95 protein-coding genes and 1 tRNA gene (2 of these 96 only partly in view) are annotated in these 112,986 nt (G+C 71.5%); 42 read left to right on the forward strand and 54 right to left on the reverse strand.

Features of this window, described 5'->3' with window-relative positions; genetic code table 11:
• From ACZ60E_RS20320 to ACZ60E_RS20335, 4 genes are all read left to right on the forward strand, one after another.
• Positions 1–527, forward strand: the 3' portion of a protein-coding gene (locus ACZ60E_RS20320; protein WP_384809440.1) for a FadR/GntR family transcriptional regulator. The gene continues 145 nt to the left of window position 1, outside the view; the window shows 527 of its 672 coding nt (coding positions 146–672); its start codon lies beyond the left edge, outside the window; the stop codon is at positions 525–527.
• Positions 528–690: 163 nt separating this feature from the next.
• Complete coding sequence (locus tag ACZ60E_RS20325) at positions 691–1,782, forward strand: PAC2 family protein (RefSeq protein WP_469442106.1); 1,092 nt, start codon at positions 691–693, stop codon at positions 1,780–1,782.
• A gap of 457 nt (positions 1,783–2,239) precedes the next feature.
• Complete coding sequence (locus tag ACZ60E_RS20330) at positions 2,240–3,988, forward strand: S8 family peptidase (protein ID WP_384809444.1); 1,749 nt, start codon at positions 2,240–2,242, stop codon at positions 3,986–3,988.
• 114 nt (positions 3,989–4,102) lie between these two features.
• A complete protein-coding gene (locus ACZ60E_RS20335; RefSeq protein WP_469442108.1) occupies positions 4,103–4,711 on the forward strand; it encodes a hypothetical protein in 609 nt (202 codons plus the stop codon).
• Between the two features lie 98 nt (positions 4,712–4,809).
• On the opposite strand, the gene mshC is transcribed toward ACZ60E_RS20335, so the two are convergent.
• From mshC to ACZ60E_RS20355, 4 genes are all read right to left on the reverse strand, one after another.
• Positions 4,810–6,039: a cysteine--1-D-myo-inosityl 2-amino-2-deoxy-alpha-D-glucopyranoside ligase gene (gene mshC, locus ACZ60E_RS20340; RefSeq protein ID WP_384809448.1), complete on the reverse strand. Its 1,230-nt coding sequence runs from the start codon at positions 6,037–6,039 to the stop codon at positions 4,810–4,812.
• A 99-nt stretch (positions 6,040–6,138) separates the two neighbouring features.
• Entirely contained in the window at positions 6,139–7,014 is an 876-nt protein-coding gene (locus ACZ60E_RS20345; RefSeq protein WP_469442109.1) for an SCO1664 family protein, read from the reverse strand.
• Entirely contained in the window at positions 6,978–7,568 is a 591-nt protein-coding gene (locus ACZ60E_RS20350) for a DUF3090 domain-containing protein (RefSeq protein WP_107021056.1), read from the reverse strand. Before ACZ60E_RS20350 ends, ACZ60E_RS20345 begins: the two co-directional genes overlap by 37 nt.
• A gap of 103 nt (positions 7,569–7,671) precedes the next feature.
• Positions 7,672–8,358 carry a histidine phosphatase family protein gene (locus ACZ60E_RS20355; RefSeq protein ID WP_453794194.1) on the reverse strand — a complete coding sequence of 229 codons (687 nt, stop codon included), beginning with the start codon at positions 8,356–8,358 and terminating at the stop codon, positions 7,672–7,674.
• A 62-nt stretch (positions 8,359–8,420) separates the two neighbouring features.
• Here ACZ60E_RS20355 and corA point away from each other — a divergent pair, with 62 nt between their 5' ends.
• A complete protein-coding gene (gene corA, locus ACZ60E_RS20360; RefSeq protein WP_384809454.1) occupies positions 8,421–9,419 on the forward strand; it encodes a magnesium/cobalt transporter CorA in 999 nt (332 codons plus the stop codon).
• A gap of 141 nt (positions 9,420–9,560) precedes the next feature.
• Here the strand turns inward: corA and ACZ60E_RS20365 are convergent, their stop codons facing one another.
• Both ACZ60E_RS20365 and ACZ60E_RS20370 read right to left on the reverse strand, forming a co-directional pair.
• The gene (locus ACZ60E_RS20365) at positions 9,561–10,349 is read right to left on the reverse strand and encodes a ferritin-like domain-containing protein (protein WP_469442111.1); all 789 of its coding nucleotides are present in this window, start codon (positions 10,347–10,349) and stop codon (positions 9,561–9,563) included.
• A gap of 260 nt (positions 10,350–10,609) precedes the next feature.
• On the reverse strand, positions 10,610–11,665 hold the full coding sequence (locus ACZ60E_RS20370; protein ID WP_366783800.1) for an LLM class F420-dependent oxidoreductase: 1,056 nt from the start codon (positions 11,663–11,665) through the stop codon (positions 10,610–10,612).
• Positions 11,666–11,816: 151 nt separating this feature from the next.
• On the opposite strand from ACZ60E_RS20370, the gene ACZ60E_RS20375 reads away from it, so the two are divergent.
• Together ACZ60E_RS20375 and ACZ60E_RS20380 are read left to right on the forward strand one after the other, a co-directional pair.
• On the forward strand, positions 11,817–12,800 hold the full coding sequence (locus tag ACZ60E_RS20375; RefSeq protein ID WP_469442114.1) for an aldo/keto reductase: 984 nt from the start codon (positions 11,817–11,819) through the stop codon (positions 12,798–12,800).
• Entirely contained in the window at positions 12,797–15,082 is a 2,286-nt protein-coding gene (locus ACZ60E_RS20380) for a helix-hairpin-helix domain-containing protein (protein ID WP_469442116.1), read from the forward strand. The genes ACZ60E_RS20375 and ACZ60E_RS20380 overlap by 4 nt, the downstream gene beginning before the upstream one ends.
• Positions 15,083–15,193: 111 nt before the next feature.
• Here the strand turns inward: ACZ60E_RS20380 and ACZ60E_RS20385 are convergent, their stop codons facing one another.
• Complete coding sequence (locus ACZ60E_RS20385; RefSeq protein WP_385836133.1) at positions 15,194–15,949, reverse strand: hypothetical protein; 756 nt, start codon at positions 15,947–15,949, stop codon at positions 15,194–15,196.
• 47 nt (positions 15,950–15,996) lie between these two features.
• On the opposite strand from ACZ60E_RS20385, the gene ACZ60E_RS20390 reads away from it, so the two are divergent.
• Positions 15,997–16,185, forward strand: a complete 189-nt coding sequence (locus ACZ60E_RS20390) for a DUF5703 family protein (protein ID WP_107021061.1) — start codon at positions 15,997–15,999, stop codon at positions 16,183–16,185.
• Between the two features lie 73 nt (positions 16,186–16,258).
• On the opposite strand, the gene ACZ60E_RS20395 is transcribed toward ACZ60E_RS20390, so the two are convergent.
• From ACZ60E_RS20395 to ACZ60E_RS20405, 3 genes are all read right to left on the reverse strand, one after another.
• Positions 16,259–17,158: a chaplin gene (locus ACZ60E_RS20395; protein WP_469442117.1), complete on the reverse strand. Its 900-nt coding sequence runs from the start codon at positions 17,156–17,158 to the stop codon at positions 16,259–16,261.
• Positions 17,159–17,338: 180 nt separating this feature from the next.
• Entirely contained in the window at positions 17,339–17,572 is a 234-nt protein-coding gene (gene chpH, locus ACZ60E_RS20400) for a chaplin ChpH (RefSeq protein ID WP_107021063.1), read from the reverse strand.
• Between the two features lie 156 nt (positions 17,573–17,728).
• Positions 17,729–19,054, reverse strand: coding sequence for a M20/M25/M40 family metallo-hydrolase (locus ACZ60E_RS20405; RefSeq protein ID WP_469442119.1), 1,326 nt, complete (start codon positions 19,052–19,054; stop codon positions 17,729–17,731).
• A gap of 208 nt (positions 19,055–19,262) precedes the next feature.
• On the opposite strand from ACZ60E_RS20405, the gene ACZ60E_RS20410 reads away from it, so the two are divergent.
• Positions 19,263–19,350: transfer RNA gene (locus tag ACZ60E_RS20410), tRNA-Leu, on the forward strand.
• 98 nt (positions 19,351–19,448) lie between these two features.
• Here the strand turns inward: ACZ60E_RS20410 and ACZ60E_RS20415 are convergent.
• Entirely contained in the window at positions 19,449–19,688 is a 240-nt protein-coding gene (locus ACZ60E_RS20415; protein WP_469442120.1) for a hypothetical protein, read from the reverse strand.
• A gap of 382 nt (positions 19,689–20,070) precedes the next feature.
• On the opposite strand from ACZ60E_RS20415, the gene ACZ60E_RS20420 reads away from it, so the two are divergent.
• Positions 20,071–20,415, forward strand: a complete 345-nt coding sequence (locus ACZ60E_RS20420) for a hypothetical protein (protein WP_469442122.1) — start codon at positions 20,071–20,073, stop codon at positions 20,413–20,415.
• A gap of 110 nt (positions 20,416–20,525) precedes the next feature.
• On the opposite strand, the gene ACZ60E_RS20425 is transcribed toward ACZ60E_RS20420, so the two are convergent.
• A complete protein-coding gene (locus ACZ60E_RS20425) occupies positions 20,526–20,984 on the reverse strand; it encodes an ATP-binding protein (RefSeq protein ID WP_469442124.1) in 459 nt (152 codons plus the stop codon).
• Positions 20,985–21,136: 152 nt separating this feature from the next.
• Here ACZ60E_RS20425 and ACZ60E_RS20430 point away from each other — a divergent pair, with 152 nt between their 5' ends.
• The 4 genes from ACZ60E_RS20430 to ACZ60E_RS20445 all read left to right on the forward strand — a co-directional run bounded on the left by ACZ60E_RS20430 (position 21,137) and on the right by ACZ60E_RS20445 (position 27,819).
• Positions 21,137–21,991: a helix-turn-helix domain-containing protein gene (locus ACZ60E_RS20430; protein WP_469442126.1), complete on the forward strand. Its 855-nt coding sequence runs from the start codon at positions 21,137–21,139 to the stop codon at positions 21,989–21,991.
• Positions 21,988–22,194 (forward strand): DUF397 domain-containing protein, encoded by a 207-nt coding sequence (locus tag ACZ60E_RS20435; protein ID WP_469442128.1) that lies wholly within the window; start codon positions 21,988–21,990, stop codon positions 22,192–22,194. The genes ACZ60E_RS20430 and ACZ60E_RS20435 overlap by 4 nt, the downstream gene beginning before the upstream one ends.
• 197 nt (positions 22,195–22,391) lie before the next feature.
• Positions 22,392–26,345, forward strand: a complete 3,954-nt coding sequence (locus ACZ60E_RS20440; RefSeq protein WP_469442131.1) for a Pls/PosA family non-ribosomal peptide synthetase — start codon at positions 22,392–22,394, stop codon at positions 26,343–26,345.
• Positions 26,346–26,406: 61 nt separating this feature from the next.
• Positions 26,407–27,819 (forward strand): M1 family metallopeptidase, encoded by a 1,413-nt coding sequence (locus ACZ60E_RS20445; protein ID WP_469442132.1) that lies wholly within the window; start codon positions 26,407–26,409, stop codon positions 27,817–27,819.
• A 222-nt stretch (positions 27,820–28,041) separates the two neighbouring features.
• Here the strand turns inward: ACZ60E_RS20445 and ACZ60E_RS20450 are convergent, their stop codons facing one another.
• The 20 genes from ACZ60E_RS20450 to ACZ60E_RS20545 form a co-directional block, all read right to left on the reverse strand.
• Complete coding sequence (locus ACZ60E_RS20450; protein ID WP_469442134.1) at positions 28,042–28,920, reverse strand: peptidoglycan-binding protein; 879 nt, start codon at positions 28,918–28,920, stop codon at positions 28,042–28,044.
• Positions 28,921–28,923: 3 nt separating this feature from the next.
• Positions 28,924–30,528, reverse strand: a complete 1,605-nt coding sequence (locus ACZ60E_RS20455) for a DUF6519 domain-containing protein (protein WP_469442136.1) — start codon at positions 30,526–30,528, stop codon at positions 28,924–28,926.
• 97 nt (positions 30,529–30,625) lie between these two features.
• Positions 30,626–32,785, reverse strand: a complete 2,160-nt coding sequence (locus ACZ60E_RS20460; RefSeq protein ID WP_469442138.1) for a hypothetical protein — start codon at positions 32,783–32,785, stop codon at positions 30,626–30,628.
• The gene (locus ACZ60E_RS20465) at positions 32,785–36,732 is read right to left on the reverse strand and encodes a putative baseplate assembly protein (RefSeq protein WP_469442139.1); all 3,948 of its coding nucleotides are present in this window, start codon (positions 36,730–36,732) and stop codon (positions 32,785–32,787) included. The genes ACZ60E_RS20460 and ACZ60E_RS20465 overlap by 1 nt, the downstream gene beginning before the upstream one ends.
• Positions 36,729–40,037 carry a putative baseplate assembly protein gene (locus tag ACZ60E_RS20470; protein WP_469442140.1) on the reverse strand — a complete coding sequence of 1,103 codons (3,309 nt, stop codon included), beginning with the start codon at positions 40,035–40,037 and terminating at the stop codon, positions 36,729–36,731. Before ACZ60E_RS20470 ends, ACZ60E_RS20465 begins: the two co-directional genes overlap by 4 nt.
• Positions 40,034–40,420, reverse strand: a complete 387-nt coding sequence (locus ACZ60E_RS20475; RefSeq protein ID WP_384809491.1) for a GPW/gp25 family protein — start codon at positions 40,418–40,420, stop codon at positions 40,034–40,036. The genes ACZ60E_RS20470 and ACZ60E_RS20475 overlap by 4 nt, the downstream gene beginning before the upstream one ends.
• Positions 40,417–40,770 (reverse strand): hypothetical protein, encoded by a 354-nt coding sequence (locus tag ACZ60E_RS20480; RefSeq protein ID WP_384809493.1) that lies wholly within the window; start codon positions 40,768–40,770, stop codon positions 40,417–40,419. The genes ACZ60E_RS20475 and ACZ60E_RS20480 overlap by 4 nt, the downstream gene beginning before the upstream one ends.
• Positions 40,771–40,885: 115 nt before the next feature.
• The gene (locus ACZ60E_RS20485; protein WP_453794180.1) at positions 40,886–41,422 is read right to left on the reverse strand and encodes a phage baseplate assembly protein V; all 537 of its coding nucleotides are present in this window, start codon (positions 41,420–41,422) and stop codon (positions 40,886–40,888) included.
• 49 nt (positions 41,423–41,471) lie between these two features.
• Positions 41,472–42,611 (reverse strand): hypothetical protein, encoded by a 1,140-nt coding sequence (locus tag ACZ60E_RS20490; protein WP_469442143.1) that lies wholly within the window; start codon positions 42,609–42,611, stop codon positions 41,472–41,474.
• Positions 42,604–43,005, reverse strand: coding sequence for a LysM peptidoglycan-binding domain-containing protein (locus ACZ60E_RS20495; RefSeq protein WP_469442145.1), 402 nt, complete (start codon positions 43,003–43,005; stop codon positions 42,604–42,606). Before ACZ60E_RS20495 ends, ACZ60E_RS20490 begins: the two co-directional genes overlap by 8 nt.
• Positions 43,006–43,015: 10 nt before the next feature.
• Entirely contained in the window at positions 43,016–43,723 is a 708-nt protein-coding gene (locus tag ACZ60E_RS20500) for a hypothetical protein (protein WP_469442146.1), read from the reverse strand.
• Entirely contained in the window at positions 43,720–44,427 is a 708-nt protein-coding gene (locus ACZ60E_RS20505) for a hypothetical protein (protein WP_469442148.1), read from the reverse strand. Before ACZ60E_RS20505 ends, ACZ60E_RS20500 begins: the two co-directional genes overlap by 4 nt.
• Positions 44,428–44,459: 32 nt before the next feature.
• Positions 44,460–51,137, reverse strand: coding sequence for an eCIS core domain-containing protein (locus ACZ60E_RS20510; RefSeq protein WP_469442149.1), 6,678 nt, complete (start codon positions 51,135–51,137; stop codon positions 44,460–44,462).
• The gene (locus ACZ60E_RS20515; protein ID WP_469442151.1) at positions 51,134–51,466 is read right to left on the reverse strand and encodes a hypothetical protein; all 333 of its coding nucleotides are present in this window, start codon (positions 51,464–51,466) and stop codon (positions 51,134–51,136) included. Before ACZ60E_RS20515 ends, ACZ60E_RS20510 begins: the two co-directional genes overlap by 4 nt.
• The gene (locus ACZ60E_RS20520) at positions 51,457–53,550 is read right to left on the reverse strand and encodes an ATP-binding protein (RefSeq protein ID WP_469442283.1); all 2,094 of its coding nucleotides are present in this window, start codon (positions 53,548–53,550) and stop codon (positions 51,457–51,459) included. The genes ACZ60E_RS20515 and ACZ60E_RS20520 overlap by 10 nt, the downstream gene beginning before the upstream one ends.
• A 36-nt stretch (positions 53,551–53,586) precedes the next feature.
• Entirely contained in the window at positions 53,587–54,516 is a 930-nt protein-coding gene (locus tag ACZ60E_RS20525) for a Pvc16 family protein (RefSeq protein WP_469442153.1), read from the reverse strand.
• Positions 54,517–54,574: 58 nt separating this feature from the next.
• The gene (locus ACZ60E_RS20530; protein ID WP_469442156.1) at positions 54,575–55,354 is read right to left on the reverse strand and encodes a hypothetical protein; all 780 of its coding nucleotides are present in this window, start codon (positions 55,352–55,354) and stop codon (positions 54,575–54,577) included.
• Positions 55,347–56,075, reverse strand: coding sequence for a T4 family baseplate hub assembly chaperone (locus ACZ60E_RS20535; RefSeq protein ID WP_469442158.1), 729 nt, complete (start codon positions 56,073–56,075; stop codon positions 55,347–55,349). The genes ACZ60E_RS20530 and ACZ60E_RS20535 overlap by 8 nt, the downstream gene beginning before the upstream one ends.
• A 143-nt stretch (positions 56,076–56,218) precedes the next feature.
• Positions 56,219–56,743, reverse strand: a complete 525-nt coding sequence (locus ACZ60E_RS20540; RefSeq protein ID WP_055614510.1) for a phage tail protein — start codon at positions 56,741–56,743, stop codon at positions 56,219–56,221.
• A gap of 39 nt (positions 56,744–56,782) precedes the next feature.
• Entirely contained in the window at positions 56,783–58,648 is a 1,866-nt protein-coding gene (locus tag ACZ60E_RS20545) for a phage tail sheath family protein (RefSeq protein ID WP_469442161.1), read from the reverse strand.
• A 374-nt stretch (positions 58,649–59,022) separates the two neighbouring features.
• Between ACZ60E_RS20545 and ACZ60E_RS20550 the strand changes: the two genes are divergently transcribed.
• On the forward strand, positions 59,023–59,442 hold the full coding sequence (locus ACZ60E_RS20550; protein ID WP_384809515.1) for a YchJ family protein: 420 nt from the start codon (positions 59,023–59,025) through the stop codon (positions 59,440–59,442).
• Positions 59,443–59,536: 94 nt separating this feature from the next.
• On the opposite strand, the gene ACZ60E_RS20555 is transcribed toward ACZ60E_RS20550, so the two are convergent.
• On the reverse strand, positions 59,537–60,244 hold the full coding sequence (locus ACZ60E_RS20555; protein ID WP_384809517.1) for a FadR/GntR family transcriptional regulator: 708 nt from the start codon (positions 60,242–60,244) through the stop codon (positions 59,537–59,539).
• Between the two features lie 162 nt (positions 60,245–60,406).
• On the opposite strand from ACZ60E_RS20555, the gene ACZ60E_RS20560 reads away from it, so the two are divergent.
• From ACZ60E_RS20560 to bla, 5 genes are all read left to right on the forward strand, one after another.
• Positions 60,407–60,916 (forward strand): gluconokinase, encoded by a 510-nt coding sequence (locus ACZ60E_RS20560; protein WP_384809519.1) that lies wholly within the window; start codon positions 60,407–60,409, stop codon positions 60,914–60,916.
• Positions 60,917–61,007: 91 nt separating this feature from the next.
• A complete protein-coding gene (locus ACZ60E_RS20565; RefSeq protein WP_469442165.1) occupies positions 61,008–62,405 on the forward strand; it encodes a GntT/GntP/DsdX family permease in 1,398 nt (465 codons plus the stop codon).
• Between the two features lie 53 nt (positions 62,406–62,458).
• Positions 62,459–63,220: an SDR family oxidoreductase gene (locus ACZ60E_RS20570; protein WP_469442167.1), complete on the forward strand. Its 762-nt coding sequence runs from the start codon at positions 62,459–62,461 to the stop codon at positions 63,218–63,220.
• A 24-nt stretch (positions 63,221–63,244) separates the two neighbouring features.
• A complete protein-coding gene (locus tag ACZ60E_RS20575; RefSeq protein ID WP_469442168.1) occupies positions 63,245–64,288 on the forward strand; it encodes an L-idonate 5-dehydrogenase in 1,044 nt (347 codons plus the stop codon).
• A 197-nt stretch (positions 64,289–64,485) separates the two neighbouring features.
• A complete protein-coding gene (bla, locus tag ACZ60E_RS20580) occupies positions 64,486–65,430 on the forward strand; it encodes a class A beta-lactamase (RefSeq protein ID WP_469442170.1) in 945 nt (314 codons plus the stop codon).
• A 156-nt stretch (positions 65,431–65,586) separates the two neighbouring features.
• Here the strand turns inward: bla and ACZ60E_RS20585 are convergent, their stop codons facing one another.
• From ACZ60E_RS20585 to ACZ60E_RS20595, 3 genes are all read right to left on the reverse strand, one after another.
• A complete protein-coding gene (locus tag ACZ60E_RS20585; protein ID WP_469442173.1) occupies positions 65,587–66,288 on the reverse strand; it encodes a cytochrome b/b6 domain-containing protein in 702 nt (233 codons plus the stop codon).
• The gene (locus ACZ60E_RS20590) at positions 66,275–67,048 is read right to left on the reverse strand and encodes a molybdopterin-dependent oxidoreductase (protein ID WP_384809531.1); all 774 of its coding nucleotides are present in this window, start codon (positions 67,046–67,048) and stop codon (positions 66,275–66,277) included. Before ACZ60E_RS20590 ends, ACZ60E_RS20585 begins: the two co-directional genes overlap by 14 nt.
• Positions 67,049–67,235: 187 nt before the next feature.
• A complete protein-coding gene (locus ACZ60E_RS20595; RefSeq protein ID WP_469442175.1) occupies positions 67,236–68,891 on the reverse strand; it encodes an FAD-binding dehydrogenase in 1,656 nt (551 codons plus the stop codon).
• Between the two features lie 163 nt (positions 68,892–69,054).
• On the opposite strand from ACZ60E_RS20595, the gene ACZ60E_RS20600 reads away from it, so the two are divergent.
• From ACZ60E_RS20600 to ACZ60E_RS20630, 7 genes are all read left to right on the forward strand, one after another.
• Positions 69,055–69,945, forward strand: coding sequence for a DMT family transporter (locus tag ACZ60E_RS20600; protein WP_469442178.1), 891 nt, complete (start codon positions 69,055–69,057; stop codon positions 69,943–69,945).
• 59 nt (positions 69,946–70,004) lie between these two features.
• Positions 70,005–70,526 carry an NUDIX domain-containing protein gene (locus ACZ60E_RS20605; RefSeq protein WP_384809539.1) on the forward strand — a complete coding sequence of 174 codons (522 nt, stop codon included), beginning with the start codon at positions 70,005–70,007 and terminating at the stop codon, positions 70,524–70,526.
• A 235-nt stretch (positions 70,527–70,761) separates the two neighbouring features.
• A complete protein-coding gene (locus ACZ60E_RS20610; protein ID WP_384809541.1) occupies positions 70,762–71,154 on the forward strand; it encodes a YidH family protein in 393 nt (130 codons plus the stop codon).
• The gene (locus ACZ60E_RS20615) at positions 71,151–71,480 is read left to right on the forward strand and encodes a DUF202 domain-containing protein (protein ID WP_384809543.1); all 330 of its coding nucleotides are present in this window, start codon (positions 71,151–71,153) and stop codon (positions 71,478–71,480) included. The genes ACZ60E_RS20610 and ACZ60E_RS20615 overlap by 4 nt, the downstream gene beginning before the upstream one ends.
• Positions 71,481–71,681: 201 nt before the next feature.
• Positions 71,682–71,981: a hypothetical protein gene (locus ACZ60E_RS20620; RefSeq protein WP_469442180.1), complete on the forward strand. Its 300-nt coding sequence runs from the start codon at positions 71,682–71,684 to the stop codon at positions 71,979–71,981.
• Positions 71,982–72,184: 203 nt separating this feature from the next.
• Complete coding sequence (locus ACZ60E_RS20625; protein WP_384809547.1) at positions 72,185–73,207, forward strand: phosphotransferase family protein; 1,023 nt, start codon at positions 72,185–72,187, stop codon at positions 73,205–73,207.
• Between the two features lie 7 nt (positions 73,208–73,214).
• Complete coding sequence (locus ACZ60E_RS20630; protein ID WP_469442182.1) at positions 73,215–74,450, forward strand: acyl-CoA dehydrogenase family protein; 1,236 nt, start codon at positions 73,215–73,217, stop codon at positions 74,448–74,450.
• A 181-nt stretch (positions 74,451–74,631) separates the two neighbouring features.
• Here the strand turns inward: ACZ60E_RS20630 and ACZ60E_RS20635 are convergent, their stop codons facing one another.
• From ACZ60E_RS20635 to ACZ60E_RS20645, 3 genes are all read right to left on the reverse strand, one after another.
• Complete coding sequence (locus tag ACZ60E_RS20635; RefSeq protein WP_453795244.1) at positions 74,632–75,225, reverse strand: TetR/AcrR family transcriptional regulator; 594 nt, start codon at positions 75,223–75,225, stop codon at positions 74,632–74,634.
• 97 nt (positions 75,226–75,322) lie between these two features.
• Entirely contained in the window at positions 75,323–76,993 is a 1,671-nt protein-coding gene (locus tag ACZ60E_RS20640; protein ID WP_469442184.1) for a class I adenylate-forming enzyme family protein, read from the reverse strand.
• Positions 76,990–77,757 (reverse strand): SDR family NAD(P)-dependent oxidoreductase, encoded by a 768-nt coding sequence (locus ACZ60E_RS20645; protein ID WP_384812833.1) that lies wholly within the window; start codon positions 77,755–77,757, stop codon positions 76,990–76,992. The genes ACZ60E_RS20640 and ACZ60E_RS20645 overlap by 4 nt, the downstream gene beginning before the upstream one ends.
• A 247-nt stretch (positions 77,758–78,004) precedes the next feature.
• Here ACZ60E_RS20645 and ACZ60E_RS20650 point away from each other — a divergent pair, with 247 nt between their 5' ends.
• On the forward strand, positions 78,005–79,270 hold the full coding sequence (locus ACZ60E_RS20650) for an exo-beta-N-acetylmuramidase NamZ family protein (RefSeq protein WP_469442186.1): 1,266 nt from the start codon (positions 78,005–78,007) through the stop codon (positions 79,268–79,270).
• Positions 79,271–79,483: 213 nt separating this feature from the next.
• Positions 79,484–80,860, forward strand: a complete 1,377-nt coding sequence (locus tag ACZ60E_RS20655; RefSeq protein ID WP_384812829.1) for a serine-threonine protein kinase — start codon at positions 79,484–79,486, stop codon at positions 80,858–80,860.
• A gap of 57 nt (positions 80,861–80,917) precedes the next feature.
• On the opposite strand, the gene ACZ60E_RS20660 is transcribed toward ACZ60E_RS20655, so the two are convergent.
• Positions 80,918–83,707, reverse strand: a complete 2,790-nt coding sequence (locus tag ACZ60E_RS20660; protein ID WP_469442188.1) for a penicillin acylase family protein — start codon at positions 83,705–83,707, stop codon at positions 80,918–80,920.
• 327 nt (positions 83,708–84,034) lie between these two features.
• On the opposite strand from ACZ60E_RS20660, the gene ACZ60E_RS20665 reads away from it, so the two are divergent.
• Entirely contained in the window at positions 84,035–84,643 is a 609-nt protein-coding gene (locus tag ACZ60E_RS20665) for a hypothetical protein (protein WP_107021105.1), read from the forward strand.
• A gap of 46 nt (positions 84,644–84,689) precedes the next feature.
• Here the strand turns inward: ACZ60E_RS20665 and ACZ60E_RS20670 are convergent, their stop codons facing one another.
• A complete protein-coding gene (locus ACZ60E_RS20670) occupies positions 84,690–85,211 on the reverse strand; it encodes a hypothetical protein (protein ID WP_385835859.1) in 522 nt (173 codons plus the stop codon).
• A 55-nt stretch (positions 85,212–85,266) separates the two neighbouring features.
• Between ACZ60E_RS20670 and ACZ60E_RS20675 the strand changes: the two genes are divergently transcribed.
• Complete coding sequence (locus ACZ60E_RS20675) at positions 85,267–85,992, forward strand: 3-keto-5-aminohexanoate cleavage protein (protein ID WP_469442189.1); 726 nt, start codon at positions 85,267–85,269, stop codon at positions 85,990–85,992.
• 97 nt (positions 85,993–86,089) lie between these two features.
• Complete coding sequence (locus ACZ60E_RS20680; protein ID WP_469442191.1) at positions 86,090–87,157, forward strand: RNA ligase (ATP); 1,068 nt, start codon at positions 86,090–86,092, stop codon at positions 87,155–87,157.
• Positions 87,158–87,217: 60 nt separating this feature from the next.
• Here the strand turns inward: ACZ60E_RS20680 and soxR are convergent, their stop codons facing one another.
• Positions 87,218–87,742, reverse strand: coding sequence for a redox-sensitive transcriptional activator SoxR (gene soxR, locus ACZ60E_RS20685; protein WP_384812815.1), 525 nt, complete (start codon positions 87,740–87,742; stop codon positions 87,218–87,220).
• Positions 87,743–87,871: 129 nt separating this feature from the next.
• Between soxR and ACZ60E_RS20690 the strand changes: the two genes are divergently transcribed.
• Positions 87,872–88,333, forward strand: coding sequence for a MaoC family dehydratase (locus ACZ60E_RS20690; RefSeq protein WP_384812812.1), 462 nt, complete (start codon positions 87,872–87,874; stop codon positions 88,331–88,333).
• A 418-nt stretch (positions 88,334–88,751) separates the two neighbouring features.
• Here the strand turns inward: ACZ60E_RS20690 and ACZ60E_RS20695 are convergent, their stop codons facing one another.
• The 3 genes from ACZ60E_RS20695 to ACZ60E_RS20705 form a co-directional block, all read right to left on the reverse strand.
• Positions 88,752–89,381 (reverse strand): TetR/AcrR family transcriptional regulator, encoded by a 630-nt coding sequence (locus tag ACZ60E_RS20695; protein WP_469442194.1) that lies wholly within the window; start codon positions 89,379–89,381, stop codon positions 88,752–88,754.
• Between the two features lie 89 nt (positions 89,382–89,470).
• A complete protein-coding gene (locus ACZ60E_RS20700; RefSeq protein WP_107021111.1) occupies positions 89,471–89,758 on the reverse strand; it encodes a YiaA/YiaB family inner membrane protein in 288 nt (95 codons plus the stop codon).
• 73 nt (positions 89,759–89,831) lie between these two features.
• Entirely contained in the window at positions 89,832–90,983 is a 1,152-nt protein-coding gene (locus ACZ60E_RS20705; RefSeq protein ID WP_453795249.1) for an acyl-CoA dehydrogenase family protein, read from the reverse strand.
• A 65-nt stretch (positions 90,984–91,048) separates the two neighbouring features.
• Here ACZ60E_RS20705 and ACZ60E_RS20710 point away from each other — a divergent pair, with 65 nt between their 5' ends.
• The 3 genes from ACZ60E_RS20710 (at position 91,049) to ACZ60E_RS20720 (ending at position 93,722) form a co-directional block, all read left to right on the forward strand.
• Positions 91,049–91,684 carry a TetR/AcrR family transcriptional regulator gene (locus ACZ60E_RS20710; protein ID WP_384812805.1) on the forward strand — a complete coding sequence of 212 codons (636 nt, stop codon included), beginning with the start codon at positions 91,049–91,051 and terminating at the stop codon, positions 91,682–91,684.
• A 120-nt stretch (positions 91,685–91,804) separates the two neighbouring features.
• On the forward strand, positions 91,805–92,527 hold the full coding sequence (locus ACZ60E_RS20715) for an ArsR/SmtB family transcription factor (RefSeq protein ID WP_469442196.1): 723 nt from the start codon (positions 91,805–91,807) through the stop codon (positions 92,525–92,527).
• Positions 92,528–92,744: 217 nt separating this feature from the next.
• Entirely contained in the window at positions 92,745–93,722 is a 978-nt protein-coding gene (locus ACZ60E_RS20720; RefSeq protein ID WP_469442285.1) for a DMT family transporter, read from the forward strand.
• Between the two features lie 34 nt (positions 93,723–93,756).
• Here ACZ60E_RS20720 and ACZ60E_RS20725 read toward each other — a convergent pair whose 3' ends face one another.
• The 8 genes from ACZ60E_RS20725 to ACZ60E_RS20760 all read right to left on the reverse strand — a co-directional run bounded on the left by ACZ60E_RS20725 (position 93,757) and on the right by ACZ60E_RS20760 (position 105,502).
• Positions 93,757–94,839 carry a Zn-dependent alcohol dehydrogenase gene (locus ACZ60E_RS20725; protein ID WP_469442198.1) on the reverse strand — a complete coding sequence of 361 codons (1,083 nt, stop codon included), beginning with the start codon at positions 94,837–94,839 and terminating at the stop codon, positions 93,757–93,759.
• 54 nt (positions 94,840–94,893) lie between these two features.
• Positions 94,894–96,282, reverse strand: coding sequence for an aldehyde dehydrogenase family protein (locus ACZ60E_RS20730; RefSeq protein ID WP_469442200.1), 1,389 nt, complete (start codon positions 96,280–96,282; stop codon positions 94,894–94,896).
• Positions 96,283–97,057: 775 nt separating this feature from the next.
• Positions 97,058–98,401, reverse strand: a complete 1,344-nt coding sequence (locus ACZ60E_RS20735) for an ABC transporter ATP-binding protein (RefSeq protein WP_384812794.1) — start codon at positions 98,399–98,401, stop codon at positions 97,058–97,060.
• Between the two features lie 163 nt (positions 98,402–98,564).
• A complete protein-coding gene (locus ACZ60E_RS20740) occupies positions 98,565–99,860 on the reverse strand; it encodes an MFS transporter (protein ID WP_469442287.1) in 1,296 nt (431 codons plus the stop codon).
• Positions 99,861–99,936: 76 nt separating this feature from the next.
• Positions 99,937–101,445, reverse strand: coding sequence for a CitMHS family transporter (locus tag ACZ60E_RS20745; protein WP_469442203.1), 1,509 nt, complete (start codon positions 101,443–101,445; stop codon positions 99,937–99,939).
• 132 nt (positions 101,446–101,577) lie between these two features.
• Positions 101,578–103,893, reverse strand: coding sequence for a molybdopterin oxidoreductase family protein (locus ACZ60E_RS20750; RefSeq protein WP_469442204.1), 2,316 nt, complete (start codon positions 103,891–103,893; stop codon positions 101,578–101,580).
• 100 nt (positions 103,894–103,993) lie between these two features.
• The gene (locus tag ACZ60E_RS20755) at positions 103,994–104,614 is read right to left on the reverse strand and encodes a TetR/AcrR family transcriptional regulator (protein ID WP_384812785.1); all 621 of its coding nucleotides are present in this window, start codon (positions 104,612–104,614) and stop codon (positions 103,994–103,996) included.
• Positions 104,615–104,764: 150 nt separating this feature from the next.
• Complete coding sequence (locus ACZ60E_RS20760; RefSeq protein WP_469442206.1) at positions 104,765–105,502, reverse strand: hypothetical protein; 738 nt, start codon at positions 105,500–105,502, stop codon at positions 104,765–104,767.
• Positions 105,503–105,715: 213 nt separating this feature from the next.
• Between ACZ60E_RS20760 and hmgA the strand changes: the two genes are divergently transcribed.
• The 3 genes from hmgA (at position 105,716) to ACZ60E_RS20775 (ending at position 109,224) form a co-directional block, all read left to right on the forward strand.
• Complete coding sequence (gene hmgA, locus ACZ60E_RS20765) at positions 105,716–107,119, forward strand: homogentisate 1,2-dioxygenase (RefSeq protein ID WP_469442207.1); 1,404 nt, start codon at positions 105,716–105,718, stop codon at positions 107,117–107,119.
• Between the two features lie 99 nt (positions 107,120–107,218).
• Positions 107,219–107,968, forward strand: coding sequence for a GntR family transcriptional regulator (locus ACZ60E_RS20770; RefSeq protein ID WP_385835877.1), 750 nt, complete (start codon positions 107,219–107,221; stop codon positions 107,966–107,968).
• Between the two features lie 41 nt (positions 107,969–108,009).
• Complete coding sequence (locus ACZ60E_RS20775) at positions 108,010–109,224, forward strand: type ISP restriction/modification enzyme (protein WP_469442209.1); 1,215 nt, start codon at positions 108,010–108,012, stop codon at positions 109,222–109,224.
• 128 nt (positions 109,225–109,352) lie between these two features.
• Here ACZ60E_RS20775 and ACZ60E_RS20780 read toward each other — a convergent pair whose 3' ends face one another.
• Positions 109,353–110,078: a TetR/AcrR family transcriptional regulator gene (locus tag ACZ60E_RS20780; protein ID WP_469442289.1), complete on the reverse strand. Its 726-nt coding sequence runs from the start codon at positions 110,076–110,078 to the stop codon at positions 109,353–109,355.
• An 84-nt stretch (positions 110,079–110,162) separates the two neighbouring features.
• Between ACZ60E_RS20780 and ACZ60E_RS20785 the strand changes: the two genes are divergently transcribed.
• The 3 genes from ACZ60E_RS20785 to ACZ60E_RS20795 form a co-directional block, all read left to right on the forward strand.
• A complete protein-coding gene (locus ACZ60E_RS20785) occupies positions 110,163–111,119 on the forward strand; it encodes an ATP-binding cassette domain-containing protein (RefSeq protein WP_469442211.1) in 957 nt (318 codons plus the stop codon).
• Complete coding sequence (locus ACZ60E_RS20790; protein WP_469442213.1) at positions 111,116–111,928, forward strand: ABC transporter permease; 813 nt, start codon at positions 111,116–111,118, stop codon at positions 111,926–111,928. The genes ACZ60E_RS20785 and ACZ60E_RS20790 overlap by 4 nt, the downstream gene beginning before the upstream one ends.
• 321 nt (positions 111,929–112,249) lie before the next feature.
• Positions 112,250–112,986 carry the 5' portion of a CaiB/BaiF CoA transferase family protein gene (locus ACZ60E_RS20795; RefSeq protein WP_469442215.1) on the forward strand. It continues 460 nt past the right edge of the window, so the window shows 737 of its 1,197 coding nt (coding positions 1–737); the start codon lies at positions 112,250–112,252; its stop codon lies beyond the right edge, outside the window.

Below are 112,986 nucleotides of genomic sequence, written 5' to 3' on the forward strand. Positions count from 1 at the left end.
CCCTCTCCCTGATCCGCATCCTGGACGTCCGGCAGGGCGACGGCACGTACGTCACGAGCCTGGACCCGCAGCTCCTGCTGGAGGCGCTGAGTTTCGTCGTGGACTTCCACCGCGACGACACGGTCCTGGAGTTCCTCGCGGTACGCCGCATCCTGGAGCCGGCCGCGACGGCGATGGCGGCGCAGCGGATCAGCGAACAGCAGCTGGACGCGCTGACCGCGCAGTTGGACGCCCTGGGCGCGGGGCCCTCGGTGGAGGAACTGGTCGCCTGCGACCTGGAGTTCCACCGGGGCATCGTGCAGAGCTCGGGCAACTCCGTGCTCTGCTCCCTCCTCGACGGCCTCTCGGGGCCCACCACGCGGGCCAGGATCTGGCGGGGCCTGACCCAGGAGGACGCGGTCAGCCGCACCCTGCACGAACACCGCGCGATCCTCGGCGCCCTGCGCGACCGGGACGCGGAGGCGGCCCGTTCATGGGCGACCGTGCACATCGCGAGCGTGGAGCAGTGGCTGCGCTCGACGCTGTGAGGGATGCCGGCACGATCACGGCAGCTCGGACGACCGCGGGGTGTTCGGAGGCGCCGAACGGGGCAGTGATCCGGCACTCCCCCATGCGAGGGGGCTGCGGACGCCCTGTGCGCAAGCCGTAAGGTTGGGGCGTACGTGAGGGTACGTCGGAAGGAGGCGCTGAGTGATCGAGCTCGACGGGGTTCCCGAGCTGGTCGACCCGGTCATGGTGGCCGCGTTCGAGGGCTGGAACGACGCCGGCGACGCCGCCTCCACCGCGGTCGCGCATCTGGACAGCGAGTGGAAGGGCGAGGTGTTCGCGGCGCTCGACGCCGAGGACTACTACGACTTCCAGGTCAACCGGCCCACGGTGTGGCTGGACGGCGGAGTACGCAAGATCACGTGGCCGACGACAAGGTTGTCAGTGGTCCGGGTCGGCGGCGACAAACCGCGGGACCTGGTGCTGGTGCGGGGCATCGAACCGTCGATGCGCTGGCGCTCCTTCTGCAACGAGCTGCTGGGCTTCGCCCATGAGCTGGGCGTGGAGCTCGTGGTGATCCTCGGCGCACTGCTGGGTGACACCCCGCACACACGTCCGGTGCCGGTCAGCGGAGTCACCTCCGACCCGGACCTGGCCCGCACGATGGATCTGGAGGAGACCAAGTACGAGGGCCCCACGGGCATCGTCGGCATCCTCCAGGAGGCGTGCACGCACGCGGGCGTACCTGCGGTGTCGCTGTGGGCGGCCGTGCCGCACTACGTCTCGCAGCCCCCGAACCCGAAGGCGACGCTGGCCCTCCTGAACCGCCTGGAGGACCTCATCGACCTGCGGATCCCGCTGGGCGAGCTGCCCGAGGACGCCAGGGCCTGGCAGGTGGGCGTGGACCAGCTGGCCGCGGAGGACAGCGAGGTCGCGGAGTACGTGCAGACGCTGGAGGAGGCCCGGGACACCGCCGAGCTGCCGGAGGCGTCGGGCGAGGCGATCGCCCGCGAGTTCGAGCGCTATCTGCGCAGACGGGACGGGAGCGGGCCGGCCGCGGCGCCGGGCAGCCACGCCACGGAGAGCGGCGACCCCGCCACGTACCTGCGGGACTCTCCGGGCGGCCGTCCGAAGCCGGTACGCCCACAACGGCCGGAGACGACCGAGGGCGCCGCCGGGGACACCGGTGGGACCGCCGGTGCGACGGGTGACGCCGAGGACACCACCGGGAGCCCCACCGGGGACTCGAAGGAGCCGCCGGAGTCCCCGGAATCTCCGGAATCGTCGGAGGACTGACCGAGCGCGGAATCCTCGGAGGACTGACCGAGCGAACGAAAGGGCGGTGTGCCGCGGGCGCACCGCCCTTTCGCACGTCCGGCGTCCGGTGTGCTCGATGCCGTCGGCGGTGAGGTCCGGGCCCTGCTGCCGGCCGCCGCCCGGCGGCACGGTGCCGACCGCTGCCCTGTGGTCAACAGACGCTGTGGCCCCATCACATGACATCCGTCTCCGCAGCCTTTGGCCCGATTGTGACGTGACATCGGTTTCCGGACGAATTGCACACGCTACCCAATTCAACTTGTTGTCAAACGCAGTTGGCGAACTCGGGGGTGGACGACTCGGCCCGGGAGGAGCAGGGTGTGCCCGGAGGACACAACCGGAGGAAACAACACCGAAACAGTTCGCCGACGAACGACAACTGGACAGCGAAACCGACCACTTGAGCACCTGCACGGACCGAAGGGAGCGGCACGCGATGACCGACCAGGTACAGCCGGAGCAGGGCCCGGGAGCGTCCGGACCGGGGCCCGACGGAGCGGGATTCAACTACCGGGGAGCCGAGCAGGAGCTGATCGTCGTCGCTCGGCCCGAGCCCCGACTGCGCGCCGGGGCCCAGGGGGTCCGTTCGGCGGCCGGCGCCGATGTGTCGGCACTCACCATGTTCCTCAGTGACGAACAGCTCGCCCTGGAGCCGCTGTTCGGCAGCGAGGAACGGCTCAGGTCGGCGGTCCAGCCGCCGGCCGACGGCGCCGAGACACTGCCCGACCTCGGACTGTTCTACCGGGTGCGGGGCGGCGAGGAACGGGCCCAGGAACTGCGTTCACGGATCGCCGCACTGCCGGAGATCGCCACGGCGTACGTGAAACCGGCCGCCGTACCGGCGTCCGTGGGGTCCGTCGGCCAGAGCGCCGACGAGTCCAGGCGCCACAAGGAGGGCGCCCCCGTCACACCCGACTTCACCAGCCGCCAGGGCTATCTGCGCCCCGCGCCCGAGGGCGTGGACGCGTACTGGGCCTGGCAGCGGCCCGGCGGGTCCGGCCAGGGCGTCACCGTGATCGACGTGGAGGGGGCCTGGCAGCTGGGCCACGAGGACCTCGCCGCGAAACTGGCGGGGGTTGTCGTAGGCACCCCGATCCAGGATCTTGCCTGGCGCAACCACGGCACCGCCGTGATCGGAGTGATCGGCGGCGACCGCAACGAGTACGGGATCACCGGCATCGCGCCGGACAGCGTGACCGCGGCCGCCTCCTTCCACGGCATCGGCACGGCGGCGGCGATCCACGCGGCGGCCGACCGGCTCGGCCCCGGCGACATCATCCTGATCGAACTGCACCGCCCGGGACCGCGGTTCGACTACCAGCAGCGCGACGACCAGCGCGGCTACACGCCCGTCGAGTGGTGGCCCGACGACTTCGCGGCCATCCGGTACGCGACCGCCCGGGGCATCATCGTGGTGGAGGCCGCGGGCAACGGCGGCGAGTCCCTGGACGACGCGGTGTACGAACGCCGCCCCGACGAATTCCCCGAGTGGTGGCGCAACCCCTTCAACCCGTCCCACCAGTCCTCCGGCGCGATCCTGGTCGGCGCGGGCGCCCCGCCGCCCGGCACCCACGGCCGCGACCACGGCCCGGACCGCTCGCGGCTGGCGTTCTCCAACTACGGGGCGCGCGTGGACGCGCAGGGCTGGGGCCGCGAGGTCACCACCACCGGCGGCTTCTGGGACCGGCCCGGCGATCTGCAGGGCGGCGCCGAGGAGATCGCCTGGTTCACGGACACCTTCTCCGGGACGTCCTCCGCCTCCCCGGTGGTGGTCGGCGCCCTGGCCGCGCTGCAGGGCATGCTCAGGGCGGCCGGCCAGGAGTCGATGACCCCGGAGAAGGCGCGCAAGGTGCTGCGGGCCACCGGTTCCCCGCAGCAGGACGCGCCGGGCCGGCCCGCGTCGCAGCGGATCGGCAGCCGGCCGGACATCAAGGCGGCGGTGGCCCATCTGCTGCCGGGGGCGGTCGGCTCGGGCCAGGCCGAACGGTACTGGGACGAGCTGGTGCCCTACCCGCGTGAACTCCCGCCCAGGCTCCGGCTCTACGTGGCCGGCGGCTGGCGGAGCCTGCACAACCCGTCTCCCGAGATCCGCCAGTCGGTGCAGGCCGCCTTCGCCGGTGGCCGGCCCGACGTACGGGTCTGGTTCTCGGACGACGAGATCGTCGGCCTGGTCGTCACGGGCTGACCCGACCGGCCGGCCGCCGGTCCACATCCGACGACCGGTCGCCACGACCACCCATCACCCAACCACGCTCAACGCCCAACCATCGCCCAACCATTGAGGGAAGGTGGCACCCGCATGAGCACCACCCCGCAGATGAGCCAGCAGGGCCAGCAGGGCCAGCAGGGCCAACAGGGCTTCGGCCAGCAGGGCCAGCAGCAGGGCCCGAGTACGGCTCCCCCGCAGCAGGGTCAGCAGCAGGGCTACAACCAGCAGCAGGGCTTCGGGCAACAGCAGGGCTACGGCCAGCAGCAACAGCCGTTCGGGCAGCAGCAGCAATACGGTCAGCAGCAGCCGTTCGGCCAGCAGGGCATGGGCCAGCAGATTCCCCAGCATCTGCAGCAGCAGCTCCAGCAGATGGGCCAGCAGCAGCCGTTCCAGCAGCTGCTCCAGCAACTCGGCGGGCAGCAGCAGCAACAGCAGGGCCAGCCACTGGTCATGCGCAGCGCCGTCGAGGCCGCCGCGCTGACGAGCGGTGTCGCCGAGCACTTCTGGGACGTCGTCACCCCGCTGCCGGGCCAGCCGTCCATCCTCTACCTGTACATCAACCAGGGCTGGCGTCCGCTGGTCAACCCGAACCAGGTGACGCACGACGAGGTCCAGGAGGCCTTCGCCTTCGGCCAGCAGGTCATCGGGATCTACGACTCCTCGACGAACACCATCCAGGCCGTGATCGTGAACAAGTAGCGGCATGACGAACAGACCACCGCACGCGTGGCGCGCGGTGGAGCGCACAGAGGGCGCCGGACGGGCCACGACCCGTCCGGCGCCCGGCGTCGTGCGTTCTAGAGGGCCACACCCATCAGGGCGTCCACGGCACGGGAGACGACACCGGGGGCGCCCTCGTCCGTACCGCCCCGCTCCTCCTGGAGCGCGGCCCAGCGGTCGACGGCCACGAGGGCCGAGGGCGCGTCCAGGTCGTTCGCGAGGGCCTCGCGGATCTCGTCGACGAGCGCCTCGGCCGACGGTCCGTCGGGCCGCGACACGGCGGCCCGCCAGCGCTCCAGGCGCGCGACGGCGTCCTGGAGCACCTGGTCGGTCCACTCCCAGTCGGCCCGGTAGTGGTGCGAGAGCAGGGCGAGCCGGATGGCCGCCGGATCGACGCCCTCGCGGCGGAGCGTGGACACGAAGACGAGGTTGCCCTTGGACTTGGACATCTTCTGGCCGTCGAGCGCGACCATGCCGGCGTGCACGTACGCCTTGGCCATGGGGAACTCGCCGGTCAGCGCCTGTGCGTGGGAGGCGCCCATCTCGTGGTGCGGGAAGGCGAGGTCGGAGCCGCCGCCCTGGACGTCGAAGCCCATGCCCAGGTGGTCGAGCGCGATCGCGACGCACTCGATGTGCCAGCCGGGCCGTCCCTGGCCGAGCGAGCCGCCGTCCCAGCTGGGCTCGCCCTCGCGGGCCGCCATCCACAGCATCGGGTCGAGCGGGTTCTTCTTGCCCGGACGGTCCGGGTCGCCGCCGCGCTCGGCGGACAGCAGCCGCATGGCCGCCGTGTCGAGGTTGGCCACCCCGCCGAAGTGCGGATCGGCCTCCACGGAGAAGTAGACGTCACCTTCCAGTTCGTAGGCGGCACCGGAGTCCCGCAGCCGTTCGACCAGCGGGACGATCCCGGGTATGGCCTCGACCGCGCCGATGTAGTGCCTCGGGGGCAGCATCCGCAGGGCGGTCATGTCCTCGCGGAAGAGGGTCGTCTCCTGCTCGGCGAGGGAGACCCAGTCGACGTTGTCCCGTGCGGCGCGCTCCAGCAGAGGGTCGTCGACGTCCGTCACGTTCTGGACGTAGTGAACCTGCCGCTTGGTGTCGAGCCACACGCGCTGTACGAGGTCGAACGCGTTGTAGGTCGCCGCGTGACCGATGTGGGTCGCGTCGTACGGAGTGATGCCGCAGACATAGATACGGGCGACGGGACCGGGGTCGAGGGTCACAGGACCACCGGTCGCGGTGTCGTGGATCCTGAGGTCGCGGCCCTTGCCGGGCAGGGCGGGGACCTCGGAAGCGGGCCAGGCATGCATACCTTGAGCCTAACCGGACGGATGTTCCGTATACGAACCGGACCAGGGCAGATGGCCGGACAGGCCTCCTTGCGCGCGGCCCCGAAGTATGCGTCGGGGCTATACGGGTGGCCAAGGGATCGCGGGCCACTCCCCCGAGGGCTCGGGATGCCGCCCGGAGGCGAGCAGACCGGCCACACGGGCGCGTGTGGCGTCCAGTTCCGCCTCGGTGATCAGTTCCCCCAGCCGTACGCCCAGCGGCCCTCCCAGGGCGTCCCTGAGCCGTTCCAGGGCCTCGACGGCCTCGGCGGTGAGCTTCTCTCCCGCCCAGCCCCACAGCAGCGTGCGCAGCTTGTTCTCGGCGTTGAAGGTGACGCCGTGGTCGATTCCGTACAGCCGTCCCCCGGAGGTGGGCAGCAGATGCCCGCCCTTGCGGTCGGCGTTGTTGATCACGGCGTCGAGGACGGCGAGCCGGCGCAGCCGTTCGTCGTCGGCGTGCACGAGCAGGGCGGTGCGCCCCTCGCCGACCTCGGCGAGGCCGATGGCCTTCCAGCCCTCGCCGGGTTCCTCGGCGTCGACGAGCGTGAGCAGCCCGGCGCCTCCGTCGATGACCTGGCGGTCGCCGTCGCCGGTCCCGTCGTCGTGGCCGTCACCCGGTTCGTCGTCCGGCGGCTCGATCCACAGCTGGCACATGCCCCGGCCGTACGGTCCTTCGCGCAGCACGGTGGTCGGGACGAGCCCCCAGCCGGTGGCCTCGGACACCTCGTAGGCAGCGACCTCCCGCTGGGCGAGGGTGCCGTCGGGGAAGTCCCACAGCGGGCGCTCGCCGGCGACCGGCTTGTAGACGCAGGACGCCCGGCGTCCCTCGTACGACACGTCGCACAGCAGTACCGCGTTCGAGGCCTCCCGGATGCGGCCGCGCACGGTCAGCTCGCCCTCGGTGAGCAGCTCGGCCGTGGTCACGCCTCGCGGCGGTATCCGTTCTGGCGCGGACATACGTGTCCTTCCGGGTCGAGCGGGAGACTGCACAGCGGGCAGGGCGGCCGGCCGGCGTTGACGACTTCGAGGGCGCGCTTGGCGAAGGCGCGGGCCTGTGCGCCGGTGAGGCGGACGCGCAGCATCGGCGGCCCGTTCTCCTCGTCCTGGAGAAGCTCCTCCTCGGCGGCGGCCAGGTCCTCCTCGGAGTCGGCGTCCAGCTCCACGAGCGCCTGCGCCTCGACGATCATGCGCTGCTCGTCGCCGTCCCAGGCGAGGGCCATGGTGCCGACCCGGAACTCCTCCTCGACGGGCGATTCGAGCGGGGCGGTGTCGGAGACCGCCGTCGGGGGCAGCACGGGGACGGGGGCGATGCCGCCGGTGCGCCGTACCACCTCGTCGAGAAGCTCGTCCATTCGTTCGGCGAGCGCCGCGACCTGCGTCTTCTCCAGGGCGACGCTGGTCACCCGGGGGCCCGAGGAGGCCTGGAGGAAGAAGGTACGGCGCCCTGGCAGCCCGACCGTACCGGCTACGAAACGGTCAGGCGGGTCGTAGAGGAACACCTGACGGGACACGTCCTGTCTCCATTGGATCGATCGACTGCTTCTGCCGTCACTTGCGTCTGCTGCTGACAACTGCTGCGCTGCTTCGACCGCATCACCCTACTGCGGCCGACGATCACGGTGCGCCCGCACCGCCCCCGACCGCGGCGTCGCCGCCGGACGGCTCCTCGCGCGGCGCGAGGGAGGCGAGATCCCCGGTGTCCCCGAGCCGTACGAGAAATGGCCGCAGTCGTGTGTAACGGATCGCGGTGATGGAACACGGTTCTACGGAGATCCGCTGGAAGAGGTCCAGATGAAGACCGAGTGCGTCGGCCACGAGCGACTTGATGATGTCGCCGTGCGAGCACATGAGATAGACGGCGTCGCTGCCGTGGTCGCGCTCCACGCGCGCGTTCCACTCCCGTACCGCTTCGGCGGCGCGGGTCTGCATCGCGCGCATGGACTCACCGCCCGGGAACGCGGCGGCGGAGGGGTGTGCCTGGACGACCTCCATCAGCGGCTCGCCCGACAGCTCGGCGAGTTTGCGCCCGGACCAGTCTCCGTAGTGGCACTCCCCGATGCGGTCGTCGGAGTGGGCCGTCAGGGCGGGACGGGCGTCCAGGAGCGGCTGGATCGTTTCCTGGCAGCGCTGGAGCGGGCTGCTGACCATCTCGGCGAGCGGGATGTCCGCGAGGCGGCCGGGCAGGGCCGCCGCCTGCGCGTTGCCGCGCTCGTCGAGGGCGACGCCGGGTGTCCATCCGGCGAGGAGTCCCGCCGTGTTGGCGGTGGAGCGTCCGTGCCGGACAAGGATCAAGGTGGGCATGCGGCCCAGCGTAGGCGCCCTTCCGAGTGCGCCGGAGAATCAGTGACAGGAGAATTCGCTCTGTGATCGTGGACTGTGCCATCTACCGGGACGGGCACCGGACCGAGGGCCCGGAGGACATGTCCGACGCGCTGGCCGCGGCACGTGCCTACGGGAACGCCTTCGTGTGGATAGGCCTGCACGAGCCGACGGAACGGGAGTTCGGTCTCGTCACGGACGAGTTCGGGCTGCACGAGCTGGCCGTCGAGGACGCCCTCAAGGCGCATCAGCGTCCCAAGCTGGAGGTCTACGACGACTCGCTGTTCGCGGTCCTCAAGCCGGTGACGTACGAGCCGGACAGCGACACGGTGTCGTCCGGCGAGCTCATGATCTTCCTGGGCGACTGCTTCGTGGTGACCGTGCGGCACGGTGAGGGCGCGCCCCTGAAGTCGGTGCGCGGTCGGCTGGAGAAGGACCCGGAGATGATGCGTCTCGGGCCGACGGCGGTGCTGTACGCGATCGCCGACGCCACCGTCGACCACTACCTGGAGGTGGCGACCGAGTTGCAGACCGACCTGGAGGAGCTGGAGGCGGAGGTGTTCTCGCCGGACGACGGCGGTTCCCGGCACACCGCGTCCCGGATCTACACCTTCAAGCGGCAGATCCAGGAGTTCCGCAGGGCCACCGGGCCGCTGTCGGTGCCGTTGAACCGCTTGGCGGGCGCCGGTGTCGTCGGCCCCGCGGTGCCGTTCGTCGACGACAAGGCGCATCCGTTCTTCCGGGACGTGAACGACCACCTGACCCGCGTCAACGAGTCGGTGGAGTCCCTGGACCGGCTGGTCTCGGACGTCCTGTCGGCGCACCTGGCGCAGATGAGCGTGCGGCAGAACGACGACATGCGGAAGATCTCGTCCTGGGCGGCCATGGCCGCGGTCCCCACGATGATCGCGGGGATCTACGGCATGAACTTCGAGCACATGCCGGAGCTGCACTGGCTGTGGGCCTACCCGGCGGTCATCGTGATCATGGTGGTCCTGGAGGTGCTGCTGTTCCGGCTCTTCAAGCGGCGGGGGTGGCTGTAGCGGGTCACGGCCGGGGGTGCGGCCGGGCCTCGACGGGCTCCACGCGCGCGTGACGCGTACGAGGCGCCACGCGCGCGTGGTGGACGGGTGCGGCGGGCGGCGGCGGGCTTGGAGCGGTGGGCCTTGAGCGGTGGTGGGCGGTCAGGCGTATCCGGGTGCCGCCGTCGCGGGGCCGCCCAGGGCGTCGCGGCGCTCCGGCATCGTCAGGGAGACCATCCGCCGCCAGCCGGCCGCCCGTTCGTACCCGTACATGGCGCGGATGCCCGTGGCGAGCAACGCCGCCTTGGGGCGGGACCAGCCGAGGATGCGTCCCATGTGGGCCATCACGGCGAGGCTGACGTCGCGGTAGACGCCGGCCTCGGCCAGCGCGCACTCGCGCAGTGTCCGCTGAATGGTCCGGCCGTGCCCCGCGCGGGCGAAGCGCAGCAGTTCCTCGTGGCAGTAGGCGAGGTGGTTGTCCTCGTCGTCGGAGATCATCCGTACGGCCTTGCCGATCTCGGGATGGTCCCCGAAGTCCTTGCGGAGCATCACCATCTGGTCCGCGGCCCGCTGCTCCGTGACCCTGCTGTGGGACAGGTAGGTGACGATGTCCCGCACGGTGAGGGGTTCGTCGCGCTTGAGCTTGTCGTGCGTGAGGCCGATGCCGTTCTTCTCCAGGAGCATCGTGTAATCGGTCTCGGGCGGGATCTCGACGGGCGTGAGACCCCGTTTCTTCATGAGGGCGTTGAAGATCCGGCCGTGCTTGTCCTCGTCGGCGCCGTGCCGGGCGATCTTGGGTGCGAGCGCGCGCTCGGCCTCCGGTACGAGGGCCGCGATCCGCCCGTTCTCCCAGCCGCCCTGTGTCTCCCCGCTGGCGGCGATGGAGCAGAAGAGCCGGAAGGACTCGTCGTTGTCGATGATCTCCTGGAAAAGACTCTTGGCCGAAAGCATGACTGCCACCTCCACGCGCGACCCGCACCTCCTGCGGGAGTCCGCAAAGAACGAGTCAAATGGGCAGCCAGGGGTGCGGCAACATCTGTGTCGGACAAATCCGCTGAACGGTGGACGCGCAGGGAATGCCGGGCGCGTAACCGAGCGGGCCGTCGCGCGTTGTTCTCCGTGACGGCCGTGGCGGGGAAGACCCCCCGAGCCCCCACCACGGCCGCAGAACTCTCCCGTCCCGCGGAGCTCACCCGCCCCGCCGGGCGTGGCTATGCGACGCCGGCCCGCTCGGCGGCGTCGGTGCCGGCCCGCAGTGCGGCGATCCGCTCGTCCAGGGTGAAGCCCGCCGGGGCCAGCGTGAGCGTGGTGACACCCGCCGCCGCGTAGGCCTTCATCCGGTCCGCGATGCGGTCCACCGAACCGAGCAGCGTGGTCTGGTCGATGAGCTGGTGCGGGATGGCGGCCGCCGCGCCCTCCTTGTCGCCGGACAGGTACTTGTCCTGGATCTCGGCGGCCTCCTGCTCGTACCCCATGCGCTGGGCGAGCTGGTTGTAGAAGTTCTGCTTGCGGCTGCCCATGCCGCCCACGTAGAGCGCGGTGTACGGACGGAACATGTCGGCCAGTGCCGCCACGTCCTTGTCCTCGCCAAGCGCGAGCGGCACGGTCGGACAGACGTCGAAGCCGTCCATGGTCAGGCCGGCCTTCTCGCGGCCCGCGCGCAGGTGCTTGATCGCGGTGTCCTCCAGATGGTCCGCGGACGGGAAGATCAGCAGGGCGCCGTCGGCGATCTCGCCGGTCTGTTCCAGGTTCTTCGGGCCGATCGCGGCGATGTAGAGCGGGATGTGCTCGCGCTCGGGGTGCACGGTCAGCTTGAGCGGCTTGCCCGGGCCGCCCGGCAGCGGCAGGGTCCAGTGCGCGCCCTCGTACGACAGGCGTTCGCGGGTCATCGCCTTGCGCACGATCTCGACGTACTCGCGGGTGCGGGCCAGCGGCTTGTCGAACTTGACGCCGTACCAGCCCTCGGAGACCTGCGGTCCCGAGACGCCGAGGCCGAGGCGGAACCGGCCGCCGGAGAGCGAGTCCAGGGTGGCCGCGGTCATCGCGGTCATCGTGGGCTGGCGGGCCGGGATCTGGAAGATGGCCGACCCTACGTCCATGCGCTCGGTCTGGGCGGCGACCCAGCTCAGCACGGTGGCCGCGTCCGATCCGTACGCCTCGGCGGCCCAGCAGACCGCGTACCCGAGGCGGTCGGCCTCCTTGGCCACGGCGAGGTTGTCCGCGTCCATTCCGGCACCCCAGTAGCCGAGGTTGATCCCGAGCTGCATGGCCGATTCCCCTTACTGATCAGTAACGTCCCTTGTCCGGCACCCTAGCGCGCCACCGGGCCGAGCGGCAGGGACAGCGTTGCGGATCATGTGACGAAGGTTGTCCACAGGCTTCCCACACGTCGACTTGCGGCCAGTAATCTCAGCCACCATGGAGCAGAGGCATCTCGGCCGTACCGGCCTGCGCGTGTCCCGCATCGGTCTCGGCACCCTCACCTGGGGCAGGGACACCGGCGAGCACGACGCCGCGGACCTGTTGAAGGCGTTCTGGGAGGCGGGCGGGACCCTCGTCGACACGGCCGACGTGTACGGGGACGGGGAGGCCGAGTATCTGCTCGGGCAGCTCATGGACGGGCTGGTGCCGCGGCGGGACCTCGTCATATCCACCAAGGCGGGCAGTGTGCCCGACCCGGACCGGCGGTTCGACGGCTCGCGGGGACATCTGCTGTCCGCCCTCGACGCCTCGCTGGCCCGGCTCGGCACGGACCATGTGGATCTGTGGCAGGTCCACGCCTTCGACCCGGACGCGCCGCTGGAGGAGACACTCCAGGCCCTCGACATCGCTGTCAGCAGCGGCCGGGTCCGGTACGCGGGGGTCTCCAACTTCTGCGGCTGGCAGCTCGCGAAGGCGGCGACCTGGCAGCTCGCCGCCCCCGGGACCCGTACGCGGCTGGCATGCACGCAGATGGAGTACTCGCTGCTGCAGCGCGGTGTCGAGCGCGAGGTGCTGCCCGCCGCACTGGACCTGGGCATCGGGCTCCTGCCGTCGTCCCCGCTGGGCCGGGGCGTCCTGACGGGCAAGTACCGGCACGCGACGCCCGCGGACTCGCGGGGCGCCTCCGAGCAGCTCGCGCCGTTCGTCGCGCCGTATCTGGACGACGCGGCGAGCCGCATCGTGGACGCGGTGGCGACGGCGGCGAACGGCCTGGCGGTGACCCCGCTCCAGGTGGCTCTCGCCTGGGTCCGCGACCGGCCAGGGGTGGCCGCCCCGATCATCGGCGCGCGCAACGCGCTGCAGCTCACGGCCGCGTTGTCAGTGGAGACCCTTAGTCTTCCTGACGAGATCTGTCGAGCGCTCGACGACGTGTCGGCGCCCGTGCACCACTATCCCGATCACGACTGGAGCACGCTGTGACCACGGAGCCGTCCGCCGCCGCGGAGGAAGCCGAGCCGGGGACGCCGGACGCCGGTCCCGAGTCCGAGGGGCCCAGTACGGAGGTCCGGCCGGACACCGGCGCCGACGGGGACGGGGACGCCGAAGGCGACGCCGACGAGGACGGTGGGGCCACCGACAGCGCCGCCGAGAGCACCGCGGAGGGCGCCACCGAGGGTGCGGCCCAGTTGTCCGAGGCCGAGGCCGAGTTGGCCGCGCAGCGGGAGCTGCGGGAGCGGATCGAGCGGCGGAAGGCGGAGAAGGACGGGCCGGTCCTGGCCGGGACGGCACTGAGCGGGAAGGCCGCCGATCTGCTCGCGGCCGTCCGGGCGGTGGAGAGCGGCGAGAAGCCCTCGGCGAGCGTCTTCAGCGGGCCGGAGCCGACCCCGCGCAGGGTCGCGCAGGAGCCGGTGCGCCGCCCGCAGCCCGTGCCCTCCGGCGCTCCGGCGTCGATGGCCTCGGAGTCCGTCGACGCGGTCCGCGCCGTGCTCGTCCGGGGCGGCGCCCCGGAGGCGCTGGCACCGCAGACCGCCGCCACCCTCGGCGAGGGGGCGGACGGACAACTGCGCGAGGATCCCTGGCAGTTGCTCCGCGTGGCGGGCGTGCGTCCCGAGCAGGCCGACGGGTTCGCCCGGGCCCTGCTCGGCGCGGAGTGCGGTCCGGACGACGAACGGCGGGGCCGCGCCGTCACGGTGTGGCTCCTCGAACAGGCCGCGCTGGTGGGGCACACCGCCCTGGAGGCCGCGGCCCTGCACGCCGCGCTCGCGCAGCGTTCGGTGCCCGACCCCGACGCGGCCGTGCAGAGCGCGCTGGCCGAGGGTGACGCGCTGGTCTTCCAGGACGCGCTGGACGAGCCCGGCGGCACGCCCCCGGCTCCCCGGCGGTCCGTGGAGGACGCCACTCCGGACGACGAGGGCGGCGAGGACGGTGCGGAGGCCGAGGAGGCGCGTCCGGTGCGCGTCCTCATCGGTCTGGAGCGGTACGCGCTCGCCGAGGAGAGCCTCGCCGACGGGCTGGCCCGGGTCGTCAACTCCCTGCCCAAGGACGAAGGCGCCGCTGCCGCCTGGGAACCGGCCGCGACCGGCTCGGCCGCCGAGCTGATCCGGGCGGTCGCGGGCCGCGGCCTGGTCCTGCACACCGGCGGCGAGGCGTCCCGCGCGGAGCCCGCGTCCCTGGTGGCGGCTGCCCTCTCCCTCGGCCTCAGGGTGTGCGCAGCCGCCCACCACCCGGACGGCCGGCGCCGCTTCGCGGAACTGCTCGCCGGCGCGGACGCGCGCGAGACGGCCTCGGACGCGGATCCGTCGTCGGTCGTCGTGGCCACCGTCGCCGGTCTGCTCTCCGGCGAGGAGGGCCCGGGGCGGGACCGTGACGGCATGCTCCGCACCGACCTCCTGGTCGTGCTGGACGCGCCGCAGCTCGACGTCGAGAGCGCGGCGATGCTCGCCGAGTCACTGCCCGACGGCGCCCGGCTCGTACTGAGCGGGGACCCCGGCGTGCTGTGGTCGGCGGGCCCCGGACGGGTGTTCGCGGATCTGCTCGCCGCGCGGGTGTGCCCGCAGATCGCCTCGCGGACCCCTGATCCGGGTCCCGTCGGCGAACTGGTCTCGGGCATCGGCATCGGCGAGCTGAACCAGGTCGAGGCACCGGGCAAGGAAGTGGTGATCATCCCGGTGCGGGACGCCGGGGAGGCGGTCCACCGCACCGTGCAGCTGGTCGCCGACTCGGTGCCGCGCGCGATCGGCATCCCGGCCGAGCAGACCCAGGTGATCACGCCGGGCCACGGCGGTGCGGCGGGCACGCGGGTGCTCAACGCGGCGCTGAAGGAGCGGCTCAACCCGGGCCCCGGCCGCTTCGGCGGTTTCGACCCGGGCGACCGGGTGGCGTACTCCGCGACGCCCGGCCGTTCGGTCCTGGGCCAGGTGGTGAAGGCCGACGCCGAGGGGCTGCACCTGGAGTGCGCGGGCGTGCCCGTCGTCGTACCGAAGGAGCGGGTGGAGCAGACCGTGCGGCACGGCTGGGCGCTCACCGCCCACCAGGCCGTCGGGGTCCGCTGGCCCGCCGCGGTCGTGGTCCTGCCCGGCGACGCGGCGCAGGCGCTCTCCAGGCCCTGGGTCTACACCGCCTTCGGCCGCGCCGACCGGCATCTCTCCGTGGTCCACGGTGTGGAACAGGCGCTGCCGCACGCGGTGGCGGAGATCGCCGCGAAGCCCCGTACGACGAGGCTCCCGGCCCTGATCACGGCTCAGATCCCGCCGTCGGTCTGAGCCAGGCCCCGGATCCCGAACGAACGCGACGGTGGCGGTCACCGGGCCCTTGAAGGGCCGGTGACCGCCACCGTCGTAGTGCGGGCGGACCGTCGGAGTGCGGGCGGACCGTCAGCGGTCCGCGTTGCGCGACCTCAGGTCCTCGACGCCCGCTTCCGCTTCCGTCCCGTCGAGGGTGCCTGCCGGCTCCGGCTCGGCGGTGTCCGGCACCTCGTCCTCGATGTCGTCCAGGTCGTCGATGCCGTCATCGGCGTCGTCGTCGAAGACCGCGCTGACGTCGAAGCGGCACACCACCTGGTGGGTGTCGGCCTGGTCGAACGGGGCCTCCAGCCACTCACCCGGGTCCGCCGGTTCGTCCGAGGCGGTCACCCACAGCGTCGAGTCGCCCTCCTCCAGGCCGAACTCCTTGTGCCGGGAGGCGATCTCGTCGGGCTCGAACTCGCCGAAGAGGACGCCGAGCGCACCGTGCACGGTCCCGGACGCGGCGTCGAAGCCCGCCGTGACCGCCCCGGACTCCTCGACCGCCTCGACCCGCTGGGCCTGCGCCAGCAGCCGCTGCGGTTCCACCACCGCGTAGTCCCGGCGGATCAGCACGCTCAGCGCGTTCGGCTCCTCCGGCCCGGTGTACGGCGGCAGGGCGTCGTCCGAGCCGGGGATCTCGAAAGGGGTGACCTCGTCGTAGCGGTCGTAGAGAAGCTCGTCGTACTCCTCGGCGGCGGCCGCCAACTCGTTGAACGCCTCGTAGACGGCCGGGTCGTCCTCACCCGACCTGCGCTCGACCGCCGCCAGGTGGCGGTCGAGCGCGGTCTTGACCGCCTCGGCGGCGGCGCGTACCTCGGCAGCGGTGGGCTGCGCAGCATCAGACATAGTGCAGACGCTATCCGTACCGGGCCTCCGCACGCACAATAGATGCGATGCCGGAATACGAATTTGTCAACGTGTATGTGCCGCGCGGGGTCTCCCGCAAGGAAGCGGCACGCCTGCTGACTGACCACGCGGAGTACGGACACTGGGAACTGGACCGCCTCAGCCTGCATACCGACGGCAGCCGCAGGGTGCGGCTGCGCCGACGGATCATCCGCCAGGTGCGCGCCACCTGGTGACACGGGAAGGCTGAAACGGAGCGGGCCCGCTCGTGCGGGACCCGCTCCGTCCGACCTGCCCGGGATCAGTCGCTCACGCCGAGGCGCGCGCCTTGCGGTAGAGCACGGCGCCCGCCAGCAGCGCGCCCGCGCCCACGGGGAGCACGAGGCCGAGCGGCACATCGGCGCCGGTCTGCGCGAGGTGCGCGGAACCGTCGGGGCGGCCGGCGGCCCGGTCGCCGAGGGCGTTCGTGCCCGAGCCGTTCGCGCCCGAGCCGTTCGCATCCGAGGCATGCGCGTTCGGGGCGTCGGCGTTCGAGGTGCCCCCGCCTCCGTGTCCCGACGAGCCGGGCTGCCCCGAGCCGTCCGACTCCCCCGGCTTGCCCGGCCCGCCCGGCGTACCCGGGTGCCCTGCGTCACCGGGCTGTCCCGGCCCGCCCGGCGAGCCGTGCCCGCCATGACCGCCGTGCCCGCCGTTTCCGCCGTGCCCACCGTGCCCGCCGTGCCCGGGAGTCGTGGTTCCGTGCCCGCCGCTGCCGGTGTTCCCGCAGGCGTTGCCCGTGGCCGTGTTGCCGACTCCGGCGACGGAGACGCTGTTGCCGCAGACGTTCACCGGTACGTCGACCGGGATCTGCACATGGTTGCCGGAGCCCACGCCGGGCGAGCCTCCGGTGTGGCCCCCGGCGTGCGATCCGGTTCCACCGCCCGAGCCGCCGTGCCCGTGGTGGCCGGAGCCGGTCCCCTTGCCCGCCCCCTTGTTGCTGCATTTGTTGCCGACCGCCGGGTTGAGCACGCCGACCACGTTCACGGTGTTGCCGCAGACGTTGACGGGCGCGTGCACCGGCGCCTGTACCGAGTTGCCGGAGAGTACGCCCGGGGAGCCCGAAGCGGTGCCGTGCGCCCCCGAGTCGGCGTGGGCGTAACCACCGGTGGCCGCGAGGACCCCGGTTGCCGCCGCCACCGTCATCAGGCCTTTGCGGGTGACCTGTCGCATAGCTTTTCCCTGCCCCTTGTGAACCGTGTGGTGCGCGATATCGCGGTATACGAAATGTCGGCGGCCCCGGAGCGCATGGCACGCACTCCGGGGCCGCGGACTCAGACCCTCATGGATTCAGACCTTCATGGGATGCAGGCCCTCATGAGGTGAGCACATCGTCAGACGTCGAGCACAGGGTCAGACGTTGGTGCAGGTGTTGCCGAAGGCGGGGTTCAGCAGCCCGATCACGGAGACCGTGTTGCCGCAGACGTTCACCGGGATGTGGATGGGCGCCTGGACGACGTTGCCCGAGAGCACGCCCGGGGAGCCGACAGCAGCACCCTGCGCACCGGCGTCGGCAACCGCAAGACCCGCACCGGCGAGAACGAGGCCACCCGTGGCAGCCGCAGCGGCGACGATCTTCTTGATCATTGTTCCTCCTAGTTGGCAAATGTGATCCCAGCCGCGGATCACATCAGCAGTAACGAGGAGGGAGTAATAGGGCTACGAGCTTATGAGCGCATTCACTCTTCTCAGTCGGCCCCGTACGCGCTGGCGATTATTGGAGTGTCGTTTCAGCGGTTTATTTCAGGAGGCCTCGATGAAGCGGTCGAGCACCCGCACACCGAACTTCAGGGCGTCGACCGGGACCCGCTCGTCGACACCGTGGAACATCCCGGCGAAGTCCAGCTCCGGCGGCAGCTTCAGCGGGGCGAAGCCGAAGCAGCGGATGCCGAGGTCGTCGAAGGACTTGGCGTCGGTGCCGGCGGAGAGCATGTACGGGACGGCCCGCGCGATCGGGTCCTCGGCGATCAGCGCGGTCTGCATGGCGTCCACGAGGGCCCCGTCGAAGGTGGTCTCCAGCGCCTTGTCCGCGTGCACGTCCTCGCGCTTCACGTTCGGGCCGAGGATGCGGTCCAGGTCGGCGAGGAACTCCTCCTCGTACCCCGGCAGGTAGCGGGCGTCGATGTGCGCGGTCGCCCGGCCCGGGATGACGTTCACCTTGTAGCCCGCGCCCAGCTGGGTCGGGTTGGCGGTGTTCTGGAGCGAGGCTCCGATGAGCTTGGCGATCCCGCCGAGCTTGGCCAGCGTCGCGTCCATGTTCTCGGGGTCCAGCTCGGTGCCGAGGGCGTCGCCCAGCTCGTCCAGGAAGTGCCGCAGGGTCTTCGTCACGCGCACCGGGAACTTGTGCCGGCCGAGCCGTCCCACGGCCTCCGACAGCTCGGTGATCGCGTTGTCCTTGTGGATCATCGAACCGTGCCCGGCTGTGCCGTCCACGGTCAGCTTCATCCAGTGCATGCCCTTCTGGGCGGTCTCCACCAGGTACAGCCGCAGGTTCTCGTTGACCGTGAAGGAGAAACCGCCGACCTCGCCGATCGCCTCCGTCACGCCCTCGAAGAGGTCGGGGTGCTTGGTGACGAGGTGCTTGGCGCCGAACGTGCCGCCCGCCTCCTCGTCGGCCAGGAAGGCCAGCACGAGGTCGCGGGGAGGCTTGCGACCGCTGCGCATCCGCTCGCGTACGACCGCGAGGGTCATCGCGTCCATGTCCTTCATGTCGACCGCGCCGCGGCCCCACACGCAGCCGTCGGCGATCTCGCCGGAGAACGGGTGGTGCGTCCAGTCCTGGGCGTTCGCCGGTACGACGTCGGTGTGGCCGTGGATGAGCAGTCCGGGCCGCGAGCGGTCCTCGCCCTCGATCCTGACCACCGTGGAGGCGCGGCCCGTGTGCGACTCGAAGATCTGCGGTTCGAGACCCACCTCGGCGAGCTTCTCCGCGACGTACTCGGCGGCCTTGCGCTCGCCCGGGCCCGAGTGGTCGCCGTAGTTGCTGGTGTCGATCCGGATCAGCTCGCGGCAGAGGTCGACGACCTCGTCCTCACCCTTGATGCCCTTGGTCGTGTCCTGCTCGCTCACGTGCTTCCTCCCACTGTCACTGCTGGTGGTCACCCACGTCCTTCTCCCTCATCCTCTCTCTCCGTTCCTCCCCGCCCAAGGCCGGACCACGCCCGTCACACGCCGTTCACGCCCGCCGCCCGGCCGGCGCCCCGTGATCGGGGCCTCTCCAAAGCCTGGTAATGTTTCCTTCGTCGCCGCGAGGGGAACCCCGCGCGACAGACACCTTGTCCGGGTGGCGGAATGGCAGACGCGCTAGCTTGAGGTGCTAGTGCCCTTTATCGGGCGTGGGGGTTCAAGTCCCCCCTCGGACACCAGTGGCAGAATCAGAAAAAACCCCAGCTCGTCTGGGGTTTTTCTGTTTTCCGGAGTCAAAACGTCCGCGCGCGGACCGCACCCCCGTGCAGGGTCGCCGTCAGACGATGTGCACCCGCTCCAGGACACCTTGCGGATCCCGCAGCAGGATCTCTCGCCCTTGCGCCCGCTGCGCCTCCAGATAGGCGTAGATCTGCACCGCACGGTTGATCACGTCCGCCTTGCTGAGTCCGGTCGCCTCGGTGAGCTCGGCGACCGCCTGCACGGCCGGCGGAACGAGCGTCACGGAGTACCGCTCGCTCGCAGGATGAGGCAACGAACGAATCGGCTGTCCTCCCATGTGCAGCCCCTCCTTCTCTTCTCGTTGTGTCCGCCTTGGCGATCTGATCTGCAAGTCTGCCATGGAACGCATCAGAACACCACCAGATCGGTGCGTTTACGCACCACCCTTGCTATGGTGGGTCCTGCCTCACTGGCAAGCGCACACCGCAGACACGGGGTTGCGGCGCGCGCTCACCGGGAGGTGATCGGGGGGAAATCGCAGCGAGAGCTGCGGCCCCGGCGGACGCCGCCGCCTCACCCGGGGGCTCGGGCGGCGCGTCAGTCGCCGGGATGTCCGTGTCGGCCCTCAACCCGGGATGGAGGTGGCGCCGTGCAGCCGATCAGGCCGGTTCCCACCTGACAACCACACCCCTCTCCGAACCGGCCGGAAAGGTCCGGCCATGCCCGTCAACGACCCGCCGACCCTCAGCGACGAAGAAGAAGGCGACGAAGTCCTCGTACTCGACGTCGCGGAACCCACCGGTTCCGCCTACGTGTCGATCACGACGACCCCGGACGGCCCGGCTCTGACAGCCTCCGTGCCGGAAAAAGAGTCCGGACACGCACTTCGGACACTCAACGCCTTTTCCGGAGTTGCCGGATCGGTCATCGGTCCCTACCTGATGGCGAAGGCGCTGTCGCTTCTCACGACGACGTCACCCTGGCAGTTCGAGGTCGCGTGCCTGATGGTGGCCGCGGTTCTGCCGTGGATCCATCTCCATGTCCACCCGCGTCACGAGCACTGACGCGCTCCGCTCAGCCGGAGTATGCCCCCGCCTTCACGGCGGGGGCAGAGGGGCCCGGCCGCGCCGCACACGATCCTCGACACCTTGGCACACTCCGCGTTCCGAGCACCTCAGAGCCGGGACGCCCCAAGGGCCGGGCACACGGCGCACTCCGCCCACACCGTCTTGCCCGGGCCCACCCGGTCCCGTACGCCCCAGTGGGTGGCCAGTGCGTCGACGAGGAGCAGGCCTCGGCCCTGGTCCTCTTCCGGGGGCGGGGTTCTGCGCGTCGGCAGGGCGGGGTGCGTGTCCGTCACCTCGACGCGGATCACGCCTCGCGCCTCGCCCCAGGCCAGGTACAGGGCGAAGTCCCGGCCCGGCACCCGGCCGTGCAAGGCCGCGTTCGCAGCCAGTTCGGCGACCACCAGCACCACCGTGTCGTGCACCTCCGTGCCGTACGGGTGGCCCCACTCCGTGAGTTGGTGCGCCGCGAGCAGTCGGGCCAGGCGCGCGCCGCGCCTCGTGGCGGAGAAGCGCTGCGCGAACGTGCGGGTCGGCTGCGCGGGGGCGGGGATGTAGGGGGCTTGCATGTGCGTCAGCCTGCGGGGCGCGGCGGGGCCGCCGACAGGCTCGGCGCCGATACAGATCCCGTTGTACGGGTTCACTCTCTGGACCGGGACGGTCGCTGTACGTAACCATTGATCAGCTCGGCGGCACAACAGCACAGGGGAAGGCGGCTTCGATGGCGACGGCTGACAACGGCGGCGGGGTGGGCGGGGGTTGTGAACCGGAGGTGTCCGACAGCCTCAAGACCTTCGGTGCGGTGCTGAAAGTCCTGAGGGAGGAAGCCCGGCTCACGCAGGAGCAGTTCGCGCCACTCGTGCAGTACTCGACCGCGTACGTCGCCAAGATCGAGCAGGGCAAGCGGTTCCCTCCCCGGGAGTTGCTGGACCGGTCGGAGGAGGTGTTGGGCCCCGTCGCGGCACGGGTGTTGGGGGCCGCGGCCCGCAGCTTGACTCGTAAGGCGGGGCTGGCGTCCTGGTTCCGCCAGTGGGCGGGGGTCGAGGAGGAGGCCATCTCCTTGTACGCGTACGAGTGTCGGGTGATTCCGGGCCTGTTGCAGCCAGAGCCGTACATCCGCGCCCTTTTCGAGCGCTACCTCCCACCGCTCACGGATGAACAGTCCGAACTTCAGGTGGTGGCTCGGCTGGCCAGGCAGCAACTCCTCGTCGAGCGCCCGAACACGTCGTTCAGCTTCGTCGTGGAACAGGCGGTTCTGGAGCGTCGGATGGGCGGTGTCGCGGTGACGAAAGCCCTCGTGGAGCACCTGCTCACAGTCGGTCGCTACCGCAATGTGGAGCTGCAGGTCATGCCATCGCTGCAGGAGGAACACGCGGGCGCCGAGGGGGACATGTACCTCGCCGAGACGGCCGGTCACCGATGGATCGGTTACGTCGAGGGGCACAGCAGCAGCCTGCTGATCACCGACCCAAAAGCCGCAAGTCACATGCTTCAGCGCTATGGCAAAATGCGCTCGCAGGCCCTGGGCCATCAGGCCACAGCCAGCTTGCTGGAACAGATGCGAGGAGCGCTATGACTGCCAGTGAAACGACCTGGTTCAAGAGCAGCTACAGCGGCGGCGGTGGCGACAACTGCATCGAGGTCGCGGTGCAAACCGCGACCGTCCACGTGCGGGACTCGAAGGACAAGCAGAAGCCATCCCTGGCCCTCTCCCCCGACGCCTGGACGGCGTTCGTCGCCGTGTTTCCGGCAGGTGTGGGGCAGATCTCGTCAAGGTGACATAACTCCATGTCAGAGGGGTGCGGAGGCCGGTTCGAGGGGTCCGTACGGGCCCGTTCGCGTCGCTGTGGAGCGAGGCCGGGGCTAGCGTCGTACTAAAATTCCACGCTTGTTCGGAGCTGAGTGGAATATCCCCAGGCATACCTGCGGGCCCGCCGGCTCCCCCGGTGCATCCGGGTACGACATGTGAGGACCCGATGGCAGCCCTCCAGCATGGCCCCGCGTTCCAGTTGTCCGACGACGAAGTACGGGCCGAGTTCGGCGACCGGGCGCGGTTCTCCGCAGCCTCCGCACCCTCCCCGCGCACGCTCGTCGACATCCTCGACGCCTCCGTGCGCGCGTATCCCGACGAGCCCGCCCTCGACGACGGTCGGCAGGCCCTCACCTACCGCGCTCTCGCCATAGAGGTCGAGGCGCTGCGGCGACGGCTGAGCGACGCGGGCGTCGGCCTCGGGGACCGTGTCGGCGTACGCGTGCCGTCCGGCACCAATGAGCTGTACGTGGCCATTCTGGCCGTACTGGCCGCCGGGGCCGCCTACGTGCCGGTGGACGCAGAGGACCCGGACGAGCGCGCCGAGCTGGTCTTCGGCGAGGCGGACGTACGCGCCGTCGTCGGGGCCGGGCACGAGCTGACCGTCGAAGGGCGCAGCGAAGTGCCCGCCTCGCGGCCCGGGGTCGGGCACGACGCTTGGATCATCTTCACCTCCGGTTCGACCGGCAAGCCCAAGGGTGTGGCCGTCAGTCACCGCAGTGCCGCCGCCTTCGTGGACGCCGAGGCCGGTCTCTTCCTCACCGAGGACCCCATCGGACCCGGTGACCGGGTCATGGCGGGGCTCTCCGTGGCCTTCGACGCCTCCTGCGAGGAGATGTGGCTGGCCTGGCGCTACGGGGCCTGCCTGGTGCCCGTACCGCGCTCCCAGGTGCGCAGCGGCGCCGACCTCGGGCCCTGGCTGGTCGAGCAGGAGATCACCGTCGTCTCCACCGTGCCGACGCTGGCCGCCCTGTGGGAGCCGGAGGCGCTCAACGAGGTACGGCTGCTGATCTTCGGCGGTGAGGCCTGCCCGCCCGAGCTGGTGCAGCGCCTGGTCACCGAGGGGCGTGAGGTGTGGAACACGTACGGGCCCACCGAGGCGACCGTCGTGGCCTGTGCCTCGCTCATGACCGGCGAGGAGCCGATCCGGATCGGGCTGCCGCTCGACGGGTGGGAGCTGGCCGTCGTCGACGAGGCCGGGAACCCCGTGCCCATGGGTGGCAGTGGGCAGCTCGTGATCGGGGGCGTGGGGCTCGCCCGCTATCTCGATCCCGAGAAGGACGCCGAGAAGTACGCCCCGCTCGAATCGCTCGGGTGGGAGCGCGCGTACCGCAGCGGTGACCTGGTCAAGGCGGAGCCGGAGGGGCTGATCTTCCTCGGGCGGGCCGACGAGCAGATCAAGCTCGGCGGGCGCCGGATCGAGCTGGGCGAGGTGGACACCGCTCTCCAGGGGCTGCCCGGGGTGGCCGGAGCCGCTGCCGCCGTACGGACCGCGCGCGGCGGGAACCAGCTGCTCGTCGGCTATGTCGTGCTCCAGGACGAGGTCCAGGAGCAGGTCAAGGAGGACGTCCAGGAACAGGTCCGGGAACAGGTCCAGGAGGACGGGGCCGAAGGCGGCGGCTGGGATCACGCCGCCGCCGTCGAACGGCTGCGGGCCGAGCTGCCCGCCGCTCTCGTCCCGCTGATCGCGCTCGTGCCCGAGCTGCCGACCCGTACGTCCGGCAAGGTCGACCGGGACGCGCTGCCCTGGCCGCTGGAGAACCTGGAGACCGGCGGACCCACCGAGCAGCTGTACGGGACCGAGGCGTGGCTCGCCGAGCAGTGGAGCGAGGTGCTGGGCATCCCGGTGGGTTCCGCCCGGGACGACTTCTTCGCGATCGGCGGCGGAAGTCTCGCCGCCGCCCTGCTCACCACACGGCTGCGCACCCGCTACCCGAGCGCCGCCGTGCTCGACATCTACCAGCAGCCGGTGCTGCGGAAGCTGGCCCGGCATCTGGAGAAGTCCGCGCAGGGCGACGGCGCCGAGCGGCTGATCGCGCCGGTCCCGGCGCGCGCCGAGGTCGTGCAGCTGCTGGTGCTCCTCCCCCTGTTCGCGCTGCTCGGGCTGCGCTGGACCGTGGCGCTGGCCGCGCTCGGCAACGCGCTCCACTGGTTCGGGGCGTACCCGTGGGCGCCGACCGCCTCCTGGTGGCTGGTCGCCCCGCTGGCAGCCCTGCTCTTCAGCCCGCCCGGACGGCTCGCGATCGGGGCCGGCGGGGCGCGGCTGCTGCTGAGGAACGTGACGGCGGGAGAGTATCCGCGCGGCGGGAGCGTACATCTGCGGCTGTGGACGGCCGAACGGCTCGCCGAGTTCAGCGGGGCGACCTCGCTGACCGGGTCCTGGCTCGAACGGTACGCGCGGGCGCTGGGCGCCAAGGTCGGCCCGGACGTCGACCTGCACTCGCTGCCGCCCGTGACCGGCATGCTCAAGCTGGGCCGCGGCGCCGCCGTGGAGTCCGAGGTGGACCTTTCGGGGCACTGGCTGGACGGCGACCGGCTGGAGATCGGCCCGGTCAAGGTGGGCGCGCACGCCGTGGTCGGCACCCGGAGCATCCTCTTCCCCGGCGCGCGGGTCGGGAAGCGGTCCGAGGTGGCCCCCGGCTCGGCGGTCTCCGGGCAGGTGCCCACCGGTCAGCGGTGGGCGGGCTCGCCTGCGGCCAAGCTCGGCAAGGCCAAGCGGGACTGGCCCAAGGAGCGCCCCCAGAAGGGCACGTACTGGCGGGTGATGTACGGGGCGACCGGGTTCGCGCTGACGATGCTGCCCGTGGTGTCGGGGCTGGTCGCGCTGCTCGTCGTGGGCGCCTTCGTAGCGCCGGAAGCCGGGCTCACCGACGCGCTGCGGGGCGCCGCCGTGGCGCTGGTGCCGGCGACCCTCGCCTTCGGTCTCACGTTCGCGCTGCTCCTGCTGATCGCCGTGCGGCTGCTCAGTCTCGGGCTGCGGCCCGGTACACATCCGACGCACAGCAGGATCGGCTGGCAGGCCTGGACCGTCACCCAGCTGATGGACCGCTCCCGGGAGACCCTGTTCCCGCTGTACGCGGGACTCGTCACCCCGGTGTGGCTGCGGCTGCTCGGGATGCGGATCGGGCGCGGCGCCGAGGTGTCGACGGTCCTCGCGCTGCCGAGCCTGACGACGGTCGGCGAGGGCGCGTTCCTGGCCGACGACACGCTGACCGCGCCGTACGAGCTGGGCGGCGGCTGGATGCGGATCGGCCGGGCGGAGATCGGGCGCCGGGCGTTCCTCGGGAACTCCGGGATGACCGCACCCGGCCGCTCGGTGCCGGACGGCGGCCTGGTCGGGGTGCTGTCCGCGACACCGAAGAAGGCCAAGAAGGGCAGTTCCTACCTGGGGCTGCCGCCCGTCAAGCTGCCGCGCTCCACACAGGACGGCGACCAGAGCCTGACGTACGACCCGCCCGTGCGGCTGCTGTGGGCCCGCGGGCTCGTCGAGCTGTGCCGGATCGTGCCCGTCTTCTGCTCGGCGGCGCTCGCCGTGCTGACGGTGGCCGCGCTGAGCGCACTGGGGGCGTGGGCCTGGGCGCTCGCCGGGCTGGTACTGCTGGGCGCCGGTGCCGCGGCCGGGCTGCTGTCCGTCGTCGCGAAGTGGGCCCTCGTGGGGCGTCACCGCGCCGGTGAGCACCCGTTGTGGAGCGGTTTCGTGTGGCGCAACGAGCTGGCCGACACCTTCGTCGAGGTCGTCGCCGTGCCGTGGTTGGCCGGGTCCGTGCCGGGTACCCCCGTCATGAACCTGTGGCTCCGCGGCCTCGGCGCCCGGATCGGCAAGGGCGTCTGGGTGGAGAGCTACTGGCTGCCCGAGACGGATCTGGTGACACTGGAGGACGCGGCGACGGTCAACCGTGGCTGTGTGCTGCAGACCCACCTCTTCCACGACCGGATCTTGAGGACGGATACTGTGGTCCTCCGTGAGGGCGCCACCCTGGGCCCGGGCGGAATCGTTCTGCCCGGCAGCACCGTCGGGGCGCGCAGCACACTGGGACCCGCGTCCCTCGTCATGGCGGCGGAATCCGTTCCCGACGACACCCGTTGGCTGGGCAACCCGATCGAGGCGTGGCGTTCCTAGTGCCTGTCACGGCACCAGGCGTCGCGTTCCCGGACGCGGCTCGTACGGCGCCCGGGAGGCGATGCCGGCACACCGTACGAGCACAGCGCAGGGAGCAGATACTTCAGTGGTTCAGCAGACAGTGGGAGCGGATCCGTACTTCCCGGCGAACGGGGACCCCCGTTACCGGGTCCATCGGTACGAACTCGCCCTGGACTACCGTCCGGGACCCAACCGGCTGTCCGGCACCGCGCGCCTGAACGCCATAGCGGGCCGGTCGCCGCTCGCCGAGTTCCAGCTGAACCTCGCCGACTTCCGGATCGGGCGGGTCCGGGTCGACGGGCGGACGACGCACTACACGCACCGGGGCGGGCGGCTGCGGATCCGCCCGGCGAAGCCGCTGCGGGCCGGGGCCGCGTTCACCGTGGAGATCCACTGGGCGGGCAATCCCAAGCCCGTGCGGAGCCCGTTCGGCGGGATCGGCTGGGAGGAGCTGGAGGACGGGGCGCTGGTGGCGAGCCAGCCGGTGGGGGCGCCGTCCTGGTACCCGTGCAACGACCGGCCCGCCGACAAGGCCTCGTACCAGATCGCCGTGACCACGCCGTCGGCGTACTCGGTGGTGGCGGGCGGGCGGCTGCTGACGCGTACGCCCAAGGCGTCCACGACCACATGGGTGTACGAGCAGGCGGCGCCGACGTCCAGCTATCTGGTCGGGCTCTCCATCGGCAAGTACCAGACCGTGCTGCTCGGTGACCCGGGACTGGGCGGGGTGCCGCAGTCCGGGCACATTCCGGCGCGGCTGCTCACCGAGTTCTCGCGGGACTTCGCACGGCAGCCCGCGATGATGACGCTCTTCGAGGAACTGTTCGGGCCCTACCCGTTCGGCGAGTACGCGGTCGTCGTCACCGAGGAAGAACTCGATGTGCCCGTGGAGGCGCAGGGGCTCTCACTGTTCGGTGCGAACCATGTGGACGGCGGGCGGGGGTACGAACGGCTGGTCGCGCACGAGTTGGCGCACCAGTGGTTCGGGAACAGTGTGAGCATCGCCGACTGGCGGCACATCTGGCTGAACGAGGGGTTCGCGAAGTACGCGGAATGGCTGTGGTCCGAGCGGTCGGGTGGGCGCAGTGCGCAGGCCCTGGCCGGGATCGCGCATCGGGGGCTGGCCGGGAAGCCGCAGGATCTTCGGCTGGCCGATCCCGGGCGGAAGCTGATGTTCGACGACCGGCTGTACGAGCGGGGCGGGTTGGTGTTGCACGCCGTGCGGTGCGCTTTGGGGGACGAGGCGTTCTTCCGGATGTTGCGGGGGTGGGTGACCGTTCATCGGGGTGGGGCGGTGACCACGGCGGCGTTCGTGGCGCATGTGGCTCGGTATTCGGCGGAGCCGTTGGATGAGCTGTTCGCTGCGTGGGTTTTCGAGGGGGCGCTGCCTGCGTTGCCCTCGGCGGGGGTGGGGATTCCTGAACGGCCGTCTTATCCGCCTAGCGGGGGGTGACGGCGGGCCCCCGGGGGGGGTGGCGGTGGTTTTGACGTGCGGGAGCGTCGTGGTTGAGCGCGCCGTTCCCCGCGCCCCTTAGGGGGTGGGGGTGACCGGTATTTTTTGACCTGCGGGAGCGTCGTGGCTGAGCGCGCCGTTCCCCGCGCCCCTGGAGGGGCGGGGGGTGGGCGGCGTTTTTGACCTGCGGGAGCGTTGTGGTTGCTCGCGCCCCTTCGGGGGCTAGCGGGGGACCTTTAGGGTGTCCCAGGTTTTTTTGCCTGGGATTCCGTCTGCGTCTTTGCCTTTGAAGCCTTGTTTTTGTTGCCAGGCCGCGTACGACTTGCGGTCTGATTCCGTCCAGTCGGGGCTCGGGCCGGACTCGTAGCGGCCGCAGCCTTCCGCGACCAGGCGGCGGCCCATCGCGGTGATGACGGCCGACTTCTGGCCCACGTGGAAGAAGGCGCTGCCCGGGAAGGGGACGTACGACGGTTTCGGGGGCGTCGCCGGGGGCTTGGGTGAAGTGGGTTTGCTCTTCAGGCGGGTCGCTATGCGGGTGCGCATGCTGTCCATCGTGAAGCCGCGCGGGTCGACCTTCCCGGGCTGCCACTCCTTGTGTCCGATCACGGACCGCTCGCTCCAGCCGTGGGCGCGGCAGATCGCGGCCGAGACCTTCTCGATGGCCTCCTTCTGGACCTCGGGCCACGGGTCCTTGCCGTCGCCGAGGTTGATGCACTCGAAGCCGTAGAAGTGGCGATTGCCGTCCGTGTCCGCCTCGTTGTCCGACGGGAGTCTTGTCTCGTTGATGACGGCTGTCAGCACGTCTCCGTCGCCCAGGCCCGCGTGGTTGGCGCGGCCGTTGCCGACCAGGTGGACATGGCCCTTCTTGTCGATGACCCCGTGGCACAGGGGGCCGGGCAGGCTGGAATAGCCGTCGTAGCAGATGTCGACGGAGGCGGCGGTGCCCGAGGTGACGGTGTGGTGGATCATCACGCCGTTCATGGGGCCCCAGGCGCCCTTGCTGTTGCGGTTGTGGCTGCGCCAGCTGCGGATCTCGTGGACCGTCAGGCCCTCCGCGCGCAGGATCGCCACCAGTTTGGAGGCGGTCAGTGGTGTGGCCATGGCTTACTTCTCTCCTTGCGGGTCTGCGGCGGCGTCTGCGGCGTTCTCCGCCTCCGCGGTGGTCTGCGACCTGCCTCCCGACGGGTCGGCGGTCTCTGCCCGCTGTTCCTCCTCGCGGGCCCTCGCCTCCGCCGCGAGCGTCGCCTCGTCCGCCGCCGGGACGTCGGTGGCGAGCGGCGCGAAGGCCAGGCGCAGGTCCACGGCGCCCGCCTCGCCCTTGACCAGGGCCAGCGGCGCGAAGTGGCGGGTGATTCCGGCCGGTTGCCGGAGCAGGGGCCTGCGGGAGCCGTCGACCGGCCATTCGACTCCGCCGGTCGCGGTGCGGGCGGGCACGGTCCAGTGGTCGCCGGTGCGGTAGGCGCCGCCCTTGGCGAAGTACACCTCGATGCCGTCCTCCAGGGGCAGCCACTCCCCCTCCGTGACGGGAACCGCCCCGCCCCGCAGGGTTGTCGTGCGGCCCTTGCGGCGCGGGCCCTCGTGGTGGTCCCAGCGGCGCAGGAACGGGTTCAGGTGCGGCAGCCGGCCGACGCCCGGCTCGGGCTCCGCCGACAGGCGTACGCGGCGGCCGGGGAGGTCCAGTTCCTCGACCCTCAGCAGGGGCAGGGGTTCGAGGCGGGAGGCGTACGCGGTGTCCGTGAACTCCACGCGGTCGCCCACGTCCAGGTCCAGTTTGTCGTCGTGGCCGAGGGACGCCAACTGGACCCAGGTGCCGTCCAGTTCGTCCACCGGGAAGACCACGGAACCGTTCTCCCGCGACCACTTGAACGAGGCGTCCTTCGCCGCGCCGCCCGCATGGATCTCGACCCGGTACAGCTGGTTCTCCGGGCCGCGGTAGCGGGCGTCCGGCTTGACCAGGCAGGGGTCCTCGTCGGCGTGTCCGGGGCGTTCGGCGCGGGCGGCCAGGCGGGACGAGGAGACGGTCCGCCTGCGGGCCCAGCGGGCGAAGGCCTCGCGGACCGTGTCCTTCGACGGGTCGGGGGCCTCGATGTCCAGGTCGGCGAGCGCCAGTGGCAGGACCTGCCAGACCACCTTGGCCCGGGCGGCGGTGTCCGGCATCGCCGCGCCGAGCGCCACCTCGCGCAGGGCCGGGTCCTCGGCCGCGGTGACCGCGCGCTCCCAGACCTGGAGGTAGGCGACGAAGGGCGCCCGGGCGGGCGAGGGCAGCCGGTCGCCGGGCTTCTCCGGGTCGCGGAAGCCGTCCGGCTGGTCCCAGTAGGTCCAGTGAGGACTTGGGGTCGGCTGTGCCGTGTCCTGCCCTTCGGCGTCCTTGCCGTCCTTGCCGTCTTCGTCCTCCTCGTCCGGTACGGGGACTCCCGCGGCCGGGCGGTCCGCGTCGCACAGGATGCCGTCGACGTAGTACCGGCCGCCGTGGATGAGGAGGGTGTCGATGTCGTGCTTGCCGCCGACGTACTCGATCCGGAAGCCGGCCGCGTCGCGCGGTCCGCCGTGCGGGCCGATCAGGTCGGTGGTGAGCGCGCGGGCCTGATGGAGCTGGATCGCGGTCTGTTCGTTGGCGTCGGCGTCGAGCTGGACGCGGCCCTGCTGGAGCAGCACCGCCGAGTAGTGCCGCTCCGGGCGGAAGGTGGAGCGGGAGAGGTCTGCGTGCATGAAGGGTGTCCCCCTGGTCGGAAAGTGCGGTTCGTCGAAGTCGTGGGGCGGAGCGGGGCGGGGCGCAGCGAGGTGGGGCGGGCCTGCTCGGGCGGGTCTACGTCACGAAGAAGATCCCGGCGTCCGTTCCCGCGGGCGTGTACTCCGCCAGCCGGGCCCGCAGGTTGTCCTCGCGCTGGGGCCGGTACAGGTCGTGGAAGGCGCCCAGTTCGGCCCCGTCCTCCGCGCCGCGCCGGATCTCCTCCGCGACCCGGTCGGCGAGCAGCCCGTACCAGGGCGTCCCGTAGCGCGTCGACGTGAACCGCGGACGTACGCGGGAGGCCTGGCCGGGGCCCGCCTCACCTGCCAGGTCCGGCTGGCAGCGGTACCTGCGGGGCGTACGGGAGCCGGTGGGCACGTACGAGAAGCGCAGGCAGCCGATGCCCCGGCGGGCCACGTGGAGGCGGCCGGTGAAGAGCGAGTTCTCGGCGATGCGGACCGCGTGCGTGTGGATCTCGCCGATCACGGTCGTGCGGTGCAGGTGCAGGACGGCGTGGGCGTGCCGGCAGTCGGGGGCGGACAGTGCCTCGCGGTCGTCGGCGGTGGCGTCCAGGACGCTGTCGCGCAGGTGGATGTCGAGGGGTTCCTCGGAGACCTCGTCGCCGATGACCTCGATGGTGCCGAGGATGCTGTGCTCGATCCGGAGGCACGCGGTGGTGCGTTCCAGGACGATGCTCGGCTCCTCCGGGGAGTGCGGGTCGCACTCCGGCTCCAGGGACCAGCCGGGCACCAGGGTGCAGTGGCGTACGACGACGGCGCCCATCGGGCCGGTGACGTTGATGCCGCGGCCGGTGACGAGCAGCCCGTCGAGCACGATCCGGGGCCGTTCGCCGGGGGCGCAGTCGTCGGAGACGGCACGGATGTTGAGGGCGTCGGGGCGGTTGCTGTACCAGTCGAGCAGCCGGATGACGGGCCTGGTGCCCTCCGCCGCGCGCAGTTCCAGCCGGTCGCCCGGGTCGAGGTCGAAGTCCAGTTGTTCCTGGTAGGCGCCGCTGTGGGTGATCTCGATGATGCCCTCGGGGCCGCAGCGGCCCGCCCGGCGGTCGTGCTGCCAGGCCCGGTAGGCGTCCATGATCTGCCGGTGGGTCTGGCCGGGGCCTACCCGGAACACCGTGGCGTCGGGGCGCGGTTCGCGGTCGCGTGCGTACTCGCCGCCGCCCAGGTCTGCGCCGGACGCGTGGTGGTAGTCGACCCAGACGCCCTTGCGGGGCGCGGTCCGTGCGCCGAAGGCGATCCGGCCCAGCTCCGGGTCGACCGCGACCTGGCCGCGCTTGGGCCGGTAGCGCCACTCCGACAGGTCGGCGACCACGATGTCGGAGGGCGGTACGGGCCGGTCCTCGCCGTCGCGCCGGATGACGAAGCTCTTGCCGGGGCCGTAGAGGTCGGCGAGCCGGTCGTGGAGACGGCGGCGGCGGATGAAGGCGGGAACGTTGTCGATCTCCGCGATGTGGTGCGGTGAGGGCTCGGGGACCGGCCGGGTGACGAGCGGGGTGTCGTTGCCGAGGATGGAGAAGGTGTAGAGGTTGCGGGCCCGGTCGACGCAGTACGCGGGTGACGACGTCAGCGAGTGCGCCTTGAGCCGCCAGACGTACAGTCCGACGCCCGCCGGGGTCCAACCCCCTTGCCGGTGGCGGGAGTCGGCCCTGCGTACGTCGGCCGAGCGGGCCATCTCGCCGAAGGCGCCGCCCGCCAGGTCGAGCGCGGAGCCGTTCCGCAGGTCGGCGAGCCTGCCGCGCGTGCCGCGCTCCGCCGCACTGGTTCCTCCGGTCCCGTACAGCTTCACGGGCTGCTGGTGGGAGAGGTGGCGGGAGAGTTCGACGGCGCGTGCGGGCCAGCCCGCCACGTTCTCGGAGAGTTCTTCGAGGAGGTGGAGGGTGCCCTTGCGGCGGCGGTTCGCGACCGTGGCGGCGACGTCGGCGCGCGGCGCGACGGCCTCGGTGAGCGCGGCCTGACTCCCGCCGCGCAGACCGGTGGTGAGGACGCGCTCGTAGCCGGGAAGCGTGCGGTAGCCCACCAGGTCGCCGAGGTACGGCAGCACCCAGGGGGCCGCCGTCTCGACGAACAGGTCCTCGTAACCCTGCTCGACCCCTTCCCGTACGAGGTCGAGCTGTTCGGCCATGACGGCGAGCAGCGCGCGCAGGGGTTCGCCCTCCTGGGCGTCGCGCAGCCGGTGCCACTGGGGAAGCAGCTCGGCGAGTCCGTCCGGTTCCCTGGACATCAGTTGACCTCCGTCAGAATCAGGGTGTCCGCGGCCCTCGGTGACAGCAGGGCGAGCTGGGCGGGGCGGATGCCGCGGAAGACGTACACCGAGCGGCCCTTCGCCAGGCGGCGGGTGTCGGTGATGTCGGGGTTGAGGCGCAGGAGTTCGGCGAGCGGGACTCCGTACCGGCCGCAGATCTCCGACAGCGTCTCGCCGTCCTTCTCGCGGACGGTGTGGGTCTTCTCGTCGTACGTGGCTCCGCGCGCCGGGACCGTCGCCTTCGGCAGGCCGGTGTCGGCGAGGAGCCGCGTGAGTTCTCCGGCGGTCGTGGAGGCCGCGACCCCTGTGAAGACGTCGACGTCCACGTAGTCGACGCCGGGGACCCGGTGGGCCGTGGCCAGGATGTCGGAGAGGCGGGCGGGCTGCCCCAACTCGCGTCCCTCGTAGCCGAGTCGGCGCAGGAGTGCCTGGCGCAGGCGGGGTTCGACGAGTTGCCAGGAGTGGTCGGGCGACACCTTCACCTTCGCGGAGACGAGGAGCGCGACGAGTTCACGGGCGTCCACGCGGACCGGCAGGTTCGGGTCGCCGTACTCGGTGAGGGCGGCGCGCAGGGACCGCAGGAGGGGCGAGTCGCCGCCGTCGCCGGTCCCGGCTCCGGCGATCGGCACGTCGTCGGTGCCCGCGACCGTCACGTGCAGCACGCGCCGCCGTCCGTCGAAGAGTTCGCGCGCGGCGGCCCGGCCGACGCCGGCCCGGGAGCGGGCGAAGTCCTCGTAGTCGGCCTCCGACACCAAGCGGTCGAGGGCCGAGACGGCGAGCGGGATCGTGCGGCGCGTCAGGGCGGGCCCGTCCGCGTCCGCCCCGCCGGTGGCCGGACGCGGGTTGGTGACCGCGGAGACGCCCAGGGGCCGGGTGAGGGCCTGGGTGACGCGGCCCGCGGCGACATTGGCGGCCCGCCCGGTGCCGAAGCGGTAGCGGGCGTGGATGTTCTCGTGGCCGCCGGGCAGCCGGGCGCCGTGGACGCCGTCGCCGAAGGTCACGGTGGTGCGGCCGTCGGCGGTGCTGCCGGTGATGTAGACGCGTTCGCGCGGGCCGCGCCCGGCGAGGCTGTCGACCTCGTGCCAGAGGACGCCGTCGGCCCTCACCTCCAGAACGGGGGTGGCGCCGAGCGGGTTGTCGTCGGCGAGCCAGGTGAGGGGCGACTGCCAGAGCGCGAACGTCTGGTTGGCCCGGTCCGGGTCGCCGCTGCCGATCGCCTCGTCGCGGGACTCGCCGTGCGTCGCCTCGACCACGTTGCCGAGGACGCGCACACTGTCGCGGCGGTAGCGGTACGCGAGGTCCGTCGTGAGCGTCAGCTCGGTGTGGACGTGGTCGCCGGGCAGGGCCGGGTCGATCGCCGGTTCGGCGGCGGCGACGGTGACGACCTCGGTGGCCCGTACGGCGGTGGCGCCCGGCAGGTCGCTGCGCTCTCCCTCGACGATCAGGGTGCGACCGGGCCTCAACCCGTCGTACAGCTCGGCGAGTTCGATCTCGTTGCCGTGCACGTCCTCGCCGAGCGGTTCGTCGGCGAGGCGCAGTGGTTCGCCCGCCGCGTGCACGGTGGTGTCGCGGATGTGCGACAGCAGGACGTCGAACTCGTCCAGCCACGGGTCGGCCAGGACGAGTTCGGTGCCCCGGCCGGTGATGCCGTAGTTGGTGTACGCGGCCGTCCGCGCCGACACGACCTTCGTGGTGACGTACGCGAGGGCCGGGTCGCCCGGGATGCCTCCCTCGGCCCCCTTGGTGGGGCGCTGGATCGCCACCCAGCTGCCGACCGTGATGTTGTCGCGCACCGAGTCCAGCTGGAGCAGGCGGCGGTTGGCGGGTGCGGGCTTCGAGGCGACGACCACCTCGACGTTCGGGGCGGCGCTGCCCACGGTGTACGTGAGGCTCACCTCGTACTCGCCGTGCGTGAACCGCTCCGGGACGCCGGGCCGCAGGATGACCTCTTCGGTGGTGCCGTTGTGGATGCCGACGCGGAGCACGCCGTCCGCGTCGGGGCGTGACACGAAGAGGGTGCGCTCGGGCAGGCCCGCCCGCAGGACCGCGGTGACGCCGGGCTCCTGCGCGTCGGCGGGCCGCCCGGTGAGCCGGCCCGGTTCGCGGTCCTGGCCCGCGTGGGTGGACAGGTCCACCTCGCCCGTGCCGAGGCGGAAGGTGACCGGCACGGTGACGGGCAGGTTCTCCGCGCGCTGGTCGGAGCTGCTGCCCTCGACGTACTGGAACTCCGCCCGCACCGGCGCCCTGCCCGCCGTGTCGAACACGACGCGCATGCTGACCAGCAAGGCACCGGTGAGGGGCCAGTCCGCGGTGCGGATGACCCGGCCCCGGTCGTCCTGGACGGGTTTGAGCGGGGCCGTCGCGCCGAAGGGGGCGGTGGTCACGCGCAGGGCCAGCAGCTCGCGCAGGAGCGGTGGGGTGCCGGGGGCGGCGGCCGTGCGCCAGGCCGGGTAAAGGCCGCTCAGTCCGGGGTCGAGGACCGAGAGCAGACGGGCCGTGTCCGCGCCGGGGCGGCGGGGGCGGGTCGCTCGCGCGGTGGGCGCCGGTGCCTTGCCGCGGAGGGCGGGCAGGACGGCGCCGAGGGCCTGGAGGGCGGCCTCGTGACGGCCGGTCGCGGACGCGGACACCTGCGTGCTCAGGGCCGCCGCCGTGTTCCGGGCCGTCGGCGCGCTCCGGGCCACTGCCGTCGTGGAGCCCTCGCCCTCGCTCTCCCCGTCCCCGTCCCCCGGAGGGATCGGCTGGGAGGGGGCCAACTCCATTGCCCGCTCTGCCAGTTCGGCGAGCACCGCTTCCAGCTGCTCGAACCAGGCCGCCACGTCCTCGTACGGGGTCGCGAGGACCTGGGCCTCGCCGAGGCGCGCGACGGGTTCGGCGAGACGGGCCGCGAGGCTCTCCGGCGTGCCGATGCCGTCCAGGTCGGCGCGCAGCGGGGCGAGGACCTGGTCGTCGAGGTCGTCGATCAGGCGGCTGACCGGGCGCGGGTTGGGCACCTCCGGTGTGGGCGGTTCGTCGCCGGGCTCGCCGGGGGGCGCGGGCTCGGTGGTCCAGCGCCGTACCTCGTCGACGAGTTCGCGGAAGGTGGGCGGGGCCGACCGGGGCAGCCCGATCGCGGTGATCTCGTCGTCCCGGTCGACACGGACGCTCGCCACGGGCAGCAGCAGCCGTTGCGCGCCCGCCTGTTCCCCGAAGACGAAGAGCAACTGGTCCCCGACGGCCAGGGAGTTGGCCGTGCCCTCGACGAACAGCGCGGAGCGGCGTTCCAGGTCCTCGGGAGTGACGAGGGAGGGGCGGCGGCGCCGGACCTTCAGCTCGTTCCAGTCCCAGCGGGCCGTCAGGTCACGGCTCGTCTCGAAGGTCTGCGACTGTTCGTCGGCGGACGCGGGCACGCTGTGGCTGCGCGCGCCCCGCGGGACGACCACGGACAGGGTCTCGGCGCGCGGGTCCCGTTCGAGGCTGTACGCGAGATGGGTGGCGGCGGCGACTCCCGGACGGGGCCGGTGGCCGACGAGGCGGCCGAGCAGCACCAGGGAGCGGTGTTCGTCGGCGGTGCGCAGATAGGCCTCGTCGGCGATCCGCTCGGAGTGGAAGGTGAGCAGGTCGCCCAGGACGGCGGTGGCGTCGAGCAGGCCGATCGCCGGGTCGTCCGGGGTGCGGACCGTCAGGCCCCGCAGCGCCGGGTACGCGGGTGAGGCGAGCCGGTCGAGCAGGGCGGCCAGGAAGGAGCCGTGGTCGCCGACGCGGTAGTCGAGGGCGGTACGGCCGAGCGGAGCGAGATGGGGGTACCCCCGGCCGGAGGCTGGGGGAGGATTGTGGAGCGGGGCGGGGGCTAGGCGTTCGTCGTGACCGCCGCACGCGCCGCACCCGGTGCCGGCACCGGGCCCGTTCTCGTCGCCGCATGCTCCGCCGCAGGTGCAGTCGTCGCTCATCGGGCACCTCCGAGGGATATCGTCAGCCGGCCGTTCTCCGGCCGGTCGGGGTCGTTGTCGCAGGTGGCGATCTCCAGCGGGCCGAGCCGCAGCACGCCGTCCTCCCTCTCTCCTCGGTCCTCGTGGAACTGCCTGCGCAGCCGGGTGACCTGGACGCTCTCCACGCCCGGCACCGCCGCGGCGACGGCGACCAGGCGGCTGAGCCGGACCGGTTCGCCGAAGGTGAGCGCGTCCGGGTGGAAGAAGCCGAGCTGTCCGCCGGGGAGGCGGCCCCGGCCGAGTACGCGGTACAGCTCGGCCAGGATCTGCCCGTGCTGATGGCCCGGGACCGCGCAGACCCGCAGGGCGATGTCGAGCGGCACGGACCGGGCGGCGCCGACGACGAGGTCGTGGCCGATACGGCGGTACGCCTCCAGGGCCTGGGTCACCTCGGCGAGCAGCCCCGGAGAGGGGTCCCCGGTGCCGTACGCGTCCACGGCGATGTGGGCCTCCTGGCCGCTGCCGGTCCACCGGAGTGTGGCGGCGGCCCGCTGGACGCCGGGCAGGGCGGCGGCGAGGGCCGCGTAGTCGTCCGCGGTGACGGCGCGCAGCCTGGTGCGGCGCAGGTCGAGCGGGGCCGACTGGCGTACCTGCTCGACCGGTTCGGGTTCCGTGCCGCCTGCGGCGGGCAGCGGGTTGCGTACGCCCGCCACGGGCGGCGGCTCGCAGTCGGCGGTGAGCACGAGGTGGTTGATGGCCTCGGCGCCCACGTTGCCCGCGGTGCCGCCGCCGAGCCGGTAGCGGAGTTCGAGCCGGGTGCCGGGGGTGGGCCGCGCGGCGTGCCGGCCGTCGCCGAAGCGGAGGGCGAGGCGTCCGTCGTCCTGCAGTTCACCGACGAAGTGGCGGTCGCGGGGGGTGCTGTCGAGGAGGTCGCGGCGTGGTTCCCAGATCACGTCGTCGTGGTGGCCGTGGTGGTGGCCGTGCTTGTCGTCGGCGTTGTGACCGTGCTGACCGTGCTGACCGTCATGGCTGTGCCGGGCCTCGTGCAGCCGGACGGCGGGGAGGGCGTGGCGTGGGTCGTGCCGGAGTGCCGCCGAGGCCGGGCCCCGCAGGACCTGTTCGCCCGGGTGCAGGCCGTCCGCGTACGCGGGTCCCCAACTGTGTCCGATCTCCCAGGCGATGTGTCCGTCGAGGACCGTGCCCGCGCGGGCCCGTGCGGTGAGCACCTCGACGCGCCGGAGCTTGGCGTGGAGCAACCGGTCGCTGCGGAAGAGGAGTTCACGCAGGGCGCGGACCGGGTGGCGGCGCAGTTCGAGGCGCTCCAGGACCTTCAGGCCGTACAGCACGGCGAGTTCGGCGATCTCCTGCTCGCCGAGCCCGTCGCGGTCGCGGGCGCTGCGCCACAGTTCGGTGAGCCGCTGCTCGACCCGTCCCGGAATGGCGGCGATCCGGTCGGCCTGGCCGGTGGCGACGACCCCAGGTTCCGGGTACGGCACGGCCTGGGTGACGGGCGAGCGGCCGAGCACGGGCCGGAAGCGGGGTGCGATGCCCGGGTACACGGACTGGGCGAGCAGTGTCCGCAGCGCCGCGGCCTGGGCGTACGCCGTGCCCGGCACGACCCGCCCCTCGCTCGCCGTCCCGCCGCGGCCGGGGCGCCGCCCGGTGAGTTCCAGGCCGAGTCCGGCGCGTACCGTCGCGTCCTCGCCCACCACGGCGAACAGCTCGTGGACGTCGTCGGGGGTCAGCGGTTCACCGCGGTCCGCCTTGTCCGTGAGGGAGTTGACGAGCCGGGCGGGGGCGTTGCCCTCGTCGGGGTCGGCGCAGCCGAAGGCCGGTGTGCCGCAGGAGCCGCCGACGGCGGGACCCGGCGGTACGGTCACCGTCTCCGGGAGGCCTTCGCCGCGCGGGTTGAGGGAGCGGCCGTGGTCGACGAGGACGACGTTGCCACGGGCGACCGTCACGTCCTCGACGGGCTCGCAGCCGCGTCCGCCGCGCGTGGTCAGGCACAGCGGGAAGCGCAGCGCGTCCGTGGCGGCCCAGGTGACCTCCAGGACCGGCTGGTCCTCGATCCGGTCGACGGCGGGGGTGACGGAGGTCAGCCGGACCACCTGCCGGTGGGCGGGGTCGGCGTCGCCGGGGGTGCCGGTGCGCGGCCCCTTCACCTCCTCCAGAACCAGCAAGTCACCTGCGCGCAGGGCGAGTCGGCGTTCCTCGCAGGTCTCCGTGTCGCGCCACTCGTCGCGCAGGGTCGCGGCCGTCGCGCCCCTGGGCAGGGAGCGCACCTCGCCGCCCCAGGTCCACAGCCGGATCGTGTTGTGGGCGGACCGCAGTTCCAGCGGGTCGGCGGCCACGACCGGTTCGAAGACCTCCACGGACCCGCGCTCGTCGAGGTCGGCGAGGTCTCCGTCACCGATGACCGTGCCGGGCGCCGGACGGTCGTGCGGGTCGAGGGAGCGGACGTCGACGGACGCGAAGCGGTACGTGCCCGGGGGCAGCGTGTGGTCGCCGGCGCTCTCCACGGTGACGTAGGCGCGCGCGTTGCAGCCGTCGTGCATCGCGTAGTCGATGAGCCGCACATGCCGGCGGACCGAGACCCGGCGGCGCGCGGTGTCGAGATACGCCTCCGTGGCGACGGCGTCCTGCTGGTAACTGATCTGGTCGCCGGTGTACGCGAGCATCTCGACCAGCGTCGTACCGAGGTCGGCGGGGCTGCGCTCGATCCAGTCGGGGGTGGTGAGGGCGAGCCGGTCGAGGAGCAGCTTGCGGATGGTGTCGTAGTCGCGGGCGGTGTAGTCGACGACGGGCGCTTCGGGGAACGCCTGTGCCGGGGACAACTCGTGACCGTATTCGTGCTCATGCCCCTGCCCGTGGCCGTGCCCGTGCCCGTGCCCGTGCTTGCAGTCGAAGGAGCTCGGGCAGTCGGGCCGGAAGGTGAAGGAGGCGCCGTGATAGCGCTGGTCGAAGCCGCGGTACGGCTCGGTCCCGGGCCGCCCGTACGGGTCGGTCTCCACCAGGGAGAGCCGGTAGCGGGACGAGTCGCCGGTCCGGTCGAGGGTGACGTACAGCCGGTCGTCGAGTTCGGGGTCCTCCTCGCGCTCGACGCCGATGTCGACGACGGTGATGCCGGTGAGCCCGTCGACGCGCCGGCCGCCCTCGATCCGTACGTTCTCGGCGCACAGGCCGTGCGGGGCCTTGCCGAGGAAGGTGACGGTGAGGGTGAGTCCGTCGTCGCTCACCTCGACCGCGTCGACTCCGTTGAGCTGGGCGGCTCTTGCCCTCGCCCGCCGGGAGGCGGTCGTGCCGTGGGTCGTGCCGGAGGCCGTCATGCCGCGGCCCTCCCTTCGAAGACGTCGTCGCGGCGCGTCCCGGTGGAGCGCACGGCATAGGAGAGGTGGACCCGGATCGTGTCGTCCTCGCTCACCACGTCCAGGTCCTCGATCTCGACGAGGTCGCCGAGCCAGCGCTGCAGCGAGGCCTGCACGGACAGTTCGAGGGTGCTGGTGAGTTCGGGGCTGTTGGGCGCGAACACCAGGTCGAGCAGTCCACAGCCGAAGTCGGGGCGCATCACCCGTTCGCCGGGGCTGGTGAACAGCACCTGCTCGATCAGGTCGCGGACGTGCTCGTCGTGGCGCGCGTGCGCGGTACGGCCCCGGCGGTCTGCCCTGAAGGGGAACGCGATGTCGGTACGGGGGCGGGTGCGTGGGCTCATCGGACGGTCACCTTTCGCCGGTCGGCCTGGACGACGGGCGGCCCCTGCGGCACGAACGCGGCCGTGAAGCACTCGGCCGCGGAGATGTCGAGCAGGACGGGCGAACCGCCGGCCGTCACCCCGGTGCTCCCCGCTGTCCAGCGGACGGAGACACACGGCTCGGGCACTCCGTCGACGGTGTGCGGGCAGCCGGTGACGACGTACGCGTGGGCGGCCGTGGCGACGGGATGCCCGTCCATCAGCACGGTGGAGCCGGATGTGGTGGCGGTGGTGGCGCGCCCGCCGTGCGGGCAGCTGATCACGGCGCCTGCGCCGAGCAGGCCTCCGGACGCCCCTGTCGCTCTGGACACTTGATGGTTCCCCCGTCTTCCGTTCACTGTCGTTTCTGCACCGCTGCGGCAATCGCCCTGGCCATGGCGGTCGCCGTCCCTGTCTCTGTCGCTGTCTCTGTCGCTGTCTCTGTCGCTATCGCTTCGAGAGCACGGTCAACTGGCCCTCGTTGATGGTCACTTCCCTGCCGCGCAGGACGACCTCGGCGCCCGCGCCGGTCGCGATGACCACGGCGTCCTTGGTGATACGGATGTACGCGCCGCCCTGGGCCTGGAGCAGAATCCCCTGCTCGGCACCGGCGGTGTCGCTCATCACGAGCTTGTGCGCGAGGGGCGTCTGCACGACCACGGGCTTGTTCGGCGAGTCGGCCTGCAGCTCGCGGCGCGCGTCGGGCGGCAGTTCCTCTGCGGCCCCGTACCAACACCCCGTCCAGATGGGGAAGCTGGGGTCACCCTGCTCGAACTCCACCCAGACACCCGCGTCGGGCGGCGGCACCACGAACTGTCCCGACTCCGGCCCGGTGAAGGGCAGACAGGGCAGCGCCCAGGTCGACGGCTCGTCGCCCAGGACGTCCGGGACCTCGGCCCTGACCCGCCCGATCCGCAGCGGGTCGTCGTTGTCCACCACCCGGCCGCGGAACTTGCCGAGGTAGCGATTGCCGGTTGCCGCCATGCTGAACTGCTCCTGCTCTGTGGGGTGGTGCCGGTCGCCTCGCCGTGGTTCAGGGCCTGACGTAGGCGCTGCGCGCCTCAAGCCCCTCGCGCGAGACGGTGAAGTTCTGTTGGTACGAGCCCGGGCGCAGGTTGTGCGTGACGGACTTGACGTAGTAGTCGCCGTCGTACGCCCGTCCGGCGCCGCGGACGCCGACCAGTTGGCGGGGCTGGAGGATGTAGCCGTGCCGGTTGACGTCGAGCGAGCCCGAGCCAGAGATGACGTCGGCGGACACGGCGGCCCGGGCGAGCAGTTCGGCCTCGGCCTGTTCGCGCTGCTGCTTGGCCGTGCCGGTGAGCGTTCTGCGTTTGAGGGCGGGGGTGGGGCGTTTGCCGAGCGGTGGGCGCAGGGGGCTGATCGGCGGCTGCGGCAGCAGGGTGGACACCCTGGTCCCCGGGTCCTGCCAGCGGGCCTGCGGCTCCTCCCGCGCGGTTCCGTCGTACGAGAACGTCAGCTGGTCGACGGTGGAGTTGTCGTCCATGTTGACGTTGAGGGCGTGCTGGCGGATGCCGAGACGGATCTCGGGGCCCCAGCGGGCGGACGACAGTCCGGGGGTCGGGCCGGGTTCCAGGTAGAAGGTGTAGCCGTTGGCGCGGGCCAGCTCGGTGACGTACTGGAGGTCGGTACCGGTCTGGTAGTGCACGCGGAGGTCCTGGTGCGGGGGCTGGCTCACCTTCTCCTTGTAGACATCGGGCCGGATGCCGTAGTCGGAGTAGCGGCGCAGGATCGCGAGGACGCGGTCGGAGGGCGGGAGGTTGGGGTAGCGGTCGGTCCGCTCCTCCAGGTCCATCAGCAGGGAGAGGTCCTCGCCGGTGACGGTGAGCGTGGAGTGGCCGGGCTGGTTGCTGGCGCCGACCTCCTGGCGCACGATCAGGCCGTCGAGGAGCACGTCGGGGGTGCCCTTGACGGTGACCGTGACGATGATCCGGGTCTTCGGGTCGAAGAAGCCCTCCGGGAGCAGGGCGCGGTTGATGATCCCGTTCTTGGTGAGGTCGAAGGCGAGCTGGAAGCCGCTGCGTTCGCCCGCGGTGGCGGTGATCTGCGCGGACAGCAGTGCTTCGGTGACCTCGGCGGGGACGGGGCGGGTGAGTTTCGGTCCCATGCGGAGGGTGATGTGTACGGGGCCCTGGCCCACGGGGACGTCAAACACGCCGCTCTCCCCCGCTGCCGGGGAGCGGCACCTCGATCACCTTGCCGGCCTCGTCGGTCAGTTCGCGCGGGTCGAGGACCGGGTTGGCGTCGGCGATCTGCCACCACTGGGCGGGGTCGCCGTAGTAGCGCTGCCCGAGGAGGTCGGGGCGGTCGCCGCTGCCGACGGTGTGGCGCCGGCCCTCGTCGCCGGGCCGGTCGAACTGATCGAGCTGACCGGGCTGACCGGGCTGGTCGAGCGGGGGCAGCAACCGGCGCTTGGCGTAACGGACTTCGGTGCCGTCGGGTTGGCGGTGGATGCCGATCTCAGCGTCGTGGTAGCGGCTGGAGCGGGGGTAGGGGTGGGCGCCGGGGATGGCGTCCAGGGCGTTCTCGTAGGGCTCGATGTCTGCCATGGCCGCTGCCTCAGCCCCTTCCGGTCAAGGTGACGCCGATGCCTGTGCCCGTGCCGGCGCTTGTGAGGCCAAGTCCGCCGAGGCTGCCGCGGCGGGCCGCCGCGGCGAGGCGTTCCTTCTGGGCGAGGTGGGCCATGTAGAGGTCGGCGCCGCGGTGTCCGGCGGGCAGGTCGCTGACGGTGAGAACCTTCAGCCCGATGCCGAGCGAGGCGCGGATCGGGTTGAGGTTCACGTCGAACGCCGACTCGTTGATGGACAGTTCGGTGATCCGCACGGGCATGACGCGCTTGCTGCCCCAGGTGAAAAGGGTCAACGGCATCTCGATCGGGCTGATTTCGATGGCCCCCTTCTGCGAGAGGCGGGTGGCGTCGCGGATCTGCTGGGTCGTGGGCTGCACGAGCATTTCCAGCGTGGCGAGCTGGGGGTGGATGCCGTCGGGGGCGGCGACCTCGAACTGATCGGTCGCGTCGATCTCGGCGGTGAACTTCCAGGTCTCCTGGGCGGGCCCCTTGAGCCGCAAAGCCTCATTCCGATCCCCGGACCCACTCCCCCCACCACCGGAATCCCCACTCCCCCCGGCGGACTGCGGACTGAGACTGCGCTCCAGGGTGTCGGGATTGAACTGCAGCACGATGATGCGCTGGGGGGTTCCACGGTCGGGATCGACGACGACTATTCCGGAACGGATGGGTTTGGGGATGTCGGCGTAGCGGGTCATCGGCGGGCCTCCAGGCGTGCGGCCAGGGGACCATAGTCATGGTCCGGGAAAAGGGTGGGGAACAGTTCGAGCATCTTCTCCAGCCGTGCGACAGTTTCGCGGAACACGATTCCCTGCAGAGAGATGTCGGTGAACAGGTACTGCCAGCCGAATACGCCCTTGGTGAGCACCAGCGCGTCAAGGTACTCGCAGTACGAGGACTCCATCCTGATCAGGTCCGATTCACGCCCCGGAGCAGTACTCAGACGCATTTCGTAGTACCACATCTCAAGCGGGTCGACGTCATCCTGAATTCGAATGGCGGCGAAGTGACCCGTTCCCGCATGCTGCGGAAAGTCGATCACTCTGAGCTGTGAAAAGATCTCCAGGTCTCGTTCGCTCGCGGTATCCGCCGTGAACTGCGGAGGCGGCAGCAGAATGGAATCGTAAAGATCCCGGAGTCTGAATTCTCCACCGAGCTCGGGAGAGACTTCCCTGGTGCGCCAGCGGCACGAAAGCTCCGTGAACCAGATATTGCATTCACGCAGCGAGCTCCCCAGGGCTACATCCTTGAACTCCTGGAAGAAGGTGATGATGTCCGGGTTTTCGGCGGGCCTCTCCAAAATGGGACCCTTGTCGGAGAAATCGACATCAAGGGCGTCGCACTCGAGGATCGCATCGAGCGAGTCCACATGACTCTGTTCACTGGCAGACAGGGGGCGCATTGCAACTCCGTTCAAAGCGAAAGGTCTGAAATCTAGAAGGGAAGCGAGCCTCCGCTCCGGCGGATGTCCGCAAGCCTTTTCTCGAAGTCCGGGAAGTAGGATTTCGACCTGCCCCCCTTGGCCATTCTCGCCTGCTCGTAACGGAGGATCGCCGTGACAAGCTCACCCACACTCCTGACCTCTCGCACATTCTCCAGCTGGAATTTCTCGATCGCCTTGTACACGAGATCCGCGAACTCCGGAGTGATGTGGAGCAGGTGCTTCAACTGTCCCCGGGTGGCACTGTTGACGGTGATTTTTGACGTGCTACCCGGCTGAGGAGGCTTCTCAGGGGTCGCGTGCTGCTCATGGACGCCCCCCTTGGAGGCGTCCATCGTGACCCACTTGCTGGTGTTCCTGTGCCTCTGGAGCTCGTGCCTGCCCCATCGAGCCTGCAGATAGCTGGGGAATCCGGTGTACGGACCGGGGTGGTAGTTCACGCGAATGCGATACCAGATGGCCTTCTTGTTCGTCGCCTGCTCGCTCACCCCCAGGTACCCGTACGCGTGCTTCTCGATTTCATCCTTGAACTTGGTGTTCACCGAGGGCCCTCTGGCAGGTACGAGGTTCGAGCCCAACGCCGGCCCGCCCAACTGGTCGGAGAGCAGATGCATACGGACCCACCAGTTCGAAGGGTCGGTGTTGAGCCCGTGCAGGTTGAGGTGCCGGAAACCTTCCGGCTCATTGCGAGGTGCGGTGTCAGCACTTGATCCATGACTGTTGGCGTATGCCTTCGTGATGTACCGCGCCTCGAAGTCGTGGGCGAGTTCGTTGTTGGAGAACGCGGGCACCGTCGTGGCGGGCAGATCCGGGTCGCTCATGACGTCCAGGTAGTCCTTGACGTCACCCTGCAGATTGTTCTTTCCCCGGATCACCGGCCTGCTGGGATTGAGCGTCGCAATCACAACGAAGTTCGGATCGCCACCGGCCCTCACCAGGCGGGTCAGCCTGAAGTGCTCCCGCAGCACGTTCAGTAGTTCCTGATGCTGCTGGGTCGAGAGGCCGTCATCAAGTCGGTCGGCGAGGATCCTGCGGATGCGCGCGACGATCGCATCGAGACGTCTCTTCTTGGCGTCGTCGGAAGTCTCTTCTTCCTTCCTCTTGTCCCTCTTGTCGTCCTTGCTCTGCCTGTTCTTGGGGCCACCGTCCTTGTCGAGCTTCGGCTTCCTGTCGGCACCCTTGTCCGACCTGGGTTTGCCCGAGCCTTCCTTGTCCCCGTCCTTCGGCCTCTTCGCGTCCTGGTCCTTGCGCGCGCCCGGCGTCTTGCCGTCCTTCTTCGGTTCGCCGGGGGATCCCTTGTCGGACTTGGGCCTGCCCGGACCTTCCCTGTCCGTCATGGGGTCCGTCTTGGGCTTCTCGGGGGTCCTGGACCCGGCGGGAGTCCTGTCGTCGGCGGACTTCGACGGCGTCGAGCCCTGGCCCTCCTTGGGCCTGCCCGGGGTGTCGGGGTTCGGGTGGGCTGTCGGGGCCGGTTCCGGCTTCGGGCGCGGGGTCGGTTGGGGCTTGGACTTCGGGGACGGGGTCGGGCGGGTGTCCGGCCTTTCGTCCTCCTTCGTCTTCGGGCGGCCGTTCTTGTCGTTGGTCGTGGGCTTCCTGGTGTCGACCGTCGGGGCCGCGGGGCCGGGCTTGGACGTGTCCTTGGCCGGGGCCTGTGTCTTGGGCCTTGTCGGACCCGTGGTCGTCGGCTTCTTCGGAGCTGTGGTCGTCGGGGGCTTTCTCGGGGTGGGTGTCGTGCCGGGGCTCCTGCTCGGCCTGGGTGCCGGGGACGCCGCGGTTGCCGGCCGGGGCCTTGCCGTGTTGCCCCGGTCGTCCGCGGACCCGTCCGCCGGGGCCCTGCCGTCACCGCCGGTCGGTTTCTCCTTGCCCAGTTTGGCCGCCACGCCCTTCAGGCGGCGGCCGACCTTCGCCACGTACTTGCCGATGCCGCTGAGCAGCGCCTCGTACGCGAGTTCCAGGAGGGCGACGATGCCCGCCGCCACCGCCTTCGCGAAGAGGATGCCCGCGCCGCCCTGGCGGACCGCGCGCAGCCAGGTGATGACCGCGCCGATCGCGCGCAGGATCTCGCTGAGGGCGCCGATCGCCGTACGGACGGCGTCGATGACCGCCATCGCCCAGCCCGCCCCGGGGATGAGTTTGGCGATGACCTTCGTGATGACGATCTCGCCGATGATGAAGGGAAGTTGCGGGACGATCGCGTCCCACGTCTCCTTGACGATCCGCTCCAGGGTGAAGCCGCCCTTGAGGAGCTTGTCGATGATCGCCTTCGGAATGCCGATGATCTCCTCGATCTTCGACTGGAACCACTGTTTCACCGCCGCCTGGACCTCACGGAAGAGGTGGTTCTTCGCCCCGTCGACGGCGGAGTTCTTCGCCCCGCTCAGCCAGCCGCCCGGGTCGGAGAGGAAGTCGACGGCGATCATCATGAACTCGCCGAGCGCGCCGAGGAGTTTCGACGCGTAGTCCAGGACCGTCTTCACCGCCGCGACCACGGCCTTGACCACATCGAGCAGCATCTTCCGCAGAATGCTCAGGATGCTGCCCAGGAGTTTCCCGATGGCGTTCAGCAGATCCGTGACGATCTGCTTCAGCAGTTTCGCCAGCCGGTTCACCAGGGCGATCGCCGCCGAGATGAGATTGCTGATGAATTTCCTTATCCGCGCGGCCAGTTCGATTATTCCGCTGACCAGGGCCTTCGCGAATTCGATCAGGTCGTCGATCAGGTTCTTGATCGCGTCGACGATGAACTTGCGTGCCTCGTTGATCCAGCGTTCGACCGTGGTCCTGAAGTTCTTGATGAAACCGATGACCGCGTCCCGTGCCGCTCTGATGACACGGACGATCGCGTTCTTGATCTCGATGACCTTCTCTTTGAGCCAGTCGAAGGCCTTGCTGATCCAGTTGCCCGACTCGTTGACGCTGTCGTCGCGCTTCTTCTCGGCGTCCTGTTCCGCCTTGGTGTTCGCGTCCTGGATCTTCTTGTCGCCGTCCGTCTTCTCCTTGGCGACGTCGTCGTCTGTCTTCTTCTCCTTGTCCTGGACGTCCTTGCGGACCTTGTCGTGCCGCTCGGTCTTCTTCGTACCGAGGTTCTTGAGTTCCTCGTCCTGCTCCTTGCGCCAGTCGGCACGCTGAGCGGTCACGTCCCCGAGTGCCTTCTCGCGCTCGCCCGCCTGGCTCTCGGTGTTCGCCGCTATCTCGGCGTCGACCTTCTGCTTGTGCTTCGCCTGCGAGTCGCGGAAGTCCCGGTCCTTGGTCTGCCGCCCCTCGGAGATCCCCTTCTGGCCGTCACTGAACGCCGCCCTGAACTGCGGCCCCCTGTCGTGCTCCGCCACCTCGGAGGCCGCCTCGGGGGGTACGGCCCCGGTGGACGCCCCGCCCTCCGGCCCGCCGCCCTTGCCGCCCTCGGCGCCGGGCACCTTCGCCGTCAGCTGCTCCTTGGGGGCGTCGGGGTAGACCTGGTTCTCGCCCATGGGGCGGGCCGCGTCGTCGCGGCCCGTCGTGACGGTGTCCTGGCCCTTGGTGTCGACCGCGGCGCCCTGTTCGCCGGCCGCGCCCTCCGCCTCGCCCTGCAGTTCCACGCCCGGCGCGTTGCCCGCCTGGGCCTGCTTGAGCGCCTCGTCCTTCGTCGGCAGCCCGGCGAACTTCGCGGCCAGTTCCTGTGCGTCCACCTCGAAGCCGAGTTTGTCCGCGAGCCAGCCGATCCCGAAGCCCAGGGCCATCTTGAAGGTGTCCCAGCCGTCCGGCTCCTCCGCCTTCTCGGCCTCGATCTGGCCCTCGGGCTCCTTGGCGCCCTTGACCTCGGCCTTCTCCTCCTCGGGCGCCTCGGACTTGCGCGCCGGGTCCTGGGAGTACTGCGCGGGTGCGTCGGCCTTCGGTTTGCCCTGGAGGGTCTGGGGCGCACCGGCGGGTCGCTGCATCGAGGGCGGGGCGGCGGCGAGTGCCTTGTGCTCGTCGCCGACGGTACGGTCGACCGAGCCGCTCACCCCGCCCATGGCCTCAAGTGCCCTGTGGGGCTTCAGATTCGAGGCCGTGGACAGGCCCGCTTCCGGGGACACCTGCGAGAGGTTCGGAGCCGGGGCGGAGTCCTTCTTGCCGCCTTTGCCGCCCCGGGCGGCCGGCACAGCGGCACTGCCGCCGCCTCCACCCCTGCCTCCGCCGCCTCCGCGCGACCCCTTCGCGGCCGGCGCCGACCTGCCCGCCGTGGCCCGGGAGCCGGGAGCGGCTGCGGGAGTGGTCGCGGTAGCGGTCTGGACGGGCTCGGGCGCGGATTCGGGCTCGGGCTCGGGCTGAGAGGTGAGTGTCTGTGCTGCCGGGGATTCCGTCGTACCGGTCGCTGTTCCGGCCCCGCTCCCGGACGTGTTGCCGGAGACATGGCTGTCTCGTGCGGGTGACGCGGTCCCGGACTCCGTCGCCGACGTACTCGTCCCCGCCGAGGACCCCGCAGACCCCGCTGACGCCGTTGCCGACGACGCCTGCGGACTCGTAACAGCAGCCGAGCCCGAGCCCGAGCTCGCGCCCGCTCCCGCGCCCGAAGCCGGACTCGCCTGCGGGGAAGCCTTCTCCTGCGCTCCGCCCGCCTTCTCGCCCCCGGCAGGAGTGCCCTTCTCCTCCTTGGCCGCCGTCTCCCGTACTTCTCCGCCGCTCTCGGCGCCGCCCTCGGACCTGCCGGGGGCCTGCTGCACCGCCGTCTGCGCGGCCACCGGTCCGGCCTTGGGGTCGGCGCCGCTCTTCGGGTCCCTCGCCGGTACGCCCGACACGGACAGCGGCGCGGCGGCCTGCTCCACCGCGAGACCACCGAACCGGCTGTCGCCCGGACCGGATTCCGGGCCGGCCTCCGCGTCCGCCGGGTTCGTGCCGGCGGACTCGATGACGTCCCCGGAATCGGACTCGGACTCGGACCCTGCTTCGGCCTCCGCCGCCGCGTCCTCCGCGTCCTCCGCGTCCCGTTCCGCCTGCACCTTGTCGGCCCTGGTCACCGGGGGCGCGGAGAACGACGGGGCAGCCGTGGCGGCGGCCGAGGACGGGTCCGACGCGTCCGCGGTCGGTATGCCGGAGATATCGGGGTCGTGCTCCGGGATGAAGTCCTCGGGCTGGAGCTTGGTGTCCCAGGCGCTCTTCTCCCCGCCGCCGACCTCGACCTCGGACTCGCTGCCGGAGCCGAAGGGGTCCTCGTCGGCGGTCTCTTCGGGGCCTTCGAGATCCTGGTTGCGTACGCCGTCGAGCCGGCTGAGCCGGGCGGGCAGCTGGGTGTCCTTGCCGGCCACCGTGGGCGAACCCGTCGGCTTCGGCTGCCCGGCCTTGTCCGCCGGCTTGGGGTGCTGCCCCGCCACGAGCGCGTCGACGGCGCCCGGACGGTTCTTGGCGGCGGACTCCTCCTTGCTCGCCGCGGGTGCGTTCCGCTCCTCCGCGGCCCCCTTGTCCGCCCCGCCCTCCTTCTGCGCCCCACCGCTCTTGCCGCCACTCTGGTCCCCGGCTGCGGCCCGGTCCTCTTTCGCCTCCTTCTTCTCCGCCCCGCCCTTCTCTGCCCCGCCCGTCGCCGCTCCACCCTGCGCGTCGGAGCCCGCGGTCGTCCTCTCACCGGACTGCCGCGCGCCCGGGGACTGTGCCGCCCCGGGCGAAGCCTGCTGCTGCTCCGCATCCCGGCCGCCGCCCGGCCCGGCGCTCACGTTCTCCGGTGTGGAACCCGCCGCCCCCTCCGCGCCCGACGGCTCCTTCTCCGGCCCCGGCGCCTCCCCGGTCCCCTGCTCCTCGGCCTGCGCCTCCTCGGCCGCACGCCGCTCGCTCTCCCGCCGGACCCGCAGCTCCCCGGCCGCGTCGGCCTCGACCGCCGGGGTCTCGTACGCGTCGGGCTCCTCCGGCAGGTCTCCGTCGGCCTCGATCTCCTCGACCAGGTCGAGCACCCGGTCGTGCTCCGAGCCGAGCAGCCGGTCCTCCAGCCGGTCGAGAACGCCGTCCAGCAACTCCTCGGGCAGTCGCGCGAGTTGGTGGCGGGTGCGCTTGGAGCGGTCCTCCGGGTCACCGCGCAGGGACCGCACGACCGAGTTCGTCAAGCGGTCCACGAGGGTCGCCGGGTCGATCTGCTCCAGCCGGTTGCGGTCGGCGTCCACCGTGGCGTAGCGCAGCCAGCCCGGCGTGGCCTGGCCCGGTGCCACCTCCGAAGCGGGCTCCTTCGCGGACCGCTCGGACTGCTCGGACTGCTCGGTGGTCGGGCGTACAAGGGTCTGGGCGGCCGATTCCGCCTCCTGTTCGATCGGCTGGTGCGGGAGGCTCACCGCGCCGAGGTCGCGGCCGGCCCGCAGGGTGCCGAGGCCGTCGGGGTTCTGCACGGTGTGCAACAGCTCGTGGGCGAGCAGGCGTTGGCCGTCGGCCGTGCCGGGGCGGTAGGCGCCCTCGCGGAAGAAGACGTCCTGGCCGACGGCGACGGCGTCCGCGCCGAGCAGTTCGGTCAGCTGTCCGGCGTCCCGCCCGGTGTGCAGCCGTACGCGGCCGAGGTCGTGCCCGAGCTGTTCCTCCAGCTCCCTCCGCACGCCGACGTCGAGCGGCTGTCCCGCGCCGCTGACGATGTCCTTCGGCTCGGGCGCCCGGGACTTGGCCGCGCGCTCCTTGCGTTTGCGGCGCCGCTGTTCGACGGCCTGTTCCGAACTGGCCTCCTGTGTAGGTGAGTTGACGCTCATGAAGGCTGCACCTCGCCCTCGCCGGAGAGGCCCGCGTGCACGGCCCGGGCCAGCTCCTGGCCGAGCCTGCGTGCCGACAGCCCGGCGGGCAGCGGCGGCAGGCCGGACAGCGCGTCCAGCGTCACCGCGCCCCGCCCGGTGGCCAGCGGCACGCCGTGTTCCCGTACCAGCCGGGTCAGTTCGTGTGTGAACGCGGTGGACACCCGGTCGGGGTCCACGCGGAAGCCGTCGAGGACGAGTTCGCCGATGTCCACCCGGATCGCGTCCGGCCGCCTGCCCGCGCCCCCGTTCCCGCTCCCGCTCACGTCGTTCACGCCGTTCACACCCATCCGCGGACCTCCCCGGGGGTGAGGGAGCGCTCCAGCTTGAGGTACTCGGTGCGCGCCGCCGCGAGCATGTGCCGCATCTGCAGGCGGTCGCCCTCCTCGGCGGCGAGGAACGCTCCGGAGAGCGCGATGTTGCGGATCGAGCCGCCCGCGACGGTCAGTTGGGCCAGCAGCTCCGGTTCGATGCCCTTCACCGGGGTTTGCGGCGGCAGCACGCGGCGCCAGATCTCGGCGCGCTCGTGCTCGGCCGGGAACGGGAAGTCGACGACGAACCGGATCCGCCGCAGGAACGCCGTGTCCAGGGCCTTCTTCATGTTGGTGGTGAGGATCGCGAGACCCCGGTACGCCTCCATGCGCATGAGCAGATAGCTGACTTCGAGGTTGGCGTACCGGTCGTGGCTGTCCTTGACCTCGCTGCGCTTGCCGAAGAGGGCGTCGGCCTCGTCGAACAGGAGGAGCGCGCCGCCGCGTTCGGCGGCGTCGAAGACGCGGCGCAGGTTCTTCTCGGTCTCGCCGATGTACTTGCTGACCACCTGGGACAGGTCGATGACGAAGAGGTCCAGGCTCAGTTCCTTGGCCATGACCTCGGCCGCGAGGGTCTTGCCGGTACCCGAGCCGCCCGCGAAGAGCGCGGTGACGCCGAGGCCCCGGCGCAGGGTGGCGGCGAAGCCCCACTCCTGGTGGACCGTCGCTCGCTGCCGCACATGCGCGACGATCTCCCGCAGCACGCTCGTCTGCCGTTCGTGCAGCACCAGGTCGCCCCAGCCCGCGTCCGGCTCGATGCGGCGGCCCAGTTCGTCCATGCCGATCCGGGCCTCGTTCAGCCCGGCCCGCCAGGCGAGGAGCGCGGGGTCGGGTGCGGGGTCAGGCGCGTCCTCGGCCGGCAGCTCACGGCGTACGGCGTCCGCAGCGGACCGTACGACATGGGGCGGCAGCTGGAACTGGGCCACCAGCGCCCGCAGTTCGCCCTCTCCGATGTCGACGACGTCCTCGAACGCGCCGGTCCACAGGGCTAGTTGTTCCTCGTCGTCCAGGCTCGGCACCGTCACCCGTTCGCCGCGCGTCCGGTCGGACCGACGCGGGTCGGGGCTCGACACGACGACGGGAACGGCCGCCCCGGCGAGGAACGCGTCGGTCGCCGCGTGCTGGTCGCGGTCGAGTTCGCCCGCCTCCACGAGCAGGGCGGCGGGCAGCAGGATCGCCTCGCGCTGCCACAGCCGGGCCAGCAGGTCGCGGTCGGCGGGGGCGGTCGGGATGTCCTCGGCGTTCATCGCGTACAGGGCGAGCCCGGAGCGGCCGGCCGCGGCGGCGGCGATGTCGGCCCGGCTGCGCAGATCACCGCCGACCACCTCGACGAGCAGCGGCGCGTCGGGCCGGGCACGCGTGGTCCAGCCGTCGGCGATCCGGGTCGCGGCCAGGGCGTACGACGGCGGCAGTTCCTCGGGGACCGGTGCGCGGCGCAACTGGCCGTGCAGGCGCGCGTCCAGATAGGGCGAACCGAGGAGGAAGTGCAGGACGCGTTCGTCGAGCCGCAGCCGGGACAGGGTCAGGGACTGCCGTGACTCGTCGGCCGGCTCGACGATCCGCCAGCGGCGCAGGGGCGCGACCGGGGTCAGCGCGCTCCAGTGCGGTTCGGCGAGCGCGGCCAGGGCGAGCGAGAACGTGGGGTACGCGCGCTCCGGGTCACCGCTCGCCGCGGCACAGCGGGCGGCGGTCGTGGCGTCCAACTCGCAGGCGGCGGTGAGGAGTACGAGGTCCCGCTCGAACGGGGTGAGCCCGAAGCAGTCGACCAGCGCGTCGAGGGGGCCCGTCCCCGGGCCCGCCGCACCGGCCGGATTCCGTACGGAACCGTCGGCGCCGTCCGCACCGGCGCCCGTGCCGACATCTGTACCGGCCTCTGTACCGGCCTCTGTACCGGCCTCTGTGGCGACCCCGGTGGTGGCCGACTCGTTCGCCTGGGACGCGCGGGACACCCTGGAAACCCGGGACGCGTGCGCGTCGACGTGGGCGAGGACGCGCCGCATCTCCGAGGTCAGCGTCGCGCCGCCGCCCCCTGCGCTCGCCCCGCCCGGCTCGTGCCCGCCCATGCCCTTACCGCCTGCCCCCGTCGTCCGCATGCCGCCTCACCGCTCCGTGCGGTCGGGACCGCCGTCGGGGGCGGTCGCGGAGTCCGTGGGGGTCGCGGGCGTCGTGCCCTTGGCCGCGCCGCGCGGGACCTTGCCAGACTGGGCCGCCTTGCCGGGCTGCGCCCCCTTACGGGTACGGGCCGGTGCCTTGGCCGCAGCCCTCACCGGCGCTTTCGTCGGCGCCTTCACCGCCTTCGCGGAGGTCGTTCCGGTGGCTGTCCCGCCCGTTGCCCCGCCTGATGTCCCGGTCGATGCCTCGGCCGACACCCCGGCCGACACCCCGGCCGGTTCCTGCGCGGCGGCGGTTTCGGCGGGCGCGCCGCCGTTCGGCGTCACCCGTACCGTCGACCGCTCCACCGGCTTCGCCGGCACCGGTGTCTCGCGGCCCTCGATGAGGACGAGCGCCGCCTGGTAGACCACCGAGAGGGTGTACGGGGTCTGGTGGAGCATCCCCCAGAGCTTCGAGGTCTCGTCGATGTCCATCACCGTGGGCGTGAACCTCACCCGCTGTGCCGCTCCGGCGAGGTCGCTGTCCGCCAAGTACGGCTTCTCCCCCGCGAGTTCGATGATGTCGAGGGGCAGGACGGGGATCTCGTGCAGCGTGCGTACGACGGAGCCGATCAGCCGCTGGCCGACCAGTTCCGTCTCGTCGCCGTACGCGCTGATGAGGAAGTGCAGGTCCAGCGCCGTCGCGGCCCGCTTCAGCAGTGTGCCGTCCAGGGCACGCGTCGGCAGGTCGGTGGCGCGCTGCGAGGTGTTGGGGGTGACCTGGTAGAGGAAGACGGTGATCGTGGGCTCGGCGGGCGGGTCGGCCGACGGCTTGCGCGGCTCGACCTTGACGGCCATGTCGATCTCGGGCTGGAGGTTGGCCTCGATCAGCAGGGCGAGGGCCTGGGTGACGTGGGCGATGGCAAGTGCGTTGCTCATGAGGCCAGTTCCTCGGTCCGTCGTGCGCTGATCGGTCGGCAGCCGGCTTTCGTGTGTCTCACTCGCGCCCCCTCGCCAAGTAGTCCGCCAGGCTCACGGTCGCCGCCGGTCGGCCGGGGGCGGTGGGCCGACGGCTGCCGCCGGCCGGGGCGGCCCCGGCCGCCGTCACTTCGAGGCGCCCGATCTGCACCTGGACCACCTGTTCGCCGCCGCGCCCGGACCGTCGGCCCGCGGCCTGCCGTACGGCGTCGCGGGCCGCCGCCGTGTCCGCGGTGCCGGGTCGCAGCGCGGCGGACACGGCGGCAGGGGAAGCGACGCCCCCGCCCGAGGGGAAGGGGCCGGACACCGCCCTCGGGGAGGAGGCCCGCTCCGGCTCGCCCCGTCCGGCGGAACGCCGCACCGGGTCGGGCACGGGCCGCAACGCCGGTAGGAGCCCGGCGGCGGGCCGCAGCAACGGCGCCTCGGGCAGGTCACGCGGCACGGGCCGGGGCGCCGGCTCCTCGGACACCGGCCGCCCGGCCCGTACGACGGTCCGCTCGCGCTCCGTACGAAGCTGGACCTCGCGCACGGTCAGTCCCGCCAAGTCCGGCTCCGGTAGGCCTTGTTGGGGTGCGGTCGGCCACAGTGGGCCCGCCGTGTCCGGCTCGGGCGCGGTGGCCCGTACCGCCTCGGCCCGTTCGAAGGGGCCGGCCAGGCGCGGTCGCAGCCGCACCACGTCCGCGGGCGGCGCGGCGGCCGGGGTGTGCCGGGCGAGCAGCCGGTCGAAGAAGTCGGGCGCCCGTGACGCCCGCTCCCGCTCGGGGCGCCCTCCCAAGGAATCGGCCAAGGGGTCAGACATCGGCACACAGCTCCAGGTAGTAGCGGCGCCGCAGCGGGCTCAGCGCAAGGATCTCCGGCTCGCTCCAGCCGTAGGCGGTGGCGAGCAGATGGACGTCGAGGAGGACGTCGCGCGCCCAGGCGTCCAGTTCGGTCCACAGATAGGAGGCGATGTCGAGTTCGGCGCGGGTGGCCGCTCCGCACTCGGGGCAGTTGACGTTGAGCGTGAGGTCGGCGCCCGGGTCGGCCTCCTGTGCGGCCTCGGCGAGCCGGCGCCGCACCTCTTCGGGCAGCGCGTCGGCGGGGACGTCCGCTCCATCGCGTATGGCCGAGACGACGCACCGTTCCAACAGGGCCAGGCGGGGTTCCGGGTGCCGGGCCGCCGCCGTCAGGTCGGCGGCACTCGGCACCCGGAGTTCGATCTCCCAGCCGTCCTCGGCGACCCGCACCGAGGGAGGGGCGGGACTGCCTGTCGACCGGGCCAACTCCCCGGCGTCGAGGTCGAATTCCATGTCCTCGCCGCAGGCGGAACAGCCGAGGCGGACCTGCATCCGTTCGCCGAACAGGGTCCGGCGCAGCGCGAAGAGGTCCGCCTCCCGCTCGCCCACCGGCAGCGTGGACAGCGTCTCGGCCCCGGTGTCCGGGCGGGCCGCGCGGTGGAGCAGCAGGGCGCGTCCGGAGGAGGCCTGGACGAGCCCGGTCTCCCAGGTGGTGAGCAGCTCGGCCGCCCGAGTGATCGTCATGTCCCGCCCCCCGTTCCTTACTGGCCGTACCGGCCCGTACCTGCCCCCGCTGCCCCCGCTGCCCTTGCCGTCCCAGCTGCTCCAGCTGTCCCGGCTGGCCCGGCTGTCCTAGCCGTCCCAGCCGTCGTGCGACCCCGCGCCGGTCAGGCGGGGTTCAGGAACGAGGGCTCCTCCGGCTCGGGCACCTCGTAGTCCCGCTCCCAGCCCTCGCATTCGAGCTTCAGCGACTGGATGGCCACCGCGTTGGCGTTGGCGTCCAGCTCGCCGAGCACCTGGTACTCGCTCGGCCAGGTCCGGTAGAGCTTGTGCGAGACGGCCACCTGACCCGCCTCGTTGAGGACCTGGATCACGATGTCCTTGCGGAAGTCGGCGAGGGACACCTCGGAGCCGAGGCCCGCGCCGACCTGCCAGACCTTGTTGGCCCAGCGGTCGAACTCGGGATCGTGGGTGACCCCGCGCTCCAGCGTGATGCCCTCGAACTCGGAGCGCCCGGGCGACTTGCGCGGGGAGCTGGGGTCGCCGCCGTGCCGGTGCTTGACGACCTCGGTGGTCCGCTTCAGTGGACTGATCTTGCTGATCCCCGCGACCGTGCGACCGTCCCACAGCACGAGGAACTTGAAGTTCTTGTAGGGGTCGAAGCGCTGGGCGTTGACAGTGAACTCAGCCATCGGTTTCCTTCACGTTCTCCCTCATGGGACTCATGGCGTCTAGAGCTCGAACTGCCCGGACGTCTGCTGGATCCTGACGACGACGAACTCGGCCGGCCTGACCGGTGCGATGCCGACCAGGACGTTGACGACGCCGTTCGCGATGTCCTCGTCCGTCGTGGTGTCGCGGTCGCACTTGACGAAGTACGCCTCCCGCGGAGTGCCGCCCTTGAAGGCGCCCTGGCGGAACAGCGTGTGCAGGTACGAGGAGGCGCCGAGGCGGATCTGCTGCCACAGGTTCTCGTCGTTGGGCTCGAACACCACCCATTGCAGGCCGCGTTGCAGGCTCTCCTCGACATGCAGGGCGAGCCGTCGTACGGGGACGTACTTCCACTCGCTGTCGAGCGCGTCGGAGCCCTCCAGGGTGCGCGCGCCCCAGACGAGGGGGCCCACCAGCGGCAGGGTGCGCAGGCAGTTGACGCCGAGCGGGTTGAGCAGGCCGCTCTCCCGGTCGGTGAGGTCGACGGTCAGCGAGTGGACTCCCGCGAGCCGTGCCTCGGTGCCGGCCGGCGCCTTCCACACCCCGCGCTCGGAGTCGGTGCGCGCGATGACCCCCGCGACCGCGCCCGACGGCGGGAAGGACCGCAGCCGTCCGGTGAGCGGGTCGGTCAGCTGCAGATGCGGGAAGTACAGGCCCGCGTGGTTGCCGCGGACGGCGTCGAAGGCGGCGAGTCCGGCGCGGGCGGTGTCCACGCTCACCCAGGTGCCGGGCGAATCGACGAGCAGGAAGATCCGCCGCTCCTCGCAGAGCCGCTGGGCCGCGGAGACGACCGTGATCGCGTCGTCGGTCGACTCGTACGCCGCGAGTTCCGGCAGGACGAGCAGGTTGACGTCCGCGACGCCGCGCAGCGCCTGGAGGCCGGTCTTGCCGGCCTCGCTGCCGATGAGGTCGCGCGGTCCTGGGGCCTCGCCGTCCTCGCCGCCCTCCAGCGGGAAGACGGGCGGGTTGACGGAGGCCTCAAGGCCCAGGTCGTTGGCGCACTCGCCGACGAACCGGACGACGTCGTCGGGGTCGGTGGAGCCCGCCACGACCTGGAGGCGCCGGCCGAAGGCGGTGACCTCGGCGCCCGCGAAGGCGTGCCGTCCCGGCGCGTCGGGCAGCGCCCGCAGCTTGCGTTCGAGCAGCAGGGCCAACTCGGCGACGTTGGAAGGGGATTCGCCGTCGCAGTCGGGGTCGTACAGCGTGAACTCGCGCTCGACGTCACCGATCTTGACGGTCAGGTCGACGGCGAGGTCGGGCAGGTCGTGCCCGAACGGCTTGGAGACGGTGCCGGACGGGTCGGGCCGGCCCTCGCCCACGGCCTCGACGCGGACGAGCCGCGACCCGGCGTTGATCACGGTCGGCGCGTACCGGCCGTGCGCGGTCTCCATGGACAGCCCGGTGAAGCTCTCACGGGCCCGGCCCCTGGCGTCGTACACCCGCAGGTTGAAGGTCTCTTCCGGGCGGGGCGTGTCGTGGTCGACGGCGACGCGCAGGCCGTTGCCCCATACGCCGAATTCCTTGGCGTGCACGTCGAGGACCGCGCTCCCGCTGTGGCCCTCGGTGGACTCCAGGGTGACCCGGGCGGCCTTTCCGGTGTTCGCTTTGGCGACGCGGACGATCACGGCGACCGTGCCGCCGTTGCCGAAGAACTGGTGCACCGCGTAGCCGACGGCGCCGCGCGAACTCAGGCCCCCGAAGCGGCGCTCGAACTCGGTGAAACTCGTGACACGCACCGGCTCGTCCAGCGGGCCGCGCCGGGTGTGCCCCACGAAGGCGGTCACCGAGGTGGTGACGGTCGAGACGGTCCGTGCGCTGCTGGGAAGTTCTTCGACGTAGACGCCGGGATACGTGGGCCTGGCAGTGTTCACCGCGTTCATCGGCATTCCCCCTCCTCATCGGATCTCGGGCACCGGATGACATGCACCAAGAGGCGGCAGAGGGGGTGGTAACACGTCCGGCGCACGCAGAGGTCTCCGGACGTGCGGAAGGCACGCCGGTCCACGACACCGCATCAGCTTCCCCCGTCAGTGCCCCGGCCGGACGGCCGTCCGGGGTCAAGCAGCACGCTTGTGACTCCTGATGCTCAAGTGCTCAATCCACCCTGTTGGCTGGGTAGTTGCGCATGCAAGGCGTGTTCACGCCACCCCTGAAGGAGATTCGATGGAGGGCACCGCGCACAGCTCGCACACGATGTACTCGTGTCGCGGCGCCTGATTCACTGATCCGCCACAGGGCGTGGTGCAGCAGAATGGAGCGCATGTCCCGACGCACCCCGCAGTCCCGCAACCAGCGCCGTTCCGCTCCGGCGCACAACCCCTCCTGCCCTTGCGGTCTTGCGAAGACGTACGAGGAGTGCTGTGGCCGGTTTCACCGGGGTGAGGGCGCGGCGCCGACCGCCGAGGCACTGATGCGCTCGCGCTACTGCGCGTTCGTCAAGCGCGACGAGGCATATCTGCTGCGCACCTGGCATCCACGCACCCGCCCGACGCATCTGGGCCTGGACCGGGCGACACGCTGGACAGGCCTGGAGATCCTCGCCACGACGGAGGGCACGCCCTTCCACACGACGGGCACGGTGACGTTCCGCGCGTCCTACGCAGGCGGCTCACTCCACGAACAAAGCCGCTTCGAACGACAGGACGGCACATGGGTGTACGTGGACGGAGAGGTGTCATAGGGGCGCAGCCCCCAAAGGGCGCAGCCCTTGAGGGGCGCGGGGAACGGCGCGACCAGCCACGACGCACCCGCACCCGAAAGCAGACCGGGACAGGTCACCCCTCAGGACTGAGGATGTCCAACTCCTGGAGCGCCCCCACCACGACCTCCCGGGTCAAAGCCTCCGCCCGCACCGCGTCACCGGCCCGCACCGCCTCGGCGACCTGCACATGCAGCGTCACCGCCGCGGGATCGGGATCCTCGAACATCACCTGATGGTGCGTACGCCCGGCCAACACCTCGGCGACCACGTCCCCGAGCCGCGCGAACATCTCGTTGCCGGAGGCGTTCAGCACGATCCGGTGGAAGGCGATGTCGTGGACGAGGTACCCCTCCAGCTTGTGGCCGCGTGAGTGCGCGACCATGCCGAGCGCGCACTCGGTCAGCTCGGCGCACTGCTCGGCCGTGGCGTACTTCGCGGCCAGCCCCGCCGCGACGGGCTCGACGGCACAGCGCAGCACGGTCAGCGAGCGCAGCTGGCGCGGCCGGTCGGCGCCCGCCAGCCGCCACCGGATGACCTGCGGGTCGTAGACGTTCCACTCGTTCGCGGGACGGACGGTCACGCCGACCCGGCGGCGGGACTCCACGAGGTGCATCGACTCCAGGACGCGGACCGCCTCACGCATCACCGAGCGTGACACCTCGAAACGCTGCGCCAGCTCGTCCGTGCGCAGAACGCTGCCCGCGGGGTACTCGCCCGCGGTGATCGATGGACCGAGGCTCTCCAGTACATGGCCGTGCAGCCCCCGGCCCGGTGTGCTCATGGGTTCAGGGTACGAGGAACAGAGCGCGAACAAAAAGTCAGACTTATACGTCACAGACTCTTGAATTCATCTGACCTATGGGTTTCAGTGTCGTGACGGATGCGGCACCCGACATTCATCCGCCATCCGATGTCGAAGAAGACAGAAGACAGCGAGGCAGTTATGACAACCCCCCACGTCGTCGTGGTGATGGGCGTGGCAGGCACGGGCAAGACCACCATCGGGCCCCTGCTTGCGGACCGGCTCGGCGTTCCCTACGCCGAGGGCGACGACTTCCACCCCGAGGCGAACATCGCCAAGATGACGGCCGGTACGCCGCTCACGGACGACGACCGCCGGCCCTGGCTGGACGCCATCGGCGCCTGGGCGCACGGGCGGGCCGGACTCGGCGGCGTGGTCAGCAGCTCCGCGCTGAAGCGCAGTTACCGGGACCGGCTCAGGGCTGCCGCCCCCGACGTCGTCTTCGTCCACCTCACCGGTGACCGCAAGCTCATCGAGGACCGGATGGCACACCGCCAGGGCCACTTCATGCCCACGGCGCTCCTCGACTCGCAGTTCGCCACCCTCCAGCCGCTCCAGGCGGACGAGACGGGTGTCGCGGTGGACGTCGCCGGCAGCCCCGACGAGATCACCGACCGAGCGGTCACCGCGCTGGACGGCCTCGCCCGCTAGGGCCTGTCGTCGAATTCCCGCCTCCCCTGCACCCCCCTGGCCTCCCCGCGGGGCGCCCTCCCCTCTCCCCTCCCATGCAAGGAACTGCACCGTGACCAGACTCAGCGTCGAGATGCTGGCAGCGGATCCCGTCGAGCCGATCACCTCGGCGGGCCATGCTCAGCTGGGCATCGCCGTACTGGCGGGCATCGCCGTCATCGTCCTGCTCATCACCAAGTTCAAGCTCCACGCCTTCCTCGCGCTGACCATCGGGTCGCTGGCGCTCGGCGCCTTCGCCGGTGCGCCGCTCGACAAGGCGATCACCAGCTTCTCGGCCGGTCTCGGTTCGACCGTCGCCGGCGTGGGTGTGCTGATCGCGCTCGGCGCGATCCTCGGCAAGCTGCTCGCGGACTCCGGCGGCGCCGACCAGATCGTCGACACGATCCTCGCGAAGGCGGGCGGCCGTTCGATGCCCTGGGCAATGGTGCTGATCGCCTCGGTGATCGGGCTGCCGCTCTTCTTCGAGGTCGGCATCGTGCTGCTGATCCCGGTCGTCCTGATGGTGGCCAAGCGCGGCAACTACTCGCTGATGCGCATCGGCATCCCGGCGCTCGCGGGCCTGTCCGTGATGCACGGGCTGATCCCGCCGCACCCCGGCCCGCTGGTCGCGATCGACGCGGTCAAGGCGAACCTCGGTGTCACCCTCGCCCTCGGCATCCTCGTCGCCATCCCGACGGTGATCATCGCGGGACCGCTCTTCTCGAAGTACGCGGCCCGCTGGGTGGACGTCCCGGCGCCGGAGAAGATGATCCCCCAGCGTGCCTCCGAGGACCTGGAGAAGCGCCCCGGTTTCGGCGCCACCATCGCCACCGTCATGCTGCCGGTCGTGCTGATGCTGACCAAGGCGCTGGTGGACATCGTCATCGACGACCCGACGCACATGGTGCAGCGCGTCTTCGACGTGATCGGCTCCCCGCTGATCGCGCTGCTCGCGGCCGTGCTCGTCGCCATGTTCACGCTCGGCCGGGCGGCCGGGTTCACCAAGGGCCGGATGTCCTCGACCGTCGAGAAGTCGCTCGCCCCCATCGCGGGCATCCTGCTGATCGTCGGCGCGGGCGGCGGCTTCAAGCAGACGCTGATCGACTGCGGGGTGGGCCAGATGATCCTGGACATCTCGAAGGACTGGTCGATCCCCGCGCTGCTGCTGGCCTGGCTGATCGCGGTGGCGATCCGGCTCGCGACCGGTTCCGCGACCGTCGCCACCATCTCGGCGGCCGGTCTGGTGGCCCCGCTGGCGGCCGACATGTCGACCACGCACACCGCGCTGCTCGTCCTGGCGATCGGCGCCGGTTCGCTGTTCTTCAGCCATGTGAACGACGCCGGGTTCTGGCTGGTCAAGGAGTACTTCGGCCTCAGCGTCGGCCAGACCATCAAGACCTGGTCGGTCATGGAGACCATCATCTCGGTGGTCGCCGGAGGCCTGGTGCTGCTGCTGTCGCTGGTGATCTAGCCGGGCACCGGAGTACGGCCCCGAGAAGCACCGCACGAAGGAGCAGTACGGCGATGACCCACCCTCTTTTCGACATCGGCGGCCGTACGGCGCTGGTCACCGGGTCCAGCCGGGGCATCGGCCTCGCGCTGGCCCGGGGCCTCGCGGAGGCCGGCTGCACGGTCGTGCTGAACGGCCGCGATCCGGACCGGCTCGCCGAGGCCGCGGCGCGGCTGCCCGGCACGGCGGTCCACACGGCGGCCTTCGACGTGACCGACGGTCCGTCGGTGGCCGCCGGGATCGCGGCCGTCGAGGAGCGGGTGGGCCCGCTGGACATCCTGGTCAACAACGCCGGGATGCAACTGCGGTCCCCGCTCATGGAGTTCACCGACTCCGACTGGCACCGCATCCTCGACACCAACCTGACCAGCGCGTTCCTGGTGGGCCGCGAGGCCGCCCGGGGCATGACCGCGCGCGGCCACGGCAAGATCGTCAACATCTGCTCCCTGCAGAGCGAGGTGGCCCGGCCCGGCATCGCGCCGTACGCCGCCACCAAGGGCGCGCTGAAGATGCTCACCAAGGGCATGTGCGCCGACTGGGGCCCGCACGGGGTGCAGGTGAACGGGCTAGGCCCCGGCTACATCGAGACCGAACTCACCCGACCCCTGGTAGACGACCCGGAGTTCAGCGCCTGGGTCCGCCGCCGGACCCCGGCAGGACGCTGGGGCCGTACGGAGGACCTGGTCGGCGGCGTGCTGTTCCTCGCCTCCCCGGCGGCGGACTTCGTCAGCGGCCAGATCCTCTACGTCGACGGCGGCATGACCAGCGTCCTCTGAGTGCCGCAAGAAGGGACCGTTCCCATGCTCGGTTGCGTGATCCACGGCCAGGGCGACCTGCGCGTGGACGAACTCCCCGCTCCCTCCCCCGGCCCCGGCGAGGCACTCGTCGCGGTGCGCTACGGCGGGGTGTGCGGGTCCGATCTCCACTACTGGCGGCACGGCGGGGTGGGCGACTTCCGGCTCCGCGAGCCGATGGTCCTCGGCCACGAGATCGTGGCCACGGTCCTGGCGTACGGAGCCGGGGCCGACGCGGCTCCCACCCCGGGTACGGCGGTGGCGGTGCACCCCGCCACCCCGTGCGGAGTGTGCCCGGAGTGCGTGGCCGGCCGCCGGAACGTGTGCCGTGACACCCGCTACCTCGGCAGCGCGGCCCGCACCCCGCACGTACAGGGCGGATTCGCGGCCCACGTCGTGGTGCCCGCCGACCAGTTGAGGGCACTGCCGCCGGATCTTCCGCTGCGCCGGGCCGCCCTCGCCGAACCGCTGTCGGTCGCCCTGCACGCGGTGCGCCGGGCCGGCGACGTGCGCGGGAAGCACGTCCTGGTGACCGGGGCCGGCCCCATCGGCTGCCTGGTCGTCGCGGCGGCGAAGGCGGCGGGGGCCGCGCACGTGACGGCGACCGACCTGCTGCCACGGGCACTGGAGTACGCGGTGGCCGCGGGCGCCGACTCCACCGTACGCGCGGACGAACCGGCCTCTCCCGACCGGCCGTCCGAGGTGGACGCGGCGGTCGAGGCGTCCGGGGTCGCGGCCGGCCTGGAGACCTGCCTGCGCCTGGTGCGACGCGGCGGGGTCGTGGTCCAGCTCGGCATGCTCCCGCCCGGCCTGAGCGGCTTCCCCGGCAACCTGCTGGTCAGCCGGGAGATCGACCTCAGGGGCGCGTTCCGCTTCGACGAGGAGTTCGACGCGGCCCTCACGCTCCTGGCGACCGAGCCACGCTTCGACGACTTGATCAGCGCGGTGATCCCCCTCCCCGAAGCGACATCGGCCTTCGCCCTGGCGGCAGACAGAGCAAATTCCTGCAAGGTCCTGCTGGACTTCACCCCCGAGGGCCAAGCCCCTTAGGGGGCCGCAGGGAACGGCGCAGCCTCTAGGGGCGCGGGGAACGGCGCAGTCTTTTGTCTTTCGCCCTTAAGGGGCGCGGGGAACTGCGCGGCCAGCCCCCACAACCGGCCACTTCCCCACCCCCAGGAACCACACGAGCCCCACAGAAGTCTCCCTTCACGCAAGTGATCACGCTCGCAGCGGAAGAGAGAGCCACCTTGAAAAGCTCAATCCCCCACCCCAGCCGCCGAACCGCACTCGCCCTGGGCGCAACCGCAGCCGCAACCGCGACCACCGTCCTGTCGACCACCACGACCCCGGCCACCGCCGCCACCGCCGCCACCGCCGCCACGGCCGGCACACCCCGCGTCGTCAGAGCCCTCGCAGAGCTGGAGCGCACCCACAACGCCCGCCTCGGCGTCTACGCCCACAACACCGCCACGGGCAAAACCGTGCGGTACCGCGCGGACGAGACCTTCCCGATGTGTTCGGTCTTCAAGACCCTCGCCGCCGCGGCCGTCCTGCGGGACCTGGACCGGCGCGGCGAGTTCCTGGACCTGCTGATCCGGTACACCGCGCAGGACCTCACGGACGCGGGGGGCTCCCCCGTGACGGGCCGCCCGGAGAACCTCGCCAACGGCATGACCGTCGCCGCGCTGTGCCACGCGGCCATGGCCCACAGCGACAACGCCGCGGCGAACCTGCTGCTCCGCGAACTGGGCGGCCCGACCGCGATCACCCGCTTCTGCCGCTCGATCGGTGACCCCACGACCCGCCTCGACCGGTTCGAGCCCGCGCTGAACTCGGCCGAGCCGTGGCGTGAGACGGACATCACCAGCCCCGCCGCCGCCGGGCGGACGTACGCGAAGCTCGCCCTCGGGGACGCGCTCGTGCCCAGGGACAGGCGGCAGCTGACCGAGTGGCTGCTGGCGAACACCACCAGCACGAATCGTTTCCGCGCGGGCCTGCCCGCGGACTGGGCACTCGGCGACAAGACGGGCACGGGCAAGTACGGCACGACCAATGACGTGGGCATCGCCTGGACGCCGGACGGGGCGCCGGTCGTGCTGTCGGTCCTGTCCACCAAGTCCGACCCGGACGCCCCGATGGACGAACCGCTCGTCGCCGGGGCGGCCGGGCTCCTGGCAGCGGCGCTGGGCTAGGGCCTGTCTGACCATTCCCGTCGTCGCCCGGAGGGCGGCCGGGCGGCGTCAGGCGCGTGCTCTGGGGGTCCCCCCGGCCGGAGGCTGGGGGAGCGTGCCAGGCGTCGGCCGGCAGGCGGGAATTTGACGACAGGGCCTAGGAAGCCGACCCGGCGATCACGGCCGCCAGAGCGGATGTTCCCGCTCGGCCCATTCCCGGCTGACGGAGCCCGTCCGCAGTCCCCGCCGGGACTCCGGGCGGGCGAGGGCCATCCCGATGTGCCCCGCGAGGACGAGTCCGATGGTCAGCGCGAGCCAGTCGTGGACGAAGGTCGCGCTCGTGCGCCAGACCAGCGGGGCGAGGTGCGTGAACCACATCATCAGCCCCGTGCCGACCATGACCAGGACGGCCCCGGCGATCCAGGCGGCGTACGTCTTCTGCCCGGCGTTGAACTTCCCGGTCGGCCGGGACTCCGGCCGGTCGTCGCGGCGCAGGGCGGAGCGCAGCCAGACCTTGTCGTGCGGCCCGAAGCGGTTGAGGAGCCGCAGGTCCGCCCGGAAGGCGCGCGAGGCGAGCCCGGCGAGGACGGGCACGGGGAGCAGCAGCCCGGACCACTCGTGCACGCGCACGACCAGCTCGCGGCGGCCGACGAGTTCGGCGAGCTGGGGCAGGTAGAGGCAGCCCGCGGTCAGCACGCACAGCCCCATGAGGAGGGCCGTGGTCCGGTGGACCCAGCGTTCGGCGGGCGTGAAGCGGCGTACCCGCAGCGCACCCGCGAACCGCTCCCCGGCCTCCGACCCGGTCTGCGATGCCGTCTCCGATCCGGCTTCCGCTGCGGCTTCCGCTGCCTTCGAGGCTCCGGTCTCAGGTGGTCTCATCGTCACGTCCGTTCGACCGGCCGACCCACGCGTCCACGTCGTAACCCCGCTCTTCCCAGTAGCCGGGGCGGACGTCCGAGGTGACGGTGATGCCGGAGAGCCACTTCGCCGACTTGTAGAAGTACATGGGGGCCACGTAGAGGCGGACGGGACCGCCGTGGGCGTGGTTGATGTCCTTGTCCTGCATACGCAGGGCCACCAGGACGTCGGCGCGGCGGGCCTGGTCCAGCGTCAGGCTCTCCGAGTACGCCCCGTCGAAGCAGGTGAAGCGCACTGCCCCGGCCGAAGGGCGCACCCCCGCGGCGTCCAGCAGCCGGGACAGGCGTACCCCTTCGAAGGGGGTGTCGGGCACCCGCCAGCCGGTGACGCACTGGACGTCACGGACCATCCGCGTCTGCGGCAGGGCACGCAGGTCGGACAGGGTGTACGTGCCGGGGTGGTCGACCAGGCCGTCGATCTTCAGGCGGTACGAGTCCTCGTCCTTGTGCGGGACGGAGGAGGTGACGGAGTAGTAGCGGAAGCCGCCGCCGTTGGGGAGCAGGCCGGTCAGACCGGTGGGGTCCTTGTCGGCGGCGCTGCCGAGGAAGGACTCCAGGCCGCGCTGGAGGGTGGGCGCGGTGACCACGCCGAGGGCGCCGAGTCCGAGCATCCCGAGCATGAGCCGGCGCCCGACCGGGGCGCCGCCCTCCTCGGGACCGCCCGATGCGGGGTCTCCCGGTCCGGGGTCTCCCGCGGCCACTGACGAAGGTTCCGGTTTCACACACCGATTCGAGCACCCTCGGCCGCCAGAAGCCAGCGGCCGAGGGTGCTCGTCAGCGTTCCGTAATGAGTTCTTACCGGTTTCTCGGAGGGGGCGGGCGCGGCCGAGGAGCGGCGGAGGTGGGGACACCGCGGAACTCCCTCGCACGACGCTGACATTCAGGTCTGTGGTGAGTTGAGCCTCACCGTCACTTCACGGCCTTCGCCGCGGCCCGTCCCGCCGTACGCCCGGAGAACAGGCAGCCGCCCAGGAACGTCCCTTCGAGGGCCCGGTAACCGTGCACTCCGCCGCCTCCGAAACCGGCCGCCTCCCCTGCCGCGTACACCCCGGACAGCGGGTCGCCGCCCTCGGTCAGCACCTGGGACGAGAGGTCGGTCTCCAGGCCGCCGAGCGTCTTGCGGGTGAGGATGTTGAGGCGGACGGCGACGAGCGGGCCGGCCTTGGGGTCGAGGATGCGGTGCGGGGTCGCCGTGCGGGTCAGCCGGTCGCCGAGGTAGGCGCGGGAGCCGCGGACGGCCGTCACCTGGAGGTCCTTGGTGAAGGGGTTGGCGATCTCGCGGTCGCGCGCGGTGATCACGCGGCGCAGCTCCGCCTCGTCGATGAGCGGCTCCTTGGTGAGCGCGTTCATCCCGCGGACGAGTGCGGGGAGGTCCTTCTCGACGACGAAGTCGGCGCCCTTGTCCATGAACGCCTGCACCGGCCCCGGCACATCGGCGCGGGCCCGCTGGAAGACGCCCTTGACGGACTTGCCGGTGAAGTCGGGGTTCTGCTCGGAGCCGGAGAGCGCGAACTCCTTGCCGATGATCTTCTGGTCGAGCACGAACCACGTGTAGTCGTAGCCCGTGCCCATGATGTGCTCCAGCGTGCCGAGCGTGTCGAAGCCCGGGAACAGCGGTACGGGCAGCCGGTTGCCGCGGGCGTCCAGCCACAGCGAGGACGGGCCGGGCAGGATACGGATGCCGTGCTTGTCCCAGATGGGGTTCCAGTTCTGGATGCCCTCGGTGTAGTGCCACATGCGGTCGCGGTTGATGAAGTGCGCGCCCGCGTCCTCCGCGACACCGAGCATCCGGCCGTCCACGTGCGCGGGCACCCCGGAGATCATCCGCTCGGGCGGGGCGCCGAGGCGCTCCGGCCAGTTGGCGCGCACGAGTTCGTGGTTGCCGCCGATGCCTCCCGAGGTGACGATCACCGCCTGGGCCCGCAGCTCGAAGGCGCCGGTGACCGTGCGGCCACTGGCCCGGCCGCGCTCGACGTCCGACGGCTCCAGGATCTCGCCGCTCACCGTGTCGACCGCGCCCGCGCTGCGCGAAAGACCCGTCACGCGGTGGCGGAACCTCAGCTGTACGAGGCCGCGCGCCACGCCCTCGCGGACCCGCCGCTCGAAGGGCTCGACGACACCGGGGCCCGTACCCCAGGTGATGTGGAAACGCGGCACGGAGTTGCCGTGGCCGTTCGCGTCGTAGCCGCCGCGCTCCGCCCAGCTGACCACCGGGAACCAGCGCACGCCCTGCTTGTGCAGCCAGCTCCGCTTCTCACCGGCCGCGAAGTCGACGTACGCTTCGGCCCACTTGCGGGGCCAGTGGTCCTCCGGACGGTCGAAGGCGGCGGTGCCCATCCAGTCCTGGAGGGCCAGCGCGCGGCTGTCCTTGATCCGCATCCGGCGCTGTTCGGGCGAGTCCACGAAGAACAGGCCGCCGAACGACCAGTGCGCCTGGCCGCCGATCGACTGCTCCGGCTCCTGGTCGAGGAGGATGACCTTGCGCCCCGCGTCGACGAGTTCCGCGGTCGCCGCGAGCCCGGCGAGCCCCGCTCCGATCACGATCACATCTGCGTCGTACGCCATGGGCGGGTCCTCCTGGGGCTTGTTACCGACCGGTCGTTACCGATCGGTCAGATCCTTGGGCAACGGAGTGACCCAGTCAACTGCCGGGTCGCGGGTACTCGGGCTACAGTCGATCGCAACCACACCTCGCCCCGCCACCGTCCGAAGTCTTGAGGTACGCAGCGTGTCGGTTCTGGTTCTCGTCCTCGCCGTCGGCGCGGCCTGCTGTCTGGGCGTCGGTTTCGTCCTCCAGCAGAACGCGGCGTCGCACGCGCCCCTGGGCGACTTCCTCTCCCCCCGGCTGCTCCTCGACCTCGTGAAGGTGCCGCGCTGGCTCGGCGGCATCGGGTTCATGGCCGTGGGCATGGTGCTGGGCGCGATCGCGCTGGCGCACGGCGAGGTGTCCCTCGTCGAGCCGCTCCTCGCCACGAATCTGCTCTTCGCCCTCGTCCTGTCCCGGCGCCAGACCCGTCAGCCGCTCGGCCGGCAGGGCTGGGGCGGGCTCCTGCTGCTGGCCGGCGGGGTGACGGCCTTCATCGTGGCCGGGCAGCCGCGGGGCGGCGACGCGATCTCCGACCCGGTACGGCACTGGCTGATCATCGGCGTGATGGTGGGCCTCGCGCTGCTGCTCACCGCGTACGCCAAACGGTCCCGGCTCAGCTCGGGTCCTGCGCTCGGCGTGGCGGCGGGGCTGCTGTACGGGGTGCAGGACGCGCTCACACGGGTGAGCGGCCAGCGCTTCTCCGACGGCGGCTGGGTCGCGCTCGCCACCGGCTGGCAGCTGTACGCGGTCGTCGCCCTCGGGATCACCGGGCTCGTGCTCGTCCAGAGCGCCTTCGAGACCGCGCCGCTGCGGATGTCGCTGCCCGCGCTCACCGCCGCGCAGCCGCTCGCCGGGATCGCGTGCGGGGTGGGCTTCCTCGGGGACCGGCTGCGGGCCGACACCGGGGCGCTGGCCTGGGAGGCCGCCGGACTCGCCGGGATCGTGGTGGGGGTCGTCCTGCTGGGGCTGCATCCCGCGATGCCGAACGGGGTGGCGCTCAAGGAGCGGCTGCGGGATCTGCAGCCGCGCTGATCCCTCACCGGCCGGAGCGGGCCGCCTGCGGGCCGGCCGCGGGCTGCTTTGATGGGCGGATGAGTTCCGCTGACGAGATTCTCGACGTCGTCGACGAGCACGACGAGGTGGTGGGCCGCGCCCGGCGCGGGGACGTGTACGCGCGCGGGATGCGGCATCGATGCGCGTTCATCGAGGTCAGAGACGCGCAGGGACGCCTGTTCGTGCACCGGCGCACGTCGACCAAGCTGGTGTTCCCCTCCCTGTACGACATGTTCGTCGGCGGGGTGGTGGGGGCGGGCGAGAGCTACGACGAGGCCGCTTTGCGGGAGGCCGAGGAGGAGCTGGGGGTGACCGGGCTGGCCCGGCCGACCTTCCTGTTCAAGTTCCTCTACGAGGACGGGGCCGGGAAGAGCTGGTGGTCGGCCGTGTACGAGGTGCGGTGCGAGGTGGCTGTGCGGCCTCAGGTGGAGGAGGTTGCCTGGCACGCGTTCCTCTCCGAGGGGGAGGTGGAGGAGCGGGTGGGGGTGTGGGAGTTCGTGCCGGACGGGCTTGCCGCGTACTCGCGGCTGCGGGCGTTTCGGGAGGCGGGCGTGGGCTGAGGTGCGTTCGCCTGTGCGGGCGTTTCGGGAGGCGGGGGTGGGCTGAGGTGCGTTCGCCTGTGCGGGCGTTTCGGGAGGCGGGGGTGGGCTGAGGTGCGTTCGCCTGTGCGGGCCGGTGGGGGCTGGTCGCGCCGTTCCCCGCGCCCCTGAAAGACAAAAGATTGCGCCGTTCCCCGCGCCCCTTGAGGGCGGCGGGCCTGCGGCCCCGTGGGTGGGGGCCGGTAGGGTCGATGGTGTGATCGAATTTGTGCGGAACGTCCGGTTGTGGTTCGTGCCTGCGCGGATCGAGGAAGAAGGGGTCACCCCCGACTACCGGTTCTCGTTGGCGAACGAGCGGACGTTCCTGGCGTGGCTGCGGACCTCGCTCGCCCTGATCGGCGGCGGCTTCGCGGTGGATCAGTTCCTGCCGGATCTGCGCTGGGAGTGGCGGGCCGGACTGGCGCTGGGGCTGCTGGCCGCGGGAGTGCTGTGCGCGCTGCGGTCGGTGAACCACTGGGTCCGCTGCGAGCGCGCGATGCGCAGGGGCGAGGACCTGCCGGTGTCCCGTTTTCCGGCCCTGCTGAGTATCGGCGTCGCCCTGGTGGCCATCGCGATGGTGGTGGTCGTACTGGCGGGGTGGGAGTCGTGACGGCAGCCACCGGCGCACCGGGGGGCCGGGACCCGGGACTCCAGCCGGAACGCACCCGGCTGGCCTGGCGACGGACGACCCTCGCGGCGACCGTGGCCGCCGTACTCGCCGGGAAGTCGGCACTGCGCGACGGACCGGGCGTGACCGCGCTGCTGGTGTGCGCGCTGTGCTGTGCGCTGTGGCTGGGGTTCCTCGCCGTGGCGCACCGGCGGATCCGCGCCCTGTCCAAGAGCGTGCCCCCGGAGGCGTTCACCCCGAGGCACGCGAGCACCGCCGCCCTGTGCGCGATCGCGTTGGCCGTCTGCGCGGCGGCGCTGGTCTTCTAGGGCCTGTCTGACAATTCCCGCCTGCCGGGCGACGACGGGAATTGTCAGACACGCCCTAGCCCTCACCCTCCGAGGATCCAGGGGCTCCAGGGAATCCAGGCGATCCAGGGCAGATCCGTGCAGTTTTGGACCGATATATTGCGGTTCGTGTGGCTAGCCTGGCCGACGTCGGACTCCACACCTCGAAGGCGAGCGAGCACCATGACCACCACCCTTCACCACGAGCACCCCTCCCACCAGCACACCCACGGTCCGGACTGCGGGCACGCCGAGGTGCCGCACGGCGACCACGTCGACTACGCGCACGACGGGCATCTGCACCGCAGGCACTCGGAGCACTGGGACGAGTGCGAGCCGGCCGGGCACGTCTCCCACGCCGGGCACGGCCACGAGCACGGCGACGGCTGCGGGCACCCGGCCGTGCCGCACGGCGACCACGTCGACTACGTTCATGACGGTCACCGCCACGCCCGTCACGAGGGGCACTGGGACGACCACTAGGCCGTTGAGCAGCACGGGGCCCGACAGCCCCACGGAGATCCCGGAACCCCCGGGCCGCAGGTGACGGCCCGGGGGTTTCCCATGGTCTTTCATGGTCTCTCGTGGCCGAGACGCCGGTCACGTTTCGTTTGCCCACTGGACGGCATACCGACCGGTCGGCATCATGTGGGGGAGCCCTGATCCCCGCCTACGGAGGAAACACGATGAGTCCAGACCACCCGCCAGGTCTCGATCTCGACCGGCTGCGCGGACTGCTCGACAGCGAGCGGCCCGGACTGGTCGACGGCCCGCTGACCGGCCGGCTGATCGAGGGCGGACGGTCGAACCTCACGTACGCGGTCACGGACGGCACCTCCAGGTGGGTCGTGCGCCGGCCGCCGCTCGGGCACGTACTGGCCACCGCGCACGACATGAAGCGCGAGCACCGGGTGATCAGCGCGCTGCACCCGACCGCCGTACCCGTACCGCGGACGCTGCTGCTGTGCGAGGACACCGAGGTGCTGGGCGCGCCCTTCTACGTCATGGACTTCGTCGACGGCACGCCCTACCGGACCGCCGAACAGCTCGCTCCGCTCGGCCCGGAGCGCACGCGCGGCGCGGTCCTCGGCCTCGTCGACACGCTGGTCGAGCTGCACGCCGTGGACCCCGCCGAGGTGGGCCTCGCCGACTTCGGCCGGCCTGAGGGCTTCCTCGACCGGCAACTGCGGCGCTGGGGAAAGCAGTTGGACGCCTCGCGCAACCGCGAGCTGGCCGGGATCGACGAACTGCACGCCGCTCTCGGGCGCGAACTGCCGCACTCCCCCACCGCCACGGTCGTGCACGGCGACTACCGCCTCGACAACGTGCTGATCGGCGAGGACGACCGGATCAGGGCGATCCTCGACTGGGAGATGTCCACGCTGGGCGACCCGCTCACCGACCTGGGCCTGCTGGTCATGTACAGCATGCCGCTGGGGCTGGCCGACTCCCCCGTCTCCACGACCGCGACGGCCGCCGGGCACCCGTCACCGGCCGAGCTGATCGAGCGGTACGCCGCGCGCTCGGGGCGCGACGTGTCCGCCGTCTCGTGGTACACGGCGTTCGCGTGGTTCAAGCTCGCCGTGATCCTGGAGGGCATCCACTACCGCTACACGCTCGGCCAGACCGTCGGCGCGGGCTTCGACCGAATCGGCGACCTGGTGCCCGTGTTCATCGAGCACGGCCTGACCACCCTTCAGGAAGGCTGACCGCATCATGGACTTCGCGTTCGACGCACGCACCGAGGAACTGCGGGCCAAGCTGCTCGCCTTCATGGACGAGTACGTCTATCCGGCCGAGGAAGTCGCGCACGAGCAGCGCCAGTTGCTGGACTCGCCGTGGGACACCCCGGCCGTGGTCGAGGAGTTGAAGGCCGAGGCCCGCCGCCAGGGGCTCTGGAACCTCTTCCTGCCGGACTCCGAGTACGGGGCCGGGCTGACGAACCTCCAGTACGCGCCGCTCGCCGAGATCACCGGCCGTTCCCCGCAGTTGGCGCCCACCGCGCTGAACTGCGCGGCGCCCGACACCGGCAACATGGAGGTGCTCAGCCAGTTCGGCGACGAGCAGCAGCGCAAGCAGTGGCTGGAGCCGCTGCTCGCCGGTGAGATCCGGTCGGCGTTCGCGATGACCGAGCCGGAGGTGGCCTCCTCGGACGCCACCAACATCACCACGCTGATCGAGCGGACCTCCGGTGGCGGCGCGGACGGCGGCGACGAGTACGTCGTCACCGGCCGCAAGTGGTACATCTCCGGGGCCATGAACCCCGACTGCAAGATCTTCATCGTGATGGGCAAGACGGACCCCGAGGGCTCCGACATCCGCCGCCAGCAGTCGATGATCCTGGTGCCGCGCGACACCCCGGGCGTCGAGGTCAAGCGCGCGATGCAGGTGTACGGCTACGAGGACCACTCCCACGGCGGGCACGCCGAGGTCGTCTTCCACGGGGCGCGCGTCCCGGTCGCCAATCTCATCGGCGAGGAGGGCGGCGGCTTCGCGATCGCGCAGGCGCGGCTCGGGCCCGGCCGGATCCACCACTGCATGCGGCTGATCGGCATGGCCGAGCGGGCGATCGAGCTGATGTGCCGGCGGGCGGTGTCCCGTGAGGCGTTCGGCAAGTCGCTGGCCCAGCAGGGGGTCGTGCACAACTGGATCGCGGACGCGCGGGTCGCCGTCGAGCAGCTTCGGCTGCTGGTATTGAAGACCGCGTGGATGATGGACACCGTGGGCAACAAGGGGGCGCACACGGAGATCCAGGCGATCAAGATCGCTACGCCTCGGACGGTGGTCGACATCATTGACAAGGCGATTCAGTTGCACGGTGCGGGGGGTGTGAGTCAGGACTTCCCGCTGGCCGAGCTGTGGGCGGGGGCCCGCACGCTGAAGCTGGCGGACGGGCCGGACGAGGTGCATCAGCGGTCGCTGGCGCGGCATGAACTGAAGAAGTACGTCTGATCCTCTGGCGAGGTGGCGGGGTGGCTGGGGCGGCCGGGGCGGGATTTTCGCCCCCGCCGCCCCTACCCGTTCCCGTCACCGACGCAGGGGCTCCGCCCCCGCACCCCCATTGCGCAGTTCCCCGCGCCCCTAGGGGCGTGCCTAGGGGCGCGGGGAACTGCGCAATCCTGTACGCCCGCCCCTACGGGCGGAGCGCCCTCAGGAGGAGGTCCGCCAGGTGGTCGGCCACCTCCTGTTGCGTGAGGGGGCCGTCAGGGCGGTACCACGTGGACAGGTGGTGGACCGAGCCGAAGTGGTAGTCGACGACCAGGTCCGCCGGGGTCTTCTTCGAGAAGACCCCCGCCTGCTGGCCCTCCTCGATCAGCGCGCGGAACCGCTCGTGGTACCGCCGCCGCTCGGCCCGTACCTGCTTGTTCTTCTCCGGGCTCAGATGGTGCATCGAGCGGAAGAAGATCGACGCGTCGTCGAGGTTGTCGATCGTCGTGACGACCACATCGGCGGCGGCGCCCCGCAACCGCTCCTCCACCGGCGCGTCGGCGTCCGCGAAGGAGTCGAGCCGCTCCTGCTGCACCCGCAGCACGCGCGCGTACACCTCGTGGAGCAGATCGTCCTTGGAGCCGAAGTAGTGGTACAGCGCACCCTTGGTGACACCGGCCGCTTCGACGATCTCCTGGACCGAGGTGCGGTCGTAGCCGCGCTCGGCGAAGAGCCGGGTGGCGGCGGCCAGCAGCCGCCTCGGAACGGGCGTGCCGTCCCCGTCCGTCGTCCTGGGCACTGCCGCCACCTGCCTTCCAGTGTTCTTTGTGTTGTTCACGTTGTAGAGGCCGTTCAAGGCGTTCCGGTTGCACGCCGCCTTGTTCGTCCGCGTTTGTCTACGAGCCGTCGTGCGGGCGCGAGCGCAGTTCCCTCCGGAGGATCTTCCCACTGGCCGTCTTCGGCAGGTCGGGCAGGATCTCCACCTGGCGCGGGTACTTGTAGGCGGCCAGTCTCTCCTTGCAGTACGCGGCGAGTGCGGCGGGGTCCTCCGCCGCGCCGGGCCGCAGGCTGATGTACGCCTTGACGGTCTCGCCTCGGTACCCGTCGGGCACCCCGACGACGGCCGCCTCGCGTACGGCCGGGTGGGTGTACAGGACGTCCTCGACCTCGCGCGGCCACACCTTGAAGCCGGACGCGTTGATCATGTCCTTCTTGCGGTCGACGACGTACAGCCAGCCGTCCGTGTCGATGAAACCGATGTCGCCGGTGCGCAGTTCCCCGTCCGGGAAGGTCTCCGCGGTGGCCTCGGGGCGCCGCCAGTAACCGGGCACGACCTGCGGGCCCCGTACGAGGATCTCGCCCTGTTCCCCGAACGGCACCTCCTGGCCGTGGTCGTCGACGATGCGTACGACCGTGTCCGGTCCCGGCAGGCCGACGGCGAGCGTCCCGGAGGCCGGGTCGACGGGCGCCTCCAGGTGGGGCGGCACGGAGGCGCAGGGCGCGGTGCACTCGGTGAGTCCGTAGCCGTTGCGGATGTACGGCCCGAAGCCCGCCCGGAACTTCTCGACGAGTGCGGGCGGCAGCGGCGCGCCGCCGGAGGAGATGTTCACGAAGGAGGAGAAGTGGTCCGGCGTGACGGACGGGTGCGCGGCCAGCGCCATGAAGGCCGTCGACGGGCCGACCGTGTAGTGCGGCCGGTGCTCGGCGAACGCGTCGAGGACGACACCCGACTCGAAGCGGTACGCGAGGACGAGCGTGCCCCCGCTGTTGAGACACGCGAGGAACTGGCAGACCATCCCGGTGATGTGGAACAGCGGCGCCATCGCGAAGTACACGGGCGCCTCGGGCAGGGCGAGGCCCGTGCGCTGGCGCTCGGCGTTGTACATGACGTTGCCGTGCGTGTTGGTGGCCCCCTTGGGAGCGCCGCTCGTCCCCGAGGTGTAGCTGATCAGCGCGATGTCCGCCGGGCCCCGGTCGCGGTCGGACGGGGCCTTGTGGCCGGCCTTCGCGACGGCCGTCAGGTCGTCAGCGTCCGCCGCCTGCGGCAGCCGCTCGAAGGTCAGCACGCGCGCGTCGTCCCGCGTCTGGAAGTCCAGTTCGCAGCCGGTCAGCACGATGCGTACGGGCGAGTCGGCGGCCGTGTCGCGCAGATACGACTCCCAGGCCCGGTCGGCGCAGATCAGCGCGGCGACCTCGCCGTCCCGCAGAACGTGGGTCACCTCGCCGGACTTGTACATGGGGTTGACGGGCAGGACGGTCGCGCCGGCCTTCCAGGCGCCGAGGACGGCGAGCACGAAGAGCGGGCTGTTCTGCAGCAGGACGGCGACCCGGTCGCCGCGCTCCAGACCGCGTTCGGCGAGGTGTCCGGCGACCGAGTCGCTCAGCTCGTCCACCTCGCGGTAGGTGAGCCGTCCGTCGAAGTAGGCGAGGAAGGTGCGGTCGGGCGTCCCGGCGACGGCCCGGCGCAGGGCGTGCACGGGCGAGTCGTCGGGGCTGACGGGTCCGCGCTGGGCCTCGTTCAGGAGGGCGACCCAGGGCTGGGCCGCGTACAGGGAGGTGGTGGTCATCGGCCGTCCGCCTCCCACTTCTGCTGGATGTGGTTCATGTTCGTCAGCCAGCGCTCGGGGTCGGCGGCGCGCGCCCGGTAGTACTCGGCGACCTCGGGGTGCGGAAGGATCAGGAAGCGGTCCTCCTCGATCCCCGCGAAGAGGGCGTCCGCGACGGCCTCGGGCTCGATGGCGGTGGGCAGCAGGACGAGGTCCCCCGCGCTGCCGGTGCCCGCGAGCATGTCGGTGCGCACGCCCTGCGGACAGATCGCGTGCACCTTCAGACCGCGGTGGCGGTACGTGAGGGAGAGCCACTCGGCGAAGGCGTACGCGCCGTGCTTGGTGACGCTGTACGGGGCCGCGCCGATCATGGTGAGCAGTCCGGCCGCCGAGACGGTGGAGACGAAACGGCCGCTGCCGCGCTCCAGCCAGGCCGGGAGCAGTTCCTCGGCCGCACGGACGTGCGCCATCACGTTCACGTCCCAGGCGAGCTCCCAGACCCGTGCGGGGGCCGCCTCGGAGCCACCTGAGGGCAGTCCGGCGTTGGCGCAGTAGACGTCGACGGTGCCGCCGAGGGCGTCCCGGGCGTCGGCCACGATCGTGGAGGCGTCGCCGGGGACCGCGGTCCCGCCGATCTCCTCGGCGACGGCCGCGGCCTTCACCGCGTCCAGGTCGTTGACCACGACCCGGGCCCCCGCGGCGGCGAACCGCCGGGCCAGCGCGGCCCCGATCCCCCCGCCGGCCCCGGTGACGACGACTCCGGCATCCTGCATGGCTTCCACCATCGGTCTCCTTCGACACGACGACATCAATGCTCCGCTCCCACCAGACTAACCGGTCGGTATGCCCGCAGGAAGGGCCCCGCAAGGGGCGCGGGGAACGGCGCAGTCTTTTGCTTTCAGGGGGCGCAGCCCCCAAGGGGCGCGGGGAACGGCGCGGCCGGCCACGACGGACCGGCGGCTTACGAACAACCGGCGGAAGCCATACCGTGCACACGCCAGTGCAACCCCCTTCCGCCCCCACGGAGGCCCCATGCACCGCCTGTCCAGACGAAGTCTCCTCGCCGCCACCACGACCGCCGCGGCGATCTCCACGGGAACGCCGGCCACGGCCGCGCCCGGGGCGGCCCCCGCCGGGGAAACGGCACCCCGCCGTTTCCGGACCGGCTTCGACCGTCTCGCCGCGACCGACTACGCCCTCCTGGACGGCAGGCGCGTAGGGATCGTCACCAACCCGACAGGCATCACCGGGGACGCCCGCCACATCGTCGACGTGATGCACGGCGACGACCACGTGAACCTCGTCGCCGTCTTCGGCCCGGAGCACGGCTTCCGCGGCACCGCGCAGGCCGGCGGCTCCGAGGGCCGCTACGACGACCCGGCGACCGGCCTCCCGGTCTACGACACGTACCTCAAGAGCGGGCAGCCCCTGGCCGACGTCTTCACCGCTTCCGGTGTGGACACGGTCGTCTTCGACATCCAGGACGCGGGCGCCCGCTTCTACACGTACATCTGGACGCTGTACGACTGCATGGACGCGGCGAGGATCGCGGGCAAGCGTTTCGTGGTGCTGGACCGGCCGAACCCGGTGACGGGCCGCGGCGCGTACGGGCCCGTGCTGCACAAGGAGTTCGCGACGTTCGTCGGCCGGGAGCCGATCGCGCAGGCGCACGGGATGACCGTCGCGGAGCTGGCCCGGCTGTTCAACGGGGAGTTCCTCAGCGAGCCGGTGCCCCTGGACACCGTCCTGATGTCGGGCTGGCGGCGGTCGGACTTCTACGACGCCTCGGGGCTGCCGTGGGTGCCGCCGAGCCCGAACATGCCGACGCCCGACACCGCTCTCGTGTACTCGGGCACCTGTCTCTTCGAGGGGACGAACCTGTCGGAGGGGCGCGGCACGACCCGCCCGTTCGAACTGCTCGGCGCGGAGGGCATCGACCGGCGGTGGGCCGCCGAGGCGGGACGACTCGGGCTGCCCGGCGTGCACTTCAGGGAGGCGTACTTCGCGCCCACGTTCTCGAAGTTCCAGGGCAGGACGGTCGGCGGGGTGCAGCTCCACGTCCACGACCGCGCCGCGTACGACCCCGTACGCACGGGGATCGCGCTGCTGGTGACCGCCAAGCAGGTCTGGAGCGGGTTCGCCTGGCGGCCGGACAACTGGATCGACAAGCTGACGGGGTCCACGCTGGTGCGCACGATGATCGACGCGGGTGCGACGGCCGACGAGGTCGTGGCGGGCTGGCAGGACGAACTGGCCGCGTTCCGCCGCGTACGCAAGGAGTACCTCCTGTACCGCTGAGACGGTCGCCCCGATCGCCCGTGGCGTCTCGTCCGGCGCCGGCCGTGGCGTCTCACCCGCATCGGATCCCCTATCCTGGACCACCCGTTCCGGATTTCGCCGAGACATGAGTTCGGGCTGGTCAGAGTGGACGTGGCCCCTGGCCAACTCCCCCGGTCGGCGGGACGATTACGTGCACATCGCACGGGTTGCGGAGGCCGAAGGGGGCTTGTCATGGCGGATCCTGAAGTGGGCGTGACTCCCTACTGGGAGCTGACGTTCGACGCGGACGGCGATGTGGACGCGCAGCAGCGCGACCGGCTGCTCCGGGAGGTGGTGGACCGGGGCGTCAAGGACCTGATCGTGTTCGCGCACGGCTGGAACAACGACCGCCCGACCGCGACCCGGCTCTACAGCCGCTTCTTCGAACACGTCCCCGCCCTCGCGCCGAACGCCCGCCTCGGATACGTGGGCGTGCTGTGGCCGTCGATGCGGTTCACCGACGAGCCGATCCCCGACTTCGCGCGGAGCCTCACCGCCGTGTCCGTGGGCCCGGCACTCGACAAGGGCACCCGCAGTGCCCTGCTGACGGCCTTCCCCGGGCGGGCCACCCTGATCGACCAGATCGCCCGGATGCTCGACCAACAGCCCGAGGGCGACACCGCGTTGGAGGAGTACGGGCGGCTGGTGCGGCTGCTCGTCGAGTTGCGGCCGGAGGCGCCGGGCGCCGCGTTCGCCGCGGACACCCTGGCGGATTCCGGGTCCCCGTCCGGATCTCCGCCCGGGTCCCCTGCCGAGGCCGCGAACGATCCGCGGATGTTCCTCGGGGACACCGCGCGGACCTGCCGGGAGTTCGCGCGGGCACTGGCGGACGACGAGGGCGGCGCCGAACCAGGTAGCGAGCGGGCGCAGGCCGCGCCCCGCCTCGCGCGCGCCTGGGACGGGGCACACGAACTGCTGCGCCAGGCCACCTACTTCGCGATGAAGCGCCGTGCGGGCACGGTCGGCGAGCGCGGGCTCGGGCGGCTGGTCGGGCGGCTCGCCCGGACGGCACCCGGGGTGCGGGTGCATCTCGTGGGGCACAGCTTCGGCGGGCGCCTGGTGTCGTTCGCGCTGCGCGGGCTGCCCAAGGGAGTGCGGACCGTGAAGTCCGTGACGCTGCTCCAGGCGGCCTTCTCGCACTACGCGTTCTCCGCACGGCTCCCGCACGACGTACGGGACAGCGGTGTGCTGCACGGCCAACAGGACCGTATCGACGGGCCGTTGGTCTGCTGCTTCTCCCGTTTCGACTCGGCGCTCGGCACGATCTACCCGCTGGCCTCGCGGACGGCGGGCGACGACCGGGCCGCCGCCGACCTCTCGCTGCCCCCGCTCCCGCGGCTTCTCGGCGCCAGGTGGGGGGCGTTGGGCCACGACGGGGTGCAGGCGGTGTCCGGCACGAAGGCGTTCACGCTCGCCGACGCGCTGCGGGCGAAACTGCCCGCTTCGGGATGCGTGAACATCGACGCGTCCGCGGTGGTGCGACGCGGCGGCGCCCCCTCGGGTGCCCACAGTGACATCTGCCACCGGGAACTGGCCCAGGTGGTCCTGGCGGCGGGCCGCATCCGCTGACCCGCCACCAGTACCCACGTACTCACCTCACCGGCGTGTACCTCACCGGCGTGTACCTCACCGGTGCGAGGTGAACTCCACGACCTGCTGGTAGGTCGGCCGGTTCTGCCAGCTGATCTTTCCGTGCTTGATGCCGCCCAGCGTCCGCTGGTTGACCGAGTCGGCGCACCACTGGTCGCCCGCCGAGCAGAGGTCGTCGCCGGGGTAGACCTGGGCGGCGGTCCGGCCCGCCGCCGTCTTGAGCGTGTTGATCAGGATGTCCCGGCAGGCGCTGAGGGTGCCGCCGCCGCAGTACGGCTTGGCGAGGCCGCCCTGCACCGATTCGCCGAGCACCGCCCGGATGTCCTTGTGGACGTAGCTCCACCAGCCGTACTGGAAGGAGCTGCCGGCGTGCGATCCGGTGGGCCCGTGGCCCGCCGAAGGCGCCTCGTCCACCGGGAGGTTGGCGGTCATCGCGGTGTAGAGGTCGCTGCCGAGGCCGGGTTCGAACTCGGCCTTCACCAGCGCGGGCCACCAGGCGTCGAGGAGGCGGATCGCGTCGGCGTTGGCGTAGGCCTTCGAACCGGCGGAGGTCTCCTTGCGTCTGGCGCCCGCCGTGACCCAGTCGGACAGTTTCGTCACGGCCGCCGCGGCCGTCGTGTCGGTGACCGGCGAGCTCTTGATCACCTGGAGCAGCTTCGGCAGGACGTCCTCGGCGCGCAGGTCGGCCAGTGCCGCGTCGGCCATCGCCCTGGTGAGTGACGCCCTGGTCACCCCGCCCGCGGTCACCAGTTTCTTCACCCGGTCCTCCAGGAGGTTGCCGCGGTGGACGGAGCCGTTGCCCCAGGGAGCCGTGGTGTAGTCCTTGGCCTGCTTGTTGTTCCAGGAGATGTAGTAGTCCTGGTCGATGGAGTTGGGATGGGCGGACGCCGGGGTGTAGTCGGCGGTGTTCGTCGTGGGCGTCCAGTTCTTCCACTCGTACGCGGCCTGCGCCCACACCGGGAACTCGGCGTCGACGCCGGTGGCGCGTACGGGGTTGTCGCCGCTGTTGTAGTAGGCGGTGTGCTGCGAGTCGGCGTAGAACCAGTTGAAGGTGTAGTTGATGTGCTGCACCGCCGCCTGGAAGGTCTGCGGGCTCTTCACGTAGTCCGGGTCGTTGAGCATCTGGAAGCCGATGATCGAGTCGGCCTCGTGCAGGTAGGAGGAGCGCAGGGTGGTGTAGGCGACCTTCTTGCCGTCGACCGTGGCCCGGTGCGTGACCGGGCCGTACCTGGTGCGCCAGACCTGCATCCGGTAGGAGCCCGCGGCGGTTCCGTCGGCGGTGGTGGGCTTCCAGGCGTTGGTCTGCTCGATCTTCTCCATGGCCGTGCAGGTGCCGCGGTACAGGTAGTGGGTGTCGTCCTGGCACAGCTCGACCGCGTAGGTGTCGATGATGTCCTGGCCGGAGGTCGTGGCGCTCCACGCGTAGTCCTGGCCGCGGCCGAGTTCGACGTACATGCTCAGGCCCGCGAAGGAGGCGCCGCGGGCGCTGAGGCCCGGGCCCTGGATCTCCTGGAGCATGAGCAGCTGTGGCGCGAAATAGCCGGTCTGGGGTCCGAAGACGGCGATGGGGTGGCCGCTCGCGGTGGACTTACTGCTCACCACGAGGGCGTTCGACATGCCGCGTCTCGCGGAGCTGAGGGCGCTCGCCGTCGCCGAGGCGGTCGTTCCGGTGGCCGTGGCGGTGGCCGCGCTGCCGGTGCGGTCGTAGACGAGGGGTTCCTCGGTCACCGTGCCCGCGGTGGGCAGCGCGGCGCCCTGCGGGGTGGCCGGTTTGGTGGCGTACGGGAAGCTCTCGCCGTTGTGGACGGTGAGCACGGCCTCGGGGTCGTTGCGCTCGCGGAAGGACTCCCAGACCTTGGTGCCCTCCTCCACGCCGTACTTGGACTGGGCGGCGAGCAGCGAGACGGCGTTGTTGACCTCGCCGCCGCCCCCGGAGCCGAAGAGCGCGCCGATCACGGAGGCCAGGGCGACCAGGTCGGTCTCCTTGAAGTGTTCGATGGTCCCGGCGTTGGTGATCGAGTCCTTGTGGCCGGTCAGGACGTACTCGCCGGGGAAGTAGCGGCCGCTGTCCGAGGCGTCTATGTAGGAGTTGATGCCGGCCAGGTAGGCCCGGACGTCGGCGAGCGCCTGCTGGCCGCGCGCTCCGTTGTTGGCGACGGCGCTGTCGATCTGCGCCTGCAGATCCGCCTCGGTGTACGGGGCGTGGCGCCAGAACTCCTGTTCCAGGCCCTGGTTCGAGGCGGCGCCGCCCGCGAAGGGGGTCAGCTGCCCGCGCCCGACGTGCCGGAAGACGTCCATCAGCCACAGCCGGTCCTGGGCGGCGGCGTAACCGGCGCCGAACTCGGTTCCGTAGCGGGTGGTGCCTGTGATGTGCGGCACGCCGGTCTTCTTGTCGCGGACGATCGTCACGTCGGTGCGCCCTGCGGGCTTCAGGGTGGACTCGACCTGGTCGGCGGGGACCCCGAACGAGGCGTCCCTGAAGAAATCATTAATTTTGGCGTCGGTGAGCGCGGAATATCCGGACGCCAGATTGCCGTAGGGCGCCAGTTGATCGTCCGCGTGGGCGGGCTGGGTGCCGAAAGCCTGGTTGAGAAGGATCTCGGCGAGGGTCGCGTTGCCGTTCTGACCTGCGGGGAGAATGTCGGAGCACTGGCTGCCGCAGTAGTCGTTCGCCGCGGCGGCGGGGGTGTCGGCGGCGATCGCCTGGGAAAGCGGTGTCAAAAGACCGGCAATGAGAACGCATACCGAAGCGCCCATGAGGAACTTGGGGAATCTGCGGGGAGTTCTCAGTCTGTCGAGGATGGTGCGTGGGGTACGCCGGGGCATGGCTGACTCCTCACGACGGGGGTGGGCGGGATGTTACTGCCGGTATCCCCGGGTTAGAAGATGAACATGCGTCACTTTTGGCGCCGGCGGCTCCGACGGGGGCTGCCGGGGCCGCCGACCGCCACCGGACGACGGCCGGGAATGACCCGAGAGACGGCCGACAACCGTCTTGCGGATGGCCGATAACCGGCTGAATGGCGGTTTTATGGCGGTCGCCGAAAAACAGATGGAGCCGAATCGCGTGTCGATACGTCTATTCGGCGACGTCCTTACGACGACGCCGAAGTGACCGAAGTACAGGTGCAGGTGTGACGGAGGTGCAGGGCGATGGCGGGATTCCGCAGTCTGGCGAGACAGGTGCGCGACCCGAGGAGCGATCTGGCACTGCGGCGCTATTCACTGCGCAAGTGCCTTGAGCGGTTCGCTCCTTACGGTCACCGGGCGACCTGGGACCATCTGTGCTCCCGGGCCGGGTTCGACCCCGAGGACCGGTCCCCCGATCCGGTGCGGCTCGTGGCCGCGCTGGACGAACTGGAGGCGGCCCGCTCCGTCTGGCTCACCTACGAGGCCGGGTTCGCCCAGCGCCGCAAGAAGGAGAAGCACGACGGTCTGCGCAGCCCCGGCAGCGTGGACGACTGGCACCGGCTCACCTGGGGCGGCTTCGGGGTCGCCTGGTGCGACGACCCCGGCATCCACCCCCATGAGCCGCTGGCCGAGGTGCTGCGCCGGCTGATCGCCGCCCTGGAGCGGGAACCCGGCGCCGTCTGCCCCGTCTGCTCGGGCGAGCGCCTCGTCTGGAAGTACGACCTGGCCCACGAACCGTCCTCCGGCCCCGTCTGCACGGCCTGCGGAATCGTGGTCCCCCGACCCGTCCTCACCCCCGAGGCACTGGCGGAATGCCGCCGTGGACGCCTCCTCGTGGCGGTCGCGGGGTAACGAAGGCCGGGGGTGCGCCGGAGGAGCCGCACCCCCGGGTACACGCTTACGGAACCTTGACGTCGGTGTGGATGGCCAGCTTGAACTCGGCGCACAGCAGCGGTGCGGAGATCTTCGCGTCCCGCGCGCCGCGCACGGACACCTTCAGGCCGACCGGCGTGCCCGGGTGGACGAACATCTGCCACATGTAGGTCCGGTACTGGCCGCCCCGGGTGGGTGCCGTGTCGGAAGTGGCCGTCGAGTCGTAGCGCGCCGCCGTGAGGTTCAGCGGGTCGCGCACGAAGCGCGCCCGGTACTCAAGACCGCCGGCGTCCGGCTGCCAGAAGACCAGCGCGGACAGCACGCCCCAGCCGTCGTGGCTCGGCCAGATCAGCCCCGAGCGGGCGTCGGGGAACGCCGACGCGCCGGGACCGCCCTTCCCCGGGTCGTGCATGCTCCAGCGGTCGTACTGCTCCTCGCCCGAGACGTACGGGAAGCGCACGAGGTGGTACCCGTCACTGTCGTACGTGATCCGCTGGGCCCCCGTGTGCGCGGCTTCCCACTTGAGCGAGCAAATGGCCAGGCTCATCGCCCGTTCCCCTTTCGATCTCCGGTTGTCGGTGCGGCCTGGCACCATCGGGGGCATGGTCCAGGTCTGTGTGAACGGGGGACGCGGGTCCGGCGACGGAGCACTCGTGCCGTTGTCGCCGAAAGCGATGGCCGGCTCCGCGGCGGAGGCCGTCGCGGCCGGGGCGTCGGACATCCATGTGCATCCCAAGTCCCCTTGTGGAGAAGACACGCTGTCGGCGAAGGCGGTTGCGGCGACCCTGGACGACATCAGGTCACAGGTGGACGTTCCCGTCGGAGTGACCACCGGCGCCTGGGCCGAGCCCGACCCCGCGGCCCGCGTCGCGCGCGTCCATGAGTGGAGCGTCCTGCCCGACCACGCATCGGTCAACTGGCACGAGCCGGGCGCCGAGGAGGTCGCCGCGGCGCTCCTGGCGCGGGGCGTGGGCGTCGAGGCGGGCATCTGGTCCGGCACGGACGGGGCCGCGCGGTTCGCGGCGTCACCGCTGGGCCCCCGGGTGCTGCGCGTCCTCGCGGAGGTGACGGACCCGGATCCGGACACGGCCGAGGACACGGCCCGCCGGCTGCTGACCGCCCTCGGCGCCGCGCACGGCCGCCCCGTCCTGCTGCACGGCGAGGAGGGCGGCACCTGGCCCGTGCTGGACCTCGCCGCGCGCCTCGGCCTGGCGACCCGCATCGGCCTGGAGGACACGCTGACGCTCCCCGACGGCCGACGGGCCTCTTCCAACGCCGAGTTGGTGACGGAGGCACTGCTCCGGCACCCGCGGAACCGGCGGCCATAGCAGCCCCAAAACCCGTCGCTCCACCCCTTTCCCGTCCGCACAGTTGGAGGCGATGAGACCAGGCTGAGCATCATGTGAGACCCCGGGGAGCCCCACCATGTCGACGCTGCGCGTCACCGCCGAAGTACTGACCGTCCACGAGCATCCGAACGCCGACGCGCTCGAACTGGCCCAGGTGGGCCTGTACCGGGCCGTGGTCGCCAAGGGTGCGTACCGCACCGGCGAGAGCGCCGTCTACATCCCCGAGCAGTCCGTGCTGCCGCAGGAGCTGATAGCGGAGCTGGGACTCACCGGGCGCCTCGCGGGCAGCGCCTCGGACCGGGTGAAGGCGGTCCGGCTGCGCGGCGAGCTGTCCCAGGGGATCGTCTGCCGGCCCAGCGCGCTGGCCGGTGTGGACCTGGCGCGGGCCGCCGCGGACGGCACGGACTTCGCGGAACGGCTGGGCGTCACCAAGTGGGTACCGCCCGTCCCGCCCACCATGGACGGCGAGATCGAGGCGGCCCCCGATCTGCTGCCCTGGGTCGACATCGAGAACATCCAGCGGTATCCCGGCATCTTCACCCCGGGCGAGGAAGTGGTCCTCACCGAGAAACTGCACGGCACGGCCTGCCTGCTCACGTACTTCGCCGGGGACGGCCGCGTCCAGGTCTCCTCGAAGGGCTTCGGCGCCAGACGCCTGGCCCTGAAGGAGGACCCGCGCAACCTCTACTGGCGCGCGGTCCACGGCCACGGGGTCGCGACGGTCGCGGCCCGGCTCGCCGAGCGGCTCGGAGCCCGCCGCGTCGGCGTCTTCGGCGAGGTGTACGGGGCCGGCGTCCAGGACCTGACGTACGGCGCCGACGGCCGCCGCGAGACCCTCGGGTACGCGGTGTTCGACGTGTCCGCGGAGATCGACGGCGAGGTCCGCTGGCTGGACGCGGCGGACCTGCTCACCGGCGAACTGCCGCTCGTACCAAGGCTGTTCACGGGCCCGTACGACATCGGACGGGTGCTGTTGTTCGCCTCCGGCCGCGAGACCGTCTCGGGGCAGGGGATCCATCTGCGCGAGGGGGTCGTGATCCGGCCCGCGACCGAGCGGTACAGCCCGGTGACGGGTGGCCGGGCCGTCGCGAAGGCGGTCAGCCCGGCGTATCTGACACGCAAGGGCGGCACGGAGTACGAGTGACGGGGCGTCCGGGGCGCCGGAGGGTTCGGGCGCCCCTGGTGGCGGGGCCCGGGAGCTGTCTCAGCGGCAGCTTCCGGGCTCCGGCCGCTCCTCGGGCTCACGCTCCGCGGTCCGGCGTACGCGTTGTCCGCCGCGTTCCACCATGAGGCGGGAGCCGCTCTGCCGCTCGCCGAAGACGTCGTCGGGGTTGGACAGGACGCAGTTCTCCAGGGAGAGGCAGCCGCAGCCGATGCAGTCCGTGAGATGGTCCCGCAGGCGGCCCAACTGCTTGATGCGCTCGTCGAGTTCGGAACGCCAGGCCTCCGAGAGCCGGGCCCAGTCCTCCCGGGTGGGCGTGCGCTCCTCGGGGAGTTCGGCAAGGGCGTCACGGATCGTGGCCAGCGGGATGCCGACGCGCTGCGCGGCCCGTACGAAGGCGACCCGGCGCAGGGCGTCACGGTGGTAGCGGCGCTGGTTTCCCGCGGTGCGGCGGCTGCTGATCAGGCCCTTGGACTCGTAGAAGTGCAGGGCCGAGACGGCGGCTCCACTGCGGGCCGACAACTGGCCGACCGTGAGTTCATGGATCTTCTCGGGAATCTGGGGCACCCCTCGAACCCTACCCAGCCGGTCACCCTCGCGGTCCGTTGACAGGGAACCTCGCTGCGACCATGCTAAGCAGTCGCTTAGGGATATTCTCAAAGACGCACGCACGCAGCGACGGGAAAGGCCAGGGACATGGCAGAGCCGAGGATCTTCGCGTCCGCCGACGAACTGAAGGCGGCGGTGGGTGAGCAGTTGGGGTACAGCGACTGGGTGGAGGTCGATCAGAAGCGGATCGATCTGTTCGCCGAGGCGACGGGTGACCACCAGTGGATCCACGTGGACCCGGAGAAGGCGGCGAGCGGTCCCTTCGGGACGACGATTGCCCATGGGTATCTGACGTTGTCGCTGCTGCCGCTCTTCGGGCCTCAGCTGATCTCGGTCGAGGGCGTGAAGATGGGCGTCAACTACGGGACGAACAAGGTCCGTTTCCCGGCTCCGGTGCCGGTGGGGTCGCGGCTGCGGGCCACCGCGAAGATCACGGCGGTCGATGAGGTGACGGGTGGGGTGCAGGTGTCTGTCGGCTTCGCCGTGGAACGCGAGGGCGGGGAGAAGCCGGTGTGTGTGGCTGAGTCCGTCTCTCGCTACTACTTCTGACCCGGGGGGTGGTGGCGGCGGGCGGGGTGGGTACCTGCGGGCCCGGTGGGGGCTGGCCGCGCAGTTCCCCGCGCCCCTGAAAACGGATGTTGCCTGCGGGCCCGGTGGGGGCTGGGCGCGCAGTTCCCCGCGCCCCTAAAAGCGGACGTTGTCTGCGGGGGCGGTGGGGGCTGGGCGCGCCGTTCCTCGCACCCCTAAAAGCAGACGTTGTCTGCGGGGGCGGTGGGGGCTCCTCTCGTGCCGCTGAAAACGGGTGGTGCGGGTGCCCCTCCGGCCGGGCGTAGCCCCGGCGTTGAGGGGCGCGGGGAACTGCGCGGCCAGCCACGACGGGGCCGCAGACAGCGTCTGGTTTTGGGGGCGCGGGGAACTGCGCGATCAGCCACAGCGGGGCCGCACGTGATGACGACCGGCGGCAGCCCTAGGCGTGGGGCGACCCGACCATGCGCAGGACCAGGTCCGCGTACAGGTCGCCGACCATCTCCGGCGTACGCGGCCCGTTCACGTTGAACCAGCGCGCCACATCGATGCACAGGGACAGCACCGCAAGCGTGGTACCCGGCACGTCGGGAACGTCGAAATCCCCCGCAGCCACCCCGTCCTCGATGATCGCGCGCACCTCCGCATCGACCTGGCGCCGCAGTCCGATGATCTCCGCACGGGCATCGGCGCCGAGCGAGTCCAGCTCGTACTGCACGACCCGCGCGGTGGTGCGCCCGCCCGCGTGCCACCGGACGAAGGAGCTCACCGCGTCGGCGAGCCGCTCGGCCGGGCTCCCCTCCCGCGCGCCCGCGGTCCGCAGGATGTCGAGGGCCTTCTCGTGGCCGATCCTGCTGATCCGGTGGAGCAGTTCTTCCTTGGTCTTGTAGTGGATGTAGAGCGCGGCCGGACTCATCCCCGCCCGGCCCGCGATGTCACGGGTCGTCGTCGCGTGGTACCCGCGCTCGGCGAAGGCCTCCACCGCGGCGACGAGCAGCCGCCTGGCCGCGTCAGGGGTGACCTCGGCCCACGGCTGCAGTTCGCCGCCGGCCGTCTCCTCCGCCGTACTCATCGCTCGTTCGCCCCTTCCAGTGACAGAACGAACACCATACCCCCGATACTGAGCGAGCGCTTAGAGTGCCCGCTCAGAGGGGCACGGCCTCACAGCTTGTCGAAGGGGTCGTGTTCGGCCAGGAGCTTCTCCAGGCGTGCCTGGTCGACCCGGCTGACGATCTGCCCGGCCTCCTGCCGGTCCCGGATCACCTTGGCGAGGGTGAACGCCGAGGTCACGAGGTACAGCACGGCGATCCCGAGGAAGGCGCGCACCCAGGTGTCGGCCTCCAGTTTGAAGATGCCGATGGCGGTGGCGATGATGGCGACGGCGAACGAGAGCACCGCCTGCCCGTAGAACGCGGCGGTGGACTGCTGCTTGACCTGTGTCTCACTCATGCGACCAGAGTCGGCGCGGGCGGCCGGAACCACATCCGCGCACGTACTCACGTCGCGTACTCAAGTCGCTTGCTCAGAACGCCGAGACGCCCGTCAGCGCGCGGCCGATGACCAGCTTCTGTATCTGGCTGGTGCCTTCGTAGAGCGTCATGACCCGCGCGTCGCGCAGCAGCTTCCCGACGGGGTACTCGTCGATGTAGCCGTAGCCGCCGAAGACCTGGAGCGCGTTGTTCGCGGCGCGCACCGCGGCCTCCGAGGCGAAGAGCTTGGCCTTCGAGGACTCGGTGGCGAACGGCTCCCCGCGGTCGACGAGATCCGCGACGCGCCAGGTGAGCAGCCGGGCGGCGTCGACGTCCACGGCGATGTCGCTGAGCAGTTCCTGTACGAGCTGGTGGCGGGCGATGACCTTGCCGAACTGCTCGCGCTCGGTCGCGTACGTCACGGCGGCGTCCAGTGCGGCCTGGGCGATGCCCACGCAGCCGGCGGCCACCGACATCCGGCCCTTGGCCAGCGCGGACATGGCGACGGAGAAGCCCTTGCCTTCGGGACCGAGCATCGCCGAGGCGGGTACGCGGACGTCCTCCAGGGTCAGCTCGGCGGTGGCCTGGCCGCGCAGTCCGAGTTTGCCGTGGATGGTGCGGCGGGTCAGACCGGGGGTGTCGGTCGGTACGAGGAAGGCCGAGACGCCCTTGTGGCCGGGTGCGTCGGTCGAGCGGGCGAAGAGCAGGACGACGTCCGCCCAGGTGCCGTTGGTGATGAAGGTCTTGCCGCCGTTGACGACGTACGTGTCGCCGTCGCGCACCGCCTTCGTGGACAGGTTGCCCGCGTCGGAGCCGGTGCCCGGTTCGGTGAGGCCGAAGCAGCCGACGTATCCGCCGGAGGTGAGTCCGGGCAGCCACTGCCGCTTCTGCTCCTCGGTCCCCCAGGACGCGATGGTCTTGGCGACGAGTCCGAGCGACACCGAGACGATGCCGCGGACCGAGGAGTCGCCGCGGCCCAGTTCCTCCGTCACCAGGCAGTACGCGAGGTGGTCGCCGCCGGAGCCGCCGTACTCCTCGTCGATCGTGAGGCCGAGGAAACCGACCTCGCCGAGCTTCTTGACGATCGAGCGGTCGACGTCCTCCGCGCGGTCCCAGGCGATCACGTTCGGGGTGATCTCGCGCGCGACGAAGTCCCTGGCCAGCCGTCGGACGGCGGTCTGCTCCTCGCCGAGTTCCAGGTTCACTGTGATCAACCCCTGCTTTTAATTAGCACTGCTAGTTTCTGATCCGCAGCCCTACTATGTGGGCCATGGCCCGACCGCGCAAGCCCCTCCTCAGCACCGACCGCATCGTCGCGGCGGCCCGGACCCTGGTGGACGCGGAGGGGCTCGCCGCGGTCTCCACGCGGCGGCTGGCGGCCGAGCTGGGGGTGAGCGGGCCGTCGCTCTACAACCACTTCCGTACGAAGGACCAGATCCTGGAGGCCGTCGCGGACTCCGTGAGCGCGCAGGTCGACCTGTCGATGTTCGAGGACGGACGGGACTGGCGGACCGCGCTGCACGACTGGGCGGTCTCCTACCGGGCCGCTCTGCGCGATCACCCCAACATCGTTCCCGTGCTGGCCCGGGGGCCCGGACGGCGGCCGGCCGGGCTGCGGCTCGCGGACGCGGTGTTCGGGGGGATGGTCGCCGCGGGGTGGCCCGCGGCGCAGGCGACGTCCATCGGGGCGTTGATGCGGTACTTCGTGATGGGGTCCGCGCTGTCGTCGTTCGCCGGGGGGTTCGTGGACGACGAGACGGCGTACGACCCTGCGGATTATCCGCATCTCGGGCAAGCGCATCTTCTTGCCGACCAGCAGGAGAAGATCGATGAGCGGGCCTTCGAGACGGGGCTCAGCGCGTTGCTGGAGGGGTTGGCCTCGCAGTATGCGGGGTTGCGAGAGTAGGCGGATCCACGGCTGCGGGCCGGTGGGGGCTGGTCGCGCAGTTCCCCGCGCCCCTCAAGGCTCCCCGCGCCCCTGAAAGCTTCGGCGGTCGCCGAAGTGTGGGGCGCTCATGCTGTGTGTATGACCTCCTCACGCAGCGGGGCGCGTACCGGGGCCGCCGGGCTCGCCGCCCTTGCCTCCCTTGTCGCCGATGAGACGCGAGCCGGGTTTCTGCTGGCGCTGCTCGACGGGCGGGCCTGGACCGCCGGGGAGCTGGCACGGCACGCCGGGGTCGCCCCTTCGACGGCCAGCGAGCACCTGGGCAAGCTGGTGGCAGGCGGGCTGCTCACCGAGGAACGGCAGGGACGGCACCGGTACGTACGGCTGGCCGACGCCCGGGTCGCCCAGCTCGTGGAGGACCTGGCCGCCCAGGTCTCACCGGCGGCGGCCGTACAGCCGCGCACGCTGCGCGAGGCGGGCGCCGGCAGTGCGATGGCCCGGGGCCGCACCTGCTACGACCATCTGGCCGGCCGCCTCGGCATCGCGGTCACCGACGCGCTCACCGGCCTCGGACTGCTCCGCCAGGACACCGGTTTCGCGCTCACGGGCGAGGGCGTGGCCTGGTTCGAGGACGTCGGCATCCCCCTCGTACGCACCGGCCGCCGCCCGCTCGCCCGCGCCTGCCTCGACTGGACGGAACGCCGCCCCCACCTGGCGGGCATCGCGGGCGCCGCGCTCTGCCACCACGCCCTGACCACCAACTGGTGCGTACGCATCGGCTCGGAACGAGCAGTAAAGGTCACAACAACCGGCGAACAGGCACTCGCACAACTACTGGGAATCCAGTCAGAATCCCTGCGCTGACCACCCGCCCTCCAGCGCCGTAATGAGAGCCCGGGGCCCAGTCCCATCGTTCAGCGGCGCATGAAAGACAGGGGCGCAGCCCCGTCTTTCAGGGGCGCGGGGAACTGCGCGGCCAGCCCCCACCGGCCCGCGGACATCCAACAACGCCACCCCGCGGAGCATCCCGTCCGAAACCCGCGAGCCCTTTCCCACCACCCCACCTACCCTCTGGAACGTGATGACGCCCCTCCCCGCCGGCCGCAGGCCAGACCCCCTCGCCACCACAGCGGCCGGCGCAACCGTGCTGCTGTGGGCCTCCGCCTTCGTCTCGATCCGCAGCGCCGGCGAGGCCTACTCCCCCGGCGCGCTGGCGCTGGGCCGGCTGCTCGCCGGAGCGCTGGTCCTCGGAGCGATCTGCCTGGTACGCAGGGAAGGGCTCCCCGCGCGGGCCGCGTGGCCCGGGATCGTGGTGTCCGGGCTGCTCTGGTTCGGCCTGTACATGGTCGTCCTCAACTGGGGCGAGCAGAAGGTCGACGCGGGCACCGCCGCCCTCGTGGTGAACATCGGACCGCTGATCATGGCCCTGCTCGCCGGCTGGCTGCTCAAGGAAGGGCTGCCGTCGCGGCTGCTCGCCGGGATGGGCGTCTCCTTCGTGGGCGCGGCGGTCGTCGGACTGTCCATGTCGGGCGAGGGCAGCGCCTCCGTGCTAGGCGTACTGCTCTGCCTGCTCGCCGCGGTCGCGTACGCGGGCGGTGTGGTCGCCCAGAAACCGGCCCTGCGGCACGGTTCCGCGCTCCAGGTGACGACGTACGGGTGTGTGATCGGCGCGGTGGCCTGTCTGCCGTTCGCCGGGCAGTTGGTCTCCGACGCCCGGGACGCCCCGCTGTCCGCGACCCTCAACATGCTGTATCTGGGCGTCTTCCCGACCGCGCTCGCCTTCACCACGTGGGCGTTCGCACTGGCGCGTACGACGGCGGGGCGGATGGGCGCCACGACGTACGCGGTGCCCGCGCTGGTGGTGCTGATGTCGTGGGTGGTGCTCGACGAGGTGCCGGGCTGGATCACGCTCGTCGGTGGACTGGTGTGTCTCGCGGGGGTGGCGGTGTCGCGGTCCGGACCCCGGCCCGGGGCGACCGCGACAACCGCTCCCGCCACGGAAGCTCCCGCCACGGCTGTCGCCGCGGCTCCCGAGCCACGGCCCGACAAGGCCCAGTAAGCACCAGTAAGTAAGAGGCCGGGTCTCCGTCCCCCTAGAACATCACCAGCGCTCGTCCGCCCTTGCCCGCCAGCATGTTGTCGAACGCCGACGGGATGCCGTCCAGGGCGATCCGTTCCGTGACGAGGGCGCTCAGGTCCAGCCGTCCCGCCCGGACGTGTTCGGCGAGGATCGGCAGGTCGCGGGCGGGGTCGGAGTTCCCGTACACGCAGCCGGCGAGCGTGCGACCCCAGTGGAAGATCTCCAGGGCGTTGAAGGTGACCTGCTGGTCCTTGCCGCCGATACCGACGACCGTCGTACGGCCGCCGCGGCGGGTGGACTCCCACGCGGTACGGATCGTGACGGCGCGGCCCGCGCACTCCACGGCCACGTCCACGCCCTGCTTGCCGGTGAGCCCGCGGATCTCACGGGCGGTGTTGTCCGAGGCGATCACGTACTCGGTGGCTCCGGCCGCGCGGGCCAGGGACTCCTTCTCCGACGACACGTCCACCGCCACCACGGTGGAGGCACCGGCGATACGCGCGGCCTGGATCGCCGCGAGTCCCACGCCGCCGACGCCGAAGACCGCGACCGTCTCACCGGGGCGGACCTGCGCCGAATAGTGCACGGCTCCGTAGCCGGTGAGGACGGCGCAGCCGAGCAGGGCCGCGTCCGCCAGCGGAATACCGGCCGGCGCCGGGAGTACGCAGTCGGCGGCCACCACCGTCTCCTCGGCGAACGCGGCGACGTTCAGGCCGGGGTGGAGATCCGTCCCGTCGGAGGAACGGTGGGCGTAGACGTTCGCGGCCCCCGCCAGCGCGTTGGCGCACAGCCACACCTCGCCCAGGGTGCAGGCGTGGCAACTCCCGCAGGAGGGGGCCCAGTTGAGGACCACCTCGTCACCGGGTGCGACACGGTCGACCCCGGGACCGACGGAGACGACGGTCCCCGCTCCCTCATGGCCGAGCACGGCGGGCACCGGCAGCCGCATGGTGCCGTTGGTCAGTGAGAGGTCGGAGTGGCACACCCCGGCGGCGGCGAGGCGGATCCGCACCTGCCCGGGGCCGGGTTCGGGCAGGTCGATCTCGGTGATCTCCAGTGGGGCCCCAACGGCAGGCAGCACAGCGGCGCGGGTCATGAGTACAACGCTCCTAGGACTCTGAATCTCTCGAATCTGCGGATCTCTGAATCTTCAGAACTGGAGGGACTTGGTCTGGAGGTATTCGGACAGTCCGTGCGAGCCGAGTTCGCGGCCGACGCCCGACTGCTTGTAACCGCCGAAGGGAGCTTGGGGGTTGAAGCGTCCGCCGTTGATGTCGACCTGCCCGGTGTCCAGGCGCCGCGCGAAGGCCACGGCTTCCGACTCCTCCCCCGCCCAGACGGCGCCCGCGAGCCCGTACACCGTGCCGTTGGCGATGCGGAGCGCGTCCGCCTCGTCCTCGTACCGGATGATCGACAGGACCGGGCCGAAGATCTCCTCCTGGGCGATCGCCATCTCCGGGGTGACGTCGGCGAAGACGGTCGGGCTGACGAAGTAGCCCTGCTCCCGGGGGGATTCGGGGCCGCCCGCGACCAGTCGGGCGCCGTCGCCGACACCCTTCTCGATGTAACCCACCACGCGGTCGCGCTGCTTGGCGTTGACGACCGGGCCGATGCGCTCGCCGTACTTCGCGGCGGCCTCGGCGGCCAGGGTCACGGCCTCGTCGTACTGGGAGTCGTGCACCAGCATGCGGGTCCAGGCGCTGCACGTCTGGCCGGAGTTGGACATCACGTTGGCGACGCCCACGTTGACGGCCTTTGCGAGGTCCGCGCTCGGCAGGATGACGTTGGCGGACTTTCCGCCCAGTTCGAGGGCGACCCGCTTGACGGCCGCGCCCGCCGTCGCGCCGATCTGCCGGCCGACGGCCGTGGAGCCCGTGAAAGAGACCAGGTCCACGCCTTCGTGCTCGGCGAGTGCCTGGCCGGCGACCGGGCCGAGGCCGGTGACGAGGTTGAAGACACCCGCCGGGACGCCTGCCTCGTGGACCGCCTCCGCGAAGAGCTGGGCGGTCAGCGGGGTGTCCTCGGCGGGCTTCAGCACGACCGTGCAGCCGGCCGCGAGGGCGGGGGCGACCTTGGCGACGATCTGGTGCAGGGGGTAGTTCCAGGGCGTGATGGCGCCGACCACTCCGACGGGTTCGAGGTAGACGGTGGAATTGCCGACCTTCTCCTCGAAGGAGTGGGAGGCGGCGAGGTCGGCGTACGAACCTGCTACCGCGATGGGGGCGCCGACGTGTACGGCCTGCGAGAACTTCAGCGGTGAGCCGAGTTCGGCGGTGACCGTCTCGGCGATCTCGTCCTTACGGGCGACGAGGATGTCCCTGAGGGCGGCGATACGGGCGGCGCGCTCGGTGGGCGGGGTGGCGGCCCAGGCCGGGAAGGCTGCGCGGGCGGCGCGGACCGCTGCGTCCACGTCCTCGATCGTGCCGGCCGGGACGTGCGCGATGAGCTGCTCGTCGGCCGGGTTCACGACGGCGATCGTGTCCGTCCCGGCTGCGGGGCGCCAGGCGCCGTCGATGTACATGCCGTCGTGTGCCTTCATGGGGTCCTCCCGCGGGTGGGGGTGTGGTCGTCCGCGGCCCAACTTAGCCGTCACGCCCGCCACAAACTAGCGGTGTTAGTTTTTGCCCGCCAGGGGTATGGGCTGTCGGGTGCGGGGCCGCCGCGGCGCGGGGGGATGGACGAGGGTGGACGGGTGCGGGCGCGTCGTGGTTGCCCGCGCCGTTCCCCGCGCCCCTCAGGGGGTGGGGGGTGGCGTGCACTGCTGCCTGCGGGTGCGTCGTGGTTGGCCGCGCCGTTCCCCGCGCCCCTGAGGGGGTGGGGGTGGACGTGCACTGCTGCCTGCGGGTGCGTCGTGGTTGGCCGCGCCGTTCCTCGCGCCCCTGAGGGGGTGGGGGTGGACGTGCACTGCTGCCTGCGGGTGCGTTCTGGTTGGCCGCGCCGTTCCCCGCGCCCCTGAGGGGGTGGGGGTGGACGTGCACTGCTGCCTGCGGGTGCGTTCTGGTTGGCCGCGCCGTTCCTCGCGCCCCTGAGGGGGCGGGGGTGGGCGTGCATTGCCGCCTGCGGGTGCGTTCTGGTTGCTCGCGTCGTTCCTCGCGGTCCTGCGGGGGCGCGGGGTTCGTTTTTGGGGGCGCGGGGAACTGCGCGGGCAACCACAGCGGACGCGCAGACAGAATCCCGCCGTACCCCCACCCCCCTAGGGGCGCGGGGAACTGCGCGGCCAGCCACCGCGGACCCGCACCCGTCAACGCACACCCGCCCCAGGAGCGCGGGGAACTGCGCGCCCGGCAGGTCGTCGCCCCGAGGGGCCTCGGGGATCAGGCCTCCAGGTCGGGGCGTTTTCTTGGGGCCGGGGAGATTCTTATGCCGTCATGGTCGAAGACGTACAGGTGTGCGAGGTCCACCAGGAGCGGTACCTGCATGCCGGGGCGGAGTGCGTGGTCCGGTGTCGTGCGCACAATCAGATCCCCCGGCAGCCGCGCCTCCGTCGACACCGGCTCAGGCTCCCGCTCCGGCTCCGCGTCCGCGGGGTGTTCCAGCACCACGACAGGCCCGGCCCGCAGCGTCCGCCCCCGCAGCCGGTCGAACACCCGGCCCTCCCGGCGGCGCCGCCCACCCACTCGCGCCACCGGCCGCGGCGCTTCGAGTTCCGGTACCAGCGCGGGCTGCGAACCGGTGTCGAGGTGGACCAGCACCTCGTGCCCCTGGAACTCCACATGCTCGACGAGCCCGCTGATCGCCACCTCCCCGGGCCGCGCCCGCGTGGGCCGGGCCAGGCGGACCGCCTCGGAGCGCAGCCCCACGATGACCTCGCGCCCCTGCTGCACCCGGAGCAGCCGGTGGTCCGGGGACAGCGGTTCGGGCAGGACGAGCGCCTGGCGGCCGAGGCCGATCGACATCGCCCCGTCGAGCGGGGCGAGGACGACTCCCCGCAGGAGGTTGATCCGCGGGGTGCCGATGAAGGCGGCGACGAAGACGTTCTCCGGCAGCGCGTAGACCGTACGCGGTGTTCCGAGCTGCTGGAGCACACCACCGCGCAGAACGGCCACCCGGTCCCCGAGCGACATCGCCTCCGCCTGGTCGTGGGTGACGTACAGGGTCGTGACGTCCAGGTCCCGGGTGAGCCGGGCGATCTCGGCCCGCAGATGGCTGCGGAGTTTGGCGTCCAGGTTGGCCAGCGGTTCGTCCATCAGGAAGGCGGAGGGGTGCCGGGCGATCGCCCGTCCCATGGCCACGCGCTGGCGCTCCCCGCCGGAGAGCTGGTGGGGGAAACGGTCCAGGAGGTCCTCGATGCCGAGCATTCTGGCCGTGGCCTCGACCCGCGGGCCCGGGTCACGGCCGGGCTCTTCGATGCGCAGGGGGAAGCCGATGTTCGCGCGGCTGCTCATGGTCGGGTAGAGCGCGTAGTTCTGGAAGACCATCGCCATGTGCCGTTCGGCGGGCGCGAGATGGTTGGCGTACTCCCCGTCGAGCCGCACCTCCCCCTCGGTGGGCTCCTCCAGTCCGGCGATCATGCGAAGCACGGTCGACTTGCCGCAGCCGGAGGGCCCGAGGAGCACCAGGAACTCACCGGGCTCGATGTCCAGCGACAGCCCCTGCACCACGCGGACGCCCTGCGTGTAGGACTTGCTCACCTGGTGGAGCGAGACGGCACGTGGCATGAGACGTGACCCCCGGGGGCCCACGGGGCACCGATGTGCACGATGCTTCGCGGCCGGACGGTTCGGACGGCCCGTACTGGTACGTACGAGACCTATGAGTCACGGAAGCTAACGGACCGCGCGGGCCCCGGGGAACCCTTTGAACACCTCGAATCGTCGCAACTCAGGCGCCGCCGCGGCCCGTTCGGCGTTTCTCCAGTTCAGGGGAGGGAGGGGTCACGACGCGGCCCGCATCCGTTTCGCCCCCGCCTCCGGTTCCGGTTCCGGCTCCGGCGGCTCCAACGGCCCCCGGCCCGGTACGGCCCTGTCGCAGTCCCAGTCCCGAGGCGATCAGCAGCAGTGCCCCGAGCATCACGAACGGCGCGGCCACGCCCGCGACTCCGGCGATCAGGCCCGCGGTGGCGGGCGCGGCGACCTGGCCGAGCCGGTTGCCGGTCAGCCGCAGGGCGAGCGCGGTGGAGCGGGCGTCGTCGGGGGCCGCCTGGACGACCGTGGTCATCGACAGGGGCTGTCCGACGCCCAGGCAGAAGCCGAGCGCGGCAAGGATCACGGCGAGCGCCCAGACGGGCACGGGCAGCGCGATCCCGGCGCACAGCAGGGCGGCCAGCAGACAGGTCGTGGTGAGCAGCGCGGCCCGGCCGAGCAGCCGCAGCATGGGCGTCATCACCAGCCGACAGGCGATGGTCGCCGCCGCGCGCAGGCTGAGCAGCAGGCCGATCACGGAGGGCGCGATGCCCCGCTGTTCGCCGACCACCGGCAGATACGCGGTGAGGATGTCGGTCGCGGAGAGCACGGCGAGGCTGATGAAGATGCCCGCGGGCACGCCCCGGGTCCGCAGGATGCGGTGCACGGGCACGCGTCCACCCGGTCCCGTACGGGACGTGGACGGCGTACGGTCCTCGATGCGCCACAGGGAGACGAACGAGAACGCGGCGACGCAGCCCGCGACGAGCAGGGCGAGGGCGCTGGTGCCCGCCATGTCGGAGCCGCCGATCAGGGCGCCCGCGGCGATCGGTCCGACGAGCTGGCCGAGCGAGGCGCCGATGGTGAAGTGGCCGAAGTTGCGGTCCTGTTCGTGCGGCGCGGACTGGCGGGCCACGAGCGACTGGGCGCCGATCACGAAGGAGAGGTGTCCGAGGCCCATGACACCGCTCCAGGCCGCCATCGCGGCGAGGGAGTCGGCCGTACCGCTGAGGGCGCAGCCGCCGGCGATCAGGACGACGCCCACCGGCAGCAGCGGGGCGCACCGGCCGTGGTCGGTCCTGCGGCCGAGCGGTACGGCGGCGAAGAGGGGCAGCAGCGCGTACACCCCGGCGATCACACCGATCGCCCGTTCGTCGGCGCCCAGCGCGAGGGCCCGGTAGGAGACGGCGGGCCGTGCCATGGACACCGCCCCCTGCGCGAAGCTGAAGGCGATGACCAGGCGAAGCAGCCAGCCGCGGTTCCTGCCGGGCTTCACAGTGACGTTCTCCATCGGATGGATTCGGCCTCCCGGCCGGGCGTCGGGTGTTTCTGAATACGCGTCCGTGTCCGGGTCAGATGATGCCGAACAGGATTCCGGATCCGAGCACCACGAGTGACGTGAGGGCGGCCCACTTGACGACGAACTTGGTGTGGTCGCCGAAGTCGACCCTGGCCATGCCGACCAGCACGTACACGGCCGGGACCAGCGGGCTCGACATGTGCAGCGGCTGGCCCACGAGGGAGGCGCGGGCGATCTCCAGCGGTGAGACGCCGTGCGCGGTACCGGCCTCGGCGAGGACCGGCAGGACGCCGAAGTAGAAGCCGTCGTTCGACATGAAGTAGGTGAGCGGCAGGCTCAGGGCGCCGGTGACGATGGCCATGTGCGGGCCCATGCCGTCGGGGATGCCGTCGACGAGCCACTTGGCCATGGAGTCGACCATGCCGGTGCCCTGGAGGACGCCGGTGAAGACGGCGGCGGCGAAGACCATGCCGGAGACGTTGAGGACGTTGTCGGCATGCGCGGCGAGACGCTCGCGCTGGTCCGGGATGTTCGGGAAGTTGACGGTCAGGGCGAGCGCCGCGGCGAGCAGGAACAGGACCGGGATCGGCAGCAGTTCCATGATCATGGCGGTGAGCAGGACCGCCGTGAGCAGCGCGTTGAACCAGTACAGCTTGGGACGCAGGGTCGCGCGGTTCGGGTCCAGACCCTGGAGGCGTACGTCGTTCACGTCGTCCTCCTCGGCTCCGCCGCCGGAGCCGCCCGAGGCGTCCGCGTCGGTACCGGAGCCGGTGCCGGAACCCGATCCGCCCGCGGTCTTGGCGAAGCGCACCTTGCCGTCACCGGAGCCACCAGAACTACCGGAGGCACCTGCGGCACCCGCACCGACGAGCACCGTCTCGGTCTCCCGCAGCTCCTCCTCCTGCTCCTCGCCCTTCTCCTTCTCCAGGACGTCGGCCAGGCCCAGCACGCCGAGGCGCTTGCGCTCGCGCAGGCCGAGGACGTACGCGAGGCCGATGACGGCGACCAGGCCGACGGCGAGCGCCGGGATCATCGGGACGAAGATGTCGCCGGCGTCGAGCTTGAGCGCGGTGGCGGCGCGGGCCGTCGGACCGCCCCAGGGAAGGGTGTTCATCACGCCGTTGGCGGTGGCGGCGACACCGGTCATCACCACGAGGCTCATCTTGAGGCGCTTGTACAGCGGGTACATCGCCGAGACCGTGATCATGAAGGTGGTCGAGCCGTCGCCGTCCAGGGAGACGATCGCGGCGAGCAGGGCCGTACCGACGACGATGCGCATCGGGTCGGCCTTGCAGAACTTGAGGATGCCCCGGACGACCGGATCGAAGAGGCCGACGTCGATCATGACGCCGAAGTACACGATGGCGAACATCAGCATCGCGGCGGTGGGCGCGAGGGTGCCCACCCCTTCGATGACGTAGTCGCCGAGGTGGGCGCCTTTTCCGACGAACACACAGAAGAGTGCCGGGATCAGCACCAGCGCCGCGATCGGCGACATCTTCTTCATCATGATCAGGACCAGGAAGGTCGCGATCATGGTGAAGCCGAGGATGGTCAGCATGAGTGGATACCTAACGTTCGCCCTTGAACTCCCACCAGGGACGGCGGTTCGAGTGACGTTAGGTCGGGCCGACAAGTCTTAACAAGATGTTGACACGAGAGCAATAAGCGCAAAACTCCTGGTCACAGCCGTTCACGGCGTGGGGCCCGCCGGCGCGACATCGATGGGTACGCCGTTGAGGACCGCGGTGCCGGACAGCGGGTCGAGCAGGCTGCCGTCCAGGAGCTGGTTGACGTTGACACCGGGGTCCGCGGTGGCGTGCTGCAGCCGGGTGCCGGGCCGGTCGTGTCCCCAGCCGTGCGGCAGGCTCACGACGCCGCGTCGTACGGAGTCGGTGACCTCGGCGGGGGCGACGACCTCTCCCCCGGCGCCCTTCACGCGTACGGGTGTGCCGTCGCCGACGCCGAGGCGTTCGGCGTCGTCGGGGTGGATGTGCAGGGTGCAGCGGTTGGTGCCGCCGGTGAGGGCGGGGATGTTGTGCATCCAGCTGTTGTTGGAGCGCAGATGGCGGCGGCCGACCAGGACCAGGCCGTCGGGGCGCTGCCGGAGGGCGTCCCTGAGCCGCGGGAGGTCGTCGGCGAGCGGCTGCGGAAGCAGTTCCACGAGGCCGCTGCGGGTCTTGAGGGGGCCGGGCAGCCGCGATCGGAGCGGCCCGAGGTCGATGCCGTGGGGCGCGGCCAGCAGCGTCTTCAGGTTGAGGCCGTCGGGGCGGGCGCCGAATCCGTCGCCGTACGGGCCCAGGCGCAGCATCATGTCGAGGCGGCGCTCGGGGCCGGTGTCACCGGTGAGGGCGGCGGCGAGTTCGCGGGGGTCGCGGCCGTGCGCCGGGGAGTGCGGTTCCTTGACGGTCCTGGCGAGGGTCTGGTCGATGACCAGGGTGTCGACGGCGGAGGGGTCGGCGCCGTGCATGCCGGTCGCGGCGAGGACGAGCCGGGCGAGGATCTCCGTCTCGGCCTTCCTGCCGGGTTCCAGGGGGACGGCGGCGCGGGTGTAGCGGACCTGGTTGCGGACGGCGAGGGTGTTGAAGGCGAAGTCGTGGTGCGGGCTCTGCGAGGGCGGGGGCGGGGGCAGTACGACGTGGGCGTGGCGCGAGGTCTCGTTCAGGTACGGGTCGACGCTGACCATGAAGTCGAGCGAGTCGAGGGCCTTGTCCAGGCGGTCGCCGTCGGGGGCGGAGAGGACGGGGTTGGCGGCGACGACGACGAGGGCGCGGACGGGTTCGCCCTCCTCGGTGGCGGTGTCGATCTCCTCGGCGAGTGCGGCGAGCGGCAGTTCGCCCTTGGCCTCCGGGTGACGGCTGACGCGGCTGTGCCAGCGGCCGAGCGCGAAGCCGCGGCCGGGTCCCGCGGGGCGGGGCGTGCGGTCGGTGGCGGCCTGCGGGAAGAGGGCGCCGCCGGGCCGGTCGAGGTTGCCGGTGAGGATGTTGAGGACGTCGACGAGCCAGCTGGCGAGGGTGCCGTGCGGGACGGTGCAGCTGCCGATGCGGCCGTACACGGCGGCGGTGGGCGCGGCGGCGAGTTCACGGGCGAGCGCGCGGATGGTGTCGGCGTCGACGTCGCAGGCCCCGGCGGCGGCCTCGGGCGTGAAGTCGCGTACGGCGTCGCGCAGTTCGTCGTGTCCCTGGACCAGTTCGCTCAGCTCGCCGAGGTCGGTGAGGTGTTCGTCGAAGAGGACGTACGCCATGGCCGCGAGGAGCAGGGCGTCGGTGCCTGGGCGGACGGCGACGTGCCGGTCGGCGAGCTTGGCGGTGCGGGTGCGGCGGGGGTCGATGACCGTGAGGGTGCCGCCGCGCGCCTTGAGGGCCTTGAGCTTGCCGGGGAAGTCGGGTGCGGTGCACAGACTCCCGTTGGACTCCAGGGGGTTGGCGCCGATCAGCAGCAGGTGGTCGGTGTGGTCGAGGTCGGGTACGGGGATCGCGTTGGCGTCGCCGTAGAGGAGGCCGCTGGAGACGTGCTTGGGCATCTGGTCGACGGTGGACGCGGTGAAGACGCTGTGCGTGCCGAGTCCGGAGAGCAGGACGGCCGGGTAGAGGGCGCCGGCCATGGTGTGAACGTTCGGGTTGCCGAGGACGGCTCCTACGGAGTGCGGGCCGTACCGCTCGACGACCGGTCGCAGTCCGGCGGCGACGGCGTCGAAGGCCTCTTCCCAGGTGGCCTCGCGCAGTTCGCCGTCCTTGCGTACGAGGGGGGTGCGCAGGCGGTCCGGGTCACCGTCGGCGGCCCCGAACGACGCCCCTTTCGGGCAGATGAACCCCTGGCTGAACACATCGTCGCGGTCCCCGCGCGCGCTCGTCACCCGGGTCCCCTCGATGGTGAGCGTCAGCCCGCAGGTGGCCTCGCAGAGCGGGCAGATGCGCAGGGCTGTACGGGAGTGGGAGTCGGCGGTGGTGGACACGGGTCCTCCCGGAGGGAACGGCGACGACGGTGGCGCTCTGACCGGGCCGAGCATACCGACCGGTATGAACGGTGGGGAGGGGGTGCGGGACGCCGATGTTCGCGCGTCCCGGAGCCGGCGGCGGGGCGGGCGTCCGTCACCGCCGCACGGCCGGTCAGTCGAGCGAGCGTGAGAGATACGCCCGGAGCAGTTCCCGCGTCTCGCCTATGACCCGCTCGTCGCCCGCCGGGTCGAGGCGGAAGGCGAGCTGGACGAGGGTGTCGGCGGCCTCGACGGCGATGAGGAAGATCCGCCGGAGGTCGTCGTCTGGGGCGCGGTCGAGATACGTGGAGAGCATGTCGGTCAGCCGGTCGGCGACGCGGGTGTTGGGCTCGGCGTCGCGGGTGCCGACGGGTATCTGGTTGCCGAAGTCGACGAGCGAGAAGCCGGGGGCGGTGCGCTTCATGGCGAGGTACTCGTCGAGGACCGCGTCCATCGCCACCCGCCAGCCCGCTCCGCTGCCGGTCTCCCGGAGCCGCTGGGTGACGCGGTCGGTGTAGATGTCCAGGTTGCGCTGGGCGAGCGCGTCGACCATGGCCCGTTTGTTGCCGAAGAACCGGTAGACCGACCCGATGGGCACGCCGGCGCGCAGGGCGACGGCACGGGTGCTCAGGGCGTCGTAACCGACCTCGTCCAGGAGGTCGGCGCAGGCGTCGAGGATGCGGGTCAGTCGTTCGGCACTACGGCGCTGGACGGGCGCGCGGCGCAGCGAGGTCGCTTGGGGCACGGGCTTCATGATGCCTTTCCGCCGGGGTCCGGTGAACCTTGCCCTTGGGTACGAAATGGGTGCCCGTACCACTCATCCGACGGGGCGGGTGGCTTTCCGCGGGGGCGCGCACCACCTGGCGTGGCGGCCGTGGGGAACGCCCCCCGCAGACGGTGCAGGTCATGCACCGCTGCTCACGAGAACAGGGGGCAGGAGCAGGAGGCTGCCGGCCAGGGCGGCTGGGGTGGCCCGGGGCGGCGGGCCGTCGGCCGGGGCGGGCAGGAGCGCGCCGCCCACCGGGGACTCCGCGGACCGCGCGGCCCCGGCCGTCGACGCCCAGCCGTCTTCCGGGGACACCGACGGTGTCGTTCGGTGGGAGGTCGGTGCGGGGGCCGGGTTCGACACCGTGATGTCCGCCGTGCCGGCGACCGGCTCGCCGTCCACGGCCCATACCGTGTCGTCGTCGGCGTGCAGGCGCACCGTCACCTGGTGGGTGCCGCGCGGGACGATGTCGCCCGCCAGGTGGTGGGTCGGACCCCGGAGCAGGGCCAAGGGGCGGTCGTCCAGCCGGAGCAGCGCGTACCCGCGGCCCGGTTCGGCCTTCTTCTCCGTGCCGGCCGGGGAGAAGCGGAAGTCGTGGACGGTCAGCCTGACGTCCCAGCCCGCGTCGGCGTCGTCGGCGGCACCGCCCGCCGCGGGCTGTATCTCGATCTCGACCTCGGGTGCGCTCTTCTTGTCGATCTCACGGTAGTGCCGCCCCTCCTCGTCCGTGTCCTTCAGCACCCTGCCCACCGGTGACGGTCTGACCTCGTCGTCCTCGCGCGCGCCGCCGGACCCGCAACCCGTCGCTCCGGCGAGCAGAGCTCCGAACAGGGCACAGACCGCGAGCGCGGTGAGGAATGCGCGCGTCCACGACATGCCGGGAGATTAGAGCACCGCTCCGACAGCCGGATCCCCCTTGAGTCGGGTTCTTGGGCCCAGTCGGGTGGTCCGGCCCCCACTCCTGGCCACCCTCCTCGGGTCTGGCGCGAACCCGCCGCCTCCCGCCGGGCCCCGGCCCCTCCCTCTTGCGCACCGATTCACCGAATCCTACGGTGATACATAGGAATCAGAACGAGGGAGCGATCACTCATGAGCGGGGACGCGCGCAACGGCGCCACGGCACTGCGGAAGACCGCCGAGGCGCTGACGTATCTCTCCGGGTTCGGCAACGAACACAGTTCGGAGGCGGTCCCGGGCGCCCTCCCGCACGGGCGCAACTCACCGCAGCGGGTCCCGCTCGGGCTGTACGCGGAACAGCTGAGCGGCTCGGCGTTCACCGAGCCGAGGGCGCACAACCGCCGTTCGTGGCTGTACCGCATCCGCCCGTCGGCCGCGCACCCCGCCTTCACCCGCACGGACAACGGCACCCTGCGCTCGGCCCCCTTCACCGAGTCGGTGCCGGACCCCAACCGGCTGCGCTGGAACCCCCTGCCGGAGCCGGCGCCGGACACCGACTTCCTGGCGGGCCTGTGGACCCTCGGCGGCAACGGCGACGCCACCCAGCGCACCGGTATGGCCGTGCACCTGTATCACGCCAACTCCTCGATGCGGAGGGTCTTCAGCGACGCCGACGGCGAGCTGCTGATCGTGCCCGAACACGGCGGGCTGCTCCTGCGCACCGAGTTCGGGCTGCTGCATGTGGAGCCAGGACATGTGGCGCTCATTCCCCGTGGGGTCCGCTTCCGTGTGGAGCTGCTGGGCGATGCCTCCGACACTGACGGGCAGACCACACACCCGACCGCCCGGGGTTATGTGTGCGAGAACTATGGGGCGCCCTTCCAGCTCCCCGACCTCGGCCCGATCGGCGCCAACGGGCTCGCCAACCCCCGGGACTTCCGCGCACCGGTCGCCGCGTACGAGGACGCGGAGGGCGACGGGCACGGAGGGAACACCGCCGGGCCCGTGGAAGTGGTCAACAAGTTCTGCGGCAACCTCTGGACGGCGATGTACGACCACTCGCCGCTGGATGTCGTCGCCTGGCACGGCAACCATGTGCCGTACGCCTACGATCTGAGCCTTTTCAATGTGATCGGCACCATCAGCTACGACCACCCCGACCCGTCCATCTTCACCGTGCTGACGTCACCGTCCGACACCCCTGGCCTCGCCGGCGTCGACTTCGTGGTCTTCGCGCCGCGCTGGCTGGTGGGCGAGGACACCTTCCGGCCGCCCTACTTCCACCGGAACGTGATGAGCGAGTACATGGGGCTCATCGAGGGCGCGTACGACGCGAAGGCGGAGGGGTTCGTGCCGGGCGGCGGTTCGCTGCACAACATGATGTCCGCGCACGGCCCCGACCGGGAGACCTTCGAACGGGCCAGCGCCGCCGAGCTGCGACCGCAGAAGATCGACGACGGTCTGGCCTTCATGTTCGAGACGCGCTGGCCCGTCACCGCCACCGCGCAGGCCGCCCGCGCCGGGCACCTGCAGGCCTCGTACGACGACGTGTGGCAGGGGCTGGAGCGGCACTTCCGGGCGGGCGGGCGGCCGTGACGGCGCACGGCCCCCGCAGGCCCCGGAGGACCGCCTCCCGTGGCCGCCCGTCGTGAGCGCCCGTTGCAACCGACGCCCGCGACCGGTACGGATACCCTCGTGACCTCCTTCGCGCCGGACTCGATCGTCCTGAACCGCAAGCTGCCGCTCTGGTATCAGGTGTCGCAGTCCCTGCGCGCCTCGATACTCGGACGGTCCGCGCAGGATCCGCTGCGCCTGCCCACCGAGGAACAGCTGGCGGAGCACTACGGGGTGAGCGTGCTGACCATGCGGCAGGCGCTCAAGGAGCTGGAGAGCGAGGGGCTCATCACCCGGCACCGCAGACGCGGCACGTTCATCGAGCCGAGCGCCCTGCGGGGCGCGCCGGTCCGCCTCCTCGGCTCGGTCGACGCCATCGTGGCCCAGCAGTCCGGCATGACGACGGAACTGCTCGACCACGGCAGCGAGCCCGTGTCCGGCGAACTCTCCGCGTACTTCCCGGATCTCGCCGAGGTGGCCACGTACCACCGGCTGCGCAGCGACGAGAAGACCGGTGAGCCGACCAACCACGCGCGCAACTACGTGCGGCCGGAGCTGGCGGCCCTGTTCGATGCGGAGGATCTGGTCCGCTGGCCCATGACCAAGGTCCTGCGGGATGTCGCGGGGGCGAAGATCGGCCAGATCACCGACACCGTCGAGGCGCGGCTCGCCGACCCGGAGACCGCCCGGCTGCTCCAGGTCCCGCTGCTGAGCCCGATCCTGCACTACACGGGCGTCGTGCACGGCGCGGACGGCCGGGCGCTGGACGTGGTCCGCATCCACTACCGGGGCGACCGTTTCTCGTTCACCGTCACCCTCGACGCCCACTGACCGTGCGGGACCCGTACGCCGCCAACAGGCCACGTCGTACGATGCCGAGCGTGACGCACGACGACGCTCCGCTGCTCGCGGACCTCATGCCGTGGTCCGTCGCACCTCCCCGGCTGGGCCGGGCGTGGCCGGCGGCCCCCGACCCGGCGTCCCTGAAAGCGCGGTGGGACGCCCTGGTGAAGGCCGAGGGGCCCGACCGGGAGGCGTTGTTCGGCGCCACCCGCGCGCGGACCCTGCACTCGGCCGTGGGACAACTGCCCGGCCAGGCCTCCGGTACGGGCCGGCTGGCGCGCGCCTCGGGCCCGTGCGCGGAACCGGTCCGGATCCAGACCGGCCCGTTCGACGAGCAGTGGCTGATCCCCGACCACCGGCTGATCGACGCGGCGCGTCCCGAGCTGTGGCGGGTGGCCGACGAGCACCAGGTGTTCGCGGTCGAGCAGCCGCCCTCGCCCGACGGCCCTGCGCTCCTCGTCGCGTCGGTGCTGCCGGTCGTCCCGCCGCAGCCGAAGCCTCCCGGGACGAAGGCGGCCCCCGTCGCCCGTCCCGGCCGCGTGCACCCCCTGTACCGGCGCCCCGGCGGCCTCGAACCGAACCTGGCACCGGGCCTGTTGGACCTCCTGGCCGAACGCCTCGGCCACTCCCCCGCCCCGCCGGACGTCCTCGCCTGGACGGTCGCGGTCGCCGGCCGGGGGCCGCGCGGGGTGACCGTCCCGCTCACGGCCGATCCCGAACTATGGGCGCACGGTAAGGAGTTGGGTCACCGCATGCTGTGGCTGATGCGCCGCGACGGCGAGCGGCCCAAGCTCCCCGGGGGCCGCCGCCCGTACGTACGGGCCCCGCTGCCGCCCTTCCCGGTCGAACCGCGCTACGACCGCGAGGAGGAGACCCTCCACCTCGACGAGGGCCGTATCTCCCCCGTCCCGCCCGCGGCCTGGGACTTCGAGGTCGGCGGCGTCCGCGTCCTGGACCAGTGGTTCGGCAGCCGGATCACCCGCCCCGAGCCCGGCACGCTGGAGGCCGTCCGCCCCACGACCTGGCCCCAGCCCTGGACCACGGACCTCCTGGAACTGGTGACGGTCCTGACCCTGCTGACCGAACTGCGCGCACAACGGCAGGAGTTGACGATCAGCTCCCTCATCACCCCGGCGGATCTGCACAAGGCGGGCGTCCTCCCACCCCCCACCACCACCCGCCACCCAGCCTCGGTCCTGACCCACGAGGAGGAGGGCCCGGAGGGCCAGTTCACCCTGCTGTAAGCCCCACTAGGGGCGCGGGGAACGGCGCAATCTTTTGTCTTTCAGGGGCGCGGGGAACTGCGCGACCAGCCACGACGCACCCGCAGCCGCCCGACACCCCGCCGTCCCCACCCCCTCCCGCGGAGCCCTCAGCCAGAGACCTCGCGAGACGGGTCAAACCCGTCGAGCACCCGTTCCAACGCCCGCCCAAACACCGCCCCCAGATCAATCGGCCCCGAGTCCTCCGCGAACGCCGCAGCCATCCGTGGATAGGCCCCACTGGCCACCTGGCCCCCCAGATACGCCCCCCGCACCGCGTTCTCCCGCTCCTCGGACCACGGCAGCGCGCGCGCCCGCTCGGCGGTGGCCAGCTCGTTGCCGACGTACGTCGTCACCACGCCGTTGACCATCGCGACCAGCTCGAACTTCGTCCCGTACGTGCCGTCGAAGGAGTCGAGGCAGGCCAGGCAGTGCTCCAGATACCGCAGGGCGTTCGGGCTGAAGCCGTAGACCGGTGACATCAGGGCCGGCAGCCAGGGATGCCGGTGCATCAGCGCCCGCGCCTGGTACGCGACCCGGAGCATGTCGGCCCGCCAGTCCCCCGCCGGCTCCCACAGCTCGTGCTCGGCGCTGACGGCGTCGACCATCAGCTCGTACAGGTCCTCCTTGCGGGGCACGTAGTTGTAGAGCGACATCGTCCCGCAGCCCAGCTCGGCCGCGACGTGCCGCATCGACACGGCGTCGAGCCCCTGCGCGTCCGCGATCAGCACGGCCGCGGCCGCGATGTCGGCGCGAGTGAACGCGGGCTTCGGCCCCCGCCCCGTGCGCTCGGGTCGGGCCCAGATCACTTCGGGTACGTCGGCACGTCCTGCCATCGGTGTCGCCAGCCCTGCCATCGGTGGATCCTGTCGTCACCATCCTAGTTACGTACAGCGTACGTAATGCGCTATGGTCGGGCCATGCCTACTACGTACGGCGTACTTAGTGAGGGTCTGGAGAAGCGCTTCAAGGACGTCCACGCCCTGCGCGGGCTGGATCTCGCGGTGGCGGAGGGCACGGTCTGCGGGCTGCTCGGCCCCAACGGCGCGGGCAAGACCACGGCGGTACGGCTGCTCACCACCCTGCTGCGGCCCGACGCGGGGTCCGCCCGGATCGCGGGGCACGATCTCGTACGGGAGCCGGCCGCCGTGCGCCGCGCGATCGGCGTCACCGGGCAGTACGCCTCGGTGGACGGCGACCTCACGGGCCGGGAGAACCTGCGGCTCTTCGCGCGGCTGCGGCGCCTCCCGAAGACCGCCGCACGGGCCGACGAACTGCTCGAACGCTTCGAGCTGACCGACGCGGCGGACCGGACCGCGTCCACCTACTCGGGCGGTATGCGGCGCCGTCTCGACCTGGCCGCCTGCCTGCTCACCCGGCCCGCCGTGCTCTTCCTCGACGAGCCGACGACGGGCCTCGACCCGCACAGCCGCAACCAGATCTGGGAGGCCGTGCGCGCCCTGCGGTCCGAGGGCACGACCGTCCTGCTCACCACGCAGTACCTGGAGGAGGCGGACCAACTCGCCGACGACATCGTGCTGGTGGACCGGGGCCGGGCCGCGCACTCCGGGACGCCCGCCGAACTCAAGGCGCTCATCGGCTCGTACGCGGAGGCGGTCGTCGCCCACGCGGACGCGATGGCGGGCGCGGCGGCCGTGCTGGACCGGCTGACCGGCTCCGCGCCGACCTTCGACCAGGAGCGGCACGCGGTCGGCGCGGTCACCACCGACCCGACGCTCACGCTGCCCCGGCTGGTACGCGAACTCGACGCCGCCGGGGTGCCGTTGCTCGACGTGAGCCTGCGCGCGCCGACCCTCGACGACGTCTTCCTCCGCCTGACCGACGCCCGGACCGACCAGAAGGAGCTCGTGACATGAGCGCACCCACACCCACACCCACACCTGTCTCCGCCCTGGCCTACGACGGAACCGCGATGCTGGGCCGCCAACTGCGCCGCATCCGGCACAATCCCGGCCTGCTGATCCTCACCCAGACCATGCCGGTCACGATGCTGCTGTTCTTCGGGTACGTCTTCGGCAGCGCGCTGGCCATGCCCGGCGAGGAGTACCGGGCCTTCCTGGTGCCGGGGCTGCTGGTCGCGACGGCGGCCAACGGCATCATGACGGGCATGTTCCAGGCGGCCCAGGACTCGCACCGGGGCGTCACGGACCGCCTCCGTACGCTGCCGATGAGCAGGGCCGCCGTACCGCTCGGGCAGGCCGCCGCCGACCTCGTCGTCACCGCGGCCGGTACCGTGCCGTTCCTGCTCGTGGGGCTCGCGGTGGGCTGGCGGATCGAGGGCTCCGCGCTCGAAGCGGTGGCCGCCGTGGGGCTGTTGCTGCTCTTCCGGTTCGCGACCACGTGGATCGGGATCCTTCTGGGGCTCGTCTCACGCAGCGAGGAGGCGGCCGGGCAGCTCGGGGGCGCGACGTTCATCCTGCCCCTGCTGTCGAACGCGTACATCCCGACGGACAACCTGCCGGGCTGGCTGCGCACGCTCGCCGAGTGGAACCCGATCAGCGCGGTCACCACGGCCCTGCGGGACCTGTTCGGCAACGCACCGGTACCGCCGGACGGCGCCTGGCCGGTAACCCACCCCATCGCAGGCTCACTGGCCTGGTGCGCGCTCCTCATCACCATCTTCATGCCACTCGCGATACGCCGATACGCAACCGGCCACCACTGACCCCCGCCCCAAAGGGGCGCGAGGAACTGCGCGGCCCACCCCCACACACCCGCAGCCGACAAACCCACCCACCGCCCCCCCCTCCCCGGGGCACACCCCCACCCCAAAGGGGCGCGGGGAACTGCGCGACCAGCCCCCACGCACCCGCACCCAACAAACCCACCCACCGTCCCCACCCCTCCCCGGGGCACACCCCCGCCCCAAAGGGGCGCGGGGAACTGCGCGACCAGCCCCCACGGACCCGCAGCCACCCAACCGACCGCCGCCCCACCCCTAGGCACATGCATGACAAAGCCGCGGCCCACAGGCCATGATCCCCGCATGGAGTCGCAGCCCCTGCCCCTGGAGGGCATCACCGTCGTCGCCGTCGAGCAGGCCGTCGCCGCGCCCTTCGCCACCCGGCAGCTCGCCGACCTGGGGGCACGGGTGATCAAGGTGGAGCGCCCGGACGGCGGCGACTTCGCGCGCGGCTACGACACCGCCGCGAACGGACTCGCCTCGCACTTCGTGTGGTGCAACCGCGGCAAGGAGTCCGTCGCCCTCGACCTGAAGGACCCGCGCGGACTCGACGTGGTGCGCCGCCTGATCGCCGGCGCCGACGTCTTCGTACAGAACCTCGCGCAGGGCGCCGCCGCGCGGCTCGGCCTCGACGCGGCGACCCTGTGCGCCGCGCACCCGCGGCTGATCGCCGTGGACATCTCGGGGTACGGGCCTTCGGGTCCCTACGCCGGCAAGCGGGCGTACGACATGCTCGTGCAGTGCGAGGCGGGTCTGGTGTCCGTGACCGGGACGCCCGGGCAGCCGGTCAAGGCGGGCATTCCGGCAGCCGACATCGCGGCGGCGATGTACGCGTTCTCGGGGGTCCTCGCGGCACTGGTGCGGCGCGGGACGACCGGGCGCGGCGGGCCGGTGGAGGTGGCGATGCTGGACGCGCTGGCCGAGTGGATGGGGCATCCGCTGCACCATGCGATGCACGGAGGAACTCCCCCGGCGCGCACGGGGCTCGCGCACGCCGTCATCGCCCCGTACGACGGCTATCCGACGGGTGACGGCGGTCG

This window comes from Streptomyces sp. NPDC102514 (genome assembly GCF_055584525.1).

What these genes read in the sequence shown, in the direction of transcription:
- ACZ60E_RS20745 (WP_469442203.1), bottom strand. Translation starts at nt 101,445, where the DNA reads ATGCTGACCATCCTCGGCTTCACCATGATCGCGACCTTCCTGGTCCTG.
- ACZ60E_RS20625 (WP_384809547.1), top strand. Translation starts at nt 72,185, where the DNA reads ATGAGTCCAGACCACCCGCCAGGTCTCGATCTCGACCGGCTGCGCGGA.
- ACZ60E_RS20755 (WP_384812785.1), bottom strand. Translation starts at nt 104,614, where the DNA reads ATGAAGCCCGTGCCCCAAGCGACCTCGCTGCGCCGCGCGCCCGTCCAG.
- ACZ60E_RS20355 (WP_453794194.1), bottom strand. Translation starts at nt 8,358, where the DNA reads ATGCCCACCTTGATCCTTGTCCGGCACGGACGCTCCACCGCCAACACG.
- ACZ60E_RS20670 (WP_385835859.1), bottom strand. Translation starts at nt 85,211, where the DNA reads ATGAGCCTGGCCATTTGCTCGCTCAAGTGGGAAGCCGCGCACACGGGG.
- ACZ60E_RS20695 (WP_469442194.1), bottom strand. Translation starts at nt 89,381, where the DNA reads ATGAGTACGGCGGAGGAGACGGCCGGCGGCGAACTGCAGCCGTGGGCC.
- ACZ60E_RS20660 (WP_469442188.1), bottom strand. Translation starts at nt 83,707, where the DNA reads ATGCCCCGGCGTACCCCACGCACCATCCTCGACAGACTGAGAACTCCC.
- ACZ60E_RS20540 (WP_055614510.1), bottom strand. Translation starts at nt 56,743, where the DNA reads ATGGCTGAGTTCACTGTCAACGCCCAGCGCTTCGACCCCTACAAGAAC.
- ACZ60E_RS20575 (WP_469442168.1), top strand. Translation starts at nt 63,245, where the DNA reads ATGCTCGGTTGCGTGATCCACGGCCAGGGCGACCTGCGCGTGGACGAA.
- ACZ60E_RS20665 (WP_107021105.1), top strand. Translation starts at nt 84,035, where the DNA reads ATGGCGGGATTCCGCAGTCTGGCGAGACAGGTGCGCGACCCGAGGAGC.
- chpH (WP_107021063.1), bottom strand. Translation starts at nt 17,572, where the DNA reads ATGATCAAGAAGATCGTCGCCGCTGCGGCTGCCACGGGTGGCCTCGTT.
- ACZ60E_RS20710 (WP_384812805.1), top strand. Translation starts at nt 91,049, where the DNA reads ATGGCCCGACCGCGCAAGCCCCTCCTCAGCACCGACCGCATCGTCGCG.
- ACZ60E_RS20630 (WP_469442182.1), top strand. Translation starts at nt 73,215, where the DNA reads ATGGACTTCGCGTTCGACGCACGCACCGAGGAACTGCGGGCCAAGCTG.
- ACZ60E_RS20510 (WP_469442149.1), bottom strand. Translation starts at nt 51,137, where the DNA reads ATGAGCGTCAACTCACCTACACAGGAGGCCAGTTCGGAACAGGCCGTC.
- ACZ60E_RS20505 (WP_469442148.1), bottom strand. Translation starts at nt 44,427, where the DNA reads ATGCGCCCCCTGTCTGCCAGTGAACAGAGTCATGTGGACTCGCTCGAT.
- ACZ60E_RS20415 (WP_469442120.1), bottom strand. Translation starts at nt 19,688, where the DNA reads ATGGGAGGACAGCCGATTCGTTCGTTGCCTCATCCTGCGAGCGAGCGG.
- ACZ60E_RS20690 (WP_384812812.1), top strand. Translation starts at nt 87,872, where the DNA reads ATGGCAGAGCCGAGGATCTTCGCGTCCGCCGACGAACTGAAGGCGGCG.
- ACZ60E_RS20330 (WP_384809444.1), top strand. Translation starts at nt 2,240, where the DNA reads ATGACCGACCAGGTACAGCCGGAGCAGGGCCCGGGAGCGTCCGGACCG.
- ACZ60E_RS20780 (WP_469442289.1), bottom strand. Translation starts at nt 110,078, where the DNA reads ATGGCAGGACGTGCCGACGTACCCGAAGTGATCTGGGCCCGACCCGAG.
- hmgA (WP_469442207.1), top strand. Translation starts at nt 105,716, where the DNA reads ATGAGCGGGGACGCGCGCAACGGCGCCACGGCACTGCGGAAGACCGCC.
- ACZ60E_RS20645 (WP_384812833.1), bottom strand. Translation starts at nt 77,757, where the DNA reads ATGGTGGAAGCCATGCAGGATGCCGGAGTCGTCGTCACCGGGGCCGGC.
- ACZ60E_RS20585 (WP_469442173.1), bottom strand. Translation starts at nt 66,288, where the DNA reads ATGAGACCACCTGAGACCGGAGCCTCGAAGGCAGCGGAAGCCGCAGCG.
- mshC (WP_384809448.1), bottom strand. Translation starts at nt 6,039, where the DNA reads ATGCATGCCTGGCCCGCTTCCGAGGTCCCCGCCCTGCCCGGCAAGGGC.
- ACZ60E_RS20570 (WP_469442167.1), top strand. Translation starts at nt 62,459, where the DNA reads ATGACCCACCCTCTTTTCGACATCGGCGGCCGTACGGCGCTGGTCACC.
- ACZ60E_RS20675 (WP_469442189.1), top strand. Translation starts at nt 85,267, where the DNA reads ATGGTCCAGGTCTGTGTGAACGGGGGACGCGGGTCCGGCGACGGAGCA.
- ACZ60E_RS20775 (WP_469442209.1), top strand. Translation starts at nt 108,010, where the DNA reads ATGCCGAGCGTGACGCACGACGACGCTCCGCTGCTCGCGGACCTCATG.
- ACZ60E_RS20460 (WP_469442138.1), bottom strand. Translation starts at nt 32,785, where the DNA reads ATGTCCAGGGAACCGGACGGACTCGCCGAGCTGCTTCCCCAGTGGCAC.
- ACZ60E_RS20395 (WP_469442117.1), bottom strand. Translation starts at nt 17,158, where the DNA reads ATGCGACAGGTCACCCGCAAAGGCCTGATGACGGTGGCGGCGGCAACC.
- ACZ60E_RS20450 (WP_469442134.1), bottom strand. Translation starts at nt 28,920, where the DNA reads ATGGCCACACCACTGACCGCCTCCAAACTGGTGGCGATCCTGCGCGCG.
- ACZ60E_RS20680 (WP_469442191.1), top strand. Translation starts at nt 86,090, where the DNA reads ATGTCGACGCTGCGCGTCACCGCCGAAGTACTGACCGTCCACGAGCAT.
- ACZ60E_RS20485 (WP_453794180.1), bottom strand. Translation starts at nt 41,422, where the DNA reads ATGGCGGCAACCGGCAATCGCTACCTCGGCAAGTTCCGCGGCCGGGTG.
- ACZ60E_RS20470 (WP_469442140.1), bottom strand. Translation starts at nt 40,037, where the DNA reads ATGACGGCCTCCGGCACGACCCACGGCACGACCGCCTCCCGGCGGGCG.
- ACZ60E_RS20435 (WP_469442128.1), top strand. Translation starts at nt 21,988, where the DNA reads ATGACTGCCAGTGAAACGACCTGGTTCAAGAGCAGCTACAGCGGCGGC.
- ACZ60E_RS20440 (WP_469442131.1), top strand. Translation starts at nt 22,392, where the DNA reads ATGGCAGCCCTCCAGCATGGCCCCGCGTTCCAGTTGTCCGACGACGAA.
- ACZ60E_RS20735 (WP_384812794.1), bottom strand. Translation starts at nt 98,401, where the DNA reads ATGCCACGTGCCGTCTCGCTCCACCAGGTGAGCAAGTCCTACACGCAG.
- ACZ60E_RS20425 (WP_469442124.1), bottom strand. Translation starts at nt 20,984, where the DNA reads ATGCAAGCCCCCTACATCCCCGCCCCCGCGCAGCCGACCCGCACGTTC.
- ACZ60E_RS20700 (WP_107021111.1), bottom strand. Translation starts at nt 89,758, where the DNA reads ATGAGTGAGACACAGGTCAAGCAGCAGTCCACCGCCGCGTTCTACGGG.
- ACZ60E_RS20555 (WP_384809517.1), bottom strand. Translation starts at nt 60,244, where the DNA reads ATGAGCACACCGGGCCGGGGGCTGCACGGCCATGTACTGGAGAGCCTC.
- ACZ60E_RS20725 (WP_469442198.1), bottom strand. Translation starts at nt 94,839, where the DNA reads ATGACCCGCGCCGCTGTGCTGCCTGCCGTTGGGGCCCCACTGGAGATC.
- ACZ60E_RS20390 (WP_107021061.1), top strand. Translation starts at nt 15,997, where the DNA reads ATGCCGGAATACGAATTTGTCAACGTGTATGTGCCGCGCGGGGTCTCC.
- ACZ60E_RS20495 (WP_469442145.1), bottom strand. Translation starts at nt 43,005, where the DNA reads ATGGCAGACATCGAGCCCTACGAGAACGCCCTGGACGCCATCCCCGGC.
- ACZ60E_RS20560 (WP_384809519.1), top strand. Translation starts at nt 60,407, where the DNA reads ATGACAACCCCCCACGTCGTCGTGGTGATGGGCGTGGCAGGCACGGGC.
- ACZ60E_RS20640 (WP_469442184.1), bottom strand. Translation starts at nt 76,993, where the DNA reads ATGACCACCACCTCCCTGTACGCGGCCCAGCCCTGGGTCGCCCTCCTG.
- ACZ60E_RS20715 (WP_469442196.1), top strand. Translation starts at nt 91,805, where the DNA reads ATGACCTCCTCACGCAGCGGGGCGCGTACCGGGGCCGCCGGGCTCGCC.
- ACZ60E_RS20650 (WP_469442186.1), top strand. Translation starts at nt 78,005, where the DNA reads ATGCACCGCCTGTCCAGACGAAGTCTCCTCGCCGCCACCACGACCGCC.
- ACZ60E_RS20465 (WP_469442139.1), bottom strand. Translation starts at nt 36,732, where the DNA reads ATGAGCGACGACTGCACCTGCGGCGGAGCATGCGGCGACGAGAACGGG.
- ACZ60E_RS20785 (WP_469442211.1), top strand. Translation starts at nt 110,163, where the DNA reads ATGCCTACTACGTACGGCGTACTTAGTGAGGGTCTGGAGAAGCGCTTC.
- ACZ60E_RS20730 (WP_469442200.1), bottom strand. Translation starts at nt 96,282, where the DNA reads ATGAAGGCACACGACGGCATGTACATCGACGGCGCCTGGCGCCCCGCA.
- ACZ60E_RS20455 (WP_469442136.1), bottom strand. Translation starts at nt 30,528, where the DNA reads ATGCACGCAGACCTCTCCCGCTCCACCTTCCGCCCGGAGCGGCACTAC.
- ACZ60E_RS20445 (WP_469442132.1), top strand. Translation starts at nt 26,407, where the DNA reads ATGCCGGCACACCGTACGAGCACAGCGCAGGGAGCAGATACTTCAGTG.
- ACZ60E_RS20500 (WP_469442146.1), bottom strand. Translation starts at nt 43,723, where the DNA reads ATGACCCGCTACGCCGACATCCCCAAACCCATCCGTTCCGGAATAGTC.
- ACZ60E_RS20790 (WP_469442213.1), top strand. Translation starts at nt 111,116, where the DNA reads ATGAGCGCACCCACACCCACACCCACACCTGTCTCCGCCCTGGCCTAC.
- ACZ60E_RS20655 (WP_384812829.1), top strand. Translation starts at nt 79,484, where the DNA reads ATGGCGGATCCTGAAGTGGGCGTGACTCCCTACTGGGAGCTGACGTTC.
- ACZ60E_RS20535 (WP_469442158.1), bottom strand. Translation starts at nt 56,075, where the DNA reads ATGACGATCACTCGGGCGGCCGAGCTGCTCACCACCTGGGAGACCGGG.
- ACZ60E_RS20365 (WP_469442111.1), bottom strand. Translation starts at nt 10,349, where the DNA reads ATGCTTTCGGCCAAGAGTCTTTTCCAGGAGATCATCGACAACGACGAG.
- ACZ60E_RS20720 (WP_469442285.1), top strand. Translation starts at nt 92,745, where the DNA reads ATGACGCCCCTCCCCGCCGGCCGCAGGCCAGACCCCCTCGCCACCACA.
- ACZ60E_RS20530 (WP_469442156.1), bottom strand. Translation starts at nt 55,354, where the DNA reads ATGTCTGACCCCTTGGCCGATTCCTTGGGAGGGCGCCCCGAGCGGGAG.
- ACZ60E_RS20420 (WP_469442122.1), top strand. Translation starts at nt 20,071, where the DNA reads ATGCCCGTCAACGACCCGCCGACCCTCAGCGACGAAGAAGAAGGCGAC.
- ACZ60E_RS20370 (WP_366783800.1), bottom strand. Translation starts at nt 11,665, where the DNA reads ATGCAGCTCGGGATCAACCTCGGCTACTGGGGTGCCGGAATGGACGCG.
- ACZ60E_RS20335 (WP_469442108.1), top strand. Translation starts at nt 4,103, where the DNA reads ATGAGCACCACCCCGCAGATGAGCCAGCAGGGCCAGCAGGGCCAGCAG.
- ACZ60E_RS20345 (WP_469442109.1), bottom strand. Translation starts at nt 7,014, where the DNA reads ATGTCCGCGCCAGAACGGATACCGCCGCGAGGCGTGACCACGGCCGAG.
- ACZ60E_RS20750 (WP_469442204.1), bottom strand. Translation starts at nt 103,893, where the DNA reads ATGCTCGGCCCGGTCAGAGCGCCACCGTCGTCGCCGTTCCCTCCGGGA.
- ACZ60E_RS20520 (WP_469442283.1), bottom strand. Translation starts at nt 53,550, where the DNA reads ATGGGCGGGCACGAGCCGGGCGGGGCGAGCGCAGGGGGCGGCGGCGCG.
- ACZ60E_RS20475 (WP_384809491.1), bottom strand. Translation starts at nt 40,420, where the DNA reads ATGAGCCCACGCACCCGCCCCCGTACCGACATCGCGTTCCCCTTCAGG.
- ACZ60E_RS20430 (WP_469442126.1), top strand. Translation starts at nt 21,137, where the DNA reads ATGGCGACGGCTGACAACGGCGGCGGGGTGGGCGGGGGTTGTGAACCG.
- ACZ60E_RS20620 (WP_469442180.1), top strand. Translation starts at nt 71,682, where the DNA reads ATGACCACCACCCTTCACCACGAGCACCCCTCCCACCAGCACACCCAC.
- ACZ60E_RS20550 (WP_384809515.1), top strand. Translation starts at nt 59,023, where the DNA reads ATGTCCCGACGCACCCCGCAGTCCCGCAACCAGCGCCGTTCCGCTCCG.
- ACZ60E_RS20375 (WP_469442114.1), top strand. Translation starts at nt 11,817, where the DNA reads ATGGAGCAGAGGCATCTCGGCCGTACCGGCCTGCGCGTGTCCCGCATC.
- ACZ60E_RS20595 (WP_469442175.1), bottom strand. Translation starts at nt 68,891, where the DNA reads ATGGCGTACGACGCAGATGTGATCGTGATCGGAGCGGGGCTCGCCGGG.
- ACZ60E_RS20760 (WP_469442206.1), bottom strand. Translation starts at nt 105,502, where the DNA reads ATGTCGTGGACGCGCGCATTCCTCACCGCGCTCGCGGTCTGTGCCCTG.
- ACZ60E_RS20605 (WP_384809539.1), top strand. Translation starts at nt 70,005, where the DNA reads ATGAGTTCCGCTGACGAGATTCTCGACGTCGTCGACGAGCACGACGAG.
- ACZ60E_RS20525 (WP_469442153.1), bottom strand. Translation starts at nt 54,516, where the DNA reads ATGAGCAACGCACTTGCCATCGCCCACGTCACCCAGGCCCTCGCCCTG.
- ACZ60E_RS20545 (WP_469442161.1), bottom strand. Translation starts at nt 58,648, where the DNA reads ATGCCGATGAACGCGGTGAACACTGCCAGGCCCACGTATCCCGGCGTC.
- ACZ60E_RS20515 (WP_469442151.1), bottom strand. Translation starts at nt 51,466, where the DNA reads ATGGGTGTGAACGGCGTGAACGACGTGAGCGGGAGCGGGAACGGGGGC.
- ACZ60E_RS20385 (WP_385836133.1), bottom strand. Translation starts at nt 15,949, where the DNA reads ATGTCTGATGCTGCGCAGCCCACCGCTGCCGAGGTACGCGCCGCCGCC.